The sequence below is a fragment of the Nostoc sp. FACHB-892 genome, from assembly GCF_014698795.1.
Lineage (GTDB): Bacteria > Cyanobacteriota > Cyanobacteriia > Cyanobacteriales > Nostocaceae > Nostoc.
Map to the genome: position 1 here is coordinate 1 of NZ_JACJTR010000014.1, position 115,343 is coordinate 115,343.

General features: G+C 40.5%; 94 protein-coding genes and 3 pseudogenes (1 of these 97 running past the window's edge). 45 read left to right on the forward strand and 52 right to left on the reverse strand.

Annotation, left to right across the window (positions count from 1 at the left end):
• Positions 1-178 precede the first annotated feature (178 nt).
• Positions 179-1,075: an alpha/beta hydrolase gene (locus H6G96_RS19065; RefSeq protein ID WP_199339619.1), complete on the forward strand. Its 897-nt coding sequence runs from the start codon at positions 179-181 to the stop codon at positions 1,073-1,075.
• Between the two features lie 274 nt (positions 1,076-1,349).
• On the opposite strand, the pseudogene H6G96_RS19070 reads toward H6G96_RS19065, so the two are convergent.
• A pseudogene (locus tag H6G96_RS19070) lies at positions 1,350-1,589 on the reverse strand (transposase); the annotation flags it as partial.
• 96 nt (positions 1,590-1,685) lie between these two features.
• Here H6G96_RS19070 and H6G96_RS19075 point away from each other — a divergent pair.
• The 3 genes and pseudogenes from H6G96_RS19075 to H6G96_RS19085 all read left to right on the forward strand — a co-directional run bounded on the left by H6G96_RS19075 (position 1,686) and on the right by H6G96_RS19085 (position 4,673).
• A pseudogene (locus H6G96_RS19075) lies at positions 1,686-2,568 on the forward strand (IS5 family transposase).
• 55 nt (positions 2,569-2,623) lie between these two features.
• A complete protein-coding gene (locus H6G96_RS19080; RefSeq protein ID WP_190912905.1) occupies positions 2,624-2,866 on the forward strand; it encodes a hypothetical protein in 243 nt (80 codons plus the stop codon).
• A 661-nt stretch (positions 2,867-3,527) separates the two neighbouring features.
• Complete coding sequence (locus H6G96_RS19085) at positions 3,528-4,673, forward strand: calcium-binding protein (protein WP_190912906.1); 1,146 nt, start codon at positions 3,528-3,530, stop codon at positions 4,671-4,673.
• 382 nt (positions 4,674-5,055) lie between these two features.
• Here the strand turns inward: H6G96_RS19085 and H6G96_RS19090 are convergent, their stop codons facing one another.
• From H6G96_RS19090 to H6G96_RS19100, 3 genes are all read right to left on the reverse strand, one after another.
• Complete coding sequence (locus H6G96_RS19090; protein ID WP_190912907.1) at positions 5,056-8,157, reverse strand: ExeM/NucH family extracellular endonuclease; 3,102 nt, start codon at positions 8,155-8,157, stop codon at positions 5,056-5,058.
• A gap of 895 nt (positions 8,158-9,052) precedes the next feature.
• Positions 9,053-9,598, reverse strand: coding sequence for a GNAT family N-acetyltransferase (locus H6G96_RS19095; protein WP_190912908.1), 546 nt, complete (start codon positions 9,596-9,598; stop codon positions 9,053-9,055).
• A 230-nt stretch (positions 9,599-9,828) separates the two neighbouring features.
• Positions 9,829-10,083: a hypothetical protein gene (locus H6G96_RS19100; protein WP_190912909.1), complete on the reverse strand. Its 255-nt coding sequence runs from the start codon at positions 10,081-10,083 to the stop codon at positions 9,829-9,831.
• Positions 10,084-10,790: 707 nt separating this feature from the next.
• Here H6G96_RS19100 and H6G96_RS19110 point away from each other — a divergent pair.
• The 4 genes and pseudogenes from H6G96_RS19110 to H6G96_RS19125 form a co-directional block, all read left to right on the forward strand.
• A pseudogene (locus H6G96_RS19110) lies at positions 10,791-11,960 on the forward strand (sodium:proton antiporter); the annotation flags it as partial.
• 181 nt (positions 11,961-12,141) lie between these two features.
• Positions 12,142-12,480 (forward strand): hypothetical protein, encoded by a 339-nt coding sequence (locus H6G96_RS19115; protein ID WP_242063327.1) that lies wholly within the window; start codon positions 12,142-12,144, stop codon positions 12,478-12,480.
• A gap of 142 nt (positions 12,481-12,622) precedes the next feature.
• Positions 12,623-14,263: an alpha/beta hydrolase gene (locus H6G96_RS19120; protein WP_190912911.1), complete on the forward strand. Its 1,641-nt coding sequence runs from the start codon at positions 12,623-12,625 to the stop codon at positions 14,261-14,263.
• Positions 14,264-14,354: 91 nt separating this feature from the next.
• Positions 14,355-15,254, forward strand: a complete 900-nt coding sequence (locus H6G96_RS19125; protein ID WP_190912912.1) for a DUF3267 domain-containing protein — start codon at positions 14,355-14,357, stop codon at positions 15,252-15,254.
• A gap of 3 nt (positions 15,255-15,257) precedes the next feature.
• Here the strand turns inward: H6G96_RS19125 and H6G96_RS19130 are convergent, their stop codons facing one another.
• From H6G96_RS19130 to H6G96_RS19200, 15 genes are all read right to left on the reverse strand, one after another.
• A complete protein-coding gene (locus H6G96_RS19130) occupies positions 15,258-15,983 on the reverse strand; it encodes a hypothetical protein (RefSeq protein WP_190912913.1) in 726 nt (241 codons plus the stop codon).
• Positions 15,984-15,991: 8 nt separating this feature from the next.
• Positions 15,992-16,969, reverse strand: a complete 978-nt coding sequence (locus H6G96_RS19135) for a TIGR03885 family FMN-dependent LLM class oxidoreductase (protein WP_347242253.1) — start codon at positions 16,967-16,969, stop codon at positions 15,992-15,994.
• A gap of 85 nt (positions 16,970-17,054) precedes the next feature.
• Positions 17,055-18,668: an alpha-amylase family protein gene (locus H6G96_RS19140; RefSeq protein ID WP_190912915.1), complete on the reverse strand. Its 1,614-nt coding sequence runs from the start codon at positions 18,666-18,668 to the stop codon at positions 17,055-17,057.
• 264 nt (positions 18,669-18,932) lie between these two features.
• The gene (locus tag H6G96_RS19145) at positions 18,933-19,793 is read right to left on the reverse strand and encodes an HAD hydrolase-like protein (RefSeq protein ID WP_190912916.1); all 861 of its coding nucleotides are present in this window, start codon (positions 19,791-19,793) and stop codon (positions 18,933-18,935) included.
• Between the two features lie 176 nt (positions 19,794-19,969).
• A complete protein-coding gene (locus tag H6G96_RS19150) occupies positions 19,970-20,821 on the reverse strand; it encodes a DUF1206 domain-containing protein (protein WP_190912917.1) in 852 nt (283 codons plus the stop codon).
• 58 nt (positions 20,822-20,879) lie between these two features.
• A complete protein-coding gene (locus tag H6G96_RS19155; RefSeq protein ID WP_190912918.1) occupies positions 20,880-22,295 on the reverse strand; it encodes an Nramp family divalent metal transporter in 1,416 nt (471 codons plus the stop codon).
• Positions 22,296-22,378: 83 nt separating this feature from the next.
• Positions 22,379-22,732: a peptidoglycan-binding domain-containing protein gene (locus H6G96_RS19160; protein WP_242063328.1), complete on the reverse strand. Its 354-nt coding sequence runs from the start codon at positions 22,730-22,732 to the stop codon at positions 22,379-22,381.
• Positions 22,733-22,994: 262 nt separating this feature from the next.
• On the reverse strand, positions 22,995-23,501 hold the full coding sequence (locus H6G96_RS19165; RefSeq protein ID WP_190912920.1) for a PRC-barrel domain-containing protein: 507 nt from the start codon (positions 23,499-23,501) through the stop codon (positions 22,995-22,997).
• A gap of 40 nt (positions 23,502-23,541) precedes the next feature.
• Positions 23,542-24,390: a M48 family metallopeptidase gene (locus H6G96_RS19170; RefSeq protein WP_190912921.1), complete on the reverse strand. Its 849-nt coding sequence runs from the start codon at positions 24,388-24,390 to the stop codon at positions 23,542-23,544.
• Positions 24,391-24,403: 13 nt separating this feature from the next.
• Complete coding sequence (locus tag H6G96_RS19175; protein WP_190912922.1) at positions 24,404-26,860, reverse strand: glycoside hydrolase family 31 protein; 2,457 nt, start codon at positions 26,858-26,860, stop codon at positions 24,404-24,406.
• Positions 26,861-26,913: 53 nt separating this feature from the next.
• Positions 26,914-27,711: a hypothetical protein gene (locus H6G96_RS19180; protein ID WP_190912923.1), complete on the reverse strand. Its 798-nt coding sequence runs from the start codon at positions 27,709-27,711 to the stop codon at positions 26,914-26,916.
• 64 nt (positions 27,712-27,775) lie between these two features.
• On the reverse strand, positions 27,776-28,579 hold the full coding sequence (locus H6G96_RS19185; protein ID WP_190912924.1) for a hypothetical protein: 804 nt from the start codon (positions 28,577-28,579) through the stop codon (positions 27,776-27,778).
• Positions 28,580-28,735: 156 nt separating this feature from the next.
• Positions 28,736-29,392 (reverse strand): hypothetical protein, encoded by a 657-nt coding sequence (locus tag H6G96_RS19190; protein ID WP_190912925.1) that lies wholly within the window; start codon positions 29,390-29,392, stop codon positions 28,736-28,738.
• Between the two features lie 312 nt (positions 29,393-29,704).
• Positions 29,705-30,268: a DUF3611 family protein gene (locus H6G96_RS19195; RefSeq protein WP_190912926.1), complete on the reverse strand. Its 564-nt coding sequence runs from the start codon at positions 30,266-30,268 to the stop codon at positions 29,705-29,707.
• Positions 30,269-30,695: 427 nt separating this feature from the next.
• Positions 30,696-31,067: a response regulator gene (locus tag H6G96_RS19200; RefSeq protein WP_190912927.1), complete on the reverse strand. Its 372-nt coding sequence runs from the start codon at positions 31,065-31,067 to the stop codon at positions 30,696-30,698.
• Between the two features lie 178 nt (positions 31,068-31,245).
• Between H6G96_RS19200 and H6G96_RS19205 the strand changes: the two genes are divergently transcribed.
• The 3 genes from H6G96_RS19205 (at position 31,246) to H6G96_RS19215 (ending at position 35,252) form a co-directional block, all read left to right on the forward strand.
• Positions 31,246-33,414 carry an ATP-binding protein gene (locus H6G96_RS19205; protein ID WP_190912928.1) on the forward strand — a complete coding sequence of 723 codons (2,169 nt, stop codon included), beginning with the start codon at positions 31,246-31,248 and terminating at the stop codon, positions 33,412-33,414.
• Between the two features lie 224 nt (positions 33,415-33,638).
• A complete protein-coding gene (locus H6G96_RS19210; protein WP_190912929.1) occupies positions 33,639-34,265 on the forward strand; it encodes a hypothetical protein in 627 nt (208 codons plus the stop codon).
• Positions 34,266-34,376: 111 nt separating this feature from the next.
• Positions 34,377-35,252: a hypothetical protein gene (locus H6G96_RS19215; protein ID WP_190912930.1), complete on the forward strand. Its 876-nt coding sequence runs from the start codon at positions 34,377-34,379 to the stop codon at positions 35,250-35,252.
• A gap of 95 nt (positions 35,253-35,347) precedes the next feature.
• On the opposite strand, the gene H6G96_RS42420 is transcribed toward H6G96_RS19215, so the two are convergent.
• Entirely contained in the window at positions 35,348-35,479 is a 132-nt protein-coding gene (locus tag H6G96_RS42420) for a hypothetical protein (protein ID WP_277932937.1), read from the reverse strand.
• A gap of 175 nt (positions 35,480-35,654) precedes the next feature.
• Between H6G96_RS42420 and H6G96_RS19220 the strand changes: the two genes are divergently transcribed.
• Both H6G96_RS19220 and H6G96_RS19225 read left to right on the forward strand, forming a co-directional pair.
• Entirely contained in the window at positions 35,655-37,487 is a 1,833-nt protein-coding gene (locus H6G96_RS19220) for a response regulator (protein ID WP_190912931.1), read from the forward strand.
• Positions 37,488-37,530: 43 nt separating this feature from the next.
• Entirely contained in the window at positions 37,531-38,580 is a 1,050-nt protein-coding gene (locus tag H6G96_RS19225) for an AI-2E family transporter (protein ID WP_190912932.1), read from the forward strand.
• Positions 38,581-38,774: 194 nt separating this feature from the next.
• On the opposite strand, the gene H6G96_RS19230 is transcribed toward H6G96_RS19225, so the two are convergent.
• Positions 38,775-40,796: a serine hydrolase gene (locus H6G96_RS19230; protein WP_242063329.1), complete on the reverse strand. Its 2,022-nt coding sequence runs from the start codon at positions 40,794-40,796 to the stop codon at positions 38,775-38,777.
• Between the two features lie 420 nt (positions 40,797-41,216).
• Between H6G96_RS19230 and H6G96_RS19235 the strand changes: the two genes are divergently transcribed.
• Complete coding sequence (locus H6G96_RS19235; RefSeq protein ID WP_190912933.1) at positions 41,217-42,314, forward strand: AI-2E family transporter; 1,098 nt, start codon at positions 41,217-41,219, stop codon at positions 42,312-42,314.
• A 32-nt stretch (positions 42,315-42,346) separates the two neighbouring features.
• On the opposite strand, the gene H6G96_RS19240 is transcribed toward H6G96_RS19235, so the two are convergent.
• The 6 genes from H6G96_RS19240 to H6G96_RS19265 are packed head-to-tail and all read right to left on the reverse strand — an operon-like array spanning position 42,347 to position 48,738.
• Positions 42,347-43,570: an HhoA/HhoB/HtrA family serine endopeptidase gene (locus tag H6G96_RS19240; protein ID WP_190912934.1), complete on the reverse strand. Its 1,224-nt coding sequence runs from the start codon at positions 43,568-43,570 to the stop codon at positions 42,347-42,349.
• A gap of 48 nt (positions 43,571-43,618) precedes the next feature.
• Entirely contained in the window at positions 43,619-44,200 is a 582-nt protein-coding gene (locus H6G96_RS19245; RefSeq protein WP_190912935.1) for a hypothetical protein, read from the reverse strand.
• Positions 44,201-44,244: 44 nt separating this feature from the next.
• On the reverse strand, positions 44,245-45,594 hold the full coding sequence (locus H6G96_RS19250; protein WP_190912936.1) for a DUF2254 domain-containing protein: 1,350 nt from the start codon (positions 45,592-45,594) through the stop codon (positions 44,245-44,247).
• Positions 45,591-46,598: a mechanosensitive ion channel family protein gene (locus H6G96_RS19255; protein ID WP_190912937.1), complete on the reverse strand. Its 1,008-nt coding sequence runs from the start codon at positions 46,596-46,598 to the stop codon at positions 45,591-45,593. The genes H6G96_RS19250 and H6G96_RS19255 overlap by 4 nt, the downstream gene beginning before the upstream one ends.
• A 32-nt stretch (positions 46,599-46,630) precedes the next feature.
• Positions 46,631-47,446: an ion transporter gene (locus tag H6G96_RS19260; RefSeq protein WP_190912938.1), complete on the reverse strand. Its 816-nt coding sequence runs from the start codon at positions 47,444-47,446 to the stop codon at positions 46,631-46,633.
• 8 nt (positions 47,447-47,454) lie between these two features.
• Complete coding sequence (locus H6G96_RS19265; protein ID WP_190912939.1) at positions 47,455-48,738, reverse strand: DUF389 domain-containing protein; 1,284 nt, start codon at positions 48,736-48,738, stop codon at positions 47,455-47,457.
• 617 nt (positions 48,739-49,355) lie between these two features.
• Here H6G96_RS19265 and H6G96_RS19270 point away from each other — a divergent pair.
• From H6G96_RS19270 to H6G96_RS19295, 6 genes are all read left to right on the forward strand, one after another.
• On the forward strand, positions 49,356-50,276 hold the full coding sequence (locus tag H6G96_RS19270; protein ID WP_190912940.1) for an S-layer homology domain-containing protein: 921 nt from the start codon (positions 49,356-49,358) through the stop codon (positions 50,274-50,276).
• Positions 50,277-50,288: 12 nt separating this feature from the next.
• Complete coding sequence (pstC, locus tag H6G96_RS19275) at positions 50,289-51,242, forward strand: phosphate ABC transporter permease subunit PstC (protein ID WP_190912941.1); 954 nt, start codon at positions 50,289-50,291, stop codon at positions 51,240-51,242.
• A gap of 137 nt (positions 51,243-51,379) precedes the next feature.
• Positions 51,380-52,222 (forward strand): phosphate ABC transporter permease PstA, encoded by an 843-nt coding sequence (gene pstA / locus H6G96_RS19280; protein WP_242063337.1) that lies wholly within the window; start codon positions 51,380-51,382, stop codon positions 52,220-52,222.
• A gap of 65 nt (positions 52,223-52,287) precedes the next feature.
• A complete protein-coding gene (pstB, locus tag H6G96_RS19285) occupies positions 52,288-53,136 on the forward strand; it encodes a phosphate ABC transporter ATP-binding protein PstB (RefSeq protein WP_190912942.1) in 849 nt (282 codons plus the stop codon).
• A 131-nt stretch (positions 53,137-53,267) separates the two neighbouring features.
• Positions 53,268-54,356, forward strand: coding sequence for a phosphate ABC transporter substrate-binding protein PstS (gene pstS / locus H6G96_RS19290; RefSeq protein ID WP_190912943.1), 1,089 nt, complete (start codon positions 53,268-53,270; stop codon positions 54,354-54,356).
• 123 nt (positions 54,357-54,479) lie between these two features.
• The gene (locus tag H6G96_RS19295; protein ID WP_190912944.1) at positions 54,480-55,346 is read left to right on the forward strand and encodes a DUF2382 domain-containing protein; all 867 of its coding nucleotides are present in this window, start codon (positions 54,480-54,482) and stop codon (positions 55,344-55,346) included.
• 223 nt (positions 55,347-55,569) lie between these two features.
• Here the strand turns inward: H6G96_RS19295 and H6G96_RS19300 are convergent, their stop codons facing one another.
• The 8 genes from H6G96_RS19300 to H6G96_RS19335 all read right to left on the reverse strand — a co-directional run bounded on the left by H6G96_RS19300 (position 55,570) and on the right by H6G96_RS19335 (position 69,290).
• Positions 55,570-56,343: a sucrose-phosphate phosphatase gene (locus H6G96_RS19300; protein ID WP_190912945.1), complete on the reverse strand. Its 774-nt coding sequence runs from the start codon at positions 56,341-56,343 to the stop codon at positions 55,570-55,572.
• A gap of 106 nt (positions 56,344-56,449) precedes the next feature.
• Complete coding sequence (locus tag H6G96_RS19305) at positions 56,450-58,867, reverse strand: sucrose synthase (RefSeq protein ID WP_190912946.1); 2,418 nt, start codon at positions 58,865-58,867, stop codon at positions 56,450-56,452.
• Positions 58,868-58,989: 122 nt separating this feature from the next.
• Positions 58,990-60,432: a glycosyltransferase gene (locus H6G96_RS19310; protein ID WP_190912947.1), complete on the reverse strand. Its 1,443-nt coding sequence runs from the start codon at positions 60,430-60,432 to the stop codon at positions 58,990-58,992.
• A gap of 71 nt (positions 60,433-60,503) precedes the next feature.
• Positions 60,504-60,725, reverse strand: coding sequence for a hypothetical protein (locus H6G96_RS19315; protein WP_190912948.1), 222 nt, complete (start codon positions 60,723-60,725; stop codon positions 60,504-60,506).
• A gap of 360 nt (positions 60,726-61,085) precedes the next feature.
• Complete coding sequence (locus H6G96_RS19320; protein WP_190912949.1) at positions 61,086-64,751, reverse strand: leucine-rich repeat domain-containing protein; 3,666 nt, start codon at positions 64,749-64,751, stop codon at positions 61,086-61,088.
• Between the two features lie 698 nt (positions 64,752-65,449).
• On the reverse strand, positions 65,450-66,175 hold the full coding sequence (locus tag H6G96_RS19325) for a response regulator transcription factor (protein WP_190912950.1): 726 nt from the start codon (positions 66,173-66,175) through the stop codon (positions 65,450-65,452).
• A gap of 60 nt (positions 66,176-66,235) precedes the next feature.
• Positions 66,236-68,122, reverse strand: coding sequence for a transglycosylase domain-containing protein (locus tag H6G96_RS19330; protein WP_347242254.1), 1,887 nt, complete (start codon positions 68,120-68,122; stop codon positions 66,236-66,238).
• 532 nt (positions 68,123-68,654) lie between these two features.
• Positions 68,655-69,290 carry a TetR/AcrR family transcriptional regulator gene (locus tag H6G96_RS19335; protein ID WP_190912952.1) on the reverse strand — a complete coding sequence of 212 codons (636 nt, stop codon included), beginning with the start codon at positions 69,288-69,290 and terminating at the stop codon, positions 68,655-68,657.
• A gap of 122 nt (positions 69,291-69,412) precedes the next feature.
• Between H6G96_RS19335 and H6G96_RS19340 the strand changes: the two genes are divergently transcribed.
• From H6G96_RS19340 to H6G96_RS19375, 8 genes are all read left to right on the forward strand, one after another.
• Positions 69,413-70,780, forward strand: a complete 1,368-nt coding sequence (locus H6G96_RS19340) for an efflux RND transporter periplasmic adaptor subunit (protein ID WP_190912953.1) — start codon at positions 69,413-69,415, stop codon at positions 70,778-70,780.
• A gap of 152 nt (positions 70,781-70,932) precedes the next feature.
• Positions 70,933-72,879, forward strand: coding sequence for an ATP-binding cassette domain-containing protein (locus H6G96_RS19345; protein ID WP_190913038.1), 1,947 nt, complete (start codon positions 70,933-70,935; stop codon positions 72,877-72,879).
• A 119-nt stretch (positions 72,880-72,998) separates the two neighbouring features.
• Positions 72,999-74,105, forward strand: coding sequence for an ABC transporter permease (locus H6G96_RS19350; protein ID WP_190912954.1), 1,107 nt, complete (start codon positions 72,999-73,001; stop codon positions 74,103-74,105).
• 7 nt (positions 74,106-74,112) lie between these two features.
• Entirely contained in the window at positions 74,113-75,234 is a 1,122-nt protein-coding gene (locus H6G96_RS19355; RefSeq protein WP_190912955.1) for an ABC transporter permease, read from the forward strand.
• A gap of 88 nt (positions 75,235-75,322) precedes the next feature.
• The gene (locus H6G96_RS19360; RefSeq protein ID WP_190912956.1) at positions 75,323-76,723 is read left to right on the forward strand and encodes an ATP-binding protein; all 1,401 of its coding nucleotides are present in this window, start codon (positions 75,323-75,325) and stop codon (positions 76,721-76,723) included.
• A gap of 115 nt (positions 76,724-76,838) precedes the next feature.
• Positions 76,839-77,054, forward strand: a complete 216-nt coding sequence (locus H6G96_RS19365; RefSeq protein ID WP_242063330.1) for a hypothetical protein — start codon at positions 76,839-76,841, stop codon at positions 77,052-77,054.
• 25 nt (positions 77,055-77,079) lie between these two features.
• The gene (locus H6G96_RS19370; RefSeq protein ID WP_190912957.1) at positions 77,080-77,304 is read left to right on the forward strand and encodes a hypothetical protein; all 225 of its coding nucleotides are present in this window, start codon (positions 77,080-77,082) and stop codon (positions 77,302-77,304) included.
• 23 nt (positions 77,305-77,327) lie between these two features.
• On the forward strand, positions 77,328-78,296 hold the full coding sequence (locus tag H6G96_RS19375) for a PleD family two-component system response regulator (RefSeq protein ID WP_190912958.1): 969 nt from the start codon (positions 77,328-77,330) through the stop codon (positions 78,294-78,296).
• A 256-nt stretch (positions 78,297-78,552) separates the two neighbouring features.
• On the opposite strand, the gene H6G96_RS19380 is transcribed toward H6G96_RS19375, so the two are convergent.
• Positions 78,553-79,749 (reverse strand): acyl-CoA dehydrogenase family protein, encoded by a 1,197-nt coding sequence (locus H6G96_RS19380; RefSeq protein WP_190912959.1) that lies wholly within the window; start codon positions 79,747-79,749, stop codon positions 78,553-78,555.
• Positions 79,750-80,048: 299 nt separating this feature from the next.
• Complete coding sequence (locus H6G96_RS19385) at positions 80,049-80,999, reverse strand: L-lactate dehydrogenase (protein WP_190912960.1); 951 nt, start codon at positions 80,997-80,999, stop codon at positions 80,049-80,051.
• A 912-nt stretch (positions 81,000-81,911) separates the two neighbouring features.
• On the opposite strand from H6G96_RS19385, the gene H6G96_RS19390 reads away from it, so the two are divergent.
• Complete coding sequence (locus H6G96_RS19390) at positions 81,912-82,139, forward strand: hypothetical protein (protein ID WP_190912961.1); 228 nt, start codon at positions 81,912-81,914, stop codon at positions 82,137-82,139.
• Positions 82,140-82,172: 33 nt separating this feature from the next.
• Here H6G96_RS19390 and H6G96_RS19395 read toward each other — a convergent pair whose 3' ends face one another.
• Positions 82,173-82,331 carry a hypothetical protein gene (locus tag H6G96_RS19395; protein WP_190912962.1) on the reverse strand — a complete coding sequence of 53 codons (159 nt, stop codon included), beginning with the start codon at positions 82,329-82,331 and terminating at the stop codon, positions 82,173-82,175.
• On the opposite strand from H6G96_RS19395, the gene H6G96_RS19400 reads away from it, so the two are divergent.
• Complete coding sequence (locus H6G96_RS19400; RefSeq protein WP_190912963.1) at positions 82,330-83,610, forward strand: acetyltransferase; 1,281 nt, start codon at positions 82,330-82,332, stop codon at positions 83,608-83,610. The two genes, H6G96_RS19395 and H6G96_RS19400, sit on opposite strands and share 2 nt — an antisense overlap.
• A gap of 128 nt (positions 83,611-83,738) precedes the next feature.
• A complete protein-coding gene (locus tag H6G96_RS19405) occupies positions 83,739-84,362 on the forward strand; it encodes a hypothetical protein (protein WP_190912964.1) in 624 nt (207 codons plus the stop codon).
• 726 nt (positions 84,363-85,088) lie between these two features.
• On the opposite strand, the gene H6G96_RS19410 is transcribed toward H6G96_RS19405, so the two are convergent.
• A complete protein-coding gene (locus tag H6G96_RS19410) occupies positions 85,089-86,225 on the reverse strand; it encodes a cob(I)yrinic acid a,c-diamide adenosyltransferase (protein ID WP_190912965.1) in 1,137 nt (378 codons plus the stop codon).
• A gap of 224 nt (positions 86,226-86,449) precedes the next feature.
• On the opposite strand from H6G96_RS19410, the gene fraC reads away from it, so the two are divergent.
• The 3 genes from fraC (at position 86,450) to H6G96_RS19425 (ending at position 88,906) form a co-directional block, all read left to right on the forward strand.
• Positions 86,450-86,989 (forward strand): filament integrity protein FraC, encoded by a 540-nt coding sequence (gene fraC, locus H6G96_RS19415; protein ID WP_190912966.1) that lies wholly within the window; start codon positions 86,450-86,452, stop codon positions 86,987-86,989.
• A gap of 56 nt (positions 86,990-87,045) precedes the next feature.
• The gene (gene fraD, locus H6G96_RS19420; RefSeq protein WP_190912967.1) at positions 87,046-88,053 is read left to right on the forward strand and encodes a septal junction protein FraD; all 1,008 of its coding nucleotides are present in this window, start codon (positions 87,046-87,048) and stop codon (positions 88,051-88,053) included.
• A gap of 73 nt (positions 88,054-88,126) precedes the next feature.
• Positions 88,127-88,906, forward strand: a complete 780-nt coding sequence (locus H6G96_RS19425; protein WP_190912968.1) for an ABC transporter permease — start codon at positions 88,127-88,129, stop codon at positions 88,904-88,906.
• A 69-nt stretch (positions 88,907-88,975) separates the two neighbouring features.
• On the opposite strand, the gene H6G96_RS19430 is transcribed toward H6G96_RS19425, so the two are convergent.
• The 3 genes from H6G96_RS19430 to H6G96_RS19440 form a co-directional block, all read right to left on the reverse strand.
• Complete coding sequence (locus H6G96_RS19430) at positions 88,976-89,632, reverse strand: pentapeptide repeat-containing protein (protein WP_190912969.1); 657 nt, start codon at positions 89,630-89,632, stop codon at positions 88,976-88,978.
• A 467-nt stretch (positions 89,633-90,099) separates the two neighbouring features.
• Positions 90,100-91,317, reverse strand: coding sequence for a Na/Pi symporter (locus H6G96_RS19435; protein ID WP_242063331.1), 1,218 nt, complete (start codon positions 91,315-91,317; stop codon positions 90,100-90,102).
• 806 nt (positions 91,318-92,123) lie between these two features.
• Positions 92,124-92,723 carry a cupin domain-containing protein gene (locus H6G96_RS19440; protein ID WP_242063332.1) on the reverse strand — a complete coding sequence of 200 codons (600 nt, stop codon included), beginning with the start codon at positions 92,721-92,723 and terminating at the stop codon, positions 92,124-92,126.
• Between the two features lies 1 nt (position 92,724).
• Between H6G96_RS19440 and H6G96_RS19445 the strand changes: the two genes are divergently transcribed.
• Positions 92,725-93,873, forward strand: a complete 1,149-nt coding sequence (locus H6G96_RS19445) for an AraC family transcriptional regulator (RefSeq protein ID WP_242063333.1) — start codon at positions 92,725-92,727, stop codon at positions 93,871-93,873.
• A gap of 46 nt (positions 93,874-93,919) precedes the next feature.
• Here H6G96_RS19445 and H6G96_RS19450 read toward each other — a convergent pair whose 3' ends face one another.
• Entirely contained in the window at positions 93,920-94,222 is a 303-nt protein-coding gene (locus H6G96_RS19450; RefSeq protein WP_190912971.1) for an acylphosphatase, read from the reverse strand.
• Between H6G96_RS19450 and H6G96_RS19455 the strand changes: the two genes are divergently transcribed.
• The 4 genes from H6G96_RS19455 to H6G96_RS19470 all read left to right on the forward strand — a co-directional run bounded on the left by H6G96_RS19455 (position 94,209) and on the right by H6G96_RS19470 (position 98,470).
• Entirely contained in the window at positions 94,209-94,613 is a 405-nt protein-coding gene (locus H6G96_RS19455; RefSeq protein ID WP_190912972.1) for a hypothetical protein, read from the forward strand. The genes H6G96_RS19450 and H6G96_RS19455 overlap by 14 nt on opposite strands.
• A 242-nt stretch (positions 94,614-94,855) precedes the next feature.
• On the forward strand, positions 94,856-95,233 hold the full coding sequence (locus tag H6G96_RS19460; RefSeq protein WP_190912973.1) for a DUF1823 family protein: 378 nt from the start codon (positions 94,856-94,858) through the stop codon (positions 95,231-95,233).
• 305 nt (positions 95,234-95,538) lie between these two features.
• Positions 95,539-97,212, forward strand: coding sequence for an alpha-amylase family glycosyl hydrolase (locus H6G96_RS19465; RefSeq protein WP_347242255.1), 1,674 nt, complete (start codon positions 95,539-95,541; stop codon positions 97,210-97,212).
• A 199-nt stretch (positions 97,213-97,411) separates the two neighbouring features.
• Positions 97,412-98,470, forward strand: coding sequence for a 3-deoxy-7-phosphoheptulonate synthase (locus tag H6G96_RS19470; RefSeq protein WP_190912975.1), 1,059 nt, complete (start codon positions 97,412-97,414; stop codon positions 98,468-98,470).
• A gap of 178 nt (positions 98,471-98,648) precedes the next feature.
• Here the strand turns inward: H6G96_RS19470 and H6G96_RS19475 are convergent, their stop codons facing one another.
• Entirely contained in the window at positions 98,649-99,272 is a 624-nt protein-coding gene (locus H6G96_RS19475; protein WP_190912976.1) for a 4Fe-4S single cluster domain-containing protein, read from the reverse strand.
• Positions 99,273-99,454: 182 nt separating this feature from the next.
• On the opposite strand from H6G96_RS19475, the gene H6G96_RS19480 reads away from it, so the two are divergent.
• Positions 99,455-100,648 carry an NAD(P)/FAD-dependent oxidoreductase gene (locus H6G96_RS19480; RefSeq protein WP_190912977.1) on the forward strand — a complete coding sequence of 398 codons (1,194 nt, stop codon included), beginning with the start codon at positions 99,455-99,457 and terminating at the stop codon, positions 100,646-100,648.
• Positions 100,649-100,811: 163 nt separating this feature from the next.
• Positions 100,812-101,459 (forward strand): HAD family hydrolase, encoded by a 648-nt coding sequence (locus tag H6G96_RS19485; protein WP_190912978.1) that lies wholly within the window; start codon positions 100,812-100,814, stop codon positions 101,457-101,459.
• Between the two features lie 161 nt (positions 101,460-101,620).
• Here H6G96_RS19485 and H6G96_RS19490 read toward each other — a convergent pair whose 3' ends face one another.
• Positions 101,621-101,851 (reverse strand): DUF5615 family PIN-like protein, encoded by a 231-nt coding sequence (locus H6G96_RS19490; protein WP_190913041.1) that lies wholly within the window; start codon positions 101,849-101,851, stop codon positions 101,621-101,623.
• Positions 101,848-102,180, reverse strand: coding sequence for a DUF433 domain-containing protein (locus tag H6G96_RS19495; protein WP_190912979.1), 333 nt, complete (start codon positions 102,178-102,180; stop codon positions 101,848-101,850). The genes H6G96_RS19490 and H6G96_RS19495 overlap by 4 nt, the downstream gene beginning before the upstream one ends.
• Before the next feature lie 479 nt (positions 102,181-102,659).
• On the opposite strand from H6G96_RS19495, the gene H6G96_RS19500 reads away from it, so the two are divergent.
• Entirely contained in the window at positions 102,660-103,520 is an 861-nt protein-coding gene (locus H6G96_RS19500) for a Tab2/Atab2 family RNA-binding protein (RefSeq protein ID WP_190912980.1), read from the forward strand.
• Positions 103,521-103,644: 124 nt separating this feature from the next.
• Here the strand turns inward: H6G96_RS19500 and H6G96_RS19505 are convergent, their stop codons facing one another.
• The gene (locus tag H6G96_RS19505) at positions 103,645-103,800 is read right to left on the reverse strand and encodes a hypothetical protein (protein WP_190912981.1); all 156 of its coding nucleotides are present in this window, start codon (positions 103,798-103,800) and stop codon (positions 103,645-103,647) included.
• On the opposite strand from H6G96_RS19505, the gene H6G96_RS19510 reads away from it, so the two are divergent.
• Positions 103,799-105,112, forward strand: a complete 1,314-nt coding sequence (locus H6G96_RS19510) for a TldD/PmbA family protein (RefSeq protein WP_190912982.1) — start codon at positions 103,799-103,801, stop codon at positions 105,110-105,112. The two genes, H6G96_RS19505 and H6G96_RS19510, sit on opposite strands and share 2 nt — an antisense overlap.
• Before the next feature lie 183 nt (positions 105,113-105,295).
• Positions 105,296-107,920, forward strand: coding sequence for a chloride channel protein (locus H6G96_RS19515; RefSeq protein ID WP_190912983.1), 2,625 nt, complete (start codon positions 105,296-105,298; stop codon positions 107,918-107,920).
• Here the strand turns inward: H6G96_RS19515 and H6G96_RS19520 are convergent.
• The 5 genes from H6G96_RS19520 to H6G96_RS19540 all read right to left on the reverse strand — a co-directional run bounded on the left by H6G96_RS19520 (position 107,917) and on the right by H6G96_RS19540 (position 113,994).
• Positions 107,917-108,108: a hypothetical protein gene (locus tag H6G96_RS19520; RefSeq protein ID WP_190912984.1), complete on the reverse strand. Its 192-nt coding sequence runs from the start codon at positions 108,106-108,108 to the stop codon at positions 107,917-107,919. The two genes, H6G96_RS19515 and H6G96_RS19520, sit on opposite strands and share 4 nt — an antisense overlap.
• A gap of 40 nt (positions 108,109-108,148) precedes the next feature.
• Entirely contained in the window at positions 108,149-109,318 is a 1,170-nt protein-coding gene (locus tag H6G96_RS19525; protein ID WP_190912985.1) for a glycosyltransferase family 4 protein, read from the reverse strand.
• A gap of 19 nt (positions 109,319-109,337) precedes the next feature.
• Positions 109,338-110,549: an O-antigen ligase family protein gene (locus tag H6G96_RS19530; RefSeq protein ID WP_190912986.1), complete on the reverse strand. Its 1,212-nt coding sequence runs from the start codon at positions 110,547-110,549 to the stop codon at positions 109,338-109,340.
• Positions 110,550-111,363: 814 nt separating this feature from the next.
• Positions 111,364-111,663, reverse strand: coding sequence for a WGxxGxxG family protein (locus H6G96_RS19535; RefSeq protein WP_190912987.1), 300 nt, complete (start codon positions 111,661-111,663; stop codon positions 111,364-111,366).
• Positions 111,664-111,927: 264 nt separating this feature from the next.
• Entirely contained in the window at positions 111,928-113,994 is a 2,067-nt protein-coding gene (locus H6G96_RS19540; RefSeq protein WP_190912988.1) for a serine/threonine-protein kinase, read from the reverse strand.
• Positions 113,995-114,601: 607 nt separating this feature from the next.
• On the opposite strand from H6G96_RS19540, the gene H6G96_RS19545 reads away from it, so the two are divergent.
• Positions 114,602-115,343, forward strand: partial view of a pre-peptidase C-terminal domain-containing protein gene (locus tag H6G96_RS19545; RefSeq protein ID WP_190912989.1) — the 5' portion only. The gene runs 449 nt beyond the window's last position; the window shows 742 of its 1,191 coding nt (coding positions 1-742); the start codon lies at positions 114,602-114,604; the stop codon falls past the right edge of the window.

Below are 115,343 nucleotides of genomic sequence, written 5' to 3' on the forward strand. Positions count from 1 at the left end.
AACGTTGCCCTATTTCTTGTTGTTCCTTGACTTGCCCACTCGCCAGCCACCACAACATCTGTAACTTTTCTTTCTGGTTTCCCAAAGACGTTGTTTGTAGGCGTTTTTTTAGTTCCTCTTCGCTCTCGGCGATCTCAATCTTAAATGGGCGACTCATGGGTATGCTCACTTACCGAGTTTGTTTCTCCTTATTATATGTAGCTTCACATTAAATTGGTATTACATTACCGTTGGTCAAGAAAACTCTGCAACCATCGATCTCTACTACGAAGATCTTGGGACAGGACAACCGATTGTACTGATTCATGGATTTCCATTGAACGGACATTCCTGGGAGAAGCAGGTTTTAGTTTTACTGAATGCAGGATATCGAGTAATTACCTACGATCGCCGAGGATTTGGCAACTCCAGTCAGCCCTCATCTGGCTATGACTACGATACCTTCGCCGCCGATTTGAACACATTGATGACCAAGCTTGACTTGCAAAATACCGTGCTGGTCGGTTTCTCAATGGGAACAGGTGAAGTCACACGTTATCTTGGCAAATACGGCTCAGAGCGGGTGCAGAAAGCCGTGCTGATGGCTCCCGTTCCACCGTTTCTGTTAAAGACAGACGACAATCCAGAGGGTGTTGATCAAAGCGTTTTCGATGGCATTATGAAAGCGATTGTTGACGATCGTCCAGCTTATTTCTCTGCCTTTTTCAAAGAGTTCTTCAATGTTGATGTATTGCTTGGCGATTCTCGTTCCGAGAGGCTACGCCAACGCATCAGCAATGAAGCGATCCAAGCCAGTTGGAATGTGGCAGTAGGGGCTTCTGCTAAAGGGACTTTGGACTGTGTACCCTCCTGGCTCACCGATTTCCGCGATGATCTGCCCCGCATTGATGTGCCGACTCTGATTATTCATGGAGATAGCGATCGCATTCTGCCACTGGAGTCCACCGCAGCAAGACTTCCAAAACTGATTAAAAACAGTCAACTGGTTGTCATTCCTGATGGACCACACGCGATCAACTGGACTCACGCTGATCAGGTCAATCCCGTGTTGCTGGACTTTCTTCAGCAGAAATAATCAGTGACCCTTTCTCCTCCAAAATTCACAGATCCTGAACTTGATCCGATTGTGTAATTGCAAGCCTAAACTTATGCTGATCCAAAAACTAAACGACTGTGAAGAAATGATCGCTATCACTGGACAATCCTTAGTGATCGATGGCGGATACACAGCGAACTGACCCATTTCAAGAGAGAACAAGAGAGAACAGACGAGCTTGATTTTCAGATCACATCTACAAGGAGGAATTCTATATCAACTTTTGTCTTAGTTCATGGGTAAGGATTCAGGTCTAATATTTAGGAAGCAGGGATGGGATAGACAGATAATTATTGGAATTAGCCAGCAGTGCTTGTGCAAAAAAATCAATCACAGATCGGCTTTGACGACGGCAGGTTTGCACCACCGTCAAAAGATGTGCAGTGTGTTTAAACCTGTCCATCGAACGGGAGCCGCCACTAACTTTACGTTTTGTCACAGCCAAACGAAGTGAGCGTTCGGCCTGATTATTATCAAGAGGAACTTCCGGGTAAGAGGCTATTTATAAAGTAAATCTAAAAACCAGCAGAAAGAAGTTCTGATAACGATAAAATACTTCATGTGCAGTGTATTTACATAGATAGTCGATATGGCGCGAAAGTCTTACCCTACAGATTTAACTGATATGGAGTGGGAAATCTTGGCTCCCTTGATTCCACCAGCTAAAGAAGGAGGGCATCCACGCACAACAGATATGCGTGAAATATGCAATGCCATCTATTATCATTTGAAAACTGGATGCCAATGGAATATGCAACAGGCGAGACTTTCCGCCAAGCTCAACGGTATACAGCTATTACCGTAAATGGCAACGCAAGGGAGTTTGGGAAAAATTAAACCATACACTGCGTGATCAAGTTCGCATAAAATTAGGTAGGTCAACACAACCAAGTGCGTTAGCGTTCGCGGAGCGTCTCGTAGAGAAGCTCGCCGTAGGCATCGCAGTAGATAGTCAGTCGGTAAAAACGACTGAAAAAAGGGAGCCAGTGCGTTGGGCGGCTCTGCCGACTTGAAGCAACTGGCGTGAGATGTCTACGGCTTTGATGGTGGCAAGTTAGTCAAAGGAAGAAAACGCCAAACAATCGTTGATAGCCTTGGGCTATTTGCTCAAAGTGATTGTGAGCAAAGGCAATCCTCCTGAAAGAGTGCTTGCAGCGTATGCCTTGATGGAACTGGTAGAAGAACGCCCAGAATTATTGGAAAAAGTTGAAGTCATGTGGGTTGACTCGGGGTATGACGGCGATAAGTTTGCGCTGGCTGTTTGGTTGATGATTCAAGCTCATGTTGAGGTCATGCGTCGTACTGATAAAGAATTTGAAGTTTTACCCAAGCGTTGGGTAGTAGAAAGAACATTCGGTTGGTAAAACCTGTACCATCGTTTGAGTAAAGATTACGAACGTCTGACTGAAATGAGTGAAGCTGCCATATATGCCGTTATGACTCGTATTATGTTACGTCGTCTAGCCGTCTAAAGATTTACTTTATAAATGGTCTCCAACACTGTGAAATTATTGCTATCTAAACACTATGACAGATTTATCAAAAATAATTGCCCACAAAGGCGACAATCCACTAATTACCTCACCTGAAAATTTGCAGTCAGAAGAAGATGTAGAACTTGAGCGAAAACTGCGAGAACTGAAGTTTAAACAAGAACTAAGAAAAGATTGGATTTTATTTATTGTCAGGGATGTAGTAATTTTTCCTGCGGCTATCCTTTTTATTTTTGCTGCCAGTGGTTATTCCCTATTTCTTCATATTCATGGGTAACTTACTCTGACTACAATTTTTAATCACCACATTTACCAAAGAAATTTTTGACCAAGTTAGCTCCCCACTAATTCCTCGTATGTCGGAGGGTTATAGAATTACTTATTTCGGTGATTTCAAACAAGGAGAAACTCAAACCTATTTGTGGAAGCTGAGTTTTGCTAATCATGGACATGAATTTATAGTTCCGATGCAGGGGTAAGGTTTTACACCCACTCTAAATACTGAAAAATGGTCGAGTGGAGCGATCACCTACGGCACGCGTTCCGCCATCGCTATTAGGTTAAAAGTCTGATCTCTGAGGATGGAGAAGCTTAAAATGGCAGGGATTCTAAGAGAAAATACAGGCTTCGAGTATTTACAAGTAATGCTGGCAGGATCAGTCGGCGAAAGCAGATTGTCGTTAAAAAGCTGCTGGTGAAGTTTCCGCACTGGGGGATTGCTTGTGTTGAAAGGGTTTTGATTGATTGGAACGAGTAGAGAGAGTTTGTTGATTGGCAGGGATAGCAATCATAAGACATCTCGTAAAAGTAACAAGTGCCCAGATGTTGGGGTGCATATTTGCATATTACTGGGTTTGAGGAAATTCCATCCCTTTCCTCACTTCTGCAAGAAGTCTATAGTGGTTTGAAATTTACGTCTGTAAAGTTTTGTAAAAGTTTTGAGTTTTCACAAAAAAGTTGGGTTTTGGGCTGATGTGATCCTAGTAACCTCATTTAACAACCCTCTGCTGATTATGGCAATTATTAACGGTAGTGATTTTGATGACAACAATACCATTAACGGTACCCCATCTATCTTTCGCCCTGCCCTAAATGGGGGTGATGACAACGATATCTTGAACGGCAATGGCGGCAACGATATCCTAAACGGCAATGGCAACGTCGATGTTCTCAATGGGGGTGAAGGCAATGATAGCCTAAATGGGGGTGGTGACAGCGATATCCTGAACGGCAATAGGGGAAACGATACGCTTGATGGGGGTGCTAGTAGCGATATTCTCAATGGGGGTTCTGGCAGGGATTCCCTCATCGGGGGTGCTGATGGCAGTAGTGATACCTTCATTTTCAGTGAGGGTGACGACATAATTGATGGCGGAGACGGCTTTGATACCGTAATCTATAGAGGTACACCTCAAAGGATTATCTTGTCAGGTGTTGGAAGCGTTAGAAAACCTGCGGGGTTGGGGTTAGACACGCTCTTGAGAGTAGAAAACATTATTGCTAATGGGGGTGTTGCCAACAATATCATAGATGCATCCGAATCTGTGGCTGGGGTATCTATCACTGTTAACTTGGAAACCCGAAGTTTGGTTGCCAATAACGTTCCTGGTTTGGGAACATTGCCATTTACAGTAGTCGACTTTGATGATGTCATCGGCACAAATGCAAATGACAATATTGTTGGCGACAACCAAAATAACCAATTATCGGGTGGAAATGGGACTGATCGCCTCACTGGAGGAGCAGGTAACGATATTTTCGATTTTGACTTAGTTCTTGAGAGTCAACCTGGTGCATCATCAAGCGATGTTATCACTGACTTTGTTGGAAACGGAAACAATGCCTCGCTAGGTGATCAAATCGATTTATCTACTATTGATGCCAACCCCTCTTCAGAAGGGAACCAAGCCTTCACTTTCATCAGTACTGCCGCATTCTCCGCAGTTGGTCAAGTTAGATATGTAGCAGGTATTCTTGCAGCTAACACCGATGGCAATTTGGGCGCTGACTTTGAGATTCAGCTTACAGGAGCGCCAACACTATTTGTGGCAGCAGGAAATCCTACAAGCGACATTATTCTTTAATTAATCATAATTGCATAGCCGCGGGGAAAGGCAAGTTGAGCTTGCCTTTCCCTTTTATAAAAAAAGCAAAATGTAAGTAATCAAAGATTAACTTTTAGTTAGAATAAGTTTAAAATTGTCCTGCCGTATCAGGGATATTGTGGCTAAACGACTATATCTTTGGCGCTTTCGCCCTTCAGGCGAAAGCTAGGCTTATAGCATTTTATTATTGGTAAGTGCCTAACCCAAGATCCTCTTGAAAAGGAGTTATTGCCCAATAACTCCTCCTCAAGAACTGCTCAAAGACTGTTTACCTCAACAGATAAAAACTTTGTAAACCAAGCCGCACTGTCCTGTCTCCTGCCTTCTAAAAACATTAATTTACCATTATTGCGTCAATCCCTTAAATCGTTACAAAATCAGCAGCAGTGATAGTGCTAGACTGCACTCCACTTAGAACCGCTAGCAGTCCATCATTACTTGTCAGCCTAATTAGGGTGTTGCTAGCATCCACACCTGTGCCTTGGGTAATCGTCAACTGCCCAAATAACAGATTTCCTGACAAGCCGAGCAAGTCTTGACTATCTTGAAAGTCGGTGATGGTGTCAATGCCTGTATCCACTGCTAACACAAAGCGATCGCTACCCCTGCTACCAGTCAGGCTGTCATTGCCTTGGCCACCATTGAGTAGGTCATCACCATTAGCACCCACTAGGATATCGTTGCTAATGCCCCCGTTAAGGATGTCATTGCCGTTATTCCCGTTGAGGATATCGTTGCCATTGCCCCCATTTAAGGTATCGTTAGCATTACCGCCGTTGAGTTCATCTCTGCCGGAGGTGCCATTAATCGGGTTGTTGCCATTGCCCCCGTTGATTACGGTAAGGGTGCTAGACAAATTAATCCCAACTAGAATTGGGTCATGGTCGGACGAGCGGTAGGGTGTTTCTGTGTAGAGGTCAGGTGAGGCTCCAGATCCTTTAAATTCAAGGTTGTAATCTAAAATTCTCGGTTCGTCAGCGTTAATATGCCACTCGGTCACATCCGATACTTGAGTATCCAGGCTAGACGTGGCAAGGGCATGATCCAGGTAGCCTGACTGTCCATCAAAGACAAATGAGTAGGGATTATCTACAAATTTGTCAATTTCATCGATTAAACCGCCATTTCGTAGAACATCAATTGGGTCTTCTTCACCATAAGCATTCAAGTCACCAATGACCAGCACATCGCTATCACCTGTTGAGACTTTCAGCTCATTAACAAATCCAAGCAGTGCTTCTGCCTGCTGAACGCGGGTGAAGTTGAAAGCACCTTGCCCATCACCTTGGTCTGCATCTAAACCCGTGCCTGTTCCACCCTTAGATTTGAAGTGGTTGATCACGGGTGTGAAAGTTTCACCATTGGAGTTAAGGATAAAAGTCTGCGCTACAGGTAGGCGATTGTAAACGGCATCAGTATCGCTCAGGGATGCACCAACTGGGGTAACGACACCTGATTTATAAATAAACGCTGTTTTGATTTCGTCAGTCCCGACCCCTGTAGCTGGGTCACGAATATAATCGTAGACTTTAGCGCCGATGTTATCGTTGAGACTATTGACTAAATTAGCGATCGCTGAATTGGCATCATCACCATCATTTTCAATTTCAATTAAACCAACGACATCAGCATTAAGCGCTGCGATCGCACTAACAATCTTGGCATTTTGTCGCTCAAACTCAATGGCAGAATCTGCGCCGCGAGATGTAGGGAATCCGCCCCCCGCACCATCTCCATTGAAGTAATTCAATACATTGAAGCTAGCAACTTTAATATTACCCCCAACGTTTTCTGGTGCAGAGGTGCGGGGATTAGTCTGGTTAAATACAGGTGTAACCGTTGGCTGAAGCCGATAATTGTTGAATCCGTAGCCAAGCACACCAGTCAGGTTCGTGGTTGTATCACCTGTCCGCAAGGTGTTATTGGCATTGAGATAGGGGATAGTCGTCGGATTTTGAGTATTGCTACCATCATCCACTAGAATTCGACGGCTGTTGTTGATATTCTGCTGAATCGTGACAGCAGCTACGTTGTTTTCATCATTTTCTGTTTCAGAGGAGGGGATGTCAGTCGGATCGATGAAGTTCGTGGGATTAAACAACCGTCCCTCAGCCGATAGTACGACCTCACCAAAACGAGCCAAGTTGAAGTTTTCGGTGACGGTTAAAGTTTCTGGGAAGGTGACCAGCGTTCCCTCGTAGCGTTCCAGGCTTGTTCCGGTTGCTAGAGGTAAATCTACTACAGTGGGGGCAACTGTACCTGAACCCACCACGTTTAAACTGGTGGGGCTATCGATTTGCGTCTGATTGAAGGATTCAGAAACTTTTCCTGTAACTTGTACAACATCACCCACGTTGACATCAATGCTTGAAGGGGCAAAAACAAAGATGCCATCTGAAGTTGCTGAGTTGCCGTCCCCTGTGGGGTCTTGGATGTAGAAACCGTTCAGACCCGTACTACCCTGAAAATCTCCGACCACTACACCTTCAGTGGTGTAGAATGTATTGTTGCCAGCAAAAGGGCTAGCGTCACCAGATCCTTGAATAGTGTAGATTGGCGTTAGCATGAGGGCAACGTCGTTATCGGTTACATTAACGTTGAGATTTGGAATTGGTGTAGAGGTGTTGGAGTAGGCAGGGTCAGCACTACTGGTAATCGAGTGGGTAATTACACCGTTATGGGGAGAACCTTCCATGTCCGCATCATTAACTGCCCTAACAGTCACTGTTTGAGAAGTAGTGTTGCTTAAGGACAGTGTTACTGAATTGAAGAAGTTTATACCATCGCTACTGATTTGGGTTTCTTCGTCTGCTGCGATCGCAATGTTTACAGCACCAGTCGGCACGGTATTTAGTGCGATCGTGTAGGTGTCAGTAGTTTCACCTGCTTCGTTGACATCTGTGCTGCCGCCAGATTGGGTGATTGTCACCCCAGCAGTATTACTGCCATCAGTTGTGTAGCTTCCCAATCCGTCAAAGGTATCTGTACCAAACCCAAGCCATTGTACACTTGGTTCAAATACATCATCAGAGTTGGTATCACCCATTGTGATGCTACTCTTGCGGCGCAGTGTGTTATCTGCTGTACTAGTTAGTCCTGTACCCCACTCAGTCCCTGGATCAACACCAATCTGACCGATTACATCAACGATGGTACCACTGGTTCCACCCTTGCGTAGGACAATCGCATCGTCACCGTTGTACCAGGAAGCGCTACTGGTTTGATCTGCCTGAGCGATAATCGTCGCATTAGCAAGACTTTGAGCAAGGACAAATACATCCCCATTTGCTACTGTACCTGTCAAGTTGATTGTCGTAGCAGGAGCAGTATTGCCATTGAAATACATCTGCACAACGTAGCCTTCTGCCGATAAGTTGATTGCAGCCCCAGTGCTGTTGTAAATTTCAAGAGCTTTGTTGTTACTGCTGCCCTCTACATACTCGGAAAAAAACAAATCTGCCATTTGCCTCTACCTACCTGTGATTGTGTATTAACTATTTAGTGAGCAATGGCACGAATTCATACCTGTGCCAGAACGTGCTAATTTTAGGAATCCAAAAGACATTCTAAAAAAGCGCTCAAGTCCATAAATTGCGATTAAATTGTAATCGCCTCAAATTCAAGTTCTGACTCGCTGGGGATTGTGCTATTTCTATGGAACTTTGGGACATTACTGGTAGGCTCAAACCTAAGAATAGCAACAGCCCGGCACTAATAATCATTGGTAAGCGCATACAAATCCATCAATAATTCAATTTGACAATATATAAAATCATAAGTATATTTAATAATTCTTTTGCTTAAATTTAGTTTATCTTGAAATTAAAAATACTAAGTTAAGTTTTTTAGGGCTATGGGACTGTAAAAAACTGATGTTATGGCGTTTGCTGGTCTAGTGAGGTACAGTTAATAAATTAAGTAGTGCATTGCATTTTATCCAATAGAAATTTTGTACAGTGACTTTTTATTTGTCGCTGTGCCAAATTAATGTCATTGAGGATATAAAGCTTCCACTCAAAGAGCATTAAGTGTAAAAGTAGCATAGGGAACTTACAAGCTATATCAACACCAATAGTTGCCAGGCTAAAGTGGGTAAGGGTTTAACTTGATGACACGAATTTGTCTCAACGTCATTTGAAGGATTAGGCGATCGCAGAGTATTTAACGAAGGTACACAGAGGGGGAAGGGGAAAAGATTTAAAATCCCTTACCCTTTTCCCAGCCTCACCCAACATTTACTGCATATCCACTTCTGGTATTGTCGCTGATCGAGAAATGTCACGTATTGGCTTATACTTTGATGTGCGATCGCATCACATCGCCCTTGCGGGAGATTGATGAGGTGGCACTTATCCTGATCAGTTTAAATCTGTTTTCAGTAATCCATATAAATAATCATCAATCAACTTGCCGTCACGGTATAAGTGCTGACGTTGAATGCCTTCTAGCTTAAAGCCATTCTTCTCTAGAACTCGACGCGATCCCCAATTAAACTCAAATACTCGTGTCCAAAGACGAAGTAAACCGAGTTCTATGAAAGCATAGTGGAGGAAAACCTGAACGGTTTGTGTCATGATTCCCTGTCCCCAATACGAGGAGGCAAGCCAGTAACCAAGCTCGGCAACATGAGGATGTCTCTCATCAATCTCACCAATACCGATTGAGCCAATCAATTGCCCTTGTGGATTGCGGATTGCTAATAGATGTGGTTTTCCGTATTGATTAGTGATGTCTGTATGGCGTTGAATCCAATGTAGTGCGTGTTCTCTGGTGTAAGGGTAGGGAATATTTTCAGTTGTTTGGTGAATAGTCGGATCGTTGAGATGGTCAACATACGCGATCGCATCTGAGGATTGTAGCTGTGATAACCAAAAACTATTTTTTAGCCGCAGTTCGAGCATCATGATGTTCAAATGTTTTCTAAGAACTGATTTGTAAAGAAAATCTAAACAGAACTAAATCTGCCTTGACTAAAGTTATAGGCTAAATCGAGTGTAGTGATTTTGTTGTCGATCAGCTGTCAAAGAGCTATTGAAAATCCGCATTGCAAGGAAGCTTGGTACAAGTGTAAGTTAATTCACCGTAAATGTGTTCAAGGGGCGACAAGCAATTTAAAGTGCTTGCTGTATAAGCTTCATAGCCCTGAAACCTCGCTGTTAAAGTGACCAAAACCTCGTTTTTGAGTGAAATTAACATTGGTGTAAAACTGACGAACACCAGGATAAATCTCAATGCCACCTAAAGGCTGAAATTTTTGTCCTTTCTCACAAAAGGTAGTGTCCTTTTTTTGACGAAATACAAAGCTCTTGTTCTGTTTGTGGAGCCAATGCGCTAGCTCTACGTTGTGAAATTCCCTATCCCCAATAATCACTAATTTGTACTTTTTCAATAATCGGATTACTGAACGTAATACTTTTTGCTGCTCGGTCACTTATCTGGAATAGTAGGCCATGCGCCAGCTGTTCTGATAATGGTGCAACTCGAAGAGACTCGCACTATAGAACAATCGTGTCGATTTTACTAAGTAGCAACATGGATTAGTAGCGATCGCTATTAACCATCATCTGTTAAAAAGTTTGCTATTGCTTCCAGTTTCTTTGCTTGACATTGCTATCCACAATTTATCTCCTTCTAGAGGACGATAAGAAACCATAGCAATATTGATACCATACTTTCTAAGTGCGTATGTCATGTAGCCAAATATAAGCTCAATTGTCTGTTGAAGCTATCCGTCAAAAAAATTTCGATACTAGATTTCTTGCTCTATTGCATAAATATTTTCTCGTGTTTTGTGGTAGTTCAAAACACAAGCTACTCATTTTTGTTTGAAATGTAAACCTCATGAATTAGGAGTACTCACCATGAAAGCGGTTGTTTTTCACGGAATCGGAGATATTCACTTAGATAACGTACCAGAACCAAAAATTAAAGAACCAACCGATGCCATTATTCGGTAGGTGGGCGATGCCTGACGGCAAGCCGCTTTGCGTCTACGCGTTGTCGTTCCCTCGACAATTCTTTATTGACATTAGCAAGTTTTCCTACTTGCTGATAGTTTTTAATTATAGGAGGTTGTACAGCACGACTTAAATTTTTATGGAAGAATCTTTGCCTATTACTATTTTGATAAGTGTAACGGTTGTAGCTGGTATTGCTGCTCAAGTTTTAGCTGGTTATTTTCACATTCCTAGTATCGTCTTGCTACTTCTGTTCGGGATTCTTCTGGGGCGAGATGGTTTTGATTTTTTAGATCCATCATTATTGGGTGTTGGTTTAGAAGTTCTGGTTTCGCTGTTAGTAACGGTGATTTTATTCGAGGGTGGTTTAAATTTACAGTTAGGAGAGTTAAAAGAAGTTTCTACTAGCCTTCGCAATCTTGTCACTTTGGGAGTACTAATTACCTTAACTGGTGCAGCTATTGCAGCACACTGGCTAAGTGAATTTCCTTGGCCAATTGCTTTTCTTTACGCTTCTTTAGTAGTTGTGACAGGGCCAACAGTTATTAATCCGCTCCTCAAACAAATTAATGTAGAAAAACAAGTTTCAACACTTTTAGAAGGAGAGGGGGTTTTTATCGATCCAATTGGTGCAATTTTGGCTGTGATTGTGCTTCATTTTGTGTTGAGTGGAAATGTGGAGCCTCTCATTTTAATTAAGGGTCTAGTTTTGCGTTTGGGTCTAGGCATAATTATTGGTGTAGGCGGAGGCTGGTTGCTATCCCAACTTCTCAAACAGGATCAATTCTTATCCCAAGAGTTAAAAAATTTAGTTGTTTTAGCTAGTGTCTGGGGTTTATTTAGTTTGGCACAGGCGCTACGTGGTGAGTCTGGTCTAGTAGTCGCTGTGGTTATGGGGATATTTTTAAGAGCTAGTAACCTGCCTTCGGAGCTTTTATTGCGTGGGTTTAATGAACAGTTGAGCATTTTAGCCAATTCGGTTTTGTTCATTCTATTAGCAGCAGACTTATCAATTGCAAGTATTTTCGCTTTGGGTTGGGGTAGTGTTCTGGCAGTTCTAGTGCTGATGCTGATAATACGTCCTATTAACATTTTAATATCTACCTGGAATCAAGATTTAAACTGGCAACAGCAGTTATTTTTATCTTGGGTTGCTCCTCGTGGAATTGTAGCTGCTTCTTTAGCTTCATTATTTGCAGTTTCACTTACAAAACAGGGTATTAATGGCGGCGATTCAATTAAAGCCTTGGTATTTTTAACAATAATGATGACAGTTTTGCTCCAGGGATTGACGGCTGGGTGGGTTGCCAGTTTACTCAATTTACGTTTAATCAGTCAAACTGAGCAGGAGTGTTTGCAAGCAGCTAATGATATTAATACACAAGAAATTAGAAAAATAAGTAGGATTGATTCAAAGTTAGTTTAATCATATTTAGATTAGTTGATGACTTTCCACAGGTGTAGCTTTCATTATCAATATTAGTTTAATCATGCCATCTAAAATTTGTAGTCAGCCTTATTTGTTAACTACCCAGTTTTCTAACCCTAATTATCCACTTTTAGTATTTCTACCAGGAATGGATGAGACTGGAAAGGAATTGATGTATATTCAAACAGCAGGTTTAGAAGCTGCTTTTGATGTACGTTGCTTTGTAATTCCTCCTCATGAGCTAACAAGTTGGGATCAAATGACACAAGAAGTAGTATCTTTAACCAAGATAGAACTAGAAAAAGTACCGTGTTCGCCTGTTTATCTTTGTGGGGAATCATTTGGTGGTTGTTTGGCGCTCAAAATCTTAGAAAAATTTCCTCAACTATTTAACATTTAAATAATATTTTTTCTAATTCTCAGACAATAACTTTACCTCATAGCGGTCATGCCTGTTTAGTTGAAAGGGATATTAATCTCTATGAAATTTTATTATCCGCTAATTTCATCGTTGCCTAATATAGTATTTCAAGTGATATATAATGACTAAAACTATAAAGAAACAAACTGTTTGGCTGAAATTTGCTTTGAGAATTTTTAGTATAGGGTTGCTGCCTACATTAACTGCTTATCCCGCTTTAGGTGCAGAGAGGATAAAATTTAATTACGGTATTTTAGAAAGGTCTATCCCAATTAGTTCACTCGAAACCTATGCTAGAACAGGCAAAGTAGACGATAATTTAGCTGCATATAGAAAGTATCTAGACAAAAAGCAACTAGCTCAACTGCGGAAAGTCTTACTAACTCGCATTCCCCTAAATCAAGTAGAAGTTTCGCAGTTTCTTTATACACCCATTGGCGAACGATTATTAAAAAACTTAGGTAAAGTTATTCAGACAGAATCTAACTTGTCAGGGTTTTATGCAATTCGTGCAGCATTGATTTTGTCAGCCGCAGATAAAAAAGATTTTACGCTTTTAAATGTATTAAGCAAGTTTCCGGCAAGTGCAATTTCAATTAACTTGAACCAGAGTTTGGCAATTGCAGAGTCATTGCAGAATTTAGTCAATCAAACTCAAAATGCAATAGCACTCATTAACCAACAATCCCAACAAGAGGTAAATACAGTTTCTCCACTTAATACTATTCCATTAATGAACTTAGGACAAAAGGGAAGTTTTGGTTTCTTAAAGCAAACTATCACACTTAATGACCTTTTGCGTCAGAGGAGATTTCCTGCTGATATTTACCTTCCAATTGCTCAAACTCCTCGTCCGATAATTGTCATTTCGCACGGACTTGGTTCCGACAGAACAAGTTTCGCGTATTTAGCCGAACATCTGGCTTCTTATGGTTTTGTGGTTGCTGTTCCAGAACATCCCGGCAGTAATTCACAACAAATACAAGCATTATTAGCAGGTATAGCAAATAGAGTTACCAATCCTAGAGAGCTAATTAACAGACCTTTAGATATTAAGTTTTTACTAGATGAACTCACTCGTTTATCAAAGTCTAATTCAACATTTAGGGGACGCTTAAATTTAGAACAAGTTGGTGTAGTTGGGCAATCATTTGGTGGATATACGGCATTAGCATTGGCAGGTGCAAAGATTAATTTTGAGCAACTGAAAGCCGACTGTCCAGCTTTGGAAAATACGTTAAATGTTTCGCTTCTACTTCAATGTTTGGCAGTCAATTTACCAAACGCTCAATACAACTTATCTGACCCCAGGATAAAAGCAGCAATCGCTATTAATCCAGTTAATAGCAGTATTTTTGGAAAAGCTAGTCTCAGCCAAATCAAAATTCCGGTAATGATTGTATCTGGTAGTTCTGATACTGTTGCTCCAGCTTTAACAGAGCAAATTGAGCCTTTTACTTGGCTAACAACTCAAAATAAATATTTAGCACTTATCAATGGCGGCACACACTTTTCTACTATTGCAGAATCACCAAATGCCGCCGTACCTGTTCCTACACAGGTAATCGGTTCAAGTCCTGCCTTGGCACGTCGTTATGTTAAAGCTTTGAGTGTTCCATTTTTTGAAACGTATGTTGCCCAACAGTCAAGTTACCTTCCCTACTTGAGTCCAGATTACGTTAATACAATTAGTCAGCAACCACTACCGTTAAGTTTAATAAAATCTTTGACATCTGAACAACTACAAGAAGCGTTCAAATAAGGATTTTGAAGCTAGATAAACCTGTAGAGTGATGAAATAAACACTAAATATTATTAATTTGGAAAGCAAGGATTAATAATGAGCAATAATTATGAATATAGCAACTCGCAATGAGCCAATTTATGTATTTCGCTTAACTCCAGAAATATCACTGATTTGGACTACTTTAGGTTCATTGCTGTTAATATTGGCAGCAGCAGGTGCAAGCTGGTACTATAGCATCATTCATAAACAAGCAGTAATTTTTAGTGTAGAAAGTGCTGGAGGTGGAGCTTGGCGAGGAATTCTTACTTTTGTGATTTTACTGGCCATTACTTTTGTCACCATTATTGTTCATGAATTGGTGCATGGGATAGCGTTTGCTGCCTTTGGTGGTTCGCCACGTTATGGATTTAAATTTAAGTATTTCTTACCCCTTGCTCACGCCACTTCACCAGGTGACTTGTTTCGCCGGAATGCTTTTATTTTCATTGGTTTAGCACCATTGATAGTCCTTGATGTTGCGTGTTTGTTACTGTTAGCAATTTTTCCCCAAGCAAGCTGGTTAATTTGGGTAATTGCATTCAATACAAGCGGTGCAATTGGAGATATCTGGATAGCAGTACAATTACTACGTTGTCCGCAGTCAATTCAAGTCGAAGATAGAGAAGAAGGCATAGCAATTTACGCACCTCCTAGTGTGACTTGCCGAGAACTTCCTTTTGCTATAACTGATAAAACTCGTAAGCGTTCAGGTGTAAAAGCTTTGTTAAACCTCGCTTTTATGGCTTTGGCGTTGGTGCTGATTTCTAGCTTTTTACTAATACCAGTATTGAAAACCTTAGAAGTTCCTTCATTTATTATCGGTAATGATTCTTTCTGGATTTTCCGTTGGATAAATAACACAAAAGGATTTAGTATTGAATTTAACTGGATATCTTTTGTGATAGTTATTTTTACATTATTGTTACTGAACTTTTTAACTAATATGGTTCGGCAACGTGACATTTAATAATTAAAGAGCCAATAAAAGAATTGCATAGCCGAACGTACCTAATGCAAACGCCCAAAAGCGGCTTTCTCGCTCTTCTGGTAGTTCTTCTTTAAGGACATTGAGTACAATACCTCCCGATAAAAAGGCGAAGAGAACCGCAACAGCCGCCTGATGAATTACCGTGCCAATGCCAATTACCCAACCAACAATGATCGCAGCTACTAACAACCATCGCCCAATCTGATCATATATTTGTTTGTGGTTTTCGCGTAAACCATTATCGTTGACTACAAAATGTAGTGCCATCGCAAAAAAATAGAACAATAAACTCTTTATACTTGATTCTTCTCGGTGTACTAACAAGTAGCCAATTAAGGCGTTATAAACAGCAAAAGAAGCAATATGTATCCAAAAAACGTCTAAAGCAGTAACATCTCCCTTCCCTGCTTTTTGATTGCGTTGACGCGAATTGTTTGCAAATCGTTCTAAGCCATAAAACACTGCTAAACCTAAAAGTGCCACCAAATAAACGTGATGCTCTAAAAAAGCAAGTCCAATATTTAAACTGCTTTGGAGTGTTATTTGGGCTTTACTCAGTTCTGGCAAAATATGGACGAACACATAAGCGACAGATACCCCACTGCCAAATGAGAGCCAACGACTACGCGGTTTAGCTCTCATAAATTGTAGTTTACCTGAAAACAAATGTATGATGGCTAAGGCGATCGCACATATTGCAGTGATCATGCTTTTTACTATACCAAAGCCGGAATAACTTTCTCACCAAACACTTCGATAAATTGCTGCTGTTCCCGGTTAACGTTGTGCAAAATTAGTTCATCAAATCCCAATTCAATATCTTTTTTTAACCATTCGATGTGTTGTTGAGGATCTGCTGAAATACGAACGTGTTCATATAACTCTTTCGGCTGAACAAACTCCCCAACTGCATCAAACTGTCCTGGCGATCGCAGTTCTGTCATCACGATATTCTTAAAGATATTATTGCGCCATTGCTGATGAGCTTCTTGGAGTGCTGTTTGCTCGTCACGCTCATAGGAAAGCTGCACTTTCAATATCATTGGCTTGCCTTCCCCTCCGCCTCTACGGAAAGCATCTACAACCTTTTTTAACTTCTCTGGAGAACGCGAAGTTGTAATCAATCCGTCTGCCCAACTGCCCAACCATTCTGCGGTTTCAACGGTAACAGCAGCGCCAATAATTAAAGGTAGTATTTGGGGACGTGTATAAAGCTTTGCTTCTTCAACACAGATTAGACCATGATGGGTAACAGTTTCTCCTGCCCAAAGTGCGCGGATAACATCAACACATTCTTTGAGACGAGCATTGCGATCGCTTTTTACGGGCCAGTGTTCTCCAGTAATATATTCGTTAAGTGCTTGACCGCTACCGACAGTCAGCCAAAAGCGTTGGGGAAACATTTCTGCTAAAGTTGCCGCAGCTTGGGCAATTATCGCCGGATGATACCGTTGTCCGGGAGCGCAGACAACCCGATAGGAAAGTGTTGGAGTTGCTTGCATTGCTGCACCCAACCAAGACCAAGCGAAACCACTTTGCCCTTGATTTTCACTCCAAGGGTGAAAATGGTCAGAAGAGAGAGCATGAGTAAAACCTGCCTGTTCTGCCATTTGCGCGTATTTTAGCAGTTCGCTCGGTTTAAATTGCTCATGAGAAGCGTGATATCCAATGTTTGCCATAAGGATAATATCAATTCGTAATTAAGAAAATCAGATTCAGTCTGGTTTTTCGAGGTTGGGTCTGTTGCTTGATTTTGAAGAATTGGTATAAGCTGTTGAATTACTTAACGCGAAACCAACGATAGCCGTATGCTTCTATTGGGATGGAAGGCAAATTAATGTCCAGAGGTTCGTATTGGGAATCGCCAAATATATCAATTAAATAGTTGTACTCATCAGATTTTAGCGTGACTGTACATGAACGATCTCCTAGATTATGTAAAGCGATCGCACTCTCACCTTCCGACTCGCAGCAGTGAGCAAACACACACGGTTGATCAGTTTCTAGAATTTGCCAGTTACCGCAACCAAACTCTGGACACTGCTTGCGAATACGGATTATATGTTCCATCCAATTGATTAAGGAGTTGGGGTCGCGTTGTTGGTCTGTTACATTCACCTGTTTATAACCATACTCTCCTTCTTTAATCACAGGTCGGGTAAGAACATCCGACGAAGCGGTAGAAAAGCCGCCATTCGGTGCATTTGACCATTGCATGACTGTGCGGACACTATTTCTCCCCTCAAGTGAAAGGTCTTCACCCATGCCAATTTCTTCGCCATAGCGTAGCAGAGGTGTCCCAGGTAAGCTGAATAGCAGACTGTATGTAAGTTCAATCCGACGGCGTTCGCCTCTTAACATTGGTGGTAAACGACGACGAACGCCTCTGCCGAAAATTTGCATATTCTTTTCGGGTGCGAAAGCCTGAAAAATTTCTTGGCGTTCGGAATCGCTAATTAAGTCCAGGTTGAGTTCGTCATGATGGCGGACAAAATTTAACCATTGGCCGATGTTAGGAATATCAGGTAACGATTTCAGTCCGTCAAGTAAAGTTTGTGAATTTTTACGTGCCAGAGCTAAAAACATATATTGGTTGAGTAAGAAATTAAACAACATCTGACATCGATCGCCATTACCAAAGTAAACAGGTATTTTCTCAGAACTTACATTTGCTTCTGCAAACACAATTGCATCACCCCGACGCGAGGTAATAAACTCTCGCATATCTTTGAGGAAAGTTTGCAAGTCTGGACAATCTGAGATGCCAAGTGGATTAATTAAAAATGGCGCAGCATCAATGCGAAACCCTGATACACCAAGTTGCAGCCAAAAACCCATAATTTTGTAGATTTCTTCCCGTACCGCAGGATTAGCAATATTTAAATCAGGCTGCTCTTTGTAAAAGTGATGCAGATAGTAAGCATCAGCTTGTTCGTCGTATTCCCAAAGACTATCCTCTACGCCAGAAAAAATTATCTGTTCTGGCTTGGTTTTAGGTGGATTTTCCGACCACACATAGTAATCGTGATACTTGGAGTGTTTATCTGAACGCGCTTGCTGAAACCAAGGATGCTGAATTGATGTATGATTTACTACTAAATCAACGAGAACTCGAATACCGCGATCGCTAGCTTGATGCATAAACTCGACAAAATCCCCCAGTGTCCCCAATCGGGGATCAACGTTGTAGTAGTCCATGACATCGTAGCCGTTATCTCGATTGGGAGAAGGATAAAACGGTAATAGCCATAAACAGGTAATTCCCAGTCCAGAAAGATGATCTAGACACTTAGTTAGTCCTTGGAAATCGCCAATACCATCGCCATCTGAATCCATGAATGTCTCGACATCCAAGGAGTAAAAAATTGCATTTTTGTACCAAAGTTTCTGCATTTTCCTGTCTTTTTAATTACTGAAATGTAAATGATAGTGCTGAGTAAAACATTCTCAGACTGGCTGGAATTAAGCCAGGGATGCTGTATATCTGCATATTTGACTCAACAAAGCTTTTGATTTCTGTTCGCGTAGCGTGGCATAGCCATACTGATTTACGTGGTGCGCGTTCGCGTTCGCGTCTCTTAAAGAGAAGCGCGATAGGCAATAAATTTTAGAGAGTGGTTGCTTTGGCAAGATGACTGTGGGTTGTTTTTAGCAGTTCTACTCACCTACACTCAATTCCTGCAAAGCAATCCGTTTGCAAAGACCTTCTACCGCCAGTGTTAGAGATTGCATCAGTTCAGAATTTTCGCTATAGTCAACAGGCGCGAGGTTAGCAACCCGTTGACTTTGAGTCATTTTTAACTCTCGTCCCCATTCTTCTGGAGTACTGTTTTTATATAATGCGATCGCTATACCCTGTTCTTGATTCATTAGAGAAAAGCAGGGAATATCTGACTCGCCATCACCAACATAAATCACCTGTGCCAGTGGAATGTGCAATTCCTCTGGTGGTAAATCTCGATATACAAATGTTTTACCATCATCTTGGTAATCATCAAAACCTTTGGCAATTTGGAAAAGATAGCGAGTTTTCTCTGTGTGAGTGACAATCTTCTTTAAAAACTCTATACCGTTGCGATCGCCATAAGAAAATTCACAACCCCACATTGCTTTAAAATTTGGAGCAATACAGTTATGACGAGCAATTTCCACCATCCCGCAAGTTATTAAATAAAATTCTACCTCTACTTTTGGATTTAATTGGTGAGCGCATTGTTGCAAGTGATAAAACATTTTTTTAACGCCATCAAAGGGAGCTAATTGTTGACCAAACCTAGCAATATATTCTTGTGTAATTTTGTTACCTTGTCGTTTTGACTCTTCAATTAGCGCATAAAATCGAGCTAAAATTTTATCCCAACCTTTGTCAACTAAGGGTCGAATTTTTTCTTGGCGAAACTCCAGAGCATCAATACCTAAGCTTTCTAACAAAGCATCAACGGTATCTGGAACCAGAGTATCATCAAAATCGAAAACTATAGCGATGCGATTAGAAAGGGGTTTGGTCGAAACAGTCATAACAAAGCTTCTCAACTATGGTATTTTTGCAAAAATATTAGTAATTTTGGATAAAATACTAAGATAGCCAGGATGATTAGTTAGAAAGTCGAGCAATTAATAATGGCAAAATACCAGCTTTACAAGTGCAGCAAAAAGTAGCGATGTTTACGAAGGCTACGCCAACGCGTTAAAAATTATAAATTAGCAATATGCCGATAGCGAGCCTCTATTCCTGAATAGATGCCATAAGCAATCAAACCCAAACCCACTACACCCAGAAGCCAAAGACCGAAGGGGTGTTGTGTCAGAACCGTTAATGCACCACCCAACCCTCTAGCCTGAGTGCCATCAGATTGAATTGCCGCCAGCATCAAGAAAATGCCAATAATGCCAAAAACAATGCCACGGGCAGCAATGCCAAATCTACCCATACGCACTGCCCAATTTTGCTCAGTTAGACTCATTTGAGAAAGTTTTAAATGGTAACGGAATTTGCCTTTGTACGCTTTATAAAGGTAAGAAAGACCAACACTAACTACCGTCATTCCCGCCAGTGCTACTAGCCATCGCCCAAGGGGTTGAGCCAAGATATATATTGTCCAATCCTCAGTTGAACCGCTATCGCCAACGACTGAACCCATAATCAGCTTTACAGATGTCAAAGCCAAACCTGTATAACCTAAAGCACTGATAGCATAGCCAATCCGTTGGGCAATTCGTTTAGCATTAATTGGTTTTCCACTTTTTTCAGGATCAAAGAACGTCTGAACTAAACGCCAAAGTACATACCCAATAATTCCGAGGGTAATGATACTTAGCAAAAGTTTTCCAAAAGGTTGGACAACAATTGCCTTTAACGCACCAGTTGTATTCGTGGTTTGGCCACCAGAACCAATGGCTGCTTGGGTTGCTAATAACCCAACGATAAAGTAAACGACGCCTTTTGCTGCGTATCCTAATCGTGCTAGTCGTTCAAACCAAGGGAGAGAAGTTACTTCTTTAACTGGTCGCCTAATTGGTTCTAGGGGTGAATTGGGTAGTGTCATACGGCATAGCAACTATTTAGAATTCAGAAAGATGAAACTGCTCTCCACACTATATTTATTAACCTGAAGCGCTGTTTGAGCCAATTATACCAAGTAGTTGCAACAGATAAATAATTGCAAATACACCAAAAAATATGCCAGCGATCGCTGTTCCAGCAAAAATTATTTTTGATGGTTGCAGTTCCTTGGGCAACATTCGATGATTTAAATAAAGAGTCAGTCCAGTAACGATAGGAATGTGAGCAGCCTCAATTCCGCCTGCGGTTTGTAATAAACCGACAGGTTCACCGAAAAACAGGTAAACAGCGATGGGCAAAGCTACCAGTAGCACTACAATATAGACACGCTGCAAAAACTTTTCATTTGTCCAGCGTCCCCGCACGCCAAACCCTTGCAGTAATATCTGCGTACCATCGGCAAACATTCGTCCAAAACCGTCTTCTACCGATAGTACGGTACTACAAAAGGTAATAAAAACAATCGCCACCATAAACCAAAAGCCAAATGGCCCCCAAAGGTCGCCGAGCAAGCTACCCAGAGTTTGTGCAACTTGATTTTCTTTGGGTACAAGTCCTTGTGGACGCAGCAACTCACCACCAAGAATTAAGAAAGACAACGCCGCTAAAAGCGCACCCACCACTGCTAAAGTGTTGGATATAGTCATCAGATTTAGCCAACCGCGCAGCTTCTTTTTTTGCTCCTGGTTGAGTTGCTTGGGGTCTATGCTCTCTTTTCCTTTAACACTGGCTGCACCATATCCTCTGGCTTCTACCCAGTAGGAATACCACATTAATCCGGCTGCTCCTGCCAACATGAAACCCAACCAAGGTAGTATTTCTTGATACTGCACATCTTGGGGAATTTGCGGTACTAACCCGGATGCTAATTTGCCAACATTAGGGAAAACGAAAATAGCCGCAGCTACCACTGCTACAGTACGGGCAATCCCCACATAAGAAGAAATCTTTTCCACTACGTTGTATTGCCCCAAAAGTACGATCGCAGCTGTCACAACAATGATAATTACTGTCCATAGTTGCACACTTCCTCCAGCAACCAAAATTAGCGCTGTAGCGGCGGCTCCTGAAAGTCCAGCAACGGTAGAAATTGCTACCACTACTTGCGGTAGCAAAATTAGCCAGATTGCCCAGTTTTTGGGGCCAGGAAGTTGTTTGAAACCTTCTAGGATGGTTGCACCGGTACAAACTGAAAAACGGCCAACTTCACCATTAATAAACCATTTCAAAACCACAGCAGCAAGTAGCGCCCATAATAAGGTGTAACCGTAAAGTGCGGCAATTCTTGGCGTAAATAGTAACTCTCCAGAACCCGCAGCCGAAAGCATCCACAAAAAACTAGGGCCTAGCCATTTCAAGTTATCCCAACCTTGGGGTGCATCTGGGATGTTTAAAGTGTTTTGTGGCTGCTGTTTGTTACTGGTATCTGTTGATAAATTGCGGCTTTTATTATTCATTTTTTGCTCATTTGTACTAATATTGTTAGCCACGACTTCTAGTCGCCAGGGCTAGTAATAAATTAGATAGACTTTTCAAATTCTTAGAAACGACGACGCACGGGTGTGCGTAAAGCTTGCCAGGTCAGCGCTCCTACCCTACCATCACCAACCAATCTTTGCGATTGCTGAAAGACCGCTACCGCACTAGCGGTTTTAGGGCCATAAATACCATCAATAGCTCCTTTATAAAATCCTAAAGATTGCAGGACAGCTTGTACATCTCTCACAGGCTGTCCACGAGATCCAGGTGTAAGAAAAGGAGCTTTCACAGGAGAGTATTTTGAAAGCCTACCTGTAATTGAGGTTGTTTGCGCCTTAGCCGGTGCAAAACCAAAGGGTAATATCCCCAAAAACAATACGGAAATTAAGCCCAATTGTAAAATATTTGAACGCATAAATTGAGTGTTCATGGACTGATATATCTCGAAAATTAAACAAAGTTAACTGTTTTAGTAATTTAATTAAGCTAAATTATTTGTAATAATAGTACCCCCTGGTTTGTCTCTTATTTCGTTGTGAATTTAGGCACTTTTAAATTCCCTATAGCTCCCCTTAAAAAGGGGAAACCAGAATCAATAATCAAAGTTTCTCTTTTGAGGGTTTAGAGGGATATAAAACTTTTGATACTGGCAAGAAAAGTTTTCATACATCCTCTGGTCAAATTTTTGCTCTGTTTGGATTTCTCCCATTTCTCAGGTTTTCTTCATAGGTTCTGAAGTTGGGATCGTTCAGTTCGTAAAAGTAAGGCTCTAGCGTATAATTATAAAGAGCAGGAGTACCTAACATAGCTGGCATTACTGATGGCACTAAAGGGCGGTAAACCCCTCTAACTTTCTCTTCATAATCATTATCTATTGCTAAATCTTCACTAAACTCAGGTAGATTTTTTACTTGCTCTTTGGTCAGTTTAGGAACAAAAAGATGTTTATTCTCATAGTCAAGACGAGCTAAACCCACTGGCAGCAATACTTTTTTACCAAAAATCCAAAAGCCTGTATCAATGATGAAATACCGAAAACGGCCATCATTTTCATCAACTAATATATTGGCAACAGAGCCAACCCTGTCATCATCGGCATAAACATCAAAATTTTTAATGTCATTACCTTCAAAAATTTTATCGTTGTAGTTGGGGTTGTATTCGTCAAGTTTGTACAAAGCCATGTTTTTTCCTCCTGTAAAAATTGTTTAATTTTATTAGTAACTAACTTAAAGGTTGAATTTTTGCCTCATAAGCAGCATTATTTAAACCGCCACCTCTATAAGCTTTTTGAGAATTAATTTCACTTCTTAAGGCAGTAATACGATCGCTTGTTGCGGGATGAGTACTCAAAAATGTCGGCAGCGATCGCTGTTGGAGTAACTTTTGCATAAAAGCAATCATGGCAGACTGAGCATAACCAGCACGTCCTAAAGTCCTTAGTCCTCTTTGATCGGCTTCAAATTCATCTTGGCGACTATTGGGACGGCGCAATGCCAAATCCACACCAATCTGAACTGCTGTACTACGCTCTAATCCGGCTGCTGTTGCAAAACCACGAGCGATCGCTCTTTCTCGCATCTGTTCTATTGAATGCCGACTAGCAATATGACCAATTTCGTGAGCGATAACGCTGGCTAATTGAGCTTCATTATCTGCGGCTTTTAACAATCCGGTAGTCACATAGACATAGCCTCCCATTGTGGTAAAGGCATTTACACTCTCATCTTGAACTACCTGAAATGTATAAGGAATATCAGGGCGAGTGCTATTTGCTGCCAATTTCTGACCAATTTGATTGACATAGCGATTCACATTTTGATTGCGATAAAGCTTAATTTCACTATTAACTAACTGTTGATTAATCTGCTTGCCTAGTTGAACTTCTTCTCGATCAGAAATAGTGGATAGCTGAAATATTTGGATTCCTTGATTCAAGAGATCAAACAATGAAATTGCCTGTGTCTTTTGGGGTGAACCCACACCAATACCAACTGCTACTAAAACTGACAGAAATAAATACAAGCAGCGACGATAAAAACGACGATAAATAAAAGAGAAAGAATTTAACATAAGCTGATTCAAGTTAACTACGATGTTCAAAATTGGTGAACATTCCCTGCCAGCGAACTTGCTCAAACTGCTCTATATCCAAGCATTGTCCTTGATTAACAACTTCATTGCCGTCCACCCAAACTTGTTGCGGTTTAAACCCGTGGAGGTGCAATTTCACACCCACATAAGGAAAAGCATAATCTCCCTGTGGCTTCCAAGTTAGTTCTAGGGAGTCTTGATTCTGCGTTAGGTAAAAACGATCCAACCGCGATTCACCATAGCCATCTCCCGCATCACTGTAAACCTGACCTTCACTGTTTAACAACGCGGACGGGTAAATATGGAGAATCAGTTGATTATCTTCCTCCATTGGTAAAATACTTCCCGCTTTTACCAATAGCGGTATTTGTTGAAGAGATGCTTTGAGGTTGACTTGCTTTCCTCCTTCTAAGAGTGCATCATCCCAAAAGTTATACCAGTGTCCTTTAGGTAATGCGATCGCTCGTGAGGTTGCGCCTTTTTCGGCGATCGCACAAACTAAAAGAGCATCGCCCAACAAAAAGGCATCATCTATACTCCAAAGTTGAGGATTGTCTGTATCTGCCCAAAATAAAGGACGCACTAAAGGATGTCCAGTTTGAGTTGCTTCCCAAGCTAAGGTGTAAAAATAGGGCATCAAACGATACCGTAGTTGCAAGAACTCCCGTACAATACTCAGGGTTGGTTCGCCAAAACTCCAAGGTGTACGAGGCTTGGTGTTGTTGGCAGAATGGGTGCGGCAAAATGCCATAAAGCAAGATATCTGAAACCAACGCAAGTATAATTCTGCACTGGGATTCCCCTTGAATCCACCAATGTCAGAACCACTGTAGGGAATTCCTGATAATCCCAGGTTTAAAACTGTGGGAATAGTTTGGCGTAATCCTTCCCAGCTAGTTTCAATATCACCCGTCCAAGTCCAGGCGTAGCGTTGCAAACCTGCCCAACCAGAGCGCGAAACGATGAAAGGTCGTCGTTCAGGTTGGTACTCAGATAAGGCTTCGTATCCAGCCTCAGCTTGAAGTAATCCATAAAAATTATGAGCTTCGCGGTGATCGCCACCTCTACCTTCCATCGAATGCCAAGTTGAATGGGGCGGTAGTGAAGGGTCGCCCCAAAGGACAAAAACCCCTGGTTCATTCATATCATGCCAAAATCCCGTGATACCTAGATCAAGCAGATATTCATATTGTCTGCTCCACCAATGACGGGCTTGGGGGTTGGTAAAGTCAGGAAAAGCGCATAAACCTGCCCAAACCGGAGCGATCGCTGGTTTACCATTTGAGAGTTTGCAAAATACATCCTGTGCGCGTCCCTCCTCAAAAAGTTTGTTTTTTCGAGATGCTTTGATACCAGGATTAATGATAGTAATTAACCGTATTCCCTTCGCCGCCAATTCTTGGGCTAACTCAGAAATGTGGGGAAAGCGATCGGGGTCAATGGTAAACGCACGAAAATTATCTAGAACGTCTATATCTAGATGCATTGCACTCACTGGAATGTCATGTGTCTCAAACCCCTTTACGGCTTCCCGTAGTGCCGCTTCTTTTTCATACCCCCAACGTGACTGATGATAGCCAAATGCCCAACGGGGTGTTAGGGGTGGGCGACCTGTTAATCCTGTGTATCGCTCCAACAATTGAGGCAATGTACCAGCAGTAAAGTAATAGCGCAACGCCCCGCTTTCAAACTCGGCTGTAGCTAATTCTTGGAAACTAAAGTTAGCAGGAAAAGAGTTTTCATAGAAAATTAAGTAACTACCTTCTTCATGCAGACCTAAATAGACTGGAATGCAGAGATATAATGGGTCAGTTCCTGGCCCATATATGCCACCTGCATCATAGTTCCACATCCGGTAGGTTCTGGCTTCGCCTTTGTCGCCAAACGTGCGGAGATTTAAAGGAGCCGCCCTTTCTCCCAAACCATAAATATGTTCCTCTGGACGTAGTTTCGCCTGATGTAGCCAAGTCTCATCTTTTGCTTTGGGTGATAGCTTTGTTGGTCGCTGGGGAGGTAGTTCTTCCCTTAGTGTCTGCCCTAAAGGATTTTCAAATTTCAAACTACCATCAACGCCAACAATAACCTTTAGCTGGGGACTAGAAATTGTCCAGCCCTTTTCCATCTCTTGAAACGTCGTCTCTAACTCTGGCCAATTTTTACGCGAGATGCCATAAGAAATGGGATATATCCCAGGTTTCCACTCAATTCGGACTAAATCGGCGCTCAGAAAATAAATTTCTAATTCAATGTGTTTGAAGTGGAATTGTCCGCCTCTCTTAGTTGCTTCAGCCCTCTGAATTACTCCAGTTTCTTCAACAGCTTCTAAACTTTGAGATTTACGAAACTGACGTTCTAACCAATCTCGTTGCAGTGGGTAGAGCAGCGACCCTAAAAACCGTCGAAGTTTAATTGTTCGTAGGTTGAGAAATGCTTCATTGAGGATATCCATAAAACCTCATAGAAAGTACAGCATTTGAGACGGCCATGACAAACTGAGAATTCCTAAGAAGGATGATATATAGTATCAGCAACTAAAACAGGTCTGTTGCCGTACTCAACCTCTAACTCTCTTTTTACATTTAGATCCCAGGTGAAATTGTATTCTTTCTCAATTTCAGCAATCACAAAAGGACGAACTTCGCCAGTTATCGATACTGTCTGATCCTGATTTATTGCTACTTTGGGCGGTGCTTTTAATAAAACTAGCAAATCTTGCCCACCAAGCCATTGGTTTTCATCTAGCGTTAGTAAAACCGGACTGCGGATATTGTCCACTTCCCCCGTAACTACAACTTGACGACGATAATATTCTTCGGGACGTTGTGTTATTTGGCCAGGTTGAGGCGCTAATACAAGGTATCGAGCAATAATTGCAGGTTTATTGATGTGATCTCTGTAATATTCATCCTGCATATTGAGATTAAACTCTTGCTCAATTTTAGGAATTACCAAATTACGAACCTGACCAGTAACTTGAACTTTAATATTTCGGTCAAGTGGTATATTAAAAGGCGTACCTGAAGCATTGACGACTACAAGAGGTTCACCGCGAAAGAATCGTGAATCACTAACCGTGAATGAACTCGAACCAATTTGCTGAATTGCTCTGCTTTTAATTGTCACAGAGTTACCAAGAAATTCGTCGGCATTTTCAGCAATTTCAGATGTATTGGTGATAGTTGGTTTTTCCTCGAAAAAACTACAACTTCTCACTACCATAGCCATGACTACCAGGAAAACTAATACCCCTGTTTGACCTAGTGCCTGTAAGAAATCTCCTCTTTCGGAATTGTCATTCATTGCCCTTATGGTTATTTGTCTTGCGGGTATTCATGTAAAGCTTTCCTGATAGCTATAGAATATTTTATTCTGGAATTGCTGAGGGATATACCTCTGTTGCAACTAATACAGGTTTATTGCTATATTCTGCTTCTAGCTGCTTTTGTAAAGTTAAATCCCATTGCAGGTCATATTCTCGTTCTAGTTCAGCTACAACAAACGGACGTAACACACCTGTGACTGCAACTTTCTCACCTTCATTGACAACTCCTTTTGGAGTACCAGCACGTATCACTAACAAGTCTTGCCCACCAAATAATTTGTCTTCGTCTAAGGTGAAGGAACTGGCAGTTCTGATGTTTTCCACTTCACCTGTCACCGCCAATGTTTTTCCGTAGTATAGTTTAGGGTTTGTGGTAAGTTCACCTGGTTTAGGAGCAAGTGCAAGCGATTGAGCAATAATTGCGGGTTGGGTTTCGTACTCTTTGTACAAGTTTACATCTAAGCCCAAGTTGTAATCTCGATTAATATCTGCAATCACAAACTTACGAACTGGGCCTGTCGCTTGAATTGGTGTATTTGGGTCAGTAGGCAGAACAAAAGTTTTACCCGAAGCATTTACAACTAAAATTGGTTGAGCATTAAAAAATTGCTTATCGGCAATTGTGAAAGTTGAAGGTCCTAATTTTGTGACGGGTGTACTTCTAATTGTTACAGTTTTGCCAATTAGTTGGTTTGTATTATCTGCAACTTCTTCTGTAGTCACATTGGTTTCTGGTACTGCGGCCTGTTGATCTAAGTTATTGGTACAAGCTCCAAGCAGCAATGTGGAGATTGCTAGAGCAATAGCTCCTTTAGAACTCCGCTTAGTTTTAATAAAGTTGATCATTTCAAATTCTCCATGTTGGGTTAACTAATATCAAGTTCAGATGATGGCTGATTATAGAAAACTCTCTACGTTTTACCTCAGCCATAGTACAGAAATTTTGAGTTGCTGTAATAAGCGTTTTAATGCTCTCAAAATTAATGTGGTGAGACATATTAATTAATTCAAAAAGACTTGGCCATCCTTTTGAATTCTCAATACGCCTTGATTGTTATCGAAATTGGTTGTTTCATCTAACGAGACAGCGAGTGTTCCTTCACTTTCAGGGGTAGACATGGGCATAACTTTTAGCAGTCCGCCATCTTGACGTACCAAAGTAATACTGATAGGTGTTGGTAAGTCTCGTAGGACAAACTCTTGCCCACCTGCCAGATATCGAGGTTGGGTGTGACCAATTGCTTGATAAGAGATACCAGCGTTAGTGTTATTTTTTAATTTCACATTGACTGTACCTGCTGTTGGTGTGATATTTGCGATCGCACTTTGCCGACTTTCTGGAGCAGGTGGTTGTATAACATTAACATTTGTGCGTCTTCCATTCATAGGATAAGCAGGAACCATAATACTCTGGGAACCAGTAGTTCCCTGTTGCCCTCCCAATCTTAAAGTTGCAGCATTCGGTGGACATCCTGCTGGAACCATAACTCGATTACGGTGTGGTTCTTCGTAGAAAATTCTAGGGCAAGGATTAATTTGGGAAATTCGCGGCTGTGCTACTGCTGATTGAGTAATTGCAGAGAACCCGACTAGCAAACTTCCAAACATTGTTCCTACTAATCCAACTTCTTTTAAAGAAGAACGATTTAGCTTGTACATAACTACCTCCTGACAGTTTCATTTTTGCTTGTTATTTGAAAATTCAAATAATGACATCTAGTGAAAAATTAGAGAATACTTTATAGTTAGCCCCTTACTTTTATTGCAATAATTTTTTAGGTTTAGGGAAAGTTGAGCTGCTCAACCAAAAGAGGAGAATGAAAACAGACCGTCTGTATTTTTAGGTTAGATCCCAATGGTGGAAAAGTAGAGCAGAATTGTAATACATCTAGCAAATAATACTTTAGATATAGGTTAGTACTTCTAGAGTAATACTTGGCAAAATCAAATCAATACTGCTACATGCATCTATTATTCTTCTAACCAATAGAGTAGACCAAGAGAAGTAATCCCTCCAAAAAAGTGAGCGCCAATCACATTGATATTTGCTAAAATTACAAAAATATCTAAGGAACGAATTACATTTTCTGGTTGATACAATGCGACACCTTGAGGTTGTGCTACTGCTTTACTTAATACGATTACAACGGTCACTTCAGAAGCAATAAAAGCTATTAATAACCCTACCAAACTCACGAGCAATCCAATTCGTAAATTTTGAATTACGTCTTCCTTCTTGGGATGGTTTTGAGAATTTGGCGTTTGTAAAAGTTTAGCCATTTTTCGATAACGGAAAGCCCAATAGACTCGAAAGCACAACAATAAAATACTAACAATAGCCAAAAATATCCCAAAGCCTATACCTGAACTGCTTGTCGTCACGTTACGGCTAAAACACGCCAACAATACAGCAATACCAGAAATACCACCAAGTACTAATTGTACCCAAAAACTAATTCGACTCACTAAAAGCAATGTAGCAGCAAATTTTTGTTTGCTTGGTGGATGTGAAAGTGATTCTAAATTATTTATCATAATCAATATATACCCCTTAAATAAATGAGTTAAGTAAATCTAAGAAATTGGAGTTTTATTTCATCTTTGCTATACAATAAAACTCATCAACTAGTTTATCTATTTTTTGGTTTTGATTGAAATATTAGCTTTTTTTGCTAGGAGATAATTTATCTGAAATCCAGAACTAATATTTAGTTAAGTTCTAAATTAAGAATTAAAAGTGGAAAACTAGTGGAGAATATGTATTTTCTAGAAAACTACTACTTAAGAGAGAGATTACTAAAACTATAGATAGACTATTTTTTCAAGCAAATCTACCCTAAATAAGAGATATTACAGTAATCCTATCTTTGGCATCCAAAATTTAACAAATGATTTAGAACTGCTATAGCATTGTTTAATTCATGAATAGCTGAACTGGAAACATCAGATTTCGTAATATACTTTAGCTCAAGGCTGCTGCTACTTGAACAGCTAGTTTCTGAGGATTAAATGGTTTACTGATTATACCTCTGACACCTAGATTATTAAATAGACTTTTGTCATGATTGCGTCCTCTTGCTGTAAGTAAAATCACAGGTATATGTTTAGTTGTTTGATTAGCCTGTAGTTTTTGAAAAGTTGTTAAACCATCCATATCAGGCATCATTACGTCCAAAAGTATGGCATCGGGTTGAGATGACTGAGCTAAGAATAATCCTTGATTACCTGAAGTAGCAGTCAATACCTTCCAGCCTCCCATTATTTCTAGACAAGTCTGAATCAATTGACGGATGTCATCATCATCATCAATAACTAAGATTTGCTTAGAGGTCATCGTTATTATCTTCCTGTTTTAAATTATTATTACTTAGTGCTTTAATTCTTCCAATGTAATGAAGGGCATTGTTTAAAACTACCATCCTCCTAAGATTAATTTTTAATGGTAAAACTTGAAAGTGGAAAACTAGGGTAGAAGTTTAATAAACAGATGGCATAACCAGAAGTAACAGAAAATGTGGAGATTAACACGATGGGTTTCTCTTCTCCTATCGGAGAGGCTGCGCCAACGAGAGGCTTCTCTTTCAGAGACGCGAACGCCAACGCCAACGCCCCGCCTTTCCTACGGAGACGCTACGCGAACGCAACTACAAGGCTATAGCATTGCATTCTTAACGGTTTTACTAGCTTTACTGCTGACACTGCTTCTATGGCAGCTACAAAGGCTCAATTCCATTTATCCGTTGTTTTTAGCTGCTGTCATGGTTAGTTCCTGGTATGGTGGTTTCAACCTAGGATTGTTGGCAACTTTTTTGTCTGCTATAGTCTGCGCCTACTTCCTTTTGCCCCCTTTTTATTCTCTGGCTGTTACTGGGTTCAGTGTAATAGGGTTGGTTCAGTTTGTGCTGGTAGCAGTGTTGATCAGCTCACTTAACTCCGCACTGCGCCAAGCGCGATCGCAAGCTCAGAAAAACGCGCAAGCCGCCCAGGATAATTACGAGTGTTTACGTCAAATTCAAGACAGTCTGCGTCAAAGTGAAGAACGTTATCGATTGTTAATAGAAGGAGTAACTAATTACGCAATTTTTATGTTAGATCCAAACGGTAACTTTACCAGTTGGAACATTGGAGCCGAGCGTATTTTAGGCTATCAAGAAGCAGAAATTATTGGTCAACCTTTTGAGCGAATTTTTTCACCCGAAGCAATTAAGCAGGGACAACCACAACAAGTATTAACAAAAGCCATAATTGAGGGTTTTTCTAAAGAAAATCGTTGGCATCTCCGTAAGGATGGTACATTTTTCTGGGCGCATTGTGTAATCACACCTTTACGAGATGAAAATGGAAATCTGCGCGGCTTCTCTAAAATTATGCAAGATATTACTGAGCGCAAACAAGTCGAAGAAGAAAAAGAGCAACTGCTGCTACGAGAACAAGCCGCACGTGCTGTTAGCGAAGCGGCACAAAGTGCAGCAGAAGCTGCAAACCGTTCCAAAGACGAATTTTTAGCAATAGTATCCCATGAATTACGTACTCCCATGACTGCAATTATCGGTTGGGCTGGAATGTTGCAAACGGGTGCGTTAGATGAAGCTAAAGTATCTCTTGCAATGGAGATAATTGAACGCAATGCTAATTTGCAAATGCAACTTATTGAAGACTTACTTGATATTTCGCGTATTGTTAGAGGAGAACTTTCACTCTCCATTGATTTGGTAGATTTAGTAGAAGTAATTACAGACGCAATCGAGGTTGTACAATCACTGGCAGATGCTAAGACTATTCAAATTGAAACTAGACTTGATACTTCAATAGAAAAAATTTCGGGTGATTCAGATCGCTTGCAACAAGTTGTGTTAAATCTACTCACCAATGCAATTAAATTTACACCCAATAACGGACGAGTTAAGGTGCGATTGTCAAAGGAAGTGGGGAATAGGGAGTGGGGAGTAGGGGGTGGGAAAGAGTTTTCCCAACCCTCAATTCCTAACTATGTTCAAATCCAAGTCAGTGATACGGGTAAGGGTATCAGTGCTGACTTTCTACCTCATGTATTTGAGCGCTTTTGCCAAGCAGATAGTAGTTATACTCGGTCAGATAAAGGACTAGGTTTAGGGCTAGCGATCGCCCGTCATGTGGTAGAACTGCATGGTGGTACAATCCAAGCCCAAAGCCAAGGAATAGGGCAAGGTGCAACATTTACAGTCAAGTTGCCAATTTTAGAAAAAAGCAGAGGAGAAAGTCTTTCCCCCCCATCTCCCCCATCTCCCCCATCTCCCTCATCCCCCAATCCCCTTACCAACTTGCGAGTACTGGTTGTAGATGACGAGGCAGATGTGCGGCAGTGGATTACCGCAGTACTCGAAGAGTCTGGAGCGAAAGTTAGTACTTTTAGCTCTACAAGACAGGCACTTGAGGCACTAGAAGAATTACATCCACATGTGTTGATCAGCGACATTGGGATGCCAGGCGAGGATGGCTACGCGCTGATGCGTAAAATCAGAGAAATTGAAGCAGAACGAGGTGGGCGGATTCCTGCTGTTGCACTGACGGGGTATGCCAGAGTAGAAGATTACAAGGAGGCATTAGCAGCAGGGTTTCAGCTACATATTGCCAAACCAGTTAGAGCAGCTGAGTTAATTGCCGTTGTTGCCAGCTTAGGTAAAATGTCTGGTAAAATCTGAGCAATTTTGCAAATATTGTTCATATCCACAAGTTTTCCACTTTTTGGAGATAACTTCAAAAGTATCATTCAGGCAATAAATGGTGTTATCCATACAGTTAATGAAGTTGCCTGAGTTCAGCTTGAATCAGTTAGGAAAGTAACAGCAATTTGGTTGCATATTAGATTGTTTTTTGCTTTCCGATGCCTGATTTATTCATGCAAAATTATTTGGAAATTGGAAAAATGAATAGTACATGGTTACAGCGATTTTCTGCGTTGTTTATTTCCTCCACAATCACAATGCTTGCAAGTGGATTATCTGCTCAAGCACAAACTGTATCGACTCCCGGTAAAATTTCAACAACAGCAGCCGATTTGGTTCCCCAGCCAACACAACCTACTTCTGAAAGTTCTGCTGAGGTGGCGCAAGTAGATGTTGATCCAGGTCGAACTACCCGTGGTGGCTCCAGCTATATTGGAGTTGCTGGCAACATTGGTTTAGGCGGTGATTCAGCTATAGGTGAAGGTAGCTTTATGGTGATCAGCAAAATTGGGTTGACGCGTACCTTATCTGTACGTCCATCTGTGGCGATTGAGGACGACCCGGTTATTTTGGTTCCTCTCACCTATGACTTTAACTTTCGGACAGCAGATGCTTTTGAAGATACATTCGCTGTAGCACCATACCTTGGAGCTGGCATAGCAATTGAAACTAGCGATGATGCAGACGTTGGCTTGCTTTTATCTGGTGGAGTAGATGTTCCTTTAAGTACTAACCTCACGGCAACAGCAGGAGTGAATGCGGCGTTTTTAGATGAAACGGATGTAGGACTGATGATCGGAGTTGGTTACAACTTTACTGGGTTGTAAAAAAACTTTTAGTTTACCGTATTTGCAGACTCTGCAATGAATATCGCAATCTACTGCAAAAAAGTTGATGTTAGCGTGCTTGAAACTCCACAACAAAGTGAGGGATGAGATATGAAAAGTATAAAAATCAACTCATTGATTTTGGCATTAATAGCAGCTCTGAGTGTGATTTTGATCTCAACAACTTTAGCACAAACTGATGTCAACATTGATAACAGTAATATTATTCAGTTTGGAGGTGATGTGATAGTTCCTCCTCGGCAGGTTGTGGAGAATGCCCATGCGATCGGTGGTGATGTGACGATTCAAGAGGGAGCAAGAGTCACCCAAACTGCGATCGCGATCGACGGAGATGTGATTTTAGAAGAAGGCGCTCGTGTTGATGGTGATGCTTACGCGGTGGGAGGAGAAATTATCACATCTCCCGGAGCTACTATTGGCGGTGCTTCAGGCACAGTCTTCGAGAATGGTAGATGGGGGATGTATGGTAGGAGAAGGGGAACTAGCAGTTTTGCCCTTCGCTATTTATTAAATACTGGTTTTCATCTTTTCAACGTACTGATAGGAACCATTATTGGTGTTCTAATCTTACGTTGGCGACCCAATTTCCTGCTCAATTTGGCAGCAACTATTAATCAATATCCCCTACAAACTGGGTTATGGGGTTTAGGCGGTTTGTTGGCTGTAATTTTGCTAGTAATTCTGTTAGCAATAAGCTTAATTGGAATACCATTGTTACCCTTGCTTGGTTTAATAGTTGCCATCACAGTGATACTCGGAACGCTCGGAGTTGCTCTTTGGGTTGGACAAAGAGCTTCTCCTTCTGTCGAGCGGCACGTTCAACAATTTTTCATCGGTGTGCTGATTTTAACTTTAATCGGTTTGATTCCGGTGCTGGGAGGACTGGTGTTGTCAGTAGTAAATATTTTTGGCTTTGGTTCATTACTGCTGTGGTTGGTGAGCAAACGGCGTGTAAGAGTACAGTAAAAAATATAAGCGTTGCTGATTCCATATATGAAAATGATTTTGCATAATACTAAAATCCTTGTAGAGACGTAGCAGTGCTATGTCAAAAGGAAGTATTAGATTTCTATTGTCTTTGGAAGGCAATTTTGTACTAATTTAGAGTAATTAGGAATAGCGATACGTTGCAAATGGCGATCGCGCAAAGAATGAAAAACTCCATCCCAAGACTGAGTGGAGTTTTTGGGCATGGGGAAGAATTAAAATCAGTAGGACAAAGTGTTGAGCATCGGGAATAGGATGATTAGCAGAGGTATTGTAAAACCTTGCTTTTGATAGATGTCATAATAAATTTAAAAGGGCATAACCTAAGTTATAGAAATTTGATTACAGCGCTCAGGGTTGCTTCTACAAGCAAACATTTTCATGAGAATTCTATTGATTGAAGACGATGATTTGCTTGCTCAAGCTGTAGCAACATATCTTACCAAACAAAATTATGTGGTTGATATTGCTGCTGATGGTGAAGTCGGTTGGGAATTGGTTAATGTCTGTAACTATGACCTGATTTTGTTAGATATTGTTCTACCAAAGCTAGATGGCATAAGTCTTTGCCGACAATTACGGCAGTCAGGTTATCAAATGCTAATTCTTCTTTTAACAGCAAAAGATACTAAAACTGATAAAGTTATCGGTTTAGATGCTGGAGCAGATGACTATGTAGTTAAACCATTTGATTTTCAAGAGTTATCAGCTCGTATTCGTGCTTTATTACGTCGGGGAAATACTTCTTTGCCTCCAGTTTTGGAATGGGGAGCCTTGCGTCTTGATCCTAGTACTTGTGAAGTGACTTATGCAGACATTTCTCTAAATTTAACAGCAAAAGAATTTAGCCTTTTAGACCTTTTTTTACGCAACAACCAGCGCATTTTTAGCCGGAGTGCTATTGTAGATCAACTTTGGAGCGCTGAAAAAGATCCACCTGAAGAAAATACGATTAAATCTCATATCAAAAGTTTACGGCAAAAGCTAAAAGCAGCAGGTGCTAACTATGATTTTATAGAAACTGTCTATGGAATGGGTTATCGTTTAAAAGCTCTAGATCATGAGCAAAGTTGCCCGAAACATGAGCCGGAAATAGATTTAAAGCAGCAGCAAATTCTACTAACAGCCATTGCTCAAGAGCGGGAAAATTTCAAAGCTAAGGTTGGTTCGCGTATTGCAGTATTGAAACTAGCAGCTGATGCTTTAAGAAAAAGTACACTTGACGCTCAATTGCGGCAAAAAGCAGAACAAGAAGCTCACAAGTTAGCTGGTTCATTGGGTAGTTTTGGCTTTCCTAAAGGCTCGTTGTTAGCTAATGAGATAGAAGATTTATTTCAAAATCAAAAATTTATTAGCCAAGCTAAATGTTTTTATTTAGATAAACTCTTGGTGGAGTTGCAACGAGAGCTAGAAAAAAGCCCAGTTGAACAAACCCAAAATCTACTATTAGTAATTAGCAATGATCAACAAGTAGTTGAGGAATTGATAAAAGAGGCTGAGAATCACGAACTACAAATTAAAGTTGCTACTAATCTCACCGCCGCCAGAAGTATAATCCCATCTTTAAACCCCGATGTGGTGCTACTTGATATTGATATTCAGAAAGACAGCTTGAAATTAATAAGAGAATTATCCCAGCGATCGCTTACGGTGGGCGAAATGCTAATGCCACAAATACCAGTGTTAGTTTTTACAGAACAAAATACTTTTAGCGATGCCTGCGGCGGGCTTCGCCTACGCTTAGAGGTTGCACGATCTGGCGGACGTGCTTTTTTGCAAAAATCCATGCCTCCTAACGAAATTTTGGAGTCAGTGGCCCAAGTTTTACAGCAAACTCGTATTACTAAAGCGAGAATCATGGTTGTAGACGATGATCCAAAGACATTAACTGTTATACAACAATCTTTAGAAGCTTTAGGACTTACTCTAAAAATTATTGAAGATCCACGCTACTTCTGGGATACTCTGACAGAATTTTCTCCAGATTTGCTAATTTTAGATGTGGAAATGCCTCATATTAATGGCATTGAACTTTGTCAGGTAGTACGTAACGATCCATACTGGAAGTTTTTACCAGTCATGTTTTTGGTTGATAATTTATCAGCAGATATTGTTGAGCAAATATTTGCGATCGGTGCTGATGATTGTCTAAGCAAAACTGCTGAAAAGTTACAACTAATCACTCGTATATTAAACCGTATAAAGCGAACATAACTAGTTAAAAACATAGCTTTAATAAATAGAAATAACCAAATATATGAATAAACCTGTACAACAGCCAAATAAAAATTTTTTTTGGAGTAAGCTTAGTACGAATACACTAGTTCGCTTCTTACTATTTGCTGCTTGTGGTTGGGTATTAATAAAAGTTTTTTGGTATTTCAAAAATGTAGTTTTTATATTTACCTTTGCGACAATCTTAGCACTAATTCTTAGCTATCCTGTGCGCTATCTAGAACGGTTTTTGAAGCGAGGTTTTGCCTTGGGTACAGTCATAGCTATCAGTCTATTAACAATCATTATTCTATTTGTATTTATAGGTAATACATTGGCCACGCAATTACAACAGTTAGCAGGTTTGATATTACAAATTATTAGTTCTGTCAACAATCCTATTAATCAATTACAAAGCGCATTAGCTGCTCAAAACATTGAAATAAATTTAGAGGCTATAGAAATACAAATTCGTAACTGGGTTGTGTCTGGCATGAACATTATTTTAGGCTTTTTACCAAATTTATTAGAAAGCTATGTTGGATTTATCATTATTATTGTAGTTGCCTTTTTTATGCTGACTGATGGAGAAAAAGTCTGGGAACTTATTCTTAAGATAATTCCTCCTAATCAACGCGATCGCTTTGCAACAGCTATCCAGAAAAACTTCATCGGTTTTTTACGAGGTCAATTACTAATCTCATTAATTCTTAGTATTGCCACTTTTTTAGTTTTTGCAGTTTTTCATGTCCCATTCCCGTTTTTGCTAGCTATAACTGTGGGAGTTTTTGACTTGGTTCCCGGTATCGGAGCTACATTAGGAATTAGCTTAGTTTCTTTAATTATCTTGGTACAAAGTAGTTGGATTATTAGCATAAAAGTATTAATTTCTTGCATAGTTTTGCAACAAATTCAAGATAATTTCATAGCGCCTCGTATAATGCAAAGTACAGTTCACTTAAATCCCCTAGTGGTATTTTTTGCTCTTTTAGTTGGGACACAAATAGCTGGTTTATTAGGAGTATTTCTTTCTATACCCATTGCTGGAGTAATTGTGAGCTTACTAGAAATTGAAGAGTTGCAGGATAATTAGAATTTAGAATTTAATATTTAGTATTGATTTTGCGCGGCTTTGTTGCATGAATGAGGGGCTCATCAACTTAAAAAAAATTTTGCACGGTTGCACTGCTGTACCCTTAGCTAAACTCTACGGAAAACAGCAGAGGTAATCCTTATATAGCAAGGTGTAGGGACACGGCACGGTATGCCGTGCCCCTACGGGTGTACTTAAAATTGAAACCCTAATAAATTCCAGTAAGCTAACAAGGGAATAAAAATCAATCCAGCTAAAGTAATCAAAGAGTAATGTAATCGCTTAATAAAAGACCAGGTATGATTTACCCAAGCTAATCCAGTAAACACAGCTAATACAAGTGCTAGAACGGTAGTTATCAATGGTAGGCAAAGTAATGCCACTACAATGCCAGGTACACCATACACAAGTTTCCATACACCTATAAGCCACAGCGACAAAGGCAAGCCAATCAAAAACAATAAATTCAGAGTACCAACAATACCAGCTACTAGCCAAGCACTGCTAAATTTTTGCTCACCTATAAAAGACTTTCCTCTTAAGCGACGTATTAGAGGGCGTATCAACCCAACAATACAGGCTGACAGAAAAACAATTGCACAAAAGCTAACAATTCCTAACTGTAGCCAAATAGTTTCATACCACGATATCCGCTCATAAGCTCCAATCTTAGACCACAATGGATTGAAGACAAATGCAATATTCCCCCGGCTGTCTTCCCCAAAAGCAGTAAACGCATCATCCTCAACTCGCTTAAATAACAGTGGTTCCACAGGAACTAATGTATGCTTTGGAGTATGTCCTAAAAAGAACAAACTAGGGGTACTAATGGTCAAAGTACCGTTTTCGCCTTTTTTGATATTAATATGTTTAAACGGTGCAGTGACCTTAGCAAAGGTGTCACGGGGATACTCCAAATCACGGTAAGTACCAGTCAAGCGATTAAGTTGCTCCTCGGTAAGAGCAATAGGTTTAACAGGTGTAGATTTATTGGTAACAGGAAAATAGCGGTCTAGAAACTGAGTTAGGAATTTGCCAGCCACCCCACTAAAACTATTAGTAGCAATAAAAATGCCAATATTTTGCTCAGGCATTAAAGTCAGGGAGCTAGAATAACCCCGTAAACTTCCCAAATGTCCAATCACCCGAATATTGTTTTCCAAACGTTCACGGAAACTGTAGCCAGTACCTGGCAATTTAGGATGATGGGTGAAATGCTGTTTGTGCATCAACCGCACAGTATCTTCTTCCAAAATGCGGGAGTTGTTGTAGCGACCGTATTGTAGATGGGCAATCATAAAATTAGCCATATCTGTAGCTGTCGTACTCATAGACGCAGCTGGAGCAATATTTAAATATAGATATGGCACAGCTTTGAACTGACCATTTTGATACTGATAACCCATAGCCAAATCATCAGCTAAAGGCGGTGGGGGTGGCTGGAGAAATGTACTCCGACCCATCTGCAACGGCTGCAAAATGTTTTTATCAATGTATTCAACAAAGGAAATACCGGAAACTTTTTCTACCAAATATCCCAACAAAGCTGTGCTATGGCTGGAGTAGCTGTAGAGTTTACCGGGCTGCCAGACAACAGGTGGCATATACTTACTTAGATAATCTCCCAATGGCTTCATTTGTGCTGCGGTACGAGCTGCCAAACCAATTCGCCGCTTCGTCGTACCGTCAGTGTGTGTCATCAACTGGGCAACTTTAGCTGGTTCAGGAAAAGGATTTTCTAACTGGAAACTGGTGAGATATTTATTAATATCAGCATCCAAATCAAGCTTTTCCTGCTCGTACAACTGCATTGCTGCTGTAGCTGTAAATAACTTGGAAATGGAAGCTACGCGAAACAAAGTTTTATCTATGATAACTGGTATATTTTTTTCTACGTTCGCGTAACCATAGCCCTTAGCAAAAAATAGTTTCCCATCTTTAACCACAGAAATAGCTACGCCAGGAACATGAGACTTTGATATTTCTTCATTGATGATTTTGTCTACAAAGCCTTCAAATTCCTGGGGATTGCTTAATCCCGGTGCAGTAGGAGATGTTATTACAGGCTGCTTTGGTTCAGTTGGTTGCTGCTGTTGAGGTTCTGAAAGCGGGAATTTGGGTACATTTACATCTCTAGCCAAGCTAGGCAAGCCGGACATCGAAAAAAATAAAATGCCTATCATTACCCAACAAATGAACTTAATTGGTTTATACATAATGCAAATTTCCTAACCTTACTACTTAGATAAGTCTTAGCTGCTGAGGTTCCTACTGTATTACTTCAATAATCCCTGTTCAGGCTCTTTAATACTTCTAGGGCTTTCTTCAAATTGTTTTTTCAAGTTAAAGAATATTAAGCCAATTACGAAGATAGCTAAACTGACAAAAATCAATATGAAGGCACGTATCAACATATTACTGGGGCGTGGTTTTTGCATTTTTATGAGTACAGCCTTCAAGGGTTGCTTATTTCAGATTAGTCTCTTATAAAACACCTAAATTCTGTCGCAAGATGGATATATCGTTGATCTTGAAAAATCAGTCTTTTAGTGGCTTTTTAAATATAGTGATACAGCTATTTTGAAGTAATTAAACTCAGAAAAATAGCTGTAAATAACAAAAACTGGGGGCTGCTTGTGCGATTCGGACAATTAATTGGGTTTCTCGCTCTTGTTATATCTCTTTACATTTTGTGGCAAATTCGGCAAATACTTTTGGTGGTATTTGCAGCGGTAGTTTTAGCTACAGTTCTAAATCAATTAGTGAGCTTTTTCCAAAGATTTCGCATTAAGCGAGGAATTGCAGTTGCCATATCAATTATTCTCTTATTGATGGTTTTGGCCGGTTTTTTTGCACTTATTGTGCCGCGTCTTATTGATCAATTGCAACAATTTGGTAATATTATGCCTACAGGACTAGAACGGTTGCGATCGTGGAACAACTGGTTACAAAATTTAATTCCTGACCAACTATTAGAAAATATTCGGGGACTTAGGTATCTGACTCAAGGTTTACAAGATTGGTTAAATCGGTTAATGAATAACTTTTTTAGCTTGGTCAGTAGCTCGCTTTCTATTATTTTAGGTTTGCTGCTTTTTGTCGCACTTACCATCATGTTATTAGCCAATCCCTCGCCGTATCGGCAAGGATTTATAATGCTATTTCCTGCCTTTTATCGTCGGCGGGCTGATGACATTCTAAATAAGTGTGCAGTCTCGTTGACTGGCTGGATAAAAGGCACGCTCCTGACTATGCTGGTCATTGCTACATTGAGCTATGTTGGACTGTTAATTTTGGGAATACCATTGCCATTAGTTAATGCTATTTTGGCAGGATTATTAGAATTTATCCCAAATGTCGGGCCAACCTTAAGTGTGATTCCGCCTGCACTGCTAGCATTAAATGAAGAACCTTGGAAAATCGCTGCTGTTATAGCTTTGTACTTTGGAATTCAGCAGGTTGAAAGCCTAGTTATACTTCCTTTAGTGATGAAAAGCCAAGCATCTCTGCTGCCAGCAGTTACTTTGGTAGCAGTGGTGTTTTTTGGCAGCTTTTTCGGATTTTTAGGTGTATTTCTCGCTGTTCCATTAGTAATTGTGTTTCAAACATGGATAAAAGAAGTTTTAGTAGAGGATGTACTCAACAACTGGCAAGAAAATAAAAAAGATAATCAAGAACAAGAAGTATTAGCTGTGGTAGATGGCAAGTCTGAATCATCTGTTGAAAAAATTTGAAAAGTCAGGTAGGTATTACCTACCTGACAAACTTATGACTGGATATTATTTGGGGATGGCAGTGGTTCAGGTTGTACTGTGAATTGTAAGTTTTGTGCATTGCGTAGGACTTGGATTTGTAAGTTATTTAAGCCGTTTTTTTCGAGAATCTGCTGAACTCCTTCAGATGTGGTAACGGGTTGATTGTTGATTGTTTGAATAACATCTCCTGGGCGCAATCCGATTCTGGCAGCAGGAGAATTAGGAATAACGCGAATAATAAGAATTCCTTGCTCTGCTACAATGCGGACATTACTGTTTGGATAATTATTGATTCTTTGCTTGACTTCTGGCGTTAGTGTCAGCATCTGAAGGCCTAAGTATGGATATTCAACTTTACCTTGAGTAATCAACTGCTGGGCAATTCGTTGAGCTGTATCTATAGGAATAGCAAAGCCGATACCTTCAGCACCTTGAATAATTGCAGTGTTAACGCCTATGACTTGACCGCGAGCATTTAATAGTGGTCCGCCTGAATTTCCAGGGTTAATTGCTGCGTCGGTTTGAATGTAACTACTAGGCCTGGTGGAAAGATTTAAGGAGCGATTGATCGCACTTATAACACCTACTGTTACCGTTTGTTGTAAACCTAAAGGATTACCGATCGCAACTGCCCATTGTCCTGGTTTTACGGTGTCGGGATTTGCTATTTCTACGGCTGGTAAGTTATGACCAGGAATTTGCACAACTGCAACATCGCTCACCGTATCTTGTCCTAGCACTTTGCCCTCAACAGTACGACCGTCAGAAAATGATACTGTCACCGTATCCGCATCGTTGACAACGTGAGCATTGGTGAGAATTCGCCCATTGGGATCGATAACAAAACCAGAGCCTACGCCTCGCACTACTCGTTCTTGAGGCTGTGTTGGTCCAGTTTCACCAAAAAAGCGCCGAAAGAATGGGTCATTTAATGTATCTGGCAATTGTGGCACTTGGGTTCTGATCGTTCGGGAAGTATTAATTTGAACTACAGCTGGTTCTACTTTTTCGACAACTTCAACCACAAAATTGTTGTCCTCAGCAGTTGGTGTTAGAGGGCGCGAACTTTGATTCTGTGTTTCCTTAACTGTCGGAGAAGGAAGAATTGAAGGAGGAACTTTTCCAGAAAAATCTGTTGAACAGCTACTTAAAAATCCTGCCGTTATCCCGATAAAAGGTAGTAGCAGATGAGTTTTTGGTTTCCGAACCAACAAAGATTTTTTTGATCTATTCATAGTTATTTCAAATATTAAATATTATGTAGTTTAAATGTATGTTTCAGTTTACGAATGATTTGCCTCTGCATTACGACTTGTCCAATCTCGCAACGCCCAAAGGCTAATTAAAGCTGCTAATCCAGCACCAAGAGTGTCCATAACTAAATCAATAATGGTGTCATCCAAGCTTTCAATTACTTGAGTACTGAGAATTTTACCAGCAGACCATTCCGTGACTTCCCACAAAGCACCAATAGCAATTCCAAAACTAGTAATTGTCACTAAATACAAAAGTGTATGATTCCGAAATATATTCAACATTGAACCATAGACTAAAAAACTAAGTGCTAGGGTAATTGCAGAAGTCGTATAAGCATGAACAATTTCGTCATAGGGTCCTGGCATACCAAATAAATTCCATACCCAACCAGTAGCATTGAGCAATGCAGCCAAGACAAACAAAAAATCAAATAAAGTGGGTAATTTATCATCTCGGATGACAAACACAAAGGATATAACAAGAAATAATGCAAGCCCCAAGGCATTTGACCATTTACCTTGAACTGCTGCGGCTATTACAAAAGTTGTTAGTACAGCCTGTCCTATCCATGCGATAATTCGATAACCTTTCCAATTCAGAATTTTCATAATTATTACCTCAAAAATATTAATTTAAAATGCAATTTTTATATTTAATCCCAATCTTTATTAGTGTCATCATTATTTAAATTTTTAATGACCTGATAATAACTCTCTTCTACATCTTTGCGGTCTTGTTCTTGTGATAGTCCTTCACGGCTATCTTGTAAAATCATGTCAGCATGATGGCGCAGGCTTGCTTGATATTTAGAATTATTGGTGTAAGTGGCAATAGCAGCTATAGCTTCTAACAAACGAATAATTACTCCTGCATCCGACTTTCCATACTGCCGAATTTGGTTAAAAGCACGATCAACCAATCCTTTAAAATTTACTCCTTCAGCAATGAAGCGCAATTTTTTATTTTTATCGTAGCGGTAGGGCGAAGGGAAATCTCTTTGAACTAAGTGGCACAGTCCTGCGCTAATTCGATCAATACAGCGAATTGCAGTAAATGGATCGTTTATTCCAGGGGAAATGGCACGCAGAGCAATTTCTACTAATTGATCAATTGGAAACTCTATATCCTGTTGTTCTGTACGTTCTTTGCCTAAAATAAAAGCATCATTGATTTGTTTGGTAAGTTTTTTATTTACTTTTTTCCCAGGAAAAACCAAGGCTAAATCGCTACCTTGAATTAGAAATTTTCCTGGTCTAATCTTAAGGCGTATTAGCAAATTATGTTTACAAGCAATTTCCATCAATTCTTCGTCATCAATTGCTTGTAAATAACCAGTGCTATTAGCTCGAATCGGTAAAGCCTCTTTCTCAAAGGACATGGGAATTTCTTCAATTCCTTGTCTGTGTTCTGGTTCACCATGCCCAATTCTTTCTGGAAATAGCCGCTTAATTGCTGAATGTAAATCCTCACTAACATTTTCGATTACGTGAGATGCCTGAATTATGGTTGAAGCATGATGGATAAAATAAATCAAAACACTAATGCTAATAATTGCCAGGAAAGTGCCGACTGTAACTGAAAGTTGTGGCACATACTGTTCGTATCCATCTCCCTCTCCATGAATTGTCCGCAGTACGAACAAGCAGTAGATGAACGTACCAATAAACGTGCCTAGTACAATTTGATTACCCGTATCCTGCATAAAATTACGCAGAAGTCGCGGTCCAAAATTGGAAGCAGCCAACTGAAGGGCCACAATTGTAATTGAAAAGGCTGTAGCAGCAACGCTAATCATCGAACCTGCAACCGATCCTAACAGCGATCGCGCTCCATCTGCTCCACCAGTGTAAACCCACCAATAATCAATTTCTACCTTGTCTGTACGGTCAAGATTAAGCATTGTGAAAGCCAAAGCAGTAGCTACCACCGCCATAACCGCCGGTATGAACCAGTAACTTGAGTGGAGCTGATCCCACAGTTTGCTTATCTTGACATTTCTCATTGTTCGTTGGTTTGAGAATCTACTTTACCGTTGTTATCTTCTGAGGAGCGTGCTTGAGCAAGTAACCTGAGCGAATCGCTGATGCGGCGAGGCTTTGGTACTTCACCTTTACCTGCGGGCCAACCTTCACGCTGACGGGAACGGTTTCCATCTGTCTCTTCTGTCTGGTCGTGGAACAGAATTTGTTGAGTTGGGAAGGGCAAATCAATGCCGTTTGCAACGAGCGTTTTCTTAATTGCAGTAATCACTTTATCCCGCGAAATAAGATTATCTGCGCGTCGTGGTGGATGAACCCACCAACGCACACGGATGTTAACAGTGCTTTCAGCAAGTTCCATTACCAGTACATCAGGAGCCGGATCTTTTAAAACTTCATTTACACTATGCATTGCGTCTAGCATTAACTGCTTGGCACGGTCAATGTCATCGCCGTAGCCAATGCCGATATCGTACTCTAATCGCCGATTTTCAAAGGCAGTGTTTACAGTCACAGAATTGGTAAACAACTCAGAGTTAGGAATGACAATCCGCCGACCGTCGTAGGTTCTAATAGTTGTCGCGCGTGTCTCGATATTTTCGACAGTTCCTTCAAAGCCTTTAAAAACAATTTGGTCATCAATTTGAAAAGGTTCAGTTAGCAGAATTAAAATTCCAGCTAAGAAATTTTGTAAAATATCGCGGAAAGCAAAACCAATTGCAACACCACTAATTCCCAAAAGTTGTATCAAATCACCCGCTCGAAATGTAGGAATCACAATGGAAAGGGCGATAAACAACCCAATTAAAATTGTTAGCCCTTGGGCTAACCTTCCTAGAACTAGTCCCAGATTTCGGGCAGAACGGCGATTGCGAGTTAACCTCTTGACTAGTACCTTAATTCTGCTAGCAATAAACAAAAAGAAGATGAAGACAATTAATCCTAATAGAATGTTCGGTAGCAAAGCTATGAAACCATTTATCATGCTTTGAACCTTATCCCAAGCTGTCGAGATTTCTGCATTCATGAACTTTCCTCGCTAAGTAATTTTTGCTAACGTCAGCGCTCAGAATTTTGATGCAATAATTCTTGAATTTCCCCGCGCAATGCTGCGATTTCACTCTGAAGCATTTGAATCGATTTCGCTCCAGCTAACTCTGCTTCGTCATCATCGGCATCACGACCAATAAAAAACGTCGCCAGAGTTGCAGTGACATAACCAAACACGGCAAACGCATATAATGCTAAGAAAAAACAAAGCACCCGTCCTTCGGGCGTTTTGGGCGAATAGTCAGAACCCATCGTTGTCATTAGCATTGCTGTCCACCAAAAAGCAGTGCTGTAGCTGTGCAGCCCTGATTCCACAGGAACTTCGTTTTCAAATGTATACATCCCTGCTGCTCCTACTACAGTAACGATCATTGTTAACGCCACAACATAACCAAACCCTCGACGGCTAATACTTGCTCCTAAAACCCGCATCCCTCGGTTAGCACGAGTCATGACTCGCAACAGTTGTAGTCCTCGCACAGCCCGTGCTGTTCTTAGTATCCGTAACACCCGTATAATCCGAAAAGTACGCAGCGCTGGTAATACCAAAGAAATAGCTGTTAGCCAGTTGCTTTTGATATAGTCAGGTTTATGAGGAGCGATCGCTAGTTTAAGTAAAAAATCTAATATAAAAATAATCCAAATAGTGATGCTAAAGGCTTCCAGTAAAGAGTTTAATCCCCAGATGATCTCGATGATGAAGAGTGCTAGCCATACAAAGCCCAGCACCAACATTGGAATTTCTAGCCAATCTTCCAACTGTTGCAAGACTTCATTACGTTCTTTTTCTAGGGCTTGTTTTTCTGAAAACTTTGAACTACTCATAAATGGTCTTATTGTTTACTAGCAGGTGTTTCTAGCACGTTGACATCAACTAGAGGTGTCACATTTAAGTCCTGTTTCAATAATTGGGTTTGAATTGATTGGGTGAGGCGATCGCGTATTTCTTGACTAGACGCTGTAACTCCCGGTTGACGCTGCACATAAACAACAGATAGCAGGGTATTTTGCCCTTCAATATTGGATCGTGTAAAGCGCACATTCGACTCGACTAATTTTGCTAAACCAACTTGTTCCACAGTTTTCTGAACTTGGGCGTTAGCACGTTGGGCAAGGCTAGAGCGTTGTAAATTGGGAGAATGAGAAAACTGCCAAGTTAGTAAACCTGCCAACGCGATGACAGTGATCACCAAGGCAGAAAAGAATACTCGTTTTTTACCACGCTGATAGCGAGTTCCTTGAGCAGACAGCCCGAATACTCGGAACAAGAGTGCTGCTGAAAAATTAATGCCGCATAGTTGCAAAAATAGTAAGAATAGCTCCGAAATTACCATGTCCCATCTGCCAATTGCACTTGCCATACCGACAATTCCCGCAGGTGGAGCTAAGGAAGCGGCAACTAGCATCCCGGTTGCTGCTCCAGATACTAAACTACTCCGTTCTGACTGCACCAAGTTGAGCGCCCCTGCTGCTCCGGCTGCCAATGGCAAAAGCACTGCCACTGCTGAAACTTGGCTACTTTCTACCATTAAACTGGTGGGAATTTCTTGCCGTAATATCAAGCTAAGTAGCCAAGTAGTGGCAATTGTCACTGCTAAAGCGGCAAAATATCGTAAAATACTCCGCCCCAGGAGTTTGCGATCGCCCCATGCAGTAGCGATCGCTGTATTCATTGCCGGGCCTGCAAACGGTGCTATCAGCATTGCCGCCACCAGCAAGTAAGCTGTACTAGTATACAAGCCAATCCAGACTACAAAGCCTGCCAGTGCTGCATAACTAAGAAAACCTCGCCAAGAGCCAACACTTTGCAAACCAGAAAGAAAAATCTCAATCGGACTGCGTTCTTCCACATCTACAACTTGTTGCGGCGCTTCCGATGCAGGGGGTTGCAGAGTCATCACACCAGTTGGTATGAGCGTAATTTGTACTTTGGGCAAGTCTTGCAACTTCTCCAGAACTTTGCCAACTTCTCCATTAGAAACATGAACAATCACTACATCAATCGGTTCTTCTCCATTTCCTTCAAATCGAGCCAGATTTGTGCCGTTATGAGATTTGGCAATATCGATAACAGCTTTTCCATTTCCCCGTGGTACTTGGATAATGAGTTGACGCATTCTACCCTCCTACGGCTAACCATCTTGCGTTTTCAGACAATAACTCTACTACCCAAAGAAAGATTTTTTTAAAGATGTATCTTATACTCAATTAACACTTGATTTTTGTCCGTAAAATTGGTACATAGTAAAATAACTGCTACTTAAGGTAGCAAAAAAGGTTATATAAGGAAAATTTCATTAATTTATCGTTTGAGACTTAGATTAAATCTAAATAGTGGAAAAGCCGTGGAGAACTTCGCTATATTTTTCTTCTGAAAGCAAGCTTTAGATTTTATTACTTAAATTTATAGTATTCCTAAATCATTTGTGAAAATTATATTTCTCTTTTTTCTTTCTCTCCTTTGCGTCTATGCGGTTCGTTTCCTGATCTATATTTTTCACAACTAAAATAAGATTGCTATAAAATTCTTCTATTAATATAAGCCCTTATTAGAATATTGACGTTTTTAATATTTTTATTGTTGCGTTATCTATTCCTAAAGTAATAAGTATAGTCAGTCTTTAGTAGTATTTTAAGCTGTAAAAGAAACTTCTCCACTAAATCTCCACTATTTGTTAATAACTATTGAAGCATTAGAAATAATAAATAATTGAGAAAAGAGGGGGCACGGATCATGACACAGTTAACTAAGTTAGTGTCAGCAGGTATATCTTTACTAACTTTAAATTTAACAGTACTAGCAGTTGGAGCATTAGAAACATCTGCTCAATCTTCCCCTACAACTACCTTTAGTGATGTTCAACCTAATTACTGGGCACAGCCATTTATTCAAAGTTTGGCTGCAAGAAATATTGTAACTGGATATCCTGATGGTACATTTCGACCAGAACAGCCAGTAGACCGAGATGAGTTTGCAGCAATTATTCGTAAAGCTTTTGATCAACCACCAATTCGCCAGATACAAAGTGGTGCTGTATATAAAGATATTCCTACAAACTATTGGGCTAGTCGTCCTATCGAAGAAGCATATCAACAAGGATTTATGGCAGGTTATCCTGGTGGATACTTTCGTCCCAATCAATCGGTTTCTAAGGTTGAGGCTATAGTTGCTTTAAATAAAGGTCTGAATCTAATTACTGGTACATCAGCAGTTACTGTACCCACAGCCATGCAGAGAGTAGTTCCTCAAAAAACCGCACAAAAACCTGTAAAAAGGCGTATTTTCATGCCGTTTGCATTTACTACTTTGATGCAACCTTTATTAACACCAAAAGCTCAAGCTGCATCTCCTCCAACAACTGATAGACAGGCTGCTCGTCCTGCGTCATTTATTATTACTAACACTTACGCAGATGCCAATAATATTCCGCAATATGCAGTTGGAGATGTAGCAGCCGCAACTAAAGCAAATATAGTGGTCAATTATCCAAATCCTAAAGTTCTTAACCCAAGTAAACCTGCAACTAGAGGAGAGATTACAGCTTTAGTTTATCAAACTTTAGTTTACCAAGGAAAGATAGAACCAATTGCTATTAATTTACCTGCCAATCAGTATATTGTTCGTACTCCTGTCAATAAAGAAAATGCTCAATAATGGAGGTAGTTGATGACTTCCACAAGCAGTGATTCTCAAATGACAGCGCAAGAAGCGCGGTCTGTAACTGAAAAGGCGATCGACCAAAGCTTTCTTTGGGGAACGCGGATACTAGCAATAGGTGTGGCGGGAATTCTGCTATGGATAGCAGGGCAAGTTGCTTGGAATTCAATACCTGCTATTCAACAGCTTGGATTAGAATTTCTGATAACTTCTGCTTGGAACCCTGTAAAGGGCGTTTATGGCGTGCTTCCTATGGCTTATGGCACAGTAGTGAGTTCTCTGATTGCGCTGCTTATAGCTTTCCCGATTGGTGTGGCATGTGCGATCGTCCTGAGCGAAAATTTTTTGCCGTTATCCATTCGGACTCCGCTCACTTTTCTGGTAGAGTTGCTAGCAGCCATTCCTAGCGTCGTCTATGGATTGTGGGGCATTTTTGTCTTGATTCCGTTTCTGCAACCTATCGGTAGATGGTTGCACGATAACTTTGGTTATATACCGTTGTTTTCCACACGATATATTGGCCCAGGTATGTTCCCGGCTGGCATCATCTTAGCGATTATGATTTTGCCCATCCTTGCAACGATCGCTCGCGATTCTCTTGCGGCTCTGCCTAGTGAGTTGCGCTGGGGAGCTTATGGTATTGGAGCTACGCGCTGGCAAGCAATTTTCAGCGTACTCATACCAGCAGCATTTTCTGGCATTATTGGTGGCACGATGTTGGCATTAGGCCGAGCGCTGGGAGAGACAATTGCTGTCACTTTGGTGATTGGTAATAGTAACGATCTAAGCTTTTCAATTTTAGCGCCAGCAAATACAATTGCCTCTCTGTTAGCCAATCAATTTGCAGAAGCAGGTGGTCTGCAAAGAGCTTCTTTGTTCTATGCCGGATTAGTGCTATTTGCAATCACACTTATAGTTAACATCGGAGCATATTGGATTATTCAAAGAGTGAAAAAATACTAATTAGTAATTGGTAATTAGTCATTTGTAATTGGCGATTAACTTTGAATGAAAAGCAAACGATCGCTAATAAAGGGGAAGATTCTGCTATGACAGCTAGTAACCAAAATGGGGATTACGATGAATTTCCTACTCCTAAAATGGAGCGCTCTTACTCTACTCCCAGAACAGCAATTGATTTGGCGCTGACGATATTAGCATTTTTACTGCTAGGTATTGCCTTGCTGCCCTTATTTTTAGTAGTTGGCTATGTCATTATCAGGGGAGCCAATCGACTCGATCTCGAACTATTTACTGGGTCGATACCAGCAGCACTGCAACAAGGAGGAGGTATTGCCCCGGCGATTGTGGGAACGCTGATTGTGGTGGGAATTGCTGCTGCTATTAGCATTCCCTTTGGCATTCTCGCAGCAGTCTATTTGTCAGAATTTAGCTCTGGTAGGATAGCTAGGTGGGTTCGTTTTGCCACCAATGTCTTGAGCGGTGTTCCTTCGATCATTGTTGGCATCTTTGCCTACGGCGTAATTGTTGCTACGACAGGTACTTACTCTGCGGTTGCGGGAGGATTTGCCCTTGCCATTCTCATGTTGCCTATTGTGGTACGAACGAGTGATGAATCTTTGCAACTAGTACCGCAAGAGGTGCGGTGGGCATCAGTAGGTGTAGGGTCTTCTAACTTCCAGACTGTATTGCAGATAGTACTACCTGCTGCTATGGGAGCGATCGCCACAGGAGTGACTTTAGCGATCGCCCGTGCCGCAGGAGAAACTGCACCTCTGATTTTTACAGCTTTGTTTACCCAATTCTGGCCTCGCGGTATATGGGAGCCAGTTCCCACTCTATCGGTCTTGATCTACAACTTTGCTGGTTTACCTTATGAAAATCAGCAGGAACTTGCCTGGGCAGCTTCGCTCATTCTGGTGCTGATGATTTTGCTAACTAGTATTCTCTCTCGTTGGGTAGCCAGTAAAACCACATATTAAACCACTGGCGAAAAAATTAGCTAATTCAAAACCTTTTAATTATCCTTCCAACCTCCTCAATCGTTATGCGTTCTAGAAATCAGGATGAAAATCACCAAATAAACAGTCCTCCTGCCAAGCCAAAGCACGCAGATTCGAGCGAAACGGTTTTGCAGGCAAAGAAATTGAGCGTCTACTATGGCAAAACTTTGGCACTCCAAGAAGTTTCAATGGATATCCTGAAAAACAGCGTCACTGCCTTAATTGGCCCTTCTGGTTGCGGTAAAAGTACGCTAATTCGCTGTTTTAATCGGCTCAATGACCTAATTGATGGCTGTCGGGTAGAAGGTAAAGTGATTTACCGTGGGAAAGACCTTTATGGCTCCAAAATCGATCCTGTGGCGGTGCGGCGACGGATTGGTATGGTATTCCAAAAGCCAAATCCTTTCCCGAAATCAATTTATGAAAACATTGCCTACGGGGCTAAAATTAATGGCTTCAAGGGCGATATGGATGAATTAGTGGAGCGATCGCTCCAGCGAGCAGCTTTGTGGAATGAAGTCAAAGATAAACTAAAAACCAGTGGTTTGTCGCTCTCTGGCGGACAACAACAGCGTTTATGTATTGCGCGGGCGATCGCACTTAAACCAGAAGTTGTCTTAATGGATGAACCTGCTTCCTCTCTCGATCCGATATCTACCGAGAGTGTGGAAGAACTAATTCACGAACTGAAGCAGGACTACACTATTGTGATTGTGACTCACAATATGCAACAAGCCACGCGAATATCAGATTTCACTGCTTTTTTCAATGCAAAGGCAGGGAAAAACGGTAAGCGATTTGGTTACTTAGTTGAGTACGACAAAACAGAAGTTATTTTTGAAAGTCCTCAAGAAGAATCTACCAAACAGTATGTAAGCGGTCGCTTTGGTTAAGGATAACCGAGTGATGAGCAGAGAATGCTAACAGTTAATTTCATCTCCTAATCAGAGACAGCCATTTTTAAACTTCTAATAGGTTTTTGGAAAGCTACATTGACGTTACTGTAAAACCCGAAAGACATCTTATGCTGACTCAACTTTTTTCGATGCGACGAGCTTTTCTTCTACCCTTAGTTGCCATCTCCTTGGGTACTACTGCCTGTCAACCACCAACTGCTGATAATTCTTCACCAAATGCTAACGCGGGTGGTGGTAATGTCTCCCTCGTTGGGGCTGGAGCAAGTTTTCCTGCTCCGTTTTACCAGCGCTGTTTTAATGAGTACAATCAGCAAAATCCTAATATAAGGGTTAGCTATCAATCGGTAGGTAGCGGTGCTGGCGTACAGCAGTTTACACAAGGAACAGTGGATTTTGGTGCTAGCGACGTAGCGATTACCAAAGAAGAAAGACAAAAAATTGAGCGCGGGGCACTGACAATTCCCTTAACTGCGGGAGCGATTGTACTTGCATATAACTTACCTGGTGTAGAAAAGCCTATTAGATTGCCACGAGAAATTTACCCAGCAATCTTTCTAGGAGAAATCAAAAATTGGAATAACCCACAAATTGCTCAAGCAAATCCCGGTGTGAATTTACCCGATTTACCGATTACAGTCGTGCATCGTTCTGATGGTAGCGGTACTACAGCCGTTTTTACGGAACATTTAAGCGAAATTAGCCCGCAATGGAAAAGTAAAGTTGGTGCAGATAAAACTGTAAGCTGGCCTGCGGGTGTTGGTTCTAAAGGTAATGAGGGAGTTACTGCTCAGATTCAACAAACCCAAGGTGCAATCGGCTATGTAGAATACGGCTACGCCAAGCAGAATAAGATTCCTTATGCTGCCATAGAAAATAATTCAGGCAATTATGTTCTTCCTTCATCCGAGACATCTGCTAATGCGTTGGAGTCAATAGAATTACCAGAAAACTTAGTTTCTTTTGCTAGAGATCCAAAGGGAGAACAATCTTATCCGATAGTAACCTACACCTGGCTTCTAGTTTACGACCAGTACCAAGACCAACAAAAAGCTCAAGCTCTGCAAAATGTTGTTGAATATGCATTGAATGAGTGTCAAAAATTCAGCGAAGAGCTAGGATATGTACCCCTGCCAAAAGCGGTTGTAAATAAAATAAAACCTACGGTACAGCAGATTACCGGGAGCATCTCGTCCTAAGATTTTTTAAACCCATTAATTCCAGAGTAATGATTTTTTAGACATTAATATCTTTCTGAAGAAAGAAGGAGGAAAAAATTATATCTTTACAATTGAAAATATAGATGTAGGAGGAAAAAGAATATGGCTTTATATAAACTCGAAGACTTTGCTGGTAACTATAGTGATGCAGATTTTGATGACTATGAAGTTAGGGATTTTGATGTCTATTCAGACATAGATGACGATAAAGTTGGGACTGTAAAACACATCTTGGTGGATGATTCGGGTCATTTCCGCTATTTAGTTGTTGACACAGGTTTTTGGTTCTTTGGTAGACAAGTATTGTTGCCAATTGGGCGTTCCCGAATAAGCTATACTAATCGACGCGTGTATGCTGTTGGGCTGACGAAAGAGCAAGTAGAAAATTTACCAGATTTTAATGATTTGGAACATGTTGATTACGATTATGAGGAACGGGTGCGTGGAGTTTATCGTACTCCAATGAGACAAGCATCTTTAGAGACATCGACACCTGTAGATGCTCCACCAGTATCTAGCGATCGCAATACATATACGTATGAAGATGAACCAAATCTTTACGATATGAATCAGCAGGATCATCAAAACCTGAAACTATACGAGGAACGTTTAGTTGCCAATAAATCTCGTGTTAAGACAGGAGAAGTATCTGTTAGCAAACACGTTGAAACTCAGACGGCAAGAGTTGCTGTACCAGTTGAAAAAGAACGTGTAATCATTGAACGTACTACTCCAAACGAAGGTGGTAGAACTGTATCGCCTGCTGAGGCTAACTTCCGTGAAGGAGAAGTTACTCGGATGGACATTTATGAAGAAACCCCTGATATTCAGAAGGAAGCGGTTTTGCGTGAGGAAGTGAAAATTAAGAAAGTAGTTGAACAGGATACAGTTGAAGCCGAAGGTACTATTCGTCGTGAGGAATTAGACGTTAATACGAATGATGAGCGGTTGCATGAGAGAAGAAGCTAAATGGCTTTGAGATAACTGCTAATGAAATATCCCCGCATTTATAGAAGCTAAGTGCGGGGATATCTTTGACATTCAAAGTTAATTTAGAATAGCTTGCAATCATATCATGTCCGGCTGATTAGTTATGATGGGCGTGCATCTGTGCAAAAACTTGAAAATTCTTTCTCCCCCTGCTCCCTGCCCCCTTGGAGTCTTAATGATAAGTCTTTAACCGGACACGATATCATCTCTGGTGGGGCGTAGCCCATCGCCAATTATTAGGATATGGCAAAATATTGAAATAAATCAATCCTTCAAGAATACCTGCGGCACCAGGGTAGTGAGCTAGAAAGTGCCAAGGGTAATGTGTCTTGTAATACCACCACAGAAGTTCCGTTTGGGCATTACCAACGATAATCCCGGCTGATGGCTGTTGAAATAAGCTGATATCATTTCCAGAACCTCCACAGATAACGGTTGCATCTGATTGCGCTTGCAGCAATTGTTGCAGATATGCAGTTGCTTTACCCTTATTACTGTTCTTGGGTATGATATCAATGTCCCGCCCATTGCTGAAAATTACCTGAGCCTGCAATCCAGTAAAAGCTAACAAATCTTCTAAATCGTCGATAACCTCAAGCGACGCATCCATATCTAGCCGAAAGCTTAATTTATAGGGGGTTTGTTCACTTTTAGGTTGAGGTATCAGTGCAGAAAAGTAGCTAGCAATTGCCCAAACTGCATCTCTATCCCAATCTCGTGAGATTTGATTTGCCCAATCCTTTTGTAAAAGCAAACCCTCTTGATATATCTCAGTACCTACACTAGCGATTAAATAATCGGGTTTCAAAAGCTGTGCTTGTGCTATCATCTTACGACTAGAAGCATAAGAGCGACTAGTAACATAGACTAAGTAAATTTGATTGCCTATAGCTTCTAGCCTTTGGTTTAAAGCGGCAATAGCTTGATTGTTATTAACCAAGGTATTGTCTAATTCAATAACTAAAAGTAGTTTCATATCTGTTTGTTTCCACTAAAAAATTACATAAATTCAAACCTATGCAGATAATTTATATATTTAAATACAGAAGTATATCCTTACCTCTGTATTAATAACACTAGCTTTAGCGTTGTATATGCTGTGCTAAAAGTTTTTGCGCTCTTGGCTTGAACACTAAATGAAATATTGTTTCCAGGTAGCGGTACAAATCTTGAAGGTTTTCTTTAGAAGTGTAGTTCCAAAAACCATAAATTCTTGCAAGTGAAAGTAGACGTGCAGTGTGAATTTTCCAAGTGTAGTTTTTCAAAACACGGTCAATTGCTTGTTGAGAAACTCTTAACCAGTAATCTGGGTTATGGTCGCACTTATTCACAAATTCTAAAATTACTTGTGCCATTTCTTCTAGGCGAGTGGGGTTGATGTAAAATCCATTGATTCCGTTTTGAATTATTTCCGATGGGCCGCCAAATTGGGTAGCAAAAGTGGGTAAGCCACTAATCATTGCTTCTAGAACCGTTAAACCAAAAGCTTCAAACAAAGCTGGTTGAACAAAAAGTCCTTGACGGTCAGCAATTAAGCGATAAGTTTCTCCAGAATCACTTTTAGATAAGCGCACACCCAACCAACGAATTTTGCCGTGAAGATTGTATTGCTCAATAATTCTATAGAGTTTTTCAATTTCACTGGCTTCTTCATGGTCGGCGCTGTCCTCAATTCGTAGCTTTCCGGCTACTAAAATTAAATTACAGCGTTCTTGCAGCTCCTCACTTTTGCCAAAACACTCCGCCAGACCTGTGAGATTCTTAATTCTATCTAAACGCCCCATCGAAAATATTGGTTGCTTGTTGGGGTTATCTAATTTACCATATACCAAGTTGGGATCTTCTAAATTAAACAGCAAATTTTCTAGGCGATCGCACTCTGAATAAAAACGCTCGTCTGTTTTGGTATAAGGAAAAAAGTAACTTTCATTTACTCCCGGTGGCACTAAATTAAATTTAGGGCTAAATAACTCTATCCCATCTACTACGTGATAAAGTTCGGGCATTGTAAAACATTTATAAGACTCATATTGCCCTGCACTCTCAGGTGTACCTATAATTTCTTGATAGGTACTACTAATAATGAAGTTAGCAGCATTCATGGCAATTAAATCTGCTGTATATTGCAGTGAAAAATGATATTTGTCCTCCAAGTCTTGCCAGTAGAGGTTACTAAACAAGTATTTAGACTTTTCTAGAGCATGAGCAACATTACACTGGGTAATTTTTAAGCGACGTGCCAGCAAAAAAGCTACCAAGTTACCATCAGAGTAGTTACCAATAACTAAATCTGGTTTACCATTAAATTCAGCTGATAGTTCTTTTTCGGCATCAATAGTATAAGTTTCTAAATAAGGCCAAATTTCAAACCTAGAAATCCAATTTTGTGTCAGCTTTCTATTAAATTCTCGGAACGGAACCCGCAAAATCCAGACATTTTTAGTACCGTAAACTTTCTCTAGACGCTGATTGCAGCGAGTCCCATCATTATTAGGTATCAATCTGGAAAGAATTATCACCTTCGGCTGCATATTTAAAATATCTAATCCTGCCAAAGTTATATCTTCTTTGAGTTGTTGCTCAAGATTTTTAGCTTGGTCTAAAACGTAAACGACTTGTCCACCAGTATCAGGCCGTCCCAACACTCCTTCCTGGCCAAACCAGCCGTGAAGTGAAACCAAGACGATATGAAATATCATCGGTATTCGAGAAAGGAAGGTTTCTAAAGTCTGATGGTCTGGCGAGTCTATTAACCCATCCAAAAGTTCTAAGCTTTCTTGAATGCGGCCTGCGGTGTTACCCCATCCAGCTTCAAAGCCCTTATCTTGCAATTCAAAACGAAATTCGGTGTAGGGAGTAGTAGGACTATAGCTGTTAAGAAAATCGAGAGCTAGTTTAATCTGTGGTGAAAGTTGCTGGTGGTTTTGAATGTGTTGATTAATCAGCAGTTGCGTACCATTGTAGTTATGCAAACTCAAAAATTTAAATAGTTTTTCTTGTAATTGTTGCGATTCTTGAAGTTTGCTTGAGAGGTAGTGGTTAAGAAATTGTACTCCTTTCCCGATGTTTTTAAAGTCACGAATTACCGGAGAATAGTCATAAAATGGATGGAAATCTACTTCAAAGATACCACCTTCGTTAGGATGAAAACGGTTGACAAGCCGATCGCGTAAGTCTAATAACTCCTGTACGCTCATCGGCTCAACTTGTAGGTCTTCAGCGATATGAAATATTTGTTGATGACCAATTTTTGGTCTAACTACCAAACAACAAGTTTCATTTTCGAGGATAATCTCTTGTGTATGGTAGATGAGTTTGCTTACTTTGGAGGTATTGCGAAATGACTCTGGCTTTTGCAAACTTTTGCAGTAATCATTAAAAGCATCCAGAATATCATTTCGCAGCAGGTATGATTTATTCTGCCAACGAAGTTGATGCAAAAATTGATGCAAATCAATATGTTCTTCGCTATTTACAATTGAATGAATTAATTCCAGCATGAGTAGTTTATACTTTATGAAACGTGAACTAAAATTCTCCGTAAGTAGACTAATTAAAACTTATTCATCGGCTTCTAAAACTTCAAAGACTAACTTAGGCTACTATTTCAGATGCTTTAGGTCTAACTGGTTGCCCATTGCACGATACCGTTATCAAAGGAGTCAATTAATTTTTCTAGAGATTTAATTTCACTAGATTTTAAACTTTTTGACTTTAACAAAGTTTGAATTTGCTTTTCCAATTCTGGAGTTAAATTTTTAGTTTGAATAATTTCTTGGACGAATGTATCAACTGTTAAAGATTGGTAGAGTTCGTGAACTTGGGCGGCAACTCCCTGAGTGCTAAAACGAGACTGCACCCAATTCTGTGCAGCATTGCCATAGCTGTCTTTTAAAGTCGGGTTTTTTAACAGATCGTGAATAGCGATCGCCAATGCTGTAGAATCACGAGGAGGAACCAAAAGTCCAGTTTCACCATGCACAACCGTATGCTGCAATCCTCCCACATTACTAGCAATTACGGGCGTTCCTGCTGCCATTGCTTCAATTGCCACTAAGCCAAAAGGTTCGTAGTAACTCGGTACAACGCAGATATCCCCTGCGGCGTAGTAAGCAGGTAACAGCGCTTGAGAAATTCGTCCAGTGAAAACTGTAACTGCTTCCAATCCCAGTTCATTCACCAAAGCTTGAATGCGTAGTTGTTCTTGGAAGTCTGCTCCATCTTCACGGCTACCACCAACTAGATAAAGTTGAAATGCTGAAGGCAAATTGGCGCAGGCTTTTACTAAGGTTTCAACTCCCTTGCGAGGGTCAAAGCGTCCTACATACAAAACGATTTGAGAATCTGAAGCAATTCCCAACTGTTGGCGAGCAACTTCTTTACTGAGAGAACCAAAGTGTTCAGTATTAATTCCACAAGGAATGACTTTAATACGCCCATGTTGCGAAATTAACTGACGTAAATCTTCCGCTTCTTGAGGGCTAGTCGATATTACATAATCTGCTTGTTCTAAAATTGCCCTCTCCACACAATGACGAATTGCAGCAATCGGCGGTGGATTTTCTACATTACCGTATTTAACTGCCCCTATAGAATGATAGGTATGAACTTGAGGTAATCCCAATCGAGATTTAATTTCCAATCCTACCCAAGCAGAAAGCCAATAATTAGTGTGAATTAGTGCATAGTTGCAACCTGTTCGTTGTTGAAAATTTAGCCAAGCTTCTACAAATTCTGGTAGATATTCAAATAAATTATTTCTAGAAATAAATTCGGCTGGCCCAGCATTTAAACGAATTGTGCGACACCCTGGCGCTAATTCCACAATTTCTTCTTGATTGGGGTGTTCGCGTCGTGTGAACATATCAACCTGACAGCCGCGTTTCGCTAATGCTAATCCTAATTCTCGCACGTAGACATTTTGACCACCTGCTCCTTCTTTGCCAATTTCGGCTGTCGGATCGCCATGAACTGAAATTAGTGCATAAATGGGCTGAGAATTTGGCGTTTCTAGTGCAGAATTTTCTAGAGATTTAACTAAATTTGAAGAAGCAAGAGTATTCATAATTAAAATTTATTTGTATACGAGACAAAAATTCATAGCTAAGTAACTTGGAGTAAAAATTATTTACTAAGTTACCTATCATCCAAAGAAATGTGTAAAAACCTTCTAGGAAAGATAAATGAATTCTTTCTACTTAATTTTTTATTGTTTTGAGAGCATTCTGGAAGAGAATCAATTAATAACCGTATTGCTTCAGGAATTGATATTTGATGATATTCTGCATAAGCTCTAAGCTTGCTATACTCTCCATTGGTAATAACAATATTGGAAATATTTACTGAAAAACGGGACATAAAAATTTCCTTAAAACCGAGATAAAGTTACCAAAGTGCCTTCGTCACAAGATATTACATTTTAGAAGTTGAAATATCGGTGAGAAATCGGTGAGAAATCGGTTATTAAGAAAATCAAGGCTATTTAAATAAGTTTTTATCTAATTTGAGAATATCAAATATTTAAGAATTAAATTTTAACTGGTTGCAGTATTGAAGCGAGTATCAAAGGGTTAATTAATTTTGCCTGCGATCGCTAGTTCAATTTTCATCAAATCAAAGGCAGGAATCATCTCAAGCTATTGATGCAAAGCGATCGCTTGTTTGTTCTTTAATAACTGTGAAGCTTGAATTTGCGATCGCCACTGGAGTGATAAAAGTCTATTTAACAGAGGGAAGCTTTAGTTCGATGCCAACTTTGTTACCTATATCTATAACATTGTTTGCAAAATCTGTCATACCTGCGATCGGGTCAGCGACTACAGTAGCAGCAGTTAGTAAAGCTACTAAACGCTTTTTGAGTTTGGGTAAGTTACGTTCTTTTTCTGGCTTTTGAATTTCTACTTCTACATCATCAATATCAATGGTGATGTCGTCGCGGATATCTGGTGGGAATTGGGCGGCAGTTTGGCGCAGGTTGCCGATCAGTTGCAGAATTTCGCTGATGTTTGCGCCGCTTGTTTGGTTGAAGTTAGAGGCTTGCTGACTGGCGTTGTCTTTGACTTCGTTGGCAAAGTTGGCGATGTTTGCGCCTTGAAGGTTGTTTGTGTTTTCTGTCATGGGTTTATATTCTCCTTGGTGGTTGTTATTGTAAATCTTGATTGTAAGGCGATCGCTTTCTGGATCTACTTTTTGTATTTTCTGACGTGATTCTAGTGATTCGTAGCCATCTAAAAGTTGACGCAGATCGAGTTTTAATTTTAGTTTGCCAATGGTGATTGTGCTTTCGCCCATTGATTCGAGTCCGAGGAGTTCTTGGTAGTCGAGGGGCGGGTGGTTGCGATGATTGGGGACGGGAACCCATTCGGTGATTTCGAGATTGGGGAGACTTTTGTAGATTTTTTGGAAGACATCGCGCAGGATGCCGAGAAATAAGCGGCGGGTTTCTTGGCGGCCACTAATGGTGATGAAGATTTTTTTGTCTTCAGGATCGGCTTTGATCCGAGCGATGTTGTAGATTTCGTTGTTTTCTTGATATTGCAGCATTACGCCACTGCGCCAATAGATTTGGTTATGAATTTTTTCGTGGGTGATGACGATGAAGCGGGAGATGATGCTTTCGGGGAGAACTTTGTAATGGTATTGAAATTCAAGGGTTTCGCCGTCGAGTTCTGTTTCGTCTGGTTGGTCTTTAGGCAGAAGCCCCGCAATTAGGAATTGTGGTGGGTAACATTCTAGTGCAAAGCCAAGCTCGAATTCCTTCATTAGTTCGATCAGATAACCATGACGCTCGGTAGGGTAGCGCTCTGGATTGAGGATGCGGGTAAGATCGGCGGGGGTGAAAATGCCTTTGGTTTTAGTTTTGAGGGTTTCATCGCTCAGGAGCGCATAAATGCCTTCTGTCACCCAGTTGGGTTTGAGGACGTTGGTATTTTTGAGGATGGGATGATCGCGGAAGTTGAGAACTAAGCCAAGCCGATGGAGGAGATCGATGAGTTGATCTTGGTTTTGTTCTTCAGGAATCTTGTTTTCGTGGCAGATGCCGATGTAGCGGTTGTAGCTGATGAAGTCTTGGGGCATGGATTCGAGTTGTTGTTTAACTTCAAACCATGTCAGGGGTAGAAGATCGTAGACTTCTTTGAGGTTGCCGACTTGCTGGAAAATGGCGGTGCGAAGTTCATCAATGCCGATATTGTCTTGGCAGGAGGTTTCGATAATCGCTTGGATGTTAGAATATTTTTCGCGTAATGCCTTGCGGTTGATGTCGAGAGGTTGTTCGTCTTTTTTGTTGCCAACGATAATCACGGGGGACTCTCCGCCGAAGCTTTCGATTAGTTTCAGCCAATATTCGATGCGGTTTTCTTCTTCGCTGGTGCGACAATTACAGACTAAGAGATAGAGGCTGCGCTTAGTCAGAAAAAACTGATGAGTGGCATGATAAATTTCCTGTCCGCCAAAGTCCCAAACATTGAGGCGGATGTCTTTACTATTGACCTGCACGTTCCAAGTTTCCACATTGAGTCCGTCGGTTTGGGGTTGGTTTTTATCATATTTATTGTGGATTAATCGTTCAATGAGGGATGTTTTGCCAACGCTGCCTTGTCCGATAAGCAAGAGTTTGGCTTCGTTGAGTGGACGCACTTCACCGCTACGGAGTAATCGCAAGTAATTGAAAATATCTTCAACTGAACCAACATCATTAGAAGATCCTAAAATCTCTGGTGAAATAGGAAGCGGATTTCCCCGTAAATCTAGTTTTTCCAATTTCGGCAAACTTTCGATCGCGTCTGGAATCTGGGTTATTTGGTTGTCATTGAGGTCAAGCCTAGTCAGATTGGTTAAATTAGCGATCACCTCTGGAATCTCGGTTATTTGGTTGTCAAAGAGGATAAGCTGCGTCAGATTGGTTAAATTAGCGATCGCCTCTGGAATCTCGGTTATTTGGTTGCCAAAGAGGATAAGCTGCGTCAGATTGGTTAAATTAGCGATCGCCTCTGGAATCTCGGTTATTTGGTTGCCACTGAGGTCAAGCTGCGTCAGATTGGTTAATTTAGCGATCGCCTCTGGTATCTGGGTTATTTGGTTGTCATTGAGGTCAAGCCTAGTCAGATTGGTTAAATTAGCAATCACCTCTGGAATCTGGGTTATTTTGTTGATACTGAGGTGAAGCCTAGTCAGATTGGTTAAATTAGCGATCACCTCTGGTATCTGGGTTATTTGGTTGTCATTGAGGTCAAGCCTAGTCAGATTGGTTAAATTAGCAATCACCTCTGGAATCTGGGTTATTTTGTTGATACTGAGGTGAAGCCTAGTCAGATTGGTTAAATTAGCGATCACCTCTGGAATCTCGGTTATTTGGTTGCCAAAGAGGATAAGCTGCGTCAGATTGGTTAAATTAGCGATCGCCTCTGGAATCTCGGTTATTTGGTTGCCAAAGAGGATAAGCTGCGTCAGATTGGTTAAATTAGCAATCGCCTCTGGTATCTGGGTTATTTTGTTGAAACTGAGATCAAGCCTAGTCAGATTGGTTAAATTAGCGATCGCCTCTGGTATCTGGGTTATTTTGTTGGAACTGAGATCAAGCCTAGTCAGATTGGTTAAATTAGTGATCGCCTCTGGTATCTGGGTTATTTTGTTGGAACTGAGATCAAGCCTAGTCAGATTGGTTAAATTAGCGATCGCCTTTGGAATCTGGGTTATTTTGTTGGAATTGAGGTCAAGCTCCCTCAGATTGGTTAAATTAGCAATCGCCTCTGGAATCTGGGTTATTTTGTTGTGATTGAGGACAAGCAGCGTCAGATTGGTTAAATTGGCGATCGTCTCTGGAATCTTAGTAATTTGGTTGTGATTGAGGACAAGCAGCGTTAGATTGGTTAAATTGGCGATCGTCTCTGGAATCTTAGTAATTTGGTTGTTATGGAGGGCAAGCTTCCTCAGATTGGTTAATTTAGTGAGCGCCTCTGGAATCTGGGTTATTTGGTTGTTACTGAGGTCAAGCTGCGTCAGATTGGTTAAATTAGCGATCGCATCAGGTATTTCAGTTAGCTCTACTCGAATTAATATAAGTTCCTCTAAATGTAGTATTTGCGTTACCACATCGGGAATGCTCTCTAAAGGATTGCCACTAATATCCAACTTACGCAAATTAGGCAAACCCAATAGTTCGAGTGGAAGCGTTTTTAAATTGTTGCCTGAAACCTTTTGGAGATCGTGGTCTCCCACTTTTTCATAACCTTCAACCTCCTTTCCCAAAACCAAAGACTCAAGCTGCTTCAAGTGACCAATTTCTACAGGTAACTGAGTCAACTCTTGTCCCGACAAGTCTAACTCTCGCCAACCCTCAGCCACCGCGCGATCTATCAGTACCAACAACTCATCCTGCGTCATAATTCCAAGGAGAAGGGTAAAAGGAAAGAAGATTGATGGAGATTATCTGAACTGATTAGAGAAAAATGCTAGATTAACATTTTTTGGCGATTATGTCTTGAGATGATGGGAAAAGCGATCGCTATTTTAGATATTGCAGATTTAGGCGTAGGCGTAGCCCGTCGTAGACATCGCGCCTTGAGATGATGGAAAAAGCTAATTACACAGGTTTAGCGTAGGCGTAGCCCGTCGCAGACATCGCGCCTTTAGATGTGGCGATCGCATATATCTAAATCGGGATTTTAGGCGTCTCTATATCAAAATAGAGATATCTAAAAATTAGTAGTTACGCACTGTACAAATGCATCGTAATGTGGATTACCTAAAATCGGTTATTTTAGGCTTTTCTTAATTATTCTGCGATCGTAAATAGACCATGCTGTAGGGGCACAGCAATGCTGTGCCCTTACGAAAGATATGGTTTTTAACCTTGATCTATATTTAACATTTCTTGTCAATGCGTAAGTCCTAAAAATATGGTAATTAAGTATTTTTTAGTTTAGTTAGATAAAAATTAAAATTCCCCAAACCAATAATTAAATTGATTTGGAGAACTTTTAGTGTTCTAGTGTCAAAGAAGAGGTTAACTTCAGTAATTGTAATTTAACAGTCAGTTGTAAAGATAAAGGGTAAATATCAGGTAGAAATCGGGTATTTTCCTAAAGCTGCTTTAAGCGATAGCCCAATCCATGAACTGTTTCAATAAAATCATCGGCAGCACCAGCGTTTTTAAGTTTATACCGTAAACTCTTAATGTGAGACTTAACAGTTTCTTCGCTCGGAGGGTCATCAAGTGACCAGATGCGCTCAATAATTCCGGCTCGACTTAGCACTCGCCGACCGCTAGAAACCATTAATTCTAAAAGAGCAAATTCTTTAGGTGTTAGGTGTAAAGGCTGGTCAGCGTATGTAACTTCATAAGTGCTGGAATTTAAACGCAGACTACCCCAACCAAGGTCTGGGAATGATGCTGCGGAACTATTGCGGCGCAACAGTGCGCGAACACGAGCCATTAACTCTGGCATTTCAAAAGGTTTGACCATATAATCATCTGCCCCAGCATCCAACCCGGTAATTTTGTCCCCAAGGGTATCGCGTGCTGTTAACATGAGGACAGGTATTGTGCTATTGCGCGATGGGCTACGTGGTGATGTAGGCGATGGGCTACGCCCCACCATAGGCGATCGCAAGCGTTGACAAAAACTCACACCATCCAACTTGGGTAAGGTAATATCTAACACCACCAAATCATATTCCAACACTTTGATGCAATCCCATGCTTCCTCTCCATCTTGGGCCACATCCACCACATATTGACGGTCAGTGAGGGCTTCCATCAGCATCTCTGCTAGCTGGACATCATCTTCAACTACCAAAATCCGCATTGTTAGAATATTTGTGAATTAAAAAACTAGGATAAATCCTAATATCTAACCTTAATACTTTCACTTTGATTTAGGACGAGGAAACTTAGAAGGTGGCTTAAAGTTTTCTACTGGCACACCCTTAAGTGCCTTCTGCATAAAATCACGCCAAATAGGAGCCACCATACCTCCGCCTGTCGCGCGGTTAGATAATTGCCGGTTGTCGTCCCTCCCTACCCAGATGGCGGTCGTTAACTGCGGTACAGTACCAATAAACCAAATATCTTTCTCAGAAGAGGTTGTACCCGTCTTTCCTGCAACTGGACGGCCGATAGCTGCGCCTTTACCAGTTCCTTGTTGAACCACTGTTTGCATCACGTCTAAAGTTGCTGCTGCTGCCCAAGGGTTAAGAACTAGTCGAGGTTTAGGAGTATTATCTATTAACACATTGCCACTACCGTCAGTGACACGGGCAATAATCGTTGAAGGCGATCGCCAGCCGTAATTAGCAAAAGTTGCATAAGCACTAGCCATTTCTAGCGGTGTCACACCAATTGCACCTAGTGGCAAAGAACTCACAGGTAACATTGGACTCATAATTCCCAAAGTACGGCAAATTTCAATAACTTTATTCATACCTACAGCTTTGCCAAGTTTGACTGCGGGGATATTACGCGATTGTGCCAAGGCAGCCCTAACCGATATTGCTCCCATAAAGGTATTATCGTAGTTCCGTGGAGAATACCAACCGTTACCATCACGGTAACGAACTGGATTATCTAGGGTCGTTGTACGTGGTGTAAATTTACCAGTAGCAAAGGCAGTATAGTAAATAAACGGTTTAAAAGAAGATCCTGGCTGACGGTGGGCTTGAGTTGCTCGGTTAAATTCGCTAGTTTTTGAATCTACACCACCCACTAATGCTTTGATAAAATGTGTGCGCGGATCAATTGCCACCAAAGCTATTTGATTATTATTCAATCCTTTACCTTTAAGGGTTTTATGCCACTTCTTTATAGTTCTTTCTGCCATCATTTGAAAGCTAGTATCAACTGTGGTTTGTACATGCATTCCACCTTTAAGCAACGTTTCACGCCCAAACTTTTTAATCAGTTCCTGTGAGACGGCATTGGTAACGTAAGGCAAAGCGCTACCTTGAAATGACCTAATTTCACCAAGTTTAATCTTTTGTTTGAGGGCATCATCATACTCTTGCTGGCTAATCCAATTTAGTTCCAACATTCGCCCCAATACTTCTTTTTGTTTTTGTTTTGCCAGCTTCATGCTGACAAATGGGCTAAACTCTTCTGGAGCTTGAATTAAACCTGCCATCATCGCTGATTCGCCCAAAGTCAAATTTTGTGCTGATTTTTTAAAATAAGTGCGTGCTGCTGTCTGAACACCATAGTTATTATGACCCCAGTAAACTTGATTGAGGTACATTTCTAATATTTTATCTTTACTAAGAACTTGCTCTAAGCGAATTGCTAATACTGCTTCTGCTATTTTTCGGGTAAAAACACGTTTTTGAGATAAGAAAATATTTCTCACTAACTGCATGGTGATTGTAGAACCACCCTCTCGCACTTCCCCAGATGCAAAATTGACTAATGCAGCACGTCCAACACCACTAGGATTAATACCATGATGCTCGTAGAAACGGCTATCTTCGCTAGCTAATACCGCTCGTTTCAAATTGGGGGAAATTTGATTTAAAGGCACTACTTGGCGGTTAGCTTCCCCATGTATGCGCGCTAAAAGCTTACCTTTAATATCATAAATATAAGTTGTTTCTGAGGGTAAAAAGTTTTGCAGTTGTCTAACATCTGGCAGATCGCGGAAACTAATGGCTAAACCAACTAATCCTCCAGCTAACACAGAACTTGATAGCATAGTAATTGATAGGAGTGTGCCACCAGTTACTTGACCGACCTTTTTGAAAAAGTTAGAACTAGGTAAGGTCGAAATTTTTGATTGTTTTTTTCAAAAGTTTTAAACGAAGACACGGCAATTGAACTTCCTCACTTATAAATATAACTAAAATTTATTTAGTTTTTGTAATCTTTTAATATCCTGTACAAATCTCATGGTTGATTTAAAAAAAGATATAAATATGTATAAAAAACTGACTTCTCTAGTTATTTTTTTCTTATATAAGTATACCCGTAAGGGCACGGCACTGCCGTGCCCCTACACCTTGCACTCGCTATAAGAAAGCATTTTTGATACTTTTTTAGTTTTTTATTCAAGGAAAAATTACTAAAACTGGAAATAATATTCTAAAGTTTTATTTTGCATTTTTCCTAACTATACACTTTAAAAGTCTAAAATGTGGGTATAATTCGGGTAAATTTCGGGTAGTAATAGCAAGAATAATGATTAAATTCTAGCTTTTGAATATAATTTGTAGGAATTAGAGATGAGATAATAGGATAATCACAATAGTACATGACTAATGGTTAGCTGGCGATGTCGAAGTTTTCGGCTGTAGTACTGTTGTTTATCCAACCGTATTTTGTGACTGGCTCATGACCATGTTTATTAAGCTGTCTAGCAAGCGATCGCGTGATAAAGATGTAAGTTCTTTGCCATGTAAAATTTCCTCTACAATCACGTAAGATACTAGCGAACCTAAAAAAATATGAGCCATTGCCTCTGGATCGCTGATTGCTAATTCTGGATGAGATGCAAAATAGTGACTTAGTATTTGCCGACCTCGTTGCACAACGGTTTGGTTATAAAGCTTTGCTAGTTCGGGAAAGTTTTGTGACTCGGTGATTATCAAACGCAACAATGCCAAATAATCGGGATTATCAGCAACCTTGGTTAAATAAAATTCGGCAATTTGACGCAACAAAATTGCTGGTTCTCCATGCAATTTTTCTATACTAAAAATGCTTTGAAAACAAGCAACCGTTAACCGTTCTATCAACGCTTTAAACAGTCCTTCTTTATCTTGAAAGTGACTGTATATGGTTTGCTTCGATACTCCAGCTGCCGCGCTAACACGATCCATACTTGTTCTAGCGTAACCCTCCTTCAAAAATACCTGTATAGCTCCTTGCAAGATTTGCTCCTGCTTTGGAGCGATCGCAGGTAAAGGATTTTCTAGTTGGAAAGCAGGGTTGATAGGCATGAATGGTAAATTTTTTTGTGTATATCTTGCTATATCATACTAGACAGTCTAGTATGATGACAAGGAATTCAAAATTTTCAATTCTCTTATACAAAATATTTTTCACAATCCAGGCTGCTACTATGACTCAGACTATCCCGACATCCCCGGAAAATCTTAAAGATGCCCCAGTATCGAAGCAGCAACGCCGCAAAAAACCCATTTTTTTGCTGATCGGGCTACTGGTGGTAGGTGGCATTGGCTATGCTGTGTGGCGCTCTCAACCGCAAGTATCAGCAAATATACTGCAAGTTAGCGGGCGGATTGAGGGTTATGAAACCGAGATTGGAATCAAACGCTCTGGAAGAATTGAGTCAATTGCCGTGCGGGAAGGGGCAGCAGTTAAAAAGGGGCAAGAGTTAATTAAGTTAGACGACACAAACGATCAATTGCTGCAAGATCAACTGCGTGGCACACAAGCGAGAGTGACATCTGCTAAGTATGATGAACAGCAGGCAATTGCCGATGTCGAGCAAGTAACCAGAGAAATTCAAGAAATTAACAGCCAAATTAACGAAGCCAAACTTAATTTGCGGCAATCTCAAGGAGATACCCAAGGAAGAATTGAGCAGGCACAAGCAAATGTCGCAGCAGCAAGAGCCACATTAGTGCAAGCACAAGCGCAAGTTAAACAGGCAGCAGCAGAAGTTAATTTAGCAAAAATCAACCGCGATCGCTATGCCCAATTGGTAAGAGAAGGAGCAATCAATCAACAACAATTCGATCAAGCACAAACTACCCTAGATACTGCGATCGCAACCCTAGAAGCACGACAGGCAGCAGTTAATGCCGAACGGCAACAATTAAAGGCTACATCAGGGGCGTTAACTCAAGTTAAAACTACAGGTTTCAATCCTGACATTCGCAATGCCCAGTTAACAGCATTAGTCAGAAAGCAGCAGCAAAGTTATGCTCAACTTAAGTCTGCACAGGCGAAAGTCAACTCTGCCCGTGCCAAAGTTAAAGATGCCGAAGCATCAAATCAGCAAATTCTCACGCAGATTGCAGACTCCAAAAAAGATTTAAATGTAGTCAGTCCTTTAGATGGGGTAGTGACAGCCCGGAGTGTTGAACCAGGCGCAATAGTTAGCAGTCAGACTAATCTTTTGACAATTGTTGACCCCAAAACAGTGTATTTTAGAGGTTTTATTCCCGAAGGTGATATTGGCAAAGTGCGTCTTGGACAAACAACGAAAATCTTCATTGATTCTGCGCCGGACAAACCATTAGAAGGTAAAGTAATTGCCATCGATCCGCAAGCTTCATTTACACCAGAAAATATTTACTTTCAAAAAGATAGAGTCAGACAAGTAGTAGGAATTCGGATCAAAGTTCAAAACCCTGATAGCTGCTTTAACCCCGAAAATCCTTACACTGAATCAGATTTACCCTGCGCCAAAATGGGGATGCCAGCAGATGCCGAAATTAGTTTGAAGCCAGAAAGCAGATAACAGAGCAACATTTCATTAATTCCTCGCAAATTCTCCGCGTACCTCTGCGTTTCCCAGCCTGCGGCAAGCCGCAAAAGCGTCTACCGCGCTCCTCTGCGTTTAAATTTCCACCTTCAATTCTCCACCACTTTCTCAAGCTAAGAGGCTAAATGATGCAACAGCAAAAAACAGTTGTTACTCCAAACTCACCGCAATCATCTAGCACCACAGCAATTAAAGTTCATAGCTTACACAAACACTATGGAAACTTAGCTGCTGTACGGGGAATTGATTTCAGCGTCCATAAAGGTGAAATGTTTGGATTAATCGGCCCTGATGGTGCGGGGAAAACTAGCACTTTTCACATTTTGGGCGGTGTGATGGAAGCAACGGCGGGAGAGGTGCAAATATTTAATCAACCTGCACGAGATGCGCGATTAATTACAGGTTATCTAACACAACAGTTTTCGCTGTATTTGGATTTGAGTATTGATGAAAACTTACGTTATGCAGCAGGTTTGCGGCAAGTAGCAGATGATTTGTTGCAGAAACGCCGCAATAAATATTTAAAATTAATGTATTTAGAGCGATTTGGCGATCGCTTAGTGGGACAACTTTCTGGTGGGATGAAACAAAAGCTGGCGCTGTGTTGTGCTTTGGTTTCTCAACCAGAAATATTGTTACTAGATGAACCTACCACGGGTGTTGATCCAGTTTCCCGGCGGGAATTTTGGGATGTGCTAGGAGAATTATCAGCCGAGGGGATGACAATTGTAGTTGCGACACCATACTTAGACGAAGCTGAACGCTGTCACCGCGTGGCTTTGATGTACAGTGGGCAAATTCATGAAATTGGCACACCCAAAGAATTACGAGGTAACTTAGGCTTGCATCGCTTGGAATTGCGAGCAGCAAATCTACAAGCTACAGAAGAGATATTATCTCAGACTGACCAGACAAATATAGTAGATGTACAAACTTTTGGCGATCGCTTGGATGTCCTTGTTGAAGATATAAATTCCGGCGAAATCCAAGTCCGCGAACTGCTGCAACAACATCAGTTACCTTCTCCCAGTATCGAGCATGGCGAACCCACATTAGAAAACGTCTTTGTCACCCGCCTGCGACAACAGGGTTCTGCGCCGCAATTTTTTCCATTTCCTCGTTTTCGCAAAAGAGGACAAGGAGACACAAAGGGAATCGCCATATATGCTCACAACCTTAACCGTGTTTTTGGCAAGTTCCAAGCCGTTAAAGATGTCAACGTCGAAGTGCGCTACGGGGAAATCTTTGGATTGTTGGGTGCTAACGGTGCTGGAAAAACCACCACAATTAAGATGCTGTGTGGATTACTAGCAGCAAGTGGCGGTGAAATTTCCTTGGGTGGTGAAACCGGAAATCTGCGGAGTGCAGACTTACGGCGACGTATTGGTTACATGAGTCAAAAATTCACCCTTTACGACGATTTAACTATTCTGCAAAATCTCGAATTTTATAGCGGAGTCTACGGCGTACCTCGCAAACTCCGACGGGAAAAAATTGATTGGGTAATTGCTACCTGTGGTTTAGAAGGACAAGCAAATATGATTACTGGACAGCTACCGGGTGGTTGGAAGCAACGAGTCGCTTTCGGTGCTTGTGTGATGCACGAACCAGATATTTTATTTTTAGACGAACCCACATCGGGGGTAGATCCCTTGGCGCGTCGCCAGTTTTGGAAGCTGATTAATGACTTTGCCCGTAACGGTACAGCCATTTTAGTAACAACACACTATCTAGAAGAAGCTGAACAGTGCAACCGCATGAGTTTTATGGTTGCAGGAGAAACCGTCGCCGAAGGTTCACCAAGTTCTATCAAAGCCTCGCAACCGGGACAACTAATAGAAATTACTGTCAATCAAAACCAAGTAGCTTCCAAGATACTCAAACAACACTTCGAGCCTTGGCGCATCTCGATTTTTGCTGATAGTTTACACGTTGTTCTCGATCATCCTGAACAGGAAAGAGATCAACTAACTCAACTTTTAGAGGCTAATCAAATTACCATCAATTCTTTACGCCCCATTCCTTTCTCTTTAGAAGATGCCTTTATTGGTATAGTACAGCGATCGCAAAAATAGAAAAGGAGTATGCAGCAAATTATCCTCCAAAAACCTCCGCGTTCCTCTGCGCTAACCTCCGCGTTCCTCTGCGTTTAAAAACATTCTGATTTTAGCCAAAGCCGTACTTATTAATATATATGAAACGAATTATTGCTCAATGTGTAAAAGAAATAGCCCAATTTCGCCGCGATCGCCTGACGTTAGCACTAGCATTTTTATTGCCATTCATTACTTTAATAATTTTTGGTTTTGCCATTAGGTTAGAGAGTAAAGATATTCCCTTGATTGTGCAAGATTTTAACCGCACAAACTTAAGTAGCAGCTATATTGAAAGACTATATGCCACCAATCAATTTGTGCCTAAACAATGGTCTGGTGGCAATCCCACACGCGATGCTATAGATAAAGGAATTGCTAAAGCCGCAGTGATTATTCCGCCAGAATTTAGCCGTGATATTCAAGCAGGTAGAAGTACAAATGTGCAAGTGTTAATCGATGCCACTGATGTTAACAATGCCCGTGTAATTAAAAATAGTATTCAAAGAGTGACAAACTTTTTCATGCAAGAGCATGAACTGATACCTGCGACTAGTAGTATTACAGCAAGAACGCGTCTATGGTTTAACCCTGGCAGATTAGAATCGCTGTATATTGTGCCAGGAACTTACGGAGTTGTACTATGGATTTTTCCTTCATTGCTCTCAGCGATCGCAATGGTACGCGAAAAAGAAAAAGGAACAATTTTACAAGTCTACGCTTCTAGTATTAGTGCTACTGAACTATTACTTGGTAAAGGATTAGCATACCTATTAATTGCCATTGTGGAAACATTAGTAGTTATGGTATTAGGCTCAATTATTTTCCAAGTTGGCATAGTTGGCAATCCCATAACGTTACTAATTGGCACTTTACTATTTCTGACAGATAGCGTTTTTTTCGGATTGCTTTTAGGAGTCCGCAGTAGTAATCAAAATGCTGCTGTACAAGGTGTTTCTCTTGTAGGATTTATCACATCATTATTACTCTCAGGTTTTATTTATCCTCTCAACAATATTCCTTTTCCCTTATCACTACTACCTAACATAATACCGACGCGTTATTACATCAATATCACTCGTGATGCCTTCGTGCGTGGTACAGGATTTGCCGGAGTTTGGTTTGATTTACTCATGCTTGCAGCTTTGGGATTAGTATTTTTCAACGTATCACGCCGAGTTTTAAGCCGAATGCAATTATCTACTTAAGTAATTTATGAAACTTATTCAGCGATTATTTGATAGCCCATTTTGGTCATTAATGCGGAAAGAAATTAATCAAATTCTCCGCAACAAGCAATTAATTGTTCTGTTAGTTATCCCGCCAACAGTTCAATTATTACTCTATGGATTTATCCTTAATCCCGACGTTCATAACTTGCGATTAGGTGTCATTGACTATGCCAACGTCAGTGCTAGTCGGGAGTTAGTTTCAGCCATGACATCAAATCGAATTTTCACTTTAGAATCTGTACCAAGCAGTGAAAAAGCATTGAGTCGTCAGGTAGAAGAAGGAAAGCTAGATGTTGGGGTAATAATTCCTCCCGATTTTTCGCGTCAACTGGCACAAAGATCAGCAGAAATTCAAGTATTTATTGATGCTGTAAATGCTAATACAGCCGGGATTGCCGGAAATTATATGAATCAAATTATCCAGCAATATAATCTACAATTAACCCAAGGTAAAGTAAATCCCCCAGTTTCACCTGAAGTTGTATTTCTTTACAACCCTGGACTGACGAGTAGTTGGTTTTTTGTACCAGGAGTTATGGGTTTAGTTTTAACATTAATTGGGACATTAGTATCAGCAATTACTGTTGTCCGGGAAAAAGATACGGGCACTTTAGAACAATTACTAATGACTCCGGCTGCTAACTGGCAAATATTACTATCGAAAATTGTCCCTTTAGCATTTTTATTAATGGGAGATGTTTTATTAGCTACCACTTTAGCAACAGTAATATTTCATGTACCATTTCGAGGTAATTTTCTGCTATTTTTCGCCCTCTCAAGTATGTATGTATTTGTCGGGATTAGCCTGGGTATTATGTTGGCGACTGTAAATAGTTCCCAACAACAGGTAGTTTTGACATCTTTCTTTATTAATTTACCAATGGTACAAACTTCTGGAGCGATCGCACCTATTGAAGCCATGCCACCTTTGTTTCAAGCCCTATCTTTACTCAATCCCCTCCGTCATTACATTGCGATCGTTCGAGGTATTTTGCTCAAAGGTGTTGGCTTAGATGTACTGTGGATGAATGTTTTGGCTCTAGTTGCCTTTGCTGTTGTGTTATTAACTATTAGTATTAGTAAGTTTCGCAGTCAGTTAAGCTAGCAAGCAACATTCTAACTTGGAAAAATCTTTACTTTGATGTAAGGCGTTGGATAAAATATGAACTCTAAACCATTAATTGATTTTTTCTATGAAATGGTCGCTGGAAAGAAAATGGATTGCCTCTGGCTTTGGCTTATCCTTATTATTAATGGGTATAGTTAGTTTGATTTCTTACCAAAACGCTACTCAGCTAATTGCAAGTAGCAATCAGGTGAAGGATACACATGAGGTAATGAAAAACATTATCGACATCTTTGCTACACTAACTGATGCAGAAGCAGGACGCAGAGGTTATATCCTATATGGAGAGCAATTAGAACTCAAACGTTACTATCAGGCAATGCAAAGCCTAGATGCCAAAGTCCAAAAGTTGCAGCGACAAATTGCTGATGACTCTTATCAACAGCAGCGATTAACAAAACTAAAATTACTCTTTACTCAAAGAGTTGAATTATCTAAACAGTCAATTAACCTCAAAGAAGCAGGTAAATCAAGCTTTGCTATTCAAGCACCTCTAGTTAACCAAAGCAACCAAAACCGTGGTCAAATCCGTGAACTACTTACCCAAATGCAAGCTAGGGAGGAACATTTACTGGAAATCTCGGTGAGACATTCTCAAGATAATATCCGCAACCGGATGTTGATTGAATTCCTCGGTACTTTCTTGAGCTTTGCCATTTTATTAGGCGTTTATACTTTGCTTTATCAACAATTAGTTAAACGTCAACAAGCAGAAACTCTTCAAAAAACTTTAGCTCAAGAAAAAGAACTTAGTGAATTGAAGTTACGTTTTTTTTCAATGGTATCCCATGAATTTCGTACACCATTGAGTATTATATTAGGTTCGGCTCAACTATTGGCTCAAAGTAATCAACAGTGGACAGAAGAGAAGAAGCTTAAAAATCTATATCGCATTCAATCTTCAGCTAGGTCAATGAACCAGTTACTGACCGATATTTTAACTTTGACTAGAGCAGAAGCTGGGAAATTAGAATTTCATCCAGAACTCATGGATTTGGAAGCATTTTGCATTAATTTGATAGAAGACCTCCAATTTTCTAATCAACAACAGCATACTATTAAATTTATCAGTCAAGGTAACTGTACTCATGCCAAATTAGATGAAAATATACTGTATTCAATTTTAAGTAATTTACTCTCAAATGCAATTAAATATTCACTTCCAGAGGAAACAATTTTCTTAATTCTTAGTTGTGAACCACACGCAATATTTTTCCAAGTTAAAGATAATGGTATAGGAATTCCTTCAGAATTTCAAGAGCATTTATTTGAGCCTTTTCATCGTGCTAACAATGTAGGTAAGATTGTTGGCAGTGGACTAGGACTAGCTGTGGTGAAAAAGTGCTTAGAAATACATCATGGAGAAATTTATGTTGATAGCGAGGTAGGAGGCGGAACAAGTTTCACGATAAAATTTCCCCAACAGAGAACAGTAACAATCAAGAGTAAATTAAGCAGTCATCATTAAACCAAGATTGTTTGGTTATAAGGTTTTCATCCTTGTTCTGGGGAGCAGCCTTCATCAGAGGCTGGATACCTGGGATTAAATTAAATACAATTTATGCCAGTTAGGCACATATCTCATGCTGGCAGGTTTTGGAACGCCGTTAATGGCAGGTTATATCCTGTGGTTGTTCCATGATTACTTCATGCGATCGCGACAAGCAGATTTGGATAACTGGACGAGTGCGTTAAGTGAAAGTGTTGCAGATGCACTAGAAGAAAAAAATATTAAACAGGTAAAAGTGCTAGTGCAACGGTATGGCGCACCACAAACTTATAACCTTACGTGTTTTTAAATTTGCTTATACTGGTTATACTGGAATGTCTCTGGAGCCGATAGAATGCCTTGAGAGCTATGCTGATATTGATGAAGAGTCGGTGCAGTCGATGATTAATCCGGATGCGATGAAAGTTTTGCAAGCGATCGCTTTGGCGCAGCTTTGCAAGGTATTAAAAGCCCAGGGACGCAGCAGTAAATTAGAAAACAGCTTAGAATTACTCTCACAACTATATCAAGAATATGAACAAGTTAAAACCGTCTTATAAAAAGAACTTGTGAAGGAAGTACTATGAAAGCCAATGCTCAAGAAAGCCAATCTTTAGTTCTAATTGTTGATGATGAACCTTTTATCCGCATGATATTGCGGCATTTCTTAGAACAAGAAGGCTATCGAATAGCGGAAGCTGAAAATGGTATAGAAGCAATAAAAGTTTTTAAGCAATTAGATCCTCATATAGTACTCCTTGATGCCCTAATGCCAGATATGGATGGGTTTGAGTGTTGCACTCAGTTGGAGCTTCTTAATCGTAGTAAGCACACTCCAATTTTAATGATTACAGGACTTGATGATCAAGAGTCAGTTGACCGTGCATTTGAAGTGGGGGCAATGGACTATATTACCAAACCAGTCCACTGGCCAGTTTTGCGACAACGGGTAAAACGCTTGATTCAGCAATCTCAGTTACAGCAAAAACTAGAAGCCGTTAATTTGGAATTGCAGCGATTAGCTACTATCGATGGATTAACTCAAGTAGCTAACCGCCGATGTTTTGAAGAGTATTTTAACCAAGAGTGGCAGCGCATGAAACGGGAGCAATCCCCCCTTTCCCTGATTCTCTGCGATGTTGATTTCTTCAAATTATATAACGATACCTATGGTCATCGGGTAGGCGATCGCTGTCTTCAAAAAATTGCTAAAGCCATCAAAGATATTATTAAGCGTCCTGGAGATTTAGTTGCCCGTTATGGTGGGGAAGAATTTGCTGTGATTTTACCAAACACAGACACCGAGGGGGCGACTCATGTTGCCGACAATATTTGCCATGCTGTCCGCACACTAGCAATTCCTCATATAAATTCTGGAGTTAGCCCTTATGTAACCTTGAGTGCCGGGTTTACGACACAAATTCCTCAGTCAGATTCTGACATGGAAGAGATGATTTCCGCCGCCGATCGGGCATTGTATCAAGCAAAGGCAGCAGGACGCGATCGCTTTGTGCAAAATATTTTATTACCAAAAAGTAAAAATTCCCGTTAGTGCGCCAGCAATATTTATTAATTTCAATAAATTTCACGCCTTTTTTCTCATGTTTTGAGCCGTCTAAGCAAATCGAACATTTGCGATCGCAACTTATCTTGAGAAATTTCAATATTCGGATTGTCCAGAATTTGTAAATAAAATACAGGAGTAATAACCATTGTGAAAGACTTTTCTTAAACCCAAGGGGCAACTTAGTATGAAATATTGTCCTGGCACATTTGCTATTGGAAATAGCTAGCTACCCTTCAATCTCTTACAAAAAGTTCACTATCCCCAGACGCAAGATTTCTCGCGTAAAGTCACAGGAATACCCGATAGTTGCATCAGCAAGAAACTTGCCAGCCAAACACTCTTTTGTTACCCCATAACCCCCAAGAATTTCAATTGCTGTTTGTGCGTTTTTGATTGCAACATCCACTGCAAAGGTCTTGGCGGCTGGTGCTTTGATTGTGGCGGCAAGTTGGGGAGAAGTTTCAGCTGTAACTGCTGCATCCCATACCATCAGTCGTGCAGCTTGAGTGTTAATCATCATGTCCGCTAATTTTAAAGCCACTGCCTGATGTTCGATAATCGGACGACCCCAACTGACTCTTCGCTTGGCATAATTCAAAGCATACTCATAAGCAGCACGAGCCAAACCAACATAAGAAGCTGCCAGCCCTATAGCTACTTCTGGAAGTAACATCAGTAGTTTTCCTGCTTCTCCTTCTTGTCCAATCAGATTTTCCGCAGGGATTGGCACGTTATCCAGGCAAATCTCAGCATGATGAGAAGCTTTCCAACCAATCATCTGTGTCTTTTTGCCAAACTTAATCCCTGGTGTCTCTGTTGGAACGTAGAAGATAGACAAACTTTCGTGCAATGGTTTATCCATCGCTGTACGGGCAATGATGAAGTAGCTATCCGCAATCCCAGCATTTGTAACTAACGAAGATTTTGTTCCATTGAGAATGTATCCATTGCCCTCGCGTGTTGCAAAGGTTTTCATCCCAATATTAGGATCTGGGAGCGGGCAGAATATATCCGAGGCGGCGACATTCGGTTCACTCTCTGCGGCACTGAATAGATGGGGTTTTCCAGATTTGACAAAAGATAGTATTCGTTTTTGCTGTTCTTGGGTTGCAGCTCTGCTGACAAAAAGCGACATAGCGGCGGTGAGATTAAAGTAGCTACAAGCAATGCTGACATCAACAGCGCCTATTTCTTCTAACACTACAGCCAAGTCTATGCACTTTCCACTTAAACCTCCTAGCTCTTTTGGAACCATCAAGGATGTAAATCCTAATTCAGCTCCCTTATAGAAAACGTGTTTGCAGAAATCCCAAGGTTCCATCTCTGGATTGTTAGACTCTTCAATTATCTGAACAATAGGCCCAATCTCGTTTTGAGCAAAGTCACGCGCAAGAGACTGCAACATCTCCTGTTCTTGAGTGAGGCTGAAGTCAATCATTTTTTTCTCTTTATTTCTACAGTGCAAATATACAACTTTCTTTGATGTACTGTAGCCTTATAATTAGTATCAAAATATTGGTTTTGTAACCAGATTTTCCTATTTAAAGTTTGTGTACAAGTAGAAAAGTCTTTGTATATAATAGCTTTAGGATATGCACGTCTCTTTCAACAAGTAAGCACAAAAGAAAAATAAGTCAAAAATATCTATAAAAAAATCAATTACTATAGCCTATTAGAAGATATTTACTAAATTAGATAAGCTTATCCCGCATTTAAAACAGGCTATATGAGTTGATTTTAATTATCCAAAGAATTATAGGCAAGATTCAGTTGGGTGGCTGACTCTTCTAATAAGCGTTGTTCGTGAGCATTTCTTGGTAACACCAGTTGGCGCTCAATACCTGTTGAGCTAATGATACATGGAAGTCCAAAAACAACTTCAGTTCCTACTCCATAGCTAGAATCTGCTCTCACTGATACTGGAAATATTTGTTTTTCATCTCGTAGGATACTATCAACTAACTGACAAACTGCTATTGATATGCCATAGCTAGTATTTCCTTTGCGTTCAGAAATGTTATAGCCTCGCTTACGGGTTAACTCTGCGTACTCTTGATGAATTTGTTCCAGCGTTTCTCCTTGTGGTATGGGAAATTCAGCTAATGCAATCCCCCCAATAAATGCACTAGACCAAACGACAAATTCACTGTCTCCATGCTCTCCAATCACATAAACATGAACATCTTGTTTGGCAACATTCAGTCGCTTACCAAGTTGATATCTCAGTCTAGCAGTATCAAGAACGGTTCCCGAACCGAAAATTAGGTTTTCTGCTCTCGTGGAACTGGCGATCGCAATCCGCGTTAGTACATCAACTGGATTACTAACAATAAGCACAATTGAATTCGGTGCAACTCGATCCAATTCTTTCATCGTCGAACGTATGATCTCTGCATTGTCACTCAACGTATCTAATCGGCTCTGTCCAGCTTTCGGCTGTACCCCAATAGTTACGACAATTACATCAGAATCAGCTAAATCCTCATACTTATTTGATGGTATAATCTCCATCTCTTCAAGTAGCGGAATGCTATCTTCAATATCCCATGCTTTTCCCTCAGCTTTTGATAAGGTTCGGTCAAAAAGCACGACTCTTACACATTTACGGAGTAGCACTAAAGCATTTGCTACGTCTCCACCTACATTCCCTGCACCAATGACCCCAACCTTGGATGTTTTGCTACTCATGTCGTATCTACCTTTTTTGTAACTGTTTTTCGCTTTGGGTTAAGGATATAACTGATATTGTCCAAAATCACGCAATTCGGCAATTGAATTGTGCAATCATTCCATCCAACAGTGCCATAAATTAATCCCCTTAGCGATCGCAACTCCCAAAAACCCGCCTCACAAAAATGTCAAAGCTTGATTATGAGGCAGTTGGCAGCAGAAAAGGCAATAGACTTATTCATCAAGAAGCTAGAAAAATTTCCCGGCTTATCCCTGTTATGTCACTCTCGGAAAACAATAATTGAAGTATTAATAAAAGCTGTTACCTCTCAAACTGACTGAAGGTCAAGTGCAAAGATGTAGCAATCGCTGTTCTCAAGACAGCATAGGCATCGTTAGGGGGAAGGTAAGTATTGAATTGCAGATGTTACATGAGTTAAAAAAATCTATTCTCTATTTTCTGCCTTCAAATAGTAGTTTTTAAATCAAATAAGATTAGAGTTATTGATGTCTATTATCTTCTGCAAACTGCTACCTACCATATAGGTTAACTTTTCATCCCCCCAAAGATAGAGTTAAAATCATTTTCGGTGTATATCGGTGTATACTGATTATCTTTATACTAGTAATCTAATTTTATTTCTTAAGATAGATGATTTTTTTATTAGACTATTGTTTTTTTACACATATTGTTCATTATAAATTTAATACTATTTTTATTATTTCCATAAATTTTTTCAATATCTAAAACTCTAGTGTTAAACAGCAAATAAGATTACAATAGATTGTTAGTTGCTAGATGTAGCAATTTGTACTTGATTAAATTTGAAAGTTATTAGGTTAGATAAAGCGAAAAGTTTAAGTATGTCCTGTACCTTTTCGCTTTACCTTACCCAATAAACTTAGTGAACTATTAGGTATCAAGAAATAATGTTGAAACGTCGCACAATACTAGTTGGTTTAGCTGCGTTTGGCTTAACGTTAGCTGTTAGTACACAAGTTCATGGACAATCTACTAGCGGGCCAGAAGCTTGGGAAAGTGTCTACAATGAGGCGGTTGCTGGGGCAACAACGAGAGTTACAGTTCCACTTTTGAACACCTTATTATCATCTATCTTGCCAGTAATCTTCAAATTGGCAGGCTATTGGGGTGGTTAACCCGCATTTTTTATACTCAAACAGAGAAAGAGCCTAAATAAAGACGGGGGCAATGTAATTTTTGAGTAATTCCTGCGGTTGCGATCGCGTTTCACGCACTGTAGGCGAGTGCCTGAGTATATCTTTTACTTGAAGAGCGCATATTATCCCATAGCTAAATATTCCATAACCCGTGAGGACTTTTCTTTCCATGTTCAAACCTCGCACAATTTTTAGTGCTTTAACTGCAATTATCCTAGCGTTTGCCATCAGCACACAGATATATATACAACCCGCAGTAGCTGCTGGAGGAACGTGTAATCCAACTGTGGGAAACCTACCTATATGCCCAAGTACCGCACCTTCAGAGTCAGCTAGTTTTGTTGACCCAACAGCAACAATCACCAATCCCACAAATATTACATTGGGCGAAAAAGTCTACGTCGCTCCATTTGCCCAGTTAGATGCTACTGATGCTCCTATTAGTATTGCAGCAGATTCTAATGTCCAAGACCAAGTGAAAATCACAGCTTCAGGAACGGGAGTGGAGATTGGCGAGCGTGTCATTATGGCACACATGGCCATTGTCAAAGGTGCAGCCAAAATCGGTACTCAAGGCTCAACAGGGCCTTTTACCGACCCGATTAGTAATGTTCAGTTCAACAACGATATTCCAGAGACATTTCTCGCTTTCAACTGTGAAATAGACGGTGCAACTGTAGAAAGAAACACGGTAATTAACTTTCTCTCACGGGTTGGCCCTGGTGTTACCTTGCCTTCCGGGAAAGTAGTCCTGCCAGGTAAAAACGTCACAAATAACTTTGAAGCTACTAGCGGCAGTTTGGGGAAAGTGGCAAACCTGACCCAAGCCGACGTTGCATTAATGGAAGGCATTATTGAAGTCAATGAAGCATTTGCCAAAGGTTACACAGAATTAGCTAGGGCAGACTTGACAAACGTACAAGGGATAAATTTCGCTCCCGTCACCTTCTTTAATTCTGGAGGTCTGCCGCAGATAGATGGAAGTCCAACTCGTGATCCGAACTATCGTAACCGCATTATCGGTAATCTTACTTTCCAAGATTCTTTAGCAACCCTTAACAACAAATTAGCTAATAGAATTTCGCTACGTGCTGATGAGGGTGAACCTTTTAATGTTGGGTCAATTGCTGGGATGGCAAACGATGTTGTCTTTCACGCATTAGAAACCACTAGTTTGACTCTTGGTAATGGAGTTGGTTATGGGCCTCGCGCTCTAGTTCATGGCGGTAGGCAGGTTGTCAATGGTGTTGCTGATGGCCCTGAAACTAGCATAGGTGATGCCGTAGGGCTAGGGCCGAACTCTGTTATATTCCGCGCCAGCATTGGCAATAGATCAGCAATTGGGCAAAGAAGCGCAGTCTTCAATTCTACATTAGCTCCCAGAACAGAGATCCGTTCTCGAACAATCTATGCCGACAACGGCAGCATCATTCTCCCTGTGGAGTGGTAAGGGGAGACAGCTTTCACTTCTATACCAGCCGTGTTTTTAGCTGCTCATTGTGTAGCATGGATCTCTTTTATTACGGCTGGTATCTTTTTTCTTGGCTTGTGCCTAAGCAATTAACTTTTGCATAATTTATGAATCTGAAAATCTTGTCGTTAGTGCAATTACAATGCCTACGATTGATGCTGCTGTTAACTTTCATATTCGGGCTGATACTAATTGTTGATGATGGTTCATCTATAGCTGCACAGAAAGTTGGGCAACCAGGATTTATAAAACCTGTAACTGTTGATATCACCTACAATCAGCCTCAAGTGGTACAACCTTCAGTCACCGGACTTGTGTCTACATTGTCGGATGAAGTCGAGGAATTACCAGCCCAGTTAATTCGCTGGTCGACTTACTGGCAACTTTGCTGGGAAGCATATCCTGAAGCTGAAGCATACGAACTGCAAACGGTGCTTATGGAAGGCAAGTCTCCCAAGTTGAAACGACAAAGCGATCGCTGCTTTCGTATACAAGCTGCATCTAATGAAAACCAAAAATCACAAGGATTACTCAACCGTGATTTAATCTTGTTAATGCATAAAATTCAGCTTGGTTATCGAGTGCGAGCTGTCTTAGATAACAACCGCGTCAGTGAATGGTCTCAAGTAATGGCAGTTGGTGCAACTACTACCTCTGAATTGAATGGTACTAATAACACCTGTAATAGCGATTGTGGCAGCAAAGATAGCACCGGCAGTGAGTTTTTCTAATGTTTGTGGTGCAATCCCAGCGCGAGGATACTTTATTAAAGGTGCTTGTCCCTCATAAAGGATTGATTGATATACGTGTAAGAAAATTTTCTCTGATGAGAATAGCTTGTGCCATTCGGGAGCGCAATGGATCAATGAGATTTGCAACACTCTAGCTATCCTATCCATTCGGTTGAATAGTGGAATTTTAGCTTTTAAACTCATCATGAAAAACGGGAAGATTGATAAGAGTCCCCTGAATTAGTTTGTCACACATACTGGTGTTGCTAGTGCAACATGAATGCCTAACTCAATATACAAATCTGAGACAGTAATAGTTATGTTTCCCGTTGAACAATTGTTTTGTCCTTGTTGTACTCCAGCCATATTGCATTTGCTGACTCAATCCGAGCTGACTCAGCATATACTCCAATTAAGAACGGGGTCACTTGCTGCGGCTATCAGAAGGAATCAAAAACAGCAGCAGCCTCTATCCGTAGCAGGGCAAACGCATCTAAATATTGACGAGTCTACTAGCTAAAAGTAGAATGCATCAGAGTATAAGCCCCGTAGGACTTTCAGAAAATTTACCCCGCAATCCCTCTCGACACTGACCTTATCAGGTTCAGTGTGAGCCTCCTTGCAAAGATAGGTGAACCCGCAACATAGCCTCCGCCCCAAAAACTCTGGGCAATGCGCTGCCTTGCCTTTATATGAAACTCAATTCGTACTCTTAATCAGCAACGCCTAAAAATCTACCCCTCGTTTGAGTTCTACACCTTGATTAGCATAGTGTTTATGGCAGTAAACCTCTGAGTGGACGCTAGCCAAGTCGAAGTATGCGGGTGGATTTTGGCAGCGACCAGTAATAATAATTTCGGTGTCGCGGGGTTTGCGGAGCAAAGCTTGAACAATAGGTTCAACAGGGAGTAATTCTAAGTCAACGGTGGGATTTAGTTCATCAAGAATAATAGTTTTATACAACCCAGAGGCGATCGCAACTTTCGCAATTTCCCAACCCCGTTCGGCTTCTACATAATCTAATTCTTGTCGGGAATTTCGCCAGACGATCGCATCTCCACCGCAACGTTGATGATCCACCACTTCTGGATATGACTGCTGCAAGGCGGCGATCGCTGCATCTTCTGTGTAGCCGCTACCACCTTTTAGCCATTGCATAATCAATACACGGGTAGATCCTGGATGATTGATTCCTCTACCAATTGCCTGTAAAGCTTTGCCCAAAGCACTAGTAGACTTACCTTTACCAGCACCAGTATAAATTTCAATTCCTTCCAGAAAGAGGGCTTTGGCTGTTGGGTGGTGATGAGGTTTCATTTCTGAGTGCAAATCTGCAATATCTAGCAACTTTTGCGGTGCGGCGCGTCCGGTGGCGATGATTTCCAATTCTTGGGGTTTGGATTTTAATGTTTTTACTACTTCATCTACTGGTAGCAAACCCAAATCTAGAACCGGATTAATTTCATCCAAGACGACTACTGAATATAAACCACTGGCGATCGCACCTTTGGCTACATCCCAACCCCGCATCGCTTCATCTCGGTCAAAGGTGGTAATTTCTTCTGGACCAAAAAATTCGGCTCTCCCAGTGCGAACCTGATCAATTAAATGAGGAAACCCACGCTGCAAAGCTGCGATCGCCCCATCTTCGTCATAATCACGTTCCGGCCCCTTTAAAAACCGCAGCAATAAAACGCGGTTAGAATTGCTAGGTGTATTTATCCCCAAGCCAATAGAGCGCAAAACCACTCCTAAAGCCGCTTGAGACTTACCTTTACCCATGCCATCATAGACGTGAATTTGACCAATGAGCCGTTCCTGACGCACTTGCGCCGTGCGAATACCAATACCGTTCCTTGTCATCTCTCGAAATGCTATAACGTGGCAGTCTTTAATCTTACCTAACGTCTTGTAATCTTAGGTAAAGAAACTACCTCTCTAGCGCGACCGTATGATGTATTAATAATATCAATCAGGAATCTTGGCACACCAGCATAGTAAAGGATAAGAACAATGTAATAATTTCCTCCATCACCCTCACTATCCCAGTTATACTCTCTACAGTTAACCCTTACCCTTGACCATTTATGCCTGAAAGTTGGATGCTTCCCAGGATTTTTCCTATTGGTGGAATTCTGTTTCACTTTTTATTTGTACTGATTGCCATACCTATCGAAGCGTATGTTTTAAACAATAGACTAAGATTTGACAAAAAAACTAGCATTTTTTATGCCATTTCTATCAATCTGTTTTCTAGCGTAATTGGTTGGTTGATATTTTTTGTATCAGAACCAATGTTGCCAATACAGATGAAATCAGAATTAATTAACTATATGTTATTTAATAATTTTAAATCAGCGAATACACAAACTATAGTCATTTTAACTGCTTGTATAATTTTCTTTGCTACTTTTTTGATGAAATTTTTAATTTTAAGGGTATTACTACTATCATTGAGTGAAAAGTTTGCTAAAAAACAAGAAGAACCTCAAACATCTCAACGACGGCGATGGCGTAATTTTAGCAGTGCTAAATTACAAAATACAAATTTAGTGATTACTACATTAATAGCAAATTCTTTGAGTTATAGTGCTATAACTATTATTTTATTTTTTCGCTCAAAATAGCAAAGACTGATTTCATTTAAAGGAAGACTATTAATTAATCAGGTGGAAAGAGAAATATGAATGTGCTACTTAAAGATGTATTTGGTGCTTTTAAATTTGTTCAAGGGCTTTATGCAGGAATTAGAAGGGTCTTAATTCCACCCAAAGCTTATTCTTGGCAAACATTTGTTTATTTGAGTGTTTTTTCTTGGATAGTCTCATATTTTGCTATAGGTTATATCAAAGATATAATTGCTTTTTTCGGTTGGTTATTTTTAATTGCAGGCACAGCTTGGTATACAACCGAAGATCCTTTGAGGGTTCCTGGTACTTTTATGCCAGTCGGAGCAGTGATCACTGGATTCTTAGTGAGCGTTTTTGCATTTAGCAATCAACAGGACGTAATTACACCAAGAACAATCGTTTTTTGGCCAACAATCTCAGCATTAATTACGGCAATACCAGAGTTTATTGAAGGGAATGATACCGATGCAAAAGCTCGAATTCCTAAACCAGAAGATCGGCAAAGAATCATAGTTTTAGTTGCTAGTAGTATGCTGCTAAGTTGCTGGATTCAGTTTTATTTTGTAATGGATAATTGGTTACGGCAATATCCCAGCTTGCAGGCAGATACTTTTAAAGGTAGTACCATTGTTGTAAGAACAGAAGAACAAGTAAAAATCCCACGAAACGGCGCTGTAATTCTAGAGAGACTTCAACCAATAGTAGTAAGTCAAATATCCCAAAGACCTTGGTCGGAAGTAGAGAAATGGCTGCTTCCTGAGGAATATCGTGTAGAAACTCTGGGTAGAGAAGTAATTCAAAAGAACCTGGGCCAATATGAAGAGAAGGAACTATGGCGTGTTGAACCGCGTATAGATAATACTAAGTCTGGATATATATTAAATTTATTAAGTATTTGGACAGGCCCAAGTTCTAACCCACGGGGTTATTACTTGCAAAAATCTTGTCGCATTGAACCAGTTGCAGCAACTAGCAATTCGGGCAATAACATTACAGTTGCAGAAATTGAATGCGATCGCGCTAGTAAATTAATCCCTGGAGCGCCGCCTCCAAGGAGGTGAGGGAGCAGGGAGAGCAGGGGGAGAAGAGCTAATGACTAATGACCAATGACCAATGACTAATAATTAATAACAAATGGCTATTAACAGAATTTTTTTCCTAGCAAAGAATGTGTTTCAGGAAGTGGTACGCGATCGCATCCTATATATTATTGGTTTTTATGCGCTAATACTCGCCATTGCCTTCCGTGTCCTTCCTGAATTTGCAGCAACGACTGAAGGCAAAATGTTTCTAGATTTTGGCATGGCGGCGATGAATGTTATCGGGTTAATTGTGACGATATTTGTTGGTACGGGACTGGTTAATAAAGAAATTGAAAAACGCACTATTTTGGTGTTAATTGCTAAACCTGTCAGCCGTAGCGAAATTATTATCGGCAAATACTTGGGTTTATCCGCAGTATTAGCTGTACTTGTCGCCACAATGACAGCAATTTATCTGGTATTTCTGCAATTTGGTAACATTCCTCATCCAACCGCGAGCATTTTAATTGCTGCAATTTTCTTATTATTGCAGTTATCATTAATCACTGCTGCGGCTATTCTCTTCGGTGTTTTTAACGCTTCACTGCTAGCAACTGTTTTAACCTTTGCGGTATATTTAATCGGAAATATTACTCAAGATTTAGTACAACTTGGTCGTCTGAGCAGCAACCCTGGTATGGAACGTCTAACTCAAGGTTTGTTTCTCATCTTGCCAAATTTATCTCGATTAGATTTGAAAAATGATGCCGTTTATGGTCTGCAAGCACTACCTGACGCAACTGCACTGATTACAAATGCTAGCTATGGCTTACTTTATAGTGCCATGTTGTTAGCGATCGCTATTTTTATCTTCTCACAACGTGAGTTTTAGTCATTAAGTATTGGGCATTGGAGCAAATAGAAACTTCTTCTCTCCTAACAAATGACTAATGACTAATGACTAATAAATAACTATCTGAGGTTGCTCAATTTTGCCATCAGGCATGATAGTATCCCGCAGCTTTGCATAAATCAGGTTTGTCTCCCAAAGGTTTGCTTTACTCAAGTTTGCTTTGGTTAAATTTGCCCATGTTAGGTCTGCACCAGTTAAGTTAGCCTCAGTTAAATTAGCTTCTAGTAATTTTGCTCCACATAGCTTTGCTCTTGTGAGATTTGCTCTAACTAAATTAGCTTCAATCAGCGATGCTTCAATTAATTGGGCTTCGCTTAAGTCTGCTTCTCTCAAATCCACATCGCATAAAGAAGCACCCCAAAGATTACTACCTATGAATTTCGCCCGCCATAAGAAAGTTCCACACAAATTTGCTCCTGTTAAATCAGCATTAATCAAATTAGCTTCGCACAAAGATGCTTCATATAAATTAGCTTCACGTAGGCTAGCTTGCATCAAATTTGCACCACTTAAATTAGCACGAGTAAGGACACAGCCACACAAATTTGCATTACGCAAATCTGCTCCTATGAAGTTAACACCACTTAAATCAATTCCTTTCAGGTCGATCCCACGCAAGTCACATCCACTGAAATCTCGGCGCTGAAAATATTTATTTGTGATTTGACTTAATATAAATTCCTGTTGATCAGCATAATTTTTCATGGTATTCACCTCTGGGTGTAATTTATCTCAAAGTTCGAGTGTGATAGTTACCGTATATTGAGAGTACACCGCAAATGGAGATTAGCTCAGTAAATAACCAGAAAAAATTCCCAATAAATCGCTAAGAACTTGAAAATACGTTTTTTAAGTGGTTTTTAAAACAAAAAATGCTGACATAGGTCAGGAAATATTGATAAGTCAAGTAGAATTAAGTTGTTGGCAAGAATAACTTAAACTATGTGTTTGATAGTGTAATAAATATTTAAATTACTTCATAGTTAGTTTCCGAATTTCTCACAGGCGGTGCGATAGCTATTACCCAAACCTTTATCTAGCTTAGATTTTGAGTGTTTTAGGCACTGCACGAATCATAACAGTATGTGAACGGGGTATTTTATCTCAAGTCTAAGTGGCATAAACGTTTTGGGCTAGTTGTTTAAATCTTTGTGAGAAATCCGGGTTTCCTATCACCCTTTTACCCTTTCTGCCTGCCGATTTTGGTTTTGTCTATCAGGAATGAGTCGCTCCAATGCACGAGCAATCCAGGGCAAAAATGCGATCGCTAGCGTCACTCCCAGCACGTTAAATATTAATTGGGCATTTGCAATTTGGCGGGCAATATCATCCCCTGCACCCGCTAACTGAGAAATCCATTGGGCAAGTACTGCCAATTGACTGGCAAATAAAATTCCTACAGCAGCGCAAACAAGGTTAAATAATAAATGAAAAATACCTGTGCGTACTGCTGGGCGATCGCGTCCAAATGTCGCTACCAGTGTGTCAGCACAAGTGCCAACTTCAGCACCCAGCATTAACGCCACACCTGCGGGTAATGAGATTAATCCTTGACTAGCCAAAATAATAATAATCGCAACGGTAGCAGAGGAAGATTGAACTAAGACTGTAAACAGCGCCCCAACTCCAGCACCTAAGAGCGTGTTGTTCCCCAAGGTTTCCATCCATTTGATAAATGGTTTGTAGTCCTTGAAAGGTTCCATTGCGGTTTCAATTGTATCAAGTCCGAAAAACAGCAAGCCGATGCCAAGAATAACTAATCCAATTTGCTTCCAGCGTTCTTTCTTACCCAAAAGAATTAGTAATAAACCAACAAACATTGCGATTGGCGCATACTCGCTAATTTTAAAAGCAACTATTTGAGCGCCAAGAGTTGTGCCAATATTGGAACCCAATACCACGCCCAGAGATTCTACAAATGACAGCAAACCAGCACTCACCATTGCAATCACAATAATAATTGTCACTGAGGAGGAATCTAATATTGTTGTCGCCACCGCGCCAGTTGCTACTCCAGCATAACGATTGGTGGTGAATTTGCTAATTAGACTTTTGGCGCGATCGCCTGCGATCGCTTCTAGCCCTTCAGCCATTCGTGTTACACCATACAAAAACAGCACTAGCCCCGCCAGCGCCCCCGTGATGATTTTGAAAATATCTAATCCCTGTCCTTCTTCTTTAGATTCAGTGCTTTTGCCCTGTTGACTATTTTTCGTTGCTTCCCCAGAATTCTGAGATAGCTTATTGTTTTTCTGTTGTGCTTCTTCTACTCCAGCAGGAGTCTGAGCATTAACACTAATTTCTAAAGGTGCTAATGAGCCATCAATCCAATACAAATTCTTTCCTAAGATAGAAGGAGTAACAACAAAAGCTGCAACTATAATACTCAAAATAAAACTGACCAACACTCTTTTTAAACTTTTCGTTAAGAACATAATCTTTGCTTTAAAAGCTGTTATTTTTTGAATCATGAATAGTAAATAATTAATCTGTCACAAATTGGGAAGCGAAATAGCAATTTTATGTCTGGTACAACAAGTATCACGCTAATTTAAGCTTGATCAATCCTAATAGTAGGATATATAATTAGTGATTTATTTATATATAAACATAAACAATTTTAGGGAACCTTTCATCGCTAAACATTAAAAATTTACTCTTTTTTTAACATTGATGACTTGCATCTTAAGAAAGAGATTAATAGGTAGATATTACCTTTTAATTAAGATTTAAACTCAATTTAAACAAACATTAATACTTAACGTGGTTAGCAGAATTGTTGTAATAAAAACTACAGTCTTAATCATCCAAAATGAAAGTTTTACTGTTTGCAGGGCTAGGAAACTACTGATTTATAGAGGTTATCGCTTGGGTTGGTAACTGGGACAATTTTTCTGATTTGGGGATTTGCTCTAGCCCCTTTGTCATTTCAATTAGCATTTGAGATAATTTCAGTTTTAGCCGCTTTTTTTGTTTGTATGCGATGTCTAGGTTGTGGTTTAAACCAAGATTAATTTTCAACTTGATCGCGTATTAACCTCATAAATATTTGCTCTTTTTGAACATCCCTACTTGTTAAAATTATCTCTATCGATGGAATCTGACTTTTTGACCGTTGCAAATAACAGTTATAAAAAAGGCTGGAAGCAGGAAAATAGCAATATCAATGAACAAGCTCCCAATGCCCAATATTTATTTATCTGTATTTAACTAATGACTGATCCACCCTCAAAAATCGGGCAATTCTAGTTAAAATTCCGATCATCAGCTTTTGCACAAATACTGGTGGTCCAACAATGATCGTGTCTGCCTTCTTAACCAGCAAAGCAAACTGCAAGATATTTGTAGGCATTCCTTCCTTGTTTACCTTTCCGTCGATCGCTAGTCCAAACATTGATCGCAGAAAATGCTCAAACTCGCCAGCCGCACGGACTTCAGAAGTGAAAGTCACCCAATTATCAGACGCATTACGGAAACTATGATACACGCCAGCCGGAACCTGTAAAACTTCTCCTGCACGCAATACTTTGATATTTCCTTTCTGACCTACTTCCATTTCCAGTGAGCCACTCAAGACCTCAAAGATTTCTGTCTTAGTATCGTGGTAGTGCAGGGGGCTACCTTGCGATCCCGATGGCAGTTCAAAATAGAATTTTACATACTCACCATTAGTATCATCAGTTGAGCAAAGAATCGTCATGCGATCGCCTGTTACAGGGTTCTCAATCTGTTCTCTACTTGAGTCTGTGGTGAAGGTTACATCAGCAGAGTGAGTGCGTAATTTTGCAGATATCATTTTGAAAAATTCCTTTCGCGTTGTCTATACTCTCAAGGTATGCTGTCTGCAAAATCTGGAATTGACATTATGCGCCAAGGTATTGACCGAACACGCCGATTTAAAAACTACGCCTGAATGCTTTATGAAAGAGGCAACTTTCTCCGCATCTATCGTTCGAGACATTGTTCAATATGCAGCAACCTATGGGATTGATGCTAAAAACCTCTGTACTGCTGCGGGAATTGACCTAGCACTGATAGAAATGCCCGACCAGCAGATTACTGGAGCGCCGTTAAGAGCTTTGTGGCGTGAAGTGGTTAAATTGACAGGTGACGAAAACTTTGGCTTGCACTTGGGGGAAGCTTTTAATGTCGCTGCGATCGGCATTGTCGGCTATGTGCTGTTGAATTGTAATACATTCGATCAAGTTTTAGAAAAACTTTCTTGTTACACCCGTTTATTTAGCCAAGGTGTTTACATTAATTTTTCAACATTTGAAGGGCAGGTATTGTGTGACTGTGAAATCGTAGACCACTTAAAAAACTACTTATTAGAAGAACCTCGGCATCCCATCGAGAGTACCTTTGCCGCCTTAATCACAGCAACAAAAATGCTCACAGGTAAACAGCTCTATCTCCAGACAGTTTGGTTTCAACACCCACGCCCAAATGATATTTCTGAACATGAGCGGATCTTTCGCTCAGGCATACGTTTTTGGGCACCAACAAATCGAATGATTTTAGATGCCAGTTGTTTGCATTGGCCAGTTTTATCAGCCAACCCCAGCCTCTTGTCTATTTTTGAACAACATGCAAAAGTTATGTTGGATGACTTGAGTCAAGAAAATACTTATAGCAACCTTGTTGTTCAGGCAATTTCTCAACACTTAAAAGGAGAAGTTCCTGCACTCAAGACTATTGCCCACAATTTAGCTATTAGCGTTCGTAACTTGCAGAGAGAATTGCAAACAGAGGGTACTTCATACCAACAACTGTTGGATGCGACACGAAAAGAATTAGCGCTACGACACCTTAAAAAAACAGATGCCCCAATACATGATGTGGCTTTTTTGCTAGGCTTTTCTGAACCAAGCGCATTCCACCGCGCCTTCAAGCGATGGACAGGAAAAACCCCACGAGCGTACAGGTCACTTCACTATAGCAGTTGATTGTCATTAGTCATTTACAAAGAACAAATGACCAATGACTAACTTTTTACTCAACCCGCTTAACTTCAAATCCCCGCAACCCTTCAGGTTCTTCATACTCAACCACTACATCTTTAACCACAGCAGCAGGTGGCCCAGAATGACACCAGCGAACCATGTCATCTACAACATCTCGCACTCCTTCAAAGACTGCTTCTACTCGATTATCGGGGAGATTCCGCACCCAACCGGTTAACCCCAACTGACTAGCTGTATCCACAGTGGAATAGCGATAACCCACTCCTTGGACTCGGCCAGAAATGAATACATGGGCGCGGATGATCTTTGGCAGTGTTGTGGAATTCTGCATAGACTGGTCTAATCTTTACGATTCCAGTCTACCTACTTTAGGTATACACAACCTGTTTTTAACTCCAACTGGCGAAATTAATCATCGTCATCATCATCGCCGCGATGTCTGTACTCCCGGTCATCATCATCACCGCGACGTTTGTACTCCCGATCATCGTCGTCATCATCGCCGCGATGTCTGTACTCCCGGTCATCATCATCACCGCGACGTTTGTACTCCCGGTCATCGTCGTCATCGCCGCGATGTCTGTACTCCCGGTCATCATCATCACCGCGACGTTTGTACTCCCGGTCATCGTCGTCATCATCACCGCGACGTTTATACTGGCGATCGCGATTATCCCACTCTTCATCACCTCGTTTCTGCTTGTCACCGACTATGTTTCTGAACATATCCCCTATTCCCATAATTTCCCTCCTGAGTTAGCGAATCTCTTGATTCAGGGTCACTTTAGTAGTTTGTCTAATGATTGTGGCGGATAAATCTTCCAGCAGATGTAGATAAAAATAAAATTATCCCTATCTTTGGGAGTGTTGCAGAGTAGTGATAAAGTATTTTTCACTACCTAATAACTGTAGTTAATTTAATTAATCAGTAGCCAGTTTTTCAACTTGGAATTTTGAATTGTCTATGTCTAACCTGCCACCACTTAATAAAGAAACAATTTGGGCAATTATTGACGAGAAACTTGATGATGCTACAGTCAATCAATTGCTATGGCATTATTTAGGGTATCGCTATGATTCCTCAACTGCACAATGGGACACTAGCCAAGTTGCGCCAGAATGGCAGGGTGAGTACCCACAACCACCAAATTTCATCGAATCTCGCCCTGCAACAGTCAAGTTGACCCGTTCCATTCCTGCTGAAAATAAACAAATGCTCAAAGAAAAACTGGGTTTCAAAGGTTACAAAATTGGTGAATTTGGGCCTCGGCAAACTCGCAGAGCGACGGCGGCAAATTGGTTGTTAAGTTATATGCAACAAACTTACGGCAAAATTGAATAATCTTATACAGCAGATATTTAGCAAACAATATCTTATTTTTACTGAATATCTGCCATTTAAGAAATTAATAAAAAGCCATTAATCTATTTTCAATAGCATTTTAAGCTTAGTAGTATTATGGGCATCTGGATATTAGTTAAAAAAATAAATGTGATAAACAGTCAAAAAACGCCAAAAACAGTAATTCTTTACAAAATTTTTTATAAAGTCATCCTCAAGATAGAAGCGCTAAAGAAATAATTATTTCTGTAGAGCTATTTGCAAATTTAATTGAGCATTAGAAAATATTTTTATCAACTCTTGGTATTACAAACACTTCTATGGCAAAGCCAATTGAATTTAATTTATTTGCACCTTACAACAAAGGAGTATCATTAATTGGTTCTTTTTCTGATTGGCAAGAAATACCAATGGAAAAAGGTGACGATGGTTATTTTCGTACAAGTGTTCAATTAGAGGACGGTGTTTATAAATATAAATTTCGTGTCCAGTCAAATTCATGGTTTTTTGAACCAGAACAATGGGTTGATGTTACAGATCCTTATGCAACCGATATAGATGAACTGAGTGGAAAAGATGATGGTGTTGTCCGGATCAAAGATGGCGAAAGAATTACCGATACCTATGTTTGGCAACATGATGATAAACCTTTACCTGCTGACCACGAATTGGTAATTTATGAATTGCACGTCGGTGATTTTTCTGGTGGTGAGGATGATCCTTATGCACGTGGAAAATACAAACACGTCATTGAAAAGTTAGATTATTTGTGCGAACTAGGAATCAACGCTATTGAGTTGATGCCACTTAAAGAATATCCTGGTGATTATAGTTGGGGTTATAATCCCCGTCACTTCTTTGCAACAGAATCAAGTTATGGTTCTACTGCTGATTTGAAAAAATTGATTGATGAGTGTCATAGCAAAGGTATTCGTGTAATTCTGGACGGTATTTATAACCACTCAGAAGCATCTGCTCCCCTAACACAAATTGACCACGATTACTGGTATCATCATGATCCTCGTGACCCTGATAATAACTGGGGGCCTGAGTTTAATTATGAGCATTATGACGAAAATTTAGATATTCATCCAGCGTGGAAATTTATTGGTGATACAATCCGTTTTTGGATATCAGAATATCATCTTGATGGTATTCGCTATGATGCGGCGCGGCAAATTGCTAACTACGATTTCATGCACTGGATTGTTCAGGAAGCCAAAAAAACTGCTGGAACGAAGCCTTTTTACAACGTTGCCGAACACATTCCTGAAACTACGAGCATTACCAATGTAGATGGGCCAATGGATGGTTGCTGGCATGACAGTTTTTATCACTGTATTCTAGAACATATCTGCGGCGATACATTTGATTTAGAGCGTCTAAAAGATGTCATTGACTGCAAGCGCCAGGGTTTCTTGGGTGCTACCAACGTAGTAAATTACCTCACCAACCATGACCATAACCATGTCATGGTTGAATTGGGAAACCGTGAGATTTTTGACGAAGAAGCTTTTAGGCGGGTTAAATTAGGAGTAGCCATCCTAATGACTGCTGTAGGCGTACCTTTGATTTGGATGGGAGAGGAATTTGGCGAGTATAAACCTAAACAACCTGAATCAGCCAAAATCGATTGGACACTGTTAGGGAATGATCTAAATCGTAGTTTATTTGATTCATACAAAGGCTTAACCAACCTGCGTAAAAGTAATCATGCTCTCTACACAGAAAATATTGATTTTATCCACGAAAATGCAGAGGCAAAAGTATTAGCTTATACTCGTTGGAATGGTGAAGGTTCTCGTGTAGTCGTAATAGCAAATTTCTCCGAAAACTTCCTAGCTGGCTATCATGTTCCTAACTTTCCTAGCGCTGGTACATGGCACGAGTGGACAGGTAATTATGATGTCGAAGTCGGTGATGATGGCATCATAACTGACTTAGGGCCATACGAAGCCAAAGTGTTTGTATGGCAGTAATTATATACACTACTACTGAGTCAGTAGCCCAATAGCAAATAAAAAAGGGGAAAATATTTCCCCTTTTTCAGTTATTACCTTATTGGTGTACAGTCCAGTTAGAAGTTTGTCAAGTTAAAAATAAGCTATTTTAAAATTTTATGGGTTTGTGTTACACTTTTGAGTTGAAGTGCGTATATAAAATTGCCAGAGCATCCCCATGCACAACAAATTATTTAATAGTAATATCGACAACGCTAATATTGAGAACGATCGCATTTTATTAACTCCCAATGAAATCAAATCAAAATTACCTTTAACACAATTAGCCGAACAAAGAGTTTTAGCATATAGGCAAGAAATAGAACAGATACTAGATTTTCAGGATCGCAGAAAATTTATAGTGGTTGGCCCATGCTCAATCCACGACCCAAAAGCAGCGCTCGAATATTCTGAAAGGTTGAAAATATTGGCCGAGCAAGTGCAGGATAAGCTGCTACTAATTATGCGAGTGTACTTTGAAAAACCAAGAACAACCGTAGGTTGGAAAGGGTTAATTAACGATCCCGATATGGATGATTCTTTCCATGTAGAGAATGGGTTATTAATTGCACGGGAGCTATTATTAAAAATTACAGAATTGGGATTACCTGCTGGTACAGAAGCCCTAGATCCAATCATACCCCAATACATTAGTGAATTAATTACATGGTCTGCTATAGGGGCACGTACGACTGAATCACAAACTCACCGCGAAATGGCAAGTGGACTTTCGATGCCTGTGGGTTTTAAAAACGGTACTGACGGCAATATTCAAGTAGCTTTGAATGCCCTACAATCAGCTAGAAACGCGCATAATTTTATCGGAATTAATCAAAACGGACAGGTCAGCGTCTTTCAAACTAAAGGTAATGGCTACGGTCACGTAATTTTAAGGGGTGGTAGTCAACCCAATTTTGATCCAGCAAATGTCAAACTGGTAGAAGAGAAATTAAAACAGGCAGATTTACCACCGAGGATTGTTGTCGATTGTAGCCACGGCAATACTAATAAAGATTACAAATTACAAGGTGCCGTCTTAGAAAATATTATTCAGCAAATAGTGGATGGTAATACATCAATAGTTGGCATGATGCTAGAATCTCATTTATATGAAGGTAGTCAACCAATTACTGGTAAACAAGAAGAATTAAAATATGGAATTTCTGTAACTGATAAATGTATTGGTTGGGAAGAAACCGAAAAAATAATTTTGGCTGCTTACGAAAAACTTAATTAAGCTCATCCCAACCCTACAAAGGGGATGGGATTTCACGTTGGCAGTTAACTGTTAACAGTTAACTGCCAACCATCACATTTTGACGATCGCTTTAAATTGTTACCAATAAAGAAACGTTGAGCCTTAGAAGCTCAACGTTCAAGTTTTAACTCCCTCCTCTCGCCCTACTCCCTCGCCGCTACGTTAGTTCCAGTCCACCTTGATAGCCAGTGACGATGCGACCACCATCCTTGAGAATGTGGACTTCTATCTGATCGCTAGCCCAGGTAATCTGGTCTTGGAAAGCCGGGTTTAAAACACGAACCCGTTGATTGCTAGAAGAAACTGGAGAGTTGGGAGAATTTATTGCCAGAGATTGGACAAAAGGCCCGTCAATCAGAATATCAAGTTGTTCTAACAATGCTTGGGAACCTGGCGGTGCAGATTGAGACTGTAGTTGCCAGAGAGTGAACCCAGTAAAAGACATTACATTTAACCCAGCAGCTTTTACCTTACGAGCTAAAGACGCTAGTGCAGTTGCTTGCCAAAAGGGTTCTCCACCAGAGAATGTTACACCCGTATTGTGAGGATTGCTGAGAATATTTTCGGCAAGGGTATCAACAGCAATCAATTGGTTAGCTTCAAATGACCAGGAGTTAGTATTAAAGCAGCCAGGACACTCACGAAGACAACCTTGTACCCAGACGACTGCACGACAACCAGGGCCATTAACTTCTGACTGATCAACGTAACCCATAATGTTGAGATAGCCAGGGGGAATTTCCATGAGTGCTAGCGATGGGTCAGTTGGCTTAATTTCCATCTCTTTAACTCCTTTTAGCCGTTGCCTGTTAACCGTTAACTATAGCGAATCCTCAATTAGATAACCGCGACAAGTGAACTGAAACTGATGACAAATTTTATGGAATTTTGAAAAGTCCGCTTTAACTGACTAGACTGAAGTTAGTTGCCCAGCTAGTATTGACCCTTTTATAGATAGAATCGATGACTAAACAAAATTCTAGAATTTGTATCCTTGGTGGAGGCTTTGGTGGTCTTTACACAGCCTTGCGCTTAAGTCAGCTTCCTTGGGAATCTACGCAAAAACCTGAAATTGTTCTAGTAGATCAAAGCGATCGCTTCCTATTCTCTCCCTTACTTTACGAATTACTCACTGGCGAACTACAAACCTGGGAAATTGCCCCACCGTTTGAAGAACTTTTACAAGGCACAGGGGTGCGTTTTTATCAAGGGGTTGTGTCTGAAATCGACATCGAGCAGAAACAAGTAAATGTACAGAACGGGCCAGAAATCCCTTACGATCGCTTAGTACTGGCTCTAGGAGGTGAGACACCGCTAGATTTAGTCCCAGGTGCAACTGCCTACGGTTACCCATTCCGCACAATCTCTGATGCCTATCGTTTAGAAGAACGCCTGCGATTTTTAGAAGAATCGGATGTTGATAAAATTCGGGTGGCAATTATTGGAGCTGGCTACAGTGGTGTAGAGTTAGCCTGTAAGTTAGCCGACAGACTAGGTGAAAGAGGACGCTTTCGGATCATTGAAATTGCTGACCAAATTTTGCGAACTTCCCCAGAGTTTAACCGGGAAGCAGCAAAGAAAGCAATAGATGCGCGTGGTGTGTTTATTGATTTAGAAACCAAAGTCGAATCAATAGAGCAAAATTCCATTTCCCTAGAGTACAAAAACCAGTTAGACACGATTCCCGTGGATTTAGTAATTTGGACTGTGGGAACTAGGGTTGCGCCCGTGGTAAAATCTCTTCCCCTAAAGCAAAACCAGCGTGGTCAAATCAGCACTACATCAACTTTACAAGTACTTGAGCATCCAGAAATCTTTGCCTTGGGAGATTTAGCAGACTGTCATGATGCTGAAGGACAGCAAGTCCCCGCCACTGCACAAGCCGCTTTTCAACAAGCTGATTATACTGCTTGGAATATCTGGGCAACTCTGACTAATCGCCCCCTCCTTCCCTTCCGCTATCAACAGTTGGGAGAAATGATGGCACTAGGAATAGACAACGCTACTCTCACTGGTTTAGGAATGAAACTAGATGGCCGCTTGGCATCCGTTGCCCGGCGGATTGCTTATTTATATCGGCTGCCAACTTTAGATCATCAACTCAAAGTTGGTTTTAATTGGCTAGTGCGTCCGATCATAGAAACACTTTCTCGGTAACTTAATTGAGAATGGGGAATTGGGACTAATGGCTAATGACAAATGACCAATGACAATGATTTGCTTTATTTCCGCCAACCTACTTAGGAGATGCTAGACTCTACCCACAGAAGCTCTAAACAAGCCAAAATCTAACATTCAACATTCAAATTTTTAAACTTTGATGGAACAACCGAAAGTTATTTTTTTAGATGCTGTGGGTACACTCTTCAATGTCAAAGGTAGTGTGGGTAAAGTTTATAGTCAGATAGCCCAAGAATTTGACGTTAAAGTTCCAGCTGAAACATTGGATACAGCCTTCATCAAAAGCTTTAAAGCAGCGCCGCCGCCGATATTCCCAGATGCAGAACTGCAAGATATTCCCCAGCGCGAGTTTGATTGGTGGCGGATAATTGCTCTTAACACTTTTGAAAATGCGGGTGTTCTCAAGGAATTTTCTGACTTTTCGGCTTTTTTTAGCGAACTTTACATCCATTTTGGCACTGCCGAACCGTGGTTTGTTTATCCTGATGTCTTACCAGCTTTAATCAACTGGCGGCGGTTGGGAGTTACCTTAGGGGTGCTGTCCAATTTTGATTCTCGGATTTACTCAGTATTGCAAAGTTTGGGATTGAGAGACTTTTTTTCCTCTGTCACCATTGCTACCCAGGTACGTGCAGCTAAACCCGATCCTCAAATTTTTGCCATTGCTTTAGATAAACATAAATGTTCTCCAGAAGCAGCATGGCATATTGGCGATAGCATTGTGGAAGACTACCATGCAGCTAAAGCAGCCGGACTCAGAGGCGTTTGGATCAACCGTGGAAAATGAGGGGATACTTTCAATTCAGCAACGCCAAATTCTTAAAGTGGAATCCAATCCAATCTATCAATCCACTCTTCTACCTCAGTCGCTTCCCAAATCAAATAAATTGTTTCTGTCCAAATACTGAGGTTCCTACTGGAACGCAACCAAATTAGTCCCCAAATATGTCATCCATCTCCCCAGTGTTCTTGTAGATGTTCGGGCATACTTTTGTGATTGTCTGTAACCAATATTCGTTGGGATAATTCCAGGTAGCGCAGGATATCTGGGTCAAGCGTACCTAATGGCGGTGCTTCGGCATCGCCTACCCTCAGAATATCTATTGCTGGATTGAGGCGCAAAACAGATGTCTTCAGCTTGGGCGACAAATTTTCATCAAGGAGAAAACGTACCTTCACCAAGAGTTTAGCAGCTCCTGCTCACTTTGCACCTTTAATGCTCTTAAACGTTGCATCAAAGGTGAAGGATTAGCTAATGATTCTTGATAGCGCTGTTCTCGCCACTTTGCTAGCCGCAACATATAAGCATCTATTTCAACACGATTATGCAGGTAGTAGGTAAGCGTCGCATAAATTTTTTCCAAATTCAGGGAAGGTAATTCCTCTATAATTTGCTCTGGTGAATATCCTTGCAAGTAATATTGAATCACATTATCAATACCAATGCGATGCCCTTTGATACGGATGTCATCTGGGTCTATAAACTCAAAATAATCTTCTAGTTGCATTCATCTAACTCTCTAGGGTCTTTTAGGATCAATTCGTAATTCGTAATTGAATTCTATAATTACGAATTACGTTAGCTTCATGATCAATTACGAATTATTTTGACATATTTTGTATTTATCAGGACTTACGCACTCAGATCCCCCAACCCCCTTAAAAAGGGGGCTTTAGAAGTTCCCCCCTTTTTAAGGGGGGCTAGGGAGGATCTAGGTTTCAGGCTTCAGTGCGTAAGTCCTATTTATGGAGACAATAAACCCCTTTAAGAGCGATCGCCAAACCTATTACTCCAAAAACTTCCTATGTTCTGCTCAAACCATGAGAAATAAGGGGAAGAGTTAGAACTTGAAACATTAAGTTCAGAAACTCATTAATCCACCTTGTCCCAACTCCCGACTCCCCACTCCCTTATTCCCCTACTGCCCGAACACTCGTATGATCAAAATATCAGGAAAACATAACAGCCAGATTTTTACCGCAAAACATGGGCAGTATTTGGGAAATCGATTTTTACTCCCGTCCGATTTTGGACGATAATCAGAAAAAAGTTTGGGAAGTCTTAGTCTGCGAAAGCCCCTTAGATATAAGCACAAAAGTAGATTCTTTGTTTCGCTATGCTCAATATTGTCCTAGTACCCAGGTAAATTCGGTTTGGTTACGGACAGCGTTGCAGGAGGCTATTAACCAAGCTGGAAAAGCACCAATTAAAATCCGCTTTTTCCGCCGCCAAATGAACAATATGATTACTAAAGCTTGCCAAGACTTGGGAATTCCCGCCCAGCCTAGCCGCCGCACTTTGCTTCTCAACCAATGGTTAGAACAGCGCATGGAGGAAGTGTATCCTCAAGAAGCAGGGTATCAAGGGGGGACTAATCCTTCAGTCCGCTTAGAGAAACCTTTGCCGCAACGTTTACCAGATGCTTTGGAAGGACAACAGTGGGTATTTGTTACCTTAGATGCTGCGGATTTTGCTGAGATGCCAGAGTGGGAAATTGGCTTTGGTGAAGCTTTCCCCATAGAGTTGGCGAAAGTTTCATCTGAAGCCCGTATTCCTGGGATTTTGATTTTCTCACCGAGAGCGTTACCCTTAGCAGCCTGGATGTCTGGTTTGGAGTTGGCTTTTTTAAGATTTGACACCAGTGAAGAGGCAAGATTGCTTTTAGAAACTGGTGTAACTGAAAGTTGGATTGTGGCAAATATCAAAAAACCTCAAGTCTTAGCAGAAGCCAAGGGTTTTGAAGAAGCCAAGCAAAAAGCTAACGGGGTGCATTTTATCGGTGTACAGTCTGATCCCGAAGCACAATCTTTTGCTGGTTTTTGGCTGTTGCAAGAGGTTAATCTTTGAAAATGGGGAGTGGGGAGTGGGGGACAGGGGGACAAGGAGAATAACCATGCCCAATGACTAATGACTAGATCCGTTGAGACATGACAATGATTTGGGATAATTAACTGCGTCCATCAGTGTTGATTTACGTTTCAAATGGTAACTGTAAGGAAACGCTGATGATTTTTGGATGGTTATCTGCGTTCATCAGCAGAAAGTCTGGTCGTTGGCTTTTAGCGATCGCACTTTCTTCAATGTGCGTTGATATGCGGTTCAAAATCCACAATTCACTAAGGATCATGGGTTCTGAAAATTTGTCACAAGATACACTAGCCGAACAGTTGCTGGAACTAGCTATAAAATCTGGAGCAGAAGCTGCTGAGGTGTATCAGTCGCGATCGCTTTCTCGTCCAGTGTTTTTTGAGGCAAACCGACTCAAACAGCTAGAAACTAACCAATCTGAAGGTACAGCACTACGGCTTTGGCGAAACGGGCGTCCGGGACTCACGGTGGCTTACGGTTCTGTCCTAGCCGAAGTGATGGTGGAAAAAGCTCTAGCACTAAGTCAACTAAATCAACCAGAAGCAGTAGAATTAGGCTCTAACTTTCAGCCCTCCTACCCAGATTTAGGGGAAAGTGTGCCGATAGAGATTTTGGTAGACTGGGGCAAAGAAGCGATCGCACTCATCCGTGATGCCTATCCCGATGTTGTTTGCAATGGTGACTGGGAATGTGATATTGAAACTACCAGAATAGTCAATACTAAAGGTTTAGATTCTTACTACACCGATACTACTCTCAACTGCTATATATCAGCAGAATGGGTGCGCGGTGATGATTTCTTAAGTGTTTCCGATGGTCAAACCAAGCGGGGCGAACTCCACCCTGAAATATTAGCTAACCAAATTTTACAACGGTTAATTTGGGCTAAAGAAAATGTCTCATCTCCTAATGGTCGCGTCCCGGTTTTGTTCACTTCTAAAGCAGCTGATATGCTTTGGGGCACTGTGCAAGAAGCTTTGAATGGCAAGCGAGTCTTAGAAGTAGCTTCCCCTTGGGGAGAACGCTTGGGTAACCCAGTAATAGCGCCCAGTCTCACCCTCTACCAAGACCCAGAAGCCGGCCCTTACAGTTGTCCTTTTGATGACGAAGGCACTCCCACCAAATCTTTAGTATTTATCCAAAACGGGATTTTACAGCATTTTTATGGCGATCGTACCACCGGCCGCCAACTAGGTACTGGCACTACTGGAAATGGTTTCCGTCCTGGTTTAGGTAGCTATCCCACCCCTGGTTTATTTAATTTTCTGATCCAGCCAGGTTCAGGATCACTACCAGATTTAATTCAAGAACTGGGTAATGGCTTAATTGTGGATCAAATGCTGGGTGGCGGCGGCAGTATTTCAGGAGATTTTTCAATCAACGTTGATTTAGGCTATCGCGTCCAAAATGGCCACGTAATTGGGCGCGTTAAGGATACGATGGTTGCAGGTAATGTCTACACAGCTCTCAAGCAATTGGTTACACTAGGTAATGATGCTGATTGGAATGGTTCTTGTTATACTCCATCTCTGATAGTAGAAGGGCTATCTACCACGGGGAGAAGCAATTAAATAATTCGTAATGCTAGTACTCGCTTCTTGCGAGAAGCAAGCTACGTAATTCGTAATTGAGTACAGAAAATATGTAGTAGTATATTATATTACTTTTGACTGATTTTCAAGCATCCTCTGAGATTCCACCGAACAGCTTTTTGGTACAGACTTGTAATCCAAAATCGAAAATCCAAAATTGCTATGAATCAGCGCTTTCGCACTTGGTGGCAACCTAGAAGAGGTTTAGCGATCGCCGAAGCTTGTATCATCGGTTTGGTTGCTGCCCTATCTGCGGTGTTATTGAAAGTAGGATCGGGATGGCTGGGAACATGGCGAGTCCATACTACCCACCTTCTACCGGCATGGCTGACACTACCGGCAATTGGTCTTGTCCTAGGGTTCGTGGCTGGATGGTTGGTGGATAGATTAGCACCAGAGGCTTCTGGTAGCGGTATTCCCCAAGTCAAAGCCTCTCTGGCAAATGTGCCCATGAGATTATCTTGGCGCGTGGCAGGTATAAAGTTACTCAGTGCCATCATTTCTATAGGTTCGGGCATGACTCTAGGACGGCAAGGCCCTACCGTTCACGTAGGGGCAGGTTTGGCAGCAGGGATGAGTCGCTGGGTTCCCACTTCCCCAGATCATCGACGGCAAATGATTGCAGCAGGTGCGGGTGCGGGTTTGGCTGCTGCTTTCAATGCCCCGATCGCAGGTGTATTGTTTATCGTTGAAGAGTTACTTCAAGATTTATCAGGGCTAACTTTGGGAACTGCAATTATCGCCTCCTTTATTGGTGGGGTAATATCCCGGCTTTTAGGTGGTGGCAGTTTAGACCTGAACCTGCAATTGGTACAATCTTCTAGCCAATTCTCCATCCCAGAAATTCCCTTTTTCGTGCTTTTGGGTATTTTGGCAGGGTTATTGGGTGCATTGTTTAGTAGCGGCTTAATACTTAGTATTAAATTTTATCGAAAATTACATATTAGCTTACCATTGCAGGTAGCTTTGGCTGGATTTATCTCTGGTGTTGTCGTGGCAATGCTCCCAGCATCCTTCCGTGATAATACGGCGTTAAGAGAGTCTTTAATTACTGGAGGTTCCCATCCTACCGTAGCAGCGATCGCCTTTGCAGCCCAGTTCATCCTCACACTCATAGCATTTGGTTCAGGAGCGCCGGGGGGATTATTCGCTCCCAGCCTGATTTTGGGTTCTTGTTTAGGGCATATCATCGGTGTATCTGAGTTATATATCACGGGAGCAGGTTCTCCTACTACTTACGCGCTAGCGGGTATGGGGGGATTTTTTAGCGCCGTTTCTAAAGTGCCAATCACAGCAATTGTGATTGTGTTTGAAATGACTACAGATTTTAATCTGGTGCTACCTTTAATGATTGTTTCTGTAGCTGCTTACTTAGTTGCAGATAAGGTAGTACCTGGTTCGCTTTATGAAAAACTTTTGGAATTAAAAGGCATCACTCTCACCAAAGAAGCTCCTATGGAAGGAGCGTTAACTAAGTTAACCGCAAAAGATGTGATGCAAGAACGGGTAGAAACTCTGGATGCAGAGATGAGCTTGGAAGAAGCAATGCAGTCCTTTGCTCGTTCCCATCATCGCGGTTTTCCTGTGGTGGAAGATAGCAAGTTAGTAGGGATTGTGACGCAAACAGATTTGCTGAAAATACGCGAGAGTGCAAAGCACACGCTCCGCGATCGCAATTTAGCCGATATTTTCTTAAAAGAAATTATGACGGCTGCTCCGATGACAGTAACACCAATCCACACCCTGAGCAATGTGCTGTATTTACTCGATCGCTATCAAATCAGCCGCTTACCTGTGGTGGATGGACGGAGACTGATTGGGATTATTACTCGTGCAGATATTATTCGGGCGGAAGCAGATCATCTCAATGCTGATAACCGGACTCTTAAACTGCGGCCAGAACCTTCTTATATAGTTTACCAAACGCGATCGCCCAGCATCGGCAGTGGTAGATTATTAGTGCCAGTAGCTAATCCAGAAACAGCAGGTATTTTATTACAAATGGCAGCAGCTATTGCCCGCGATCGCCATTATGAAATAGATTGCGTGCAAGTGATGCTGATACCCCGCCACAGTTCCCCATCAGAAACACAGGTAAGGACGGCAAAAAGCCGCCGCCTGCTACGACAGGCGGAAGTCTTAGCAAAAAAGTGGAAAATTCCCTTGCACACGCAGATACGAGTTACCCACGATGTAGCCCAGGCAATTTTAGAGACAATCAACGAACAACACATCGACCTGATTTTAATGGGATGGAAAGGTAACACATCTACCCCTGGTCGGATTTTTGGCAACGTTGTAGACACCGTAATTCGCCAAGCCACTTGCGAAGTAGTATTAGTAAAATTAGGCAAAACTCCCCAATCCCCGCTCCCCAGTCCCCTATTCAACCGTTGGCTAGTCCCGATGGCTGGTGGCCCCAATTCTCCGTTGGCGATTAAATTGCTACCAGCTTTAATTACATTGGGGAATGATCCGCAAATTCGCCTGACACAGGTGTTTAAGCCATCCGAACTCAAGCCAGATATGTCAATTTCAGAACAAGCCATCCGCCATTTGATGCGGCGGCGCAAATTATCCAGTAGTGTTGTTGCTCTCCCAGTCCAAGCTAATTCAGTCGCGGAAGGTGTGATTAACTTAGTTAAAACCGAAGGTTACGATGTTGTAGTTTTAGGAGCATCGCGCGAAGGATTGTTGGAACAAGCAATTCAAGGTAATATTCCAGAAGCGATCGCCTCTGGTGTAGAAAGTACAGTAATTTTGGTTAGGGGTGCAATTAAGAATTAGTGATAAAATATACCAATAATCAGAGTAACAATTATTGGTATGAGGATTGGGATAGCAACTATAAGCCCCCACTTTCCAAACTTAATTTCCTCACCCTCAGATTTTAAAAACGCAATCCAACCAACAGCTCCCATTAAAATCCAAATACATCCAAACCCAAGAAATATAACAAATACTGAATCTTCCATTTTCCACCAATTAAATTATACAAAAAATATTTCCCTTACTTTAATGTAACTGATGACCACCAACTAACTTTGCTAAACTTGTACGAAACTGACTAAAATCAAAAGCTTCAATAGTTTTTTGTTGCAAATATTCTGGTTGGTAAACTACTGGGTTAGAGCAATTACCTTGCAGGATTTGAACTAGATTATCGGCAATTTCTTCAATGTTATCAGGGTCAACTAAACATCCCAATTTTCCCTCAGCTAAAGGATCTATAGAACCATCTTGATTACCAGCCAGTACAGGTTTACCACAAGCTAAAGCTTCTAGATAAACAATACCAAATCCTTCTCCTTTACTAGGCAAAGCAAAAACATCGCAGAGATTGTAATAATCGCACAACTCTTCATCTGGTACAAATCCTGCAATAGTGACACAATCTTGCAGACCCAAGTTGGTAATTAAAGCTTTAATTCGAGGTATATCATCCCCTTTTCCTGCAAGAATGAAGTGAACATTAGGGACATATAATCGCACTTTAAGTAAAGCGTGAAGGATTTGGTCATAACCCTTGTATTTTGCCATCCTTCCCATCCGCGTTACTGTTAAAATTACAGGCTGTTTATCTGTTAAGTTATATCGTTTTAGTAAGTAAGCAGGTTTAGGATTTATTCTAAATTGATTGGCATCAAACGTATTAGGTAAAAGAACTATTTTTTCTGAGTCAATATTTTTATATTGCAGCAAGCGCTGGCGAGTGTAATTACTAACACTAATAATTCTATCTGCTTTTTGTAATGCTAATTTTGTAGCATTATTTTCAATATCCCAAACTTCTAAACCATGAGCAACTACCCAGTAAGGAGTCCCAGTGATAAGTTTTAGAACATAACAAGCAGTAGCATAGTTAACATGAGTTGATATAACTATAGTGGGGCGTTGAAATATAGCCAAAACAATAATTTTGGTAGCAAATAAAATGGTTTGCAATAATCTTGGTAAATCTCCAAAATAATGAAATATTGTTGAAGTTAAAAATTGCAAGTTTTGTTGCTGTTTTAAATTGCGCTTATCATACTTAAGAAACACATCATAAAGCGCTTCAGGATATACATCTTGTAAAGCTTGGAGAAGAAATGTTGAGTAAACTTGAATACCTCCCTTAAAATCAAATATATTCGGAAATATTAGGTAGAAATGACGTTTACTTCTTGCAGTTTTTTTAAACATTGTAAATAATTTAAGTTTTTCATTGCATGATTAAATCTTTTCGAGAATTGATAGCAGCTGCCAGAAAATAAAACTCAATAGTTGTAAAAGTATAGTCTTCAACAAAAACATCTGGCATTTGAGACGCTAAGAACATAGCAATTGGAATGAGAACTACGGGATTAGCATATTTAACTTTAGATGCTATTCTCACTAAAAAATTTGTAAATAGTAATAATCCAATAATTCCTTGTTCTACTAAAACATTTAAAAATATATTATGTGCATGATAACCTTTCAGTTTAAAAACTTGTAGTCCTATATGTTCTGCAAAAGCTCCTATACCTATACCTGTGATTGGTCTTTTAATAATTTCAATAATAGCTGCTTGCCAAAGCGAAAACCTTGACAAGGCTGTACCCAAAGGACTAGGAAGCCTTATTTCGCTGGGATTGGTGGAAAATAAATTAATTAAGGGAAATATTTTACTATTTACTAAACCAATCCTATATGTAGATACTGGTATCGATATAATGCATAAAAACCATAAGCTCAAGAGAAAAATCATTTTTCTAATACTAATGATTTTATATATTAATAAAAGAACCATCCCCAAAATAAAAATTAACCAACCATTTCTACTGCCAGACAAAGCTAAGGGAATGAGAAAAATAAATTCACTAATATATAATTCAAATTTAGATATCTTTTTCTGCTTTTCTAAAATCAAGCTTAAACACAATCCAATGGAAACTATTACCCCAAACTGATTAGGATTTTGCATGATTGAACCAATCTGAGGATAATAGCTGGGAAATTTTAATAATTTAAAAATCCAATATTTAGGGAAGAACGTTTCTAAAAAAGCCAAAGCTGCAATTATTTGCAATAAATACAATATGCAACGATAGTAAAATGTTAAAGATGAGGTTTTGAGAGTTCTAAAAGTTATAACTAAAAACGCGAAAAAGACTATAAAATAAGTTGAATATTTAATACTATAAGTAATAGCTGTATTTGGAAAGGGGCTAATCAATGAAGACATCCACATCCAAAAAAACAGTAAACTCATAGATATCAGAATAGTTTTATGCTTTTTTAAAATTTCTGGTATTAATTTTAGAGAGGAACTAATTACACAAAAGCTAAGTGCAGGCAGTAATAAATAATGAATACCAATATTTAGTCCAGGAAATTTAATCCGCCCTAAAAGCGAAGAAAATAGTATGAGCAGGAAAAATACATTAATCATAATCTTGTAGTTGTGGATACTTATTTGACAACAAAAAACTTAGATTAAACCCGCACTTGAAGGTTTAAACAGAGATTTTGATATTTTTTCCACTTAAAATGCTGATCACGTAAGAAATATTATCATATTACAGTCGCGGACGATATCATCTCTTGAAGCTATGAGTGATCTTAGATTTAAGCCTAGCTCAATATTCTGAAGCGCAACACGAAAAGTGGGATGAAGTATGATATATATAGATGCACCTAAAATAAGTAAGTCAAAAAGTTTTCATAAGCCTTAAAGAATGTCTGAAAAGTTTTTGTATACACTGAACACTTAGAGTTCCCCCTAAATTCCCTTTTTAAAACAGGGTGATTTCATACAAACAGAGAGAAAACGCAACCCTTGAACTTTCGTTCTATTTTGACTACTTTGAAGTAGACACTAAACGGAATAACAGGAATCTAATATTTTTATTTCTCTGTATGAAAATATCCTGCTAAATTTACCTTTTTAAGGGAGACTTTGAAGCTCTTATTCCCTCTTTTTTAAGGAGGGTTACGGGGGATCAACAAATATTTGATACTTTCCAAACATCCTCTTACCAATCCTTTATAAAAAGGGGTTGGAAAAACTCACTCTTTTCAAGATGGGATGAAAGACGCTCCAACGCCGTTGACAGTTGACGGTTAACAGCCAAAGTCTTTCATGTTATCCCATCCCCTTTTAGCGGTGAGATGAGCTTAAATAAACACACAAACAAAGCCTGCATCAGCAGGCTTTACCCATAATTATCTTTAGGACTTACGCTAAATTAGAACGCAACTCATTATTAATAGTTAGAGCGGGAGCTAGAGGAGCCTACTGCATTAGGATCACGATAAGCTACATTATCATCGGCTTTGCGGCTCTTGCGACCAAATAAACCAAATAAACCGAGCAAGCCCAACAAACCCCAATCGCCATCACCATAATTTCTGTCAGTAGTAGTGCCGTCTGTAGTAGTATCTGTAACACTAGCATCAGGGGTCGTTGTGGTCTGAGCAGAAGCAGGTAGAACTGTAGGCAAGGTAGCCAAACTTAGAGCTAGAACAGTACTTCCTAGAATTTTAGAGACTTTAAAGCGTTTCACGATCACATTCCTCAATTGAATTGCTGCAAGTAATAGTTAAAGCTTATTAAGTTTTAGCAGCGTTAGCATCAATCTTTAGCTGCAAATATAAATCCGCTTAAAGTTGCACTTGTGATCGAGTAAATAAGCATTTTGGTATAGATTATTTACTGGGCATGGCAAATTATGCAATAGTGAAGTCAGCGATCGCATTAAAATAAACTCGATTCTAGAAGGTAAAATTTTTTTAAAATACGAAATTACCTCTTTAGGCATGACAGATTTTCATTGAATTGTTTGCCAGACCTTGAGAATGTTCTCACCACTCCCACCACCGGCAATAGTTTCTCCATCTGGGCTGATAGCAACAGCGTAAATATATCCAGAACCCGTCTTTAAAGCGCGGATTTCCTTTCCTGTTACTGGATTCCAAAGTTTAATTGTCTTGTCACTACTGCCACTGACAAGGGTGAGGCCATTTGAAGTTGCATTTCGCAAAAAAGCAACGGAATTAACCTTATCATTATGTCCCTTTAAGGTGTGTATTAAGTTTCCTGTAACTGGATTCCACAGTTTAATTGTCTTGTCACCACTGCCACTGGCAAGGGTAAGTCCATCGGGAGCAAAAGCGACTGAAAGAATTGACCCAGCATTTTCTTCTAAGGTGCGGATTAACTTTCCTGTCTCCACATTCCACAATTTAATTGTCTTGTCCCAGCTACCACTAGCAAGAGTTTTGCCATCAGGACTCAAAGCTACAGATTGAACACCACTGGTATGTCCCTCTAAGGTGTGGATTAACTTTCCTGTCTCCAGATTCCACAGTTTGATTTTCATATCCTTACTAGCACTACCACTAGCAAGGATTTTGCCATCAGGGCTGAAAGCTACGGAAGTAACTCCGTCACTATGTCCCTTTAAAGTACGGACTAACTTTCCTGTCTCCACATTCCACATTTTGATTGTTTTGTCCGCACTACCGCTGACAAGGGTTTTGCTATCAGGAGTAAAGCCTACAGTCCAAATCCAATCGGAATGTCCTTCTAAAGTGCGAATTTCTTCTCTACTGGCTAGATTCCATAGCTTGATTGTCTTATCATCACTGGCACTACCAAGGGTTGTGCCATCAGGGCTGAAAGCTACAGAATTCACATCGCTGGAATGCCCGTTGAGGGGTTCGGGCTGAAAAGGATTTTCCGAAACGCTTTTTTTGGGCTGAATCGTCGGTTTGGAAGAAATAGTTGGAGAATATTCGCTCATTGTATGGGTGCGAGTCTGGAAATACCAAACTCCCGCTAATCCCAATACCAAAATACTAGAACCTAAGAGTAGTTGACTTTTTAGCTTGTTATTTGGTTTTAGTGAAACTAGATCCGTGTTTGCTGAAGTAGTTGTAAATGTTGGGGTAAGTATAGTTGGCGGCACTGATGACAATGGTGATAGCCGAGGTGTCAAATCAGTGATGACTTCATCAGCCGATTGGTAACGCTTTTGGATATCTAATTGCAACAGCTTATCCAAAACTTGACCCAACTCTATAGATACAGAAACCCCATTTTTACCCGGACTGATCAAATATTGTCGCCAAGATGCAACCCAACTATAGCCCTGCTGAATCCACAGTTGAGATGGGCGAATCCCAGTCAGTAAATGAAAACAAGTCGCCCCCAAACTGAATAAATCACTAGCTGGGTAAGCTTTTCCATCTTGCATCTGTTCAAGTGGAGTGTAACCATGTGAGCCAATAACAGTGCCCATTTTAGTTTGCACTGTTGCCGTCAAATGTTTCGAAGCTCCAAAATCAATTAGCACTAATCGCCCATCACTTTGACGGCGAATAATATTTTGTGGTTTGATATCCCGATGAATCACTCCCCGTACATGGATAAACCTCAGCACGGGCAGTAAATCTAGCAATAATTCGCGAATTTCTGTTTCGTTATAATTTCCCCGCGTCTCCCATTCCTTAAGCAAGTTATGCCCATCGATAAATTGTTGCACCAAAAACAGATAGCCCTTTTGTTCAAAATAAGCCAACAAAGTTGGAATTTGCGGATGTTCTCCGAGTTCTTGCAGCCGGCTCGCTTCTTGTTTAAATAGTTCAATGGCCTTCGTTAGTGGCCCAGTTCCCTGAAGTTTTGGTGCAAACTGCTTAACAACACAGGATTCATTCAGTTTGTGTACATCTTTGGCCAAATAGGTTCTACCAAATCCGCCCTCATCTGACAATACCTGAGTAGGACGATAGCGACCTCCCAGCAGGGGTATCAGTTCCGCTCTACAATTGTGGCAATAGTTGTTTGTATCAGGATTCAGGGGTTTTTGGCAATCGGGATTCACACAACAGAGCATACTGGGAACCCATTTCAAGGGGAGTATATATCATCTTAAGTCATGCTGTATAATCTCTGTTGTTAGTCAAGATCACTGAGATCCGATGCAAATTACCAATTTCCTTACCTCATAAGGTCTTGAAGAGTTTAACACTCTTTTATTACTTTCATTACAAAATATTTAAAACCTTGTTTATCCGTACTTGATTCTAAACAAGGATTTTTTGGCTTTGCCGATCAAGCAAGGCTTTTAACAAGATTCAAGGTTAGTTTTTTATTTTTATCTCTCCAGAGATATAGAAGAGTATTATTTGATTTTAAAAATGATACAAATACCCTGGTAGGGGCATATTTGATAAAAATAAATATTTCAACAAAAATCCGAAAAGTAGGAAGTTAAGCTTGTAGCTCAGTATATACTTACGAAATTGACATTTACTGTTTTAGTACAGCTTGGCAAAAATTCAGATCCCATGTCAAACAAGACTTTAGGAAAAATCCTCTTGTTAAAGGTAGGCAAACTTCCGCCACGTTGTATTAGTGGTTTAAAGTTGAATATAAATTTCCCGACTCAAAATTCGTCTATCTATTAAAAACAACATTATCAGCAAAATTAAGAGGTGATTATGCTAGTAGAAAACAACAACTATTGTCGAAAATTAAATTGCATTTTAATTTCTTGCTTGAGTAGTAGTTTGTTGATCACAAGTAATGTGCTGCCTATAAGTGCTTTGGGAAAACCTCAAAATTCCCAACACTTCATAATTGCTAAATCACCAGATGAGAGACAACCAGAAGCAGTAAGAAAAGCAATCGAGCAAATTCCTGTTTCTCAAGCATCAGTATCTCCAAGACGCAAACCATCTGTTAAGTCACCAATACAGACTTCGTCTAACACAGAAAATTCACAGCCAAGATCCAATAGTTCTAGTTCCAACTCAGGGAGAGTTCGCCAGCAAAGTTCTAACTCAGGGAGAGTTCGCCAGCAAAGTTCTAACTCAGGGAGAGTTCGCCAGCAAAGTTCTAACTCAGGGAGAGTTCGCCAGCAAAGTTCCAACTCAGGGAGAGTTCGCCAGCAAAGTTCCAACCGTCCACCAGTTTCTCAACCCGTGGCACCTACTTACAAGCCTATTAACTTTTCAGATGTCGCATTAGGGATTCTGAGTAAAAATGACTTTAAATCTCAAGGTAGATACTTTCATTTTTATGAGTTTGAGGGTAGAGAAAATCAATTAGTACAAATTAGACTGATTGGCAGTAATGATACACGCAGATCAAATAACTTGAGTTTAAATCCTTTGTTGTTTCTGCACGATCCTGATAATAATATCATCGTCAAAAAAGGCGTTTTGAACAAAAGCAGTGGTG

Excerpts from the sequence above, each read along its gene's own strand:
- H6G96_RS19080 (WP_190912905.1), top strand. The coding sequence starts at position 2,624 with ATGACAGATTTATCAAAAATAATTGCCCACAAAGGCGACAATCCACTA.
- H6G96_RS19090 (WP_190912907.1), bottom strand. The coding sequence starts at position 8,157 with ATGGCAGATTTGTTTTTTTCCGAGTATGTAGAGGGCAGCAGTAACAAC.
- H6G96_RS19095 (WP_190912908.1), bottom strand. The coding sequence starts at position 9,598 with ATGATGCTCGAACTGCGGCTAAAAAATAGTTTTTGGTTATCACAGCTA.
- H6G96_RS19115 (WP_242063327.1), top strand. The coding sequence starts at position 12,142 with ATGCCATCTAAAATTTGTAGTCAGCCTTATTTGTTAACTACCCAGTTT.
- H6G96_RS19120 (WP_190912911.1), top strand. The coding sequence starts at position 12,623 with ATGACTAAAACTATAAAGAAACAAACTGTTTGGCTGAAATTTGCTTTG.
- H6G96_RS19125 (WP_190912912.1), top strand. The coding sequence starts at position 14,355 with ATGAATATAGCAACTCGCAATGAGCCAATTTATGTATTTCGCTTAACT.
- H6G96_RS19130 (WP_190912913.1), bottom strand. The coding sequence starts at position 15,983 with ATGATCACTGCAATATGTGCGATCGCCTTAGCCATCATACATTTGTTT.
- H6G96_RS19140 (WP_190912915.1), bottom strand. The coding sequence starts at position 18,668 with ATGCAGAAACTTTGGTACAAAAATGCAATTTTTTACTCCTTGGATGTC.
- H6G96_RS19145 (WP_190912916.1), bottom strand. The coding sequence starts at position 19,793 with ATGACTGTTTCGACCAAACCCCTTTCTAATCGCATCGCTATAGTTTTC.
- H6G96_RS19150 (WP_190912917.1), bottom strand. The coding sequence starts at position 20,821 with ATGACACTACCCAATTCACCCCTAGAACCAATTAGGCGACCAGTTAAA.
- H6G96_RS19155 (WP_190912918.1), bottom strand. The coding sequence starts at position 22,295 with ATGAATAATAAAAGCCGCAATTTATCAACAGATACCAGTAACAAACAG.
- H6G96_RS19160 (WP_242063328.1), bottom strand. The coding sequence starts at position 22,732 with ATGCGTTCAAATATTTTACAATTGGGCTTAATTTCCGTATTGTTTTTG.
- H6G96_RS19165 (WP_190912920.1), bottom strand. The coding sequence starts at position 23,501 with ATGGCTTTGTACAAACTTGACGAATACAACCCCAACTACAACGATAAA.
- H6G96_RS19170 (WP_190912921.1), bottom strand. The coding sequence starts at position 24,390 with ATGTTAAATTCTTTCTCTTTTATTTATCGTCGTTTTTATCGTCGCTGC.
- H6G96_RS19175 (WP_190912922.1), bottom strand. The coding sequence starts at position 26,860 with ATGGATATCCTCAATGAAGCATTTCTCAACCTACGAACAATTAAACTT.
- H6G96_RS19180 (WP_190912923.1), bottom strand. The coding sequence starts at position 27,711 with ATGAATGACAATTCCGAAAGAGGAGATTTCTTACAGGCACTAGGTCAA.
- H6G96_RS19185 (WP_190912924.1), bottom strand. The coding sequence starts at position 28,579 with ATGATCAACTTTATTAAAACTAAGCGGAGTTCTAAAGGAGCTATTGCT.
- H6G96_RS19190 (WP_190912925.1), bottom strand. The coding sequence starts at position 29,392 with ATGTACAAGCTAAATCGTTCTTCTTTAAAAGAAGTTGGATTAGTAGGA.
- H6G96_RS19195 (WP_190912926.1), bottom strand. The coding sequence starts at position 30,268 with ATGATAAATAATTTAGAATCACTTTCACATCCACCAAGCAAACAAAAA.
- H6G96_RS19200 (WP_190912927.1), bottom strand. The coding sequence starts at position 31,067 with ATGACCTCTAAGCAAATCTTAGTTATTGATGATGATGATGACATCCGT.
- H6G96_RS19205 (WP_190912928.1), top strand. The coding sequence starts at position 31,246 with ATGTGGAGATTAACACGATGGGTTTCTCTTCTCCTATCGGAGAGGCTG.
- H6G96_RS19210 (WP_190912929.1), top strand. The coding sequence starts at position 33,639 with ATGAATAGTACATGGTTACAGCGATTTTCTGCGTTGTTTATTTCCTCC.
- H6G96_RS19215 (WP_190912930.1), top strand. The coding sequence starts at position 34,377 with ATGAAAAGTATAAAAATCAACTCATTGATTTTGGCATTAATAGCAGCT.
- H6G96_RS42420 (WP_277932937.1), bottom strand. The coding sequence starts at position 35,479 with ATGCCCAAAAACTCCACTCAGTCTTGGGATGGAGTTTTTCATTCTTTG.
- H6G96_RS19220 (WP_190912931.1), top strand. The coding sequence starts at position 35,655 with ATGAGAATTCTATTGATTGAAGACGATGATTTGCTTGCTCAAGCTGTA.
- H6G96_RS19225 (WP_190912932.1), top strand. The coding sequence starts at position 37,531 with ATGAATAAACCTGTACAACAGCCAAATAAAAATTTTTTTTGGAGTAAG.
- H6G96_RS19230 (WP_242063329.1), bottom strand. The coding sequence starts at position 40,796 with ATGTATAAACCAATTAAGTTCATTTGTTGGGTAATGATAGGCATTTTA.
- H6G96_RS19240 (WP_190912934.1), bottom strand. The coding sequence starts at position 43,570 with ATGAATAGATCAAAAAAATCTTTGTTGGTTCGGAAACCAAAAACTCAT.
- H6G96_RS19245 (WP_190912935.1), bottom strand. The coding sequence starts at position 44,200 with ATGAAAATTCTGAATTGGAAAGGTTATCGAATTATCGCATGGATAGGA.
- H6G96_RS19250 (WP_190912936.1), bottom strand. The coding sequence starts at position 45,594 with ATGAGAAATGTCAAGATAAGCAAACTGTGGGATCAGCTCCACTCAAGT.
- H6G96_RS19255 (WP_190912937.1), bottom strand. The coding sequence starts at position 46,598 with ATGAATGCAGAAATCTCGACAGCTTGGGATAAGGTTCAAAGCATGATA.
- H6G96_RS19260 (WP_190912938.1), bottom strand. The coding sequence starts at position 47,446 with ATGAGTAGTTCAAAGTTTTCAGAAAAACAAGCCCTAGAAAAAGAACGT.
- H6G96_RS19265 (WP_190912939.1), bottom strand. The coding sequence starts at position 48,738 with ATGCGTCAACTCATTATCCAAGTACCACGGGGAAATGGAAAAGCTGTT.
- H6G96_RS19270 (WP_190912940.1), top strand. The coding sequence starts at position 49,356 with ATGACACAGTTAACTAAGTTAGTGTCAGCAGGTATATCTTTACTAACT.
- pstC (WP_190912941.1), top strand. The coding sequence starts at position 50,289 with ATGACTTCCACAAGCAGTGATTCTCAAATGACAGCGCAAGAAGCGCGG.
- pstA (WP_242063337.1), top strand. The coding sequence starts at position 51,380 with ATGGAGCGCTCTTACTCTACTCCCAGAACAGCAATTGATTTGGCGCTG.
- pstB (WP_190912942.1), top strand. The coding sequence starts at position 52,288 with ATGCGTTCTAGAAATCAGGATGAAAATCACCAAATAAACAGTCCTCCT.
- pstS (WP_190912943.1), top strand. The coding sequence starts at position 53,268 with ATGCTGACTCAACTTTTTTCGATGCGACGAGCTTTTCTTCTACCCTTA.
- H6G96_RS19295 (WP_190912944.1), top strand. The coding sequence starts at position 54,480 with ATGGCTTTATATAAACTCGAAGACTTTGCTGGTAACTATAGTGATGCA.
- H6G96_RS19300 (WP_190912945.1), bottom strand. The coding sequence starts at position 56,343 with ATGAAACTACTTTTAGTTATTGAATTAGACAATACCTTGGTTAATAAC.
- H6G96_RS19305 (WP_190912946.1), bottom strand. The coding sequence starts at position 58,867 with ATGCTGGAATTAATTCATTCAATTGTAAATAGCGAAGAACATATTGAT.
- H6G96_RS19310 (WP_190912947.1), bottom strand. The coding sequence starts at position 60,432 with ATGAATACTCTTGCTTCTTCAAATTTAGTTAAATCTCTAGAAAATTCT.
- H6G96_RS19315 (WP_190912948.1), bottom strand. The coding sequence starts at position 60,725 with ATGTCCCGTTTTTCAGTAAATATTTCCAATATTGTTATTACCAATGGA.
- H6G96_RS19320 (WP_190912949.1), bottom strand. The coding sequence starts at position 64,751 with ATGACGCAGGATGAGTTGTTGGTACTGATAGATCGCGCGGTGGCTGAG.
- H6G96_RS19325 (WP_190912950.1), bottom strand. The coding sequence starts at position 66,175 with ATGCGGATTTTGGTAGTTGAAGATGATGTCCAGCTAGCAGAGATGCTG.
- H6G96_RS19335 (WP_190912952.1), bottom strand. The coding sequence starts at position 69,290 with ATGCCTATCAACCCTGCTTTCCAACTAGAAAATCCTTTACCTGCGATC.
- H6G96_RS19340 (WP_190912953.1), top strand. The coding sequence starts at position 69,413 with ATGACTCAGACTATCCCGACATCCCCGGAAAATCTTAAAGATGCCCCA.
- H6G96_RS19345 (WP_190913038.1), top strand. The coding sequence starts at position 70,933 with ATGCAACAGCAAAAAACAGTTGTTACTCCAAACTCACCGCAATCATCT.
- H6G96_RS19350 (WP_190912954.1), top strand. The coding sequence starts at position 72,999 with ATGAAACGAATTATTGCTCAATGTGTAAAAGAAATAGCCCAATTTCGC.
- H6G96_RS19355 (WP_190912955.1), top strand. The coding sequence starts at position 74,113 with ATGAAACTTATTCAGCGATTATTTGATAGCCCATTTTGGTCATTAATG.
- H6G96_RS19360 (WP_190912956.1), top strand. The coding sequence starts at position 75,323 with ATGAAATGGTCGCTGGAAAGAAAATGGATTGCCTCTGGCTTTGGCTTA.
- H6G96_RS19365 (WP_242063330.1), top strand. The coding sequence starts at position 76,839 with ATGCTGGCAGGTTTTGGAACGCCGTTAATGGCAGGTTATATCCTGTGG.
- H6G96_RS19370 (WP_190912957.1), top strand. The coding sequence starts at position 77,080 with ATGTCTCTGGAGCCGATAGAATGCCTTGAGAGCTATGCTGATATTGAT.
- H6G96_RS19375 (WP_190912958.1), top strand. The coding sequence starts at position 77,328 with ATGAAAGCCAATGCTCAAGAAAGCCAATCTTTAGTTCTAATTGTTGAT.
- H6G96_RS19380 (WP_190912959.1), bottom strand. The coding sequence starts at position 79,749 with ATGATTGACTTCAGCCTCACTCAAGAACAGGAGATGTTGCAGTCTCTT.
- H6G96_RS19385 (WP_190912960.1), bottom strand. The coding sequence starts at position 80,999 with ATGAGTAGCAAAACATCCAAGGTTGGGGTCATTGGTGCAGGGAATGTA.
- H6G96_RS19390 (WP_190912961.1), top strand. The coding sequence starts at position 81,912 with ATGTTGAAACGTCGCACAATACTAGTTGGTTTAGCTGCGTTTGGCTTA.
- H6G96_RS19400 (WP_190912963.1), top strand. The coding sequence starts at position 82,330 with ATGTTCAAACCTCGCACAATTTTTAGTGCTTTAACTGCAATTATCCTA.
- H6G96_RS19395 (WP_190912962.1), bottom strand. The coding sequence starts at position 82,331 with ATGGAAAGAAAAGTCCTCACGGGTTATGGAATATTTAGCTATGGGATA.
- H6G96_RS19405 (WP_190912964.1), top strand. The coding sequence starts at position 83,739 with ATGAATCTGAAAATCTTGTCGTTAGTGCAATTACAATGCCTACGATTG.
- H6G96_RS19410 (WP_190912965.1), bottom strand. The coding sequence starts at position 86,225 with ATGACAAGGAACGGTATTGGTATTCGCACGGCGCAAGTGCGTCAGGAA.
- fraC (WP_190912966.1), top strand. The coding sequence starts at position 86,450 with ATGCCTGAAAGTTGGATGCTTCCCAGGATTTTTCCTATTGGTGGAATT.
- fraD (WP_190912967.1), top strand. The coding sequence starts at position 87,046 with ATGAATGTGCTACTTAAAGATGTATTTGGTGCTTTTAAATTTGTTCAA.
- H6G96_RS19425 (WP_190912968.1), top strand. The coding sequence starts at position 88,127 with ATGGCTATTAACAGAATTTTTTTCCTAGCAAAGAATGTGTTTCAGGAA.
- H6G96_RS19430 (WP_190912969.1), bottom strand. The coding sequence starts at position 89,632 with ATGAAAAATTATGCTGATCAACAGGAATTTATATTAAGTCAAATCACA.
- H6G96_RS19440 (WP_242063332.1), bottom strand. The coding sequence starts at position 92,723 with ATGATATCTGCAAAATTACGCACTCACTCTGCTGATGTAACCTTCACC.
- H6G96_RS19450 (WP_190912971.1), bottom strand. The coding sequence starts at position 94,222 with ATGCAGAATTCCACAACACTGCCAAAGATCATCCGCGCCCATGTATTC.
- H6G96_RS19460 (WP_190912973.1), top strand. The coding sequence starts at position 94,856 with ATGTCTAACCTGCCACCACTTAATAAAGAAACAATTTGGGCAATTATT.
- H6G96_RS19470 (WP_190912975.1), top strand. The coding sequence starts at position 97,412 with ATGCACAACAAATTATTTAATAGTAATATCGACAACGCTAATATTGAG.
- H6G96_RS19475 (WP_190912976.1), bottom strand. The coding sequence starts at position 99,272 with ATGGAAATTAAGCCAACTGACCCATCGCTAGCACTCATGGAAATTCCC.
- H6G96_RS19480 (WP_190912977.1), top strand. The coding sequence starts at position 99,455 with ATGACTAAACAAAATTCTAGAATTTGTATCCTTGGTGGAGGCTTTGGT.
- H6G96_RS19485 (WP_190912978.1), top strand. The coding sequence starts at position 100,812 with ATGGAACAACCGAAAGTTATTTTTTTAGATGCTGTGGGTACACTCTTC.
- H6G96_RS19495 (WP_190912979.1), bottom strand. The coding sequence starts at position 102,180 with ATGCAACTAGAAGATTATTTTGAGTTTATAGACCCAGATGACATCCGT.
- H6G96_RS19500 (WP_190912980.1), top strand. The coding sequence starts at position 102,660 with ATGGGCAGTATTTGGGAAATCGATTTTTACTCCCGTCCGATTTTGGAC.
- H6G96_RS19510 (WP_190912982.1), top strand. The coding sequence starts at position 103,799 with ATGGGTTCTGAAAATTTGTCACAAGATACACTAGCCGAACAGTTGCTG.
- H6G96_RS19505 (WP_190912981.1), bottom strand. The coding sequence starts at position 103,800 with ATGATCCTTAGTGAATTGTGGATTTTGAACCGCATATCAACGCACATT.
- H6G96_RS19515 (WP_190912983.1), top strand. The coding sequence starts at position 105,296 with ATGAATCAGCGCTTTCGCACTTGGTGGCAACCTAGAAGAGGTTTAGCG.
- H6G96_RS19520 (WP_190912984.1), bottom strand. The coding sequence starts at position 108,108 with ATGGAAGATTCAGTATTTGTTATATTTCTTGGGTTTGGATGTATTTGG.
- H6G96_RS19525 (WP_190912985.1), bottom strand. The coding sequence starts at position 109,318 with ATGTTTAAAAAAACTGCAAGAAGTAAACGTCATTTCTACCTAATATTT.
- H6G96_RS19530 (WP_190912986.1), bottom strand. The coding sequence starts at position 110,549 with ATGATTAATGTATTTTTCCTGCTCATACTATTTTCTTCGCTTTTAGGG.
- H6G96_RS19540 (WP_190912988.1), bottom strand. The coding sequence starts at position 113,994 with ATGCTCTGTTGTGTGAATCCCGATTGCCAAAAACCCCTGAATCCTGAT.